The 115,343-nt window shown below is 31.2% G+C and carries 98 protein-coding genes, 2 tRNA genes, 3 pseudogenes and 1 other annotated feature (2 of these 104 only partly in view); of the genes and pseudogenes, 80 read left to right on the top strand and 23 right to left on the bottom strand.

Annotated features, from left to right (window positions below; all coding sequences use genetic code 11):
- Together BR66_RS0105705 and BR66_RS0105700 are read left to right on the top strand one after the other, a co-directional pair.
- Window positions 1–38: transfer RNA gene (locus BR66_RS0105705), tRNA-Val, on the top strand (it extends 38 nt beyond the left edge of the window).
- A 6-nt stretch (window positions 39–44) separates the two neighbouring features.
- Window positions 45–121: transfer RNA gene (locus BR66_RS0105700), tRNA-Asp, on the top strand.
- Between the two features lie 397 nt (window positions 122–518).
- On the opposite strand, the gene BR66_RS0105690 is transcribed toward BR66_RS0105700, so the two are convergent.
- Window positions 519–1,505, bottom strand: coding sequence for an ATP-binding protein (locus BR66_RS0105690; RefSeq protein ID WP_026882054.1), 987 nt, complete (start codon window positions 1,503–1,505; stop codon window positions 519–521).
- Window positions 1,498–2,478 (bottom strand): DnaD domain protein, encoded by a 981-nt coding sequence (locus BR66_RS0105685; RefSeq protein ID WP_026882053.1) that lies wholly within the window; start codon window positions 2,476–2,478, stop codon window positions 1,498–1,500. The genes BR66_RS0105690 and BR66_RS0105685 overlap by 8 nt, the downstream gene beginning before the upstream one ends.
- A 271-nt stretch (window positions 2,479–2,749) precedes the next feature.
- On the opposite strand from BR66_RS0105685, the gene BR66_RS0105680 reads away from it, so the two are divergent.
- Together BR66_RS0105680 and BR66_RS0105675 are read left to right on the top strand one after the other, a co-directional pair.
- A complete protein-coding gene (locus BR66_RS0105680; RefSeq protein ID WP_026882052.1) occupies window positions 2,750–4,000 on the top strand; it encodes a competence/damage-inducible protein A in 1,251 nt (416 codons plus the stop codon).
- A gap of 76 nt (window positions 4,001–4,076) precedes the next feature.
- Entirely contained in the window at window positions 4,077–4,280 is a 204-nt protein-coding gene (locus BR66_RS0105675; protein WP_026882051.1) for a hypothetical protein, read from the top strand.
- A gap of 133 nt (window positions 4,281–4,413) precedes the next feature.
- Here BR66_RS0105675 and BR66_RS0105670 read toward each other — a convergent pair whose 3' ends face one another.
- The 3 genes from BR66_RS0105670 to BR66_RS0105655 form a co-directional block, all read right to left on the bottom strand.
- A complete protein-coding gene (locus BR66_RS0105670) occupies window positions 4,414–5,610 on the bottom strand; it encodes an ABC transporter permease (protein WP_026882050.1) in 1,197 nt (398 codons plus the stop codon).
- The gene (locus BR66_RS23215; protein ID WP_035795528.1) at window positions 5,588–6,289 is read right to left on the bottom strand and encodes an ABC transporter ATP-binding protein; all 702 of its coding nucleotides are present in this window, start codon (window positions 6,287–6,289) and stop codon (window positions 5,588–5,590) included. Before BR66_RS23215 ends, BR66_RS0105670 begins: the two co-directional genes overlap by 23 nt.
- A 66-nt stretch (window positions 6,290–6,355) precedes the next feature.
- Entirely contained in the window at window positions 6,356–7,714 is a 1,359-nt protein-coding gene (locus BR66_RS0105655) for an efflux RND transporter periplasmic adaptor subunit (protein ID WP_026882049.1), read from the bottom strand.
- Between the two features lie 168 nt (window positions 7,715–7,882).
- On the opposite strand from BR66_RS0105655, the gene BR66_RS0105650 reads away from it, so the two are divergent.
- The 14 genes from BR66_RS0105650 to BR66_RS0105585 all read left to right on the top strand — a co-directional run bounded on the left by BR66_RS0105650 (window position 7,883) and on the right by BR66_RS0105585 (window position 19,448).
- Complete coding sequence (locus tag BR66_RS0105650; RefSeq protein WP_026882048.1) at window positions 7,883–8,347, top strand: methylated-DNA--[protein]-cysteine S-methyltransferase; 465 nt, start codon at window positions 7,883–7,885, stop codon at window positions 8,345–8,347.
- Between the two features lie 118 nt (window positions 8,348–8,465).
- On the top strand, window positions 8,466–9,545 hold the full coding sequence (locus BR66_RS0105645; protein ID WP_026882047.1) for an NAD(P)H-dependent flavin oxidoreductase: 1,080 nt from the start codon (window positions 8,466–8,468) through the stop codon (window positions 9,543–9,545).
- Window positions 9,546–9,600: 55 nt separating this feature from the next.
- Window positions 9,601–10,068: a MarR family winged helix-turn-helix transcriptional regulator gene (locus tag BR66_RS0105640; RefSeq protein WP_026882046.1), complete on the top strand. Its 468-nt coding sequence runs from the start codon at window positions 9,601–9,603 to the stop codon at window positions 10,066–10,068.
- Window positions 10,069–10,072: 4 nt separating this feature from the next.
- Window positions 10,073–11,050 carry a beta-ketoacyl-ACP synthase III gene (locus BR66_RS0105635; protein ID WP_026882045.1) on the top strand — a complete coding sequence of 326 codons (978 nt, stop codon included), beginning with the start codon at window positions 10,073–10,075 and terminating at the stop codon, window positions 11,048–11,050.
- Window positions 11,051–11,130: 80 nt separating this feature from the next.
- Entirely contained in the window at window positions 11,131–11,361 is a 231-nt protein-coding gene (gene acpP / locus BR66_RS0105630; protein WP_026882044.1) for an acyl carrier protein, read from the top strand.
- 16 nt (window positions 11,362–11,377) lie between these two features.
- Window positions 11,378–12,331: an enoyl-[acyl-carrier-protein] reductase FabK gene (gene fabK, locus BR66_RS0105625; RefSeq protein WP_278246800.1), complete on the top strand. Its 954-nt coding sequence runs from the start codon at window positions 11,378–11,380 to the stop codon at window positions 12,329–12,331.
- 28 nt (window positions 12,332–12,359) lie between these two features.
- Entirely contained in the window at window positions 12,360–13,298 is a 939-nt protein-coding gene (gene fabD, locus BR66_RS0105620) for an ACP S-malonyltransferase (protein WP_026882042.1), read from the top strand.
- A 31-nt stretch (window positions 13,299–13,329) separates the two neighbouring features.
- On the top strand, window positions 13,330–14,076 hold the full coding sequence (gene fabG / locus BR66_RS0105615) for a 3-oxoacyl-[acyl-carrier-protein] reductase (protein WP_026882041.1): 747 nt from the start codon (window positions 13,330–13,332) through the stop codon (window positions 14,074–14,076).
- A gap of 47 nt (window positions 14,077–14,123) precedes the next feature.
- Window positions 14,124–15,380, top strand: a complete 1,257-nt coding sequence (fabF, locus tag BR66_RS0105610; protein ID WP_026882040.1) for a beta-ketoacyl-ACP synthase II — start codon at window positions 14,124–14,126, stop codon at window positions 15,378–15,380.
- Window positions 15,370–15,837: an acetyl-CoA carboxylase biotin carboxyl carrier protein gene (gene accB / locus BR66_RS0105605; RefSeq protein WP_026882039.1), complete on the top strand. Its 468-nt coding sequence runs from the start codon at window positions 15,370–15,372 to the stop codon at window positions 15,835–15,837. The genes fabF and accB overlap by 11 nt, the downstream gene beginning before the upstream one ends.
- 29 nt (window positions 15,838–15,866) lie before the next feature.
- Window positions 15,867–16,292 carry a 3-hydroxyacyl-ACP dehydratase FabZ gene (gene fabZ, locus BR66_RS0105600; protein WP_026882038.1) on the top strand — a complete coding sequence of 142 codons (426 nt, stop codon included), beginning with the start codon at window positions 15,867–15,869 and terminating at the stop codon, window positions 16,290–16,292.
- Window positions 16,293–16,339: 47 nt separating this feature from the next.
- A complete protein-coding gene (locus tag BR66_RS0105595) occupies window positions 16,340–17,683 on the top strand; it encodes an acetyl-CoA carboxylase biotin carboxylase subunit (RefSeq protein WP_026882037.1) in 1,344 nt (447 codons plus the stop codon).
- A gap of 71 nt (window positions 17,684–17,754) precedes the next feature.
- Entirely contained in the window at window positions 17,755–18,612 is an 858-nt protein-coding gene (gene accD, locus BR66_RS0105590) for an acetyl-CoA carboxylase, carboxyltransferase subunit beta (protein WP_026882036.1), read from the top strand.
- 17 nt (window positions 18,613–18,629) lie between these two features.
- Window positions 18,630–19,448 carry an acetyl-CoA carboxylase carboxyltransferase subunit alpha gene (locus tag BR66_RS0105585; protein WP_026882035.1) on the top strand — a complete coding sequence of 273 codons (819 nt, stop codon included), beginning with the start codon at window positions 18,630–18,632 and terminating at the stop codon, window positions 19,446–19,448.
- Between the two features lie 108 nt (window positions 19,449–19,556).
- Here BR66_RS0105585 and BR66_RS0105580 read toward each other — a convergent pair whose 3' ends face one another.
- Window positions 19,557–20,519 carry an L-lactate dehydrogenase gene (locus BR66_RS0105580; RefSeq protein ID WP_026882034.1) on the bottom strand — a complete coding sequence of 321 codons (963 nt, stop codon included), beginning with the start codon at window positions 20,517–20,519 and terminating at the stop codon, window positions 19,557–19,559.
- 229 nt (window positions 20,520–20,748) lie between these two features.
- On the opposite strand from BR66_RS0105580, the gene BR66_RS0105575 reads away from it, so the two are divergent.
- The 7 genes and pseudogenes from BR66_RS0105575 (at window position 20,749) to BR66_RS0105545 (ending at window position 29,583) form a co-directional block, all read left to right on the top strand.
- On the top strand, window positions 20,749–21,006 hold the full coding sequence (locus BR66_RS0105575) for an HPr family phosphocarrier protein (protein WP_026882033.1): 258 nt from the start codon (window positions 20,749–20,751) through the stop codon (window positions 21,004–21,006).
- A gap of 163 nt (window positions 21,007–21,169) precedes the next feature.
- A pseudogene (locus BR66_RS0105570) lies at window positions 21,170–21,523 on the top strand (toprim domain-containing protein); the annotation flags it as partial.
- A 121-nt stretch (window positions 21,524–21,644) separates the two neighbouring features.
- On the top strand, window positions 21,645–22,991 hold the full coding sequence (locus BR66_RS0105565) for a tyrosine-type recombinase/integrase (RefSeq protein ID WP_026882031.1): 1,347 nt from the start codon (window positions 21,645–21,647) through the stop codon (window positions 22,989–22,991).
- 2 nt (window positions 22,992–22,993) lie between these two features.
- Window positions 22,994–24,847 (top strand): hypothetical protein, encoded by a 1,854-nt coding sequence (locus BR66_RS0105560; RefSeq protein ID WP_026882030.1) that lies wholly within the window; start codon window positions 22,994–22,996, stop codon window positions 24,845–24,847.
- Window positions 24,844–26,877 carry a site-specific integrase gene (locus tag BR66_RS0105555; RefSeq protein WP_026882029.1) on the top strand — a complete coding sequence of 678 codons (2,034 nt, stop codon included), beginning with the start codon at window positions 24,844–24,846 and terminating at the stop codon, window positions 26,875–26,877. Before BR66_RS0105560 ends, BR66_RS0105555 begins: the two co-directional genes overlap by 4 nt.
- A complete protein-coding gene (locus BR66_RS0105550; protein ID WP_026882028.1) occupies window positions 26,868–27,398 on the top strand; it encodes a hypothetical protein in 531 nt (176 codons plus the stop codon). The genes BR66_RS0105555 and BR66_RS0105550 overlap by 10 nt, the downstream gene beginning before the upstream one ends.
- A gap of 16 nt (window positions 27,399–27,414) precedes the next feature.
- A complete protein-coding gene (locus BR66_RS0105545; RefSeq protein ID WP_026882027.1) occupies window positions 27,415–29,583 on the top strand; it encodes a type IA DNA topoisomerase in 2,169 nt (722 codons plus the stop codon).
- A 48-nt stretch (window positions 29,584–29,631) separates the two neighbouring features.
- Here BR66_RS0105545 and BR66_RS0105540 read toward each other — a convergent pair whose 3' ends face one another.
- The gene (locus BR66_RS0105540; protein ID WP_026882026.1) at window positions 29,632–29,862 is read right to left on the bottom strand and encodes a helix-turn-helix domain-containing protein; all 231 of its coding nucleotides are present in this window, start codon (window positions 29,860–29,862) and stop codon (window positions 29,632–29,634) included.
- 128 nt (window positions 29,863–29,990) lie between these two features.
- Between BR66_RS0105540 and BR66_RS0105535 the strand changes: the two genes are divergently transcribed.
- From BR66_RS0105535 to BR66_RS0105470, 13 genes are all read left to right on the top strand, one after another.
- Complete coding sequence (locus tag BR66_RS0105535; RefSeq protein WP_026882025.1) at window positions 29,991–31,622, top strand: ATP-binding protein; 1,632 nt, start codon at window positions 29,991–29,993, stop codon at window positions 31,620–31,622.
- Between the two features lie 674 nt (window positions 31,623–32,296).
- Window positions 32,297–34,111, top strand: a complete 1,815-nt coding sequence (locus BR66_RS0105525) for a KAP family P-loop NTPase fold protein (protein ID WP_026882024.1) — start codon at window positions 32,297–32,299, stop codon at window positions 34,109–34,111.
- A 10-nt stretch (window positions 34,112–34,121) separates the two neighbouring features.
- Complete coding sequence (locus BR66_RS0105520) at window positions 34,122–34,898, top strand: hypothetical protein (protein ID WP_026882023.1); 777 nt, start codon at window positions 34,122–34,124, stop codon at window positions 34,896–34,898.
- Window positions 34,895–36,178 (top strand): Qat anti-phage system QueC-like protein QatC, encoded by a 1,284-nt coding sequence (gene qatC, locus BR66_RS0105515; protein WP_026882022.1) that lies wholly within the window; start codon window positions 34,895–34,897, stop codon window positions 36,176–36,178. Before BR66_RS0105520 ends, qatC begins: the two co-directional genes overlap by 4 nt.
- A complete protein-coding gene (gene qatD / locus BR66_RS0105510; RefSeq protein WP_026882021.1) occupies window positions 36,175–36,906 on the top strand; it encodes a Qat anti-phage system TatD family nuclease QatD in 732 nt (243 codons plus the stop codon). Before qatC ends, qatD begins: the two co-directional genes overlap by 4 nt.
- A 193-nt stretch (window positions 36,907–37,099) precedes the next feature.
- Window positions 37,100–37,486: a hypothetical protein gene (locus BR66_RS23210; protein WP_051624116.1), complete on the top strand. Its 387-nt coding sequence runs from the start codon at window positions 37,100–37,102 to the stop codon at window positions 37,484–37,486.
- A 142-nt stretch (window positions 37,487–37,628) separates the two neighbouring features.
- Entirely contained in the window at window positions 37,629–39,686 is a 2,058-nt protein-coding gene (locus tag BR66_RS24740) for an AAA family ATPase (RefSeq protein ID WP_051624115.1), read from the top strand.
- A 9-nt stretch (window positions 39,687–39,695) separates the two neighbouring features.
- Window positions 39,696–40,664 (top strand): HNH endonuclease domain-containing protein, encoded by a 969-nt coding sequence (locus tag BR66_RS0105495; RefSeq protein WP_026882019.1) that lies wholly within the window; start codon window positions 39,696–39,698, stop codon window positions 40,662–40,664.
- Window positions 40,665–41,000: 336 nt separating this feature from the next.
- Window positions 41,001–41,258 (top strand): RipA family octameric membrane protein, encoded by a 258-nt coding sequence (locus BR66_RS23200; protein ID WP_026882018.1) that lies wholly within the window; start codon window positions 41,001–41,003, stop codon window positions 41,256–41,258.
- 838 nt (window positions 41,259–42,096) lie between these two features.
- Window positions 42,097–43,881 (top strand): glycosyl hydrolase family 28 protein, encoded by a 1,785-nt coding sequence (locus BR66_RS0105485; RefSeq protein ID WP_035795525.1) that lies wholly within the window; start codon window positions 42,097–42,099, stop codon window positions 43,879–43,881.
- Window positions 43,882–44,132: 251 nt separating this feature from the next.
- A complete protein-coding gene (locus BR66_RS23195) occupies window positions 44,133–45,851 on the top strand; it encodes a polysaccharide lyase family protein (protein WP_051624114.1) in 1,719 nt (572 codons plus the stop codon).
- 157 nt (window positions 45,852–46,008) lie between these two features.
- The gene (locus BR66_RS0105475; RefSeq protein WP_026882016.1) at window positions 46,009–46,857 is read left to right on the top strand and encodes a C1 family peptidase; all 849 of its coding nucleotides are present in this window, start codon (window positions 46,009–46,011) and stop codon (window positions 46,855–46,857) included.
- A gap of 59 nt (window positions 46,858–46,916) precedes the next feature.
- Window positions 46,917–48,047, top strand: coding sequence for a right-handed parallel beta-helix repeat-containing protein (locus BR66_RS0105470; protein WP_026882015.1), 1,131 nt, complete (start codon window positions 46,917–46,919; stop codon window positions 48,045–48,047).
- 529 nt (window positions 48,048–48,576) lie between these two features.
- Here the strand turns inward: BR66_RS0105470 and BR66_RS0105465 are convergent.
- Complete coding sequence (locus BR66_RS0105465) at window positions 48,577–49,515, bottom strand: helix-turn-helix transcriptional regulator (RefSeq protein ID WP_026882014.1); 939 nt, start codon at window positions 49,513–49,515, stop codon at window positions 48,577–48,579.
- Between the two features lie 105 nt (window positions 49,516–49,620).
- On the opposite strand from BR66_RS0105465, the gene BR66_RS0105460 reads away from it, so the two are divergent.
- The 4 genes from BR66_RS0105460 to BR66_RS0105445 all read left to right on the top strand — a co-directional run bounded on the left by BR66_RS0105460 (window position 49,621) and on the right by BR66_RS0105445 (window position 53,345).
- Complete coding sequence (locus BR66_RS0105460; RefSeq protein WP_026882013.1) at window positions 49,621–50,259, top strand: oxygen-binding di-iron domain-containing protein; 639 nt, start codon at window positions 49,621–49,623, stop codon at window positions 50,257–50,259.
- Window positions 50,260–50,554: 295 nt separating this feature from the next.
- Window positions 50,555–50,737, top strand: coding sequence for a hypothetical protein (locus tag BR66_RS26370; protein WP_026882012.1), 183 nt, complete (start codon window positions 50,555–50,557; stop codon window positions 50,735–50,737).
- A gap of 63 nt (window positions 50,738–50,800) precedes the next feature.
- Window positions 50,801–51,541 (top strand): DNA/RNA nuclease SfsA, encoded by a 741-nt coding sequence (locus BR66_RS0105450; RefSeq protein WP_026882011.1) that lies wholly within the window; start codon window positions 50,801–50,803, stop codon window positions 51,539–51,541.
- A gap of 343 nt (window positions 51,542–51,884) precedes the next feature.
- Entirely contained in the window at window positions 51,885–53,345 is a 1,461-nt protein-coding gene (locus BR66_RS0105445; RefSeq protein WP_026882010.1) for an MDR family MFS transporter, read from the top strand.
- Window positions 53,346–54,141: 796 nt separating this feature from the next.
- Here BR66_RS0105445 and BR66_RS25100 read toward each other — a convergent pair.
- Window positions 54,142–54,647, bottom strand: a pseudogene (locus BR66_RS25100) (DMT family transporter); the annotation flags it as partial.
- Between the two features lie 517 nt (window positions 54,648–55,164).
- Between BR66_RS25100 and BR66_RS26220 the strand changes: the two are divergent.
- From BR66_RS26220 to BR66_RS23170, 3 genes are all read left to right on the top strand, one after another.
- Window positions 55,165–59,220 (top strand): TIM-barrel domain-containing protein, encoded by a 4,056-nt coding sequence (locus BR66_RS26220; protein ID WP_084156348.1) that lies wholly within the window; start codon window positions 55,165–55,167, stop codon window positions 59,218–59,220.
- Window positions 59,210–59,608, top strand: coding sequence for a hypothetical protein (locus BR66_RS0105420; protein ID WP_026882008.1), 399 nt, complete (start codon window positions 59,210–59,212; stop codon window positions 59,606–59,608). Before BR66_RS26220 ends, BR66_RS0105420 begins: the two co-directional genes overlap by 11 nt.
- Window positions 59,609–60,187: 579 nt before the next feature.
- The gene (locus tag BR66_RS23170) at window positions 60,188–62,017 is read left to right on the top strand and encodes a type IA DNA topoisomerase (RefSeq protein WP_051624112.1); all 1,830 of its coding nucleotides are present in this window, start codon (window positions 60,188–60,190) and stop codon (window positions 62,015–62,017) included.
- A 35-nt stretch (window positions 62,018–62,052) separates the two neighbouring features.
- On the opposite strand, the gene BR66_RS0105410 is transcribed toward BR66_RS23170, so the two are convergent.
- Window positions 62,053–62,934 (bottom strand): metal ABC transporter solute-binding protein, Zn/Mn family, encoded by an 882-nt coding sequence (locus tag BR66_RS0105410; RefSeq protein ID WP_026882007.1) that lies wholly within the window; start codon window positions 62,932–62,934, stop codon window positions 62,053–62,055.
- A gap of 245 nt (window positions 62,935–63,179) precedes the next feature.
- On the opposite strand from BR66_RS0105410, the gene BR66_RS0105405 reads away from it, so the two are divergent.
- The 5 genes from BR66_RS0105405 to BR66_RS0105385 all read left to right on the top strand — a co-directional run bounded on the left by BR66_RS0105405 (window position 63,180) and on the right by BR66_RS0105385 (window position 70,980).
- The gene (locus BR66_RS0105405) at window positions 63,180–64,943 is read left to right on the top strand and encodes a MutS-related protein (RefSeq protein WP_026882006.1); all 1,764 of its coding nucleotides are present in this window, start codon (window positions 63,180–63,182) and stop codon (window positions 64,941–64,943) included.
- A gap of 266 nt (window positions 64,944–65,209) precedes the next feature.
- Complete coding sequence (locus tag BR66_RS0105400; protein ID WP_026882005.1) at window positions 65,210–67,696, top strand: ABC transporter permease; 2,487 nt, start codon at window positions 65,210–65,212, stop codon at window positions 67,694–67,696.
- Window positions 67,697–67,716: 20 nt separating this feature from the next.
- Window positions 67,717–68,424 carry an ABC transporter ATP-binding protein gene (locus tag BR66_RS0105395; protein ID WP_026882004.1) on the top strand — a complete coding sequence of 236 codons (708 nt, stop codon included), beginning with the start codon at window positions 67,717–67,719 and terminating at the stop codon, window positions 68,422–68,424.
- Window positions 68,424–69,221 carry an efflux RND transporter periplasmic adaptor subunit gene (locus tag BR66_RS0105390; protein WP_026882003.1) on the top strand — a complete coding sequence of 266 codons (798 nt, stop codon included), beginning with the start codon at window positions 68,424–68,426 and terminating at the stop codon, window positions 69,219–69,221. The genes BR66_RS0105395 and BR66_RS0105390 overlap by 1 nt, the downstream gene beginning before the upstream one ends.
- A gap of 175 nt (window positions 69,222–69,396) precedes the next feature.
- On the top strand, window positions 69,397–70,980 hold the full coding sequence (locus BR66_RS0105385; protein WP_026882002.1) for a bifunctional metallophosphatase/5'-nucleotidase: 1,584 nt from the start codon (window positions 69,397–69,399) through the stop codon (window positions 70,978–70,980).
- Window positions 70,981–71,066: 86 nt separating this feature from the next.
- Here BR66_RS0105385 and BR66_RS0105380 read toward each other — a convergent pair whose 3' ends face one another.
- Complete coding sequence (locus BR66_RS0105380; protein WP_026882001.1) at window positions 71,067–71,576, bottom strand: ferritin; 510 nt, start codon at window positions 71,574–71,576, stop codon at window positions 71,067–71,069.
- Window positions 71,577–71,776: 200 nt separating this feature from the next.
- On the opposite strand from BR66_RS0105380, the gene BR66_RS0105375 reads away from it, so the two are divergent.
- The 3 genes from BR66_RS0105375 to BR66_RS25575 are packed head-to-tail and all read left to right on the top strand — an operon-like array spanning window position 71,777 to window position 75,068.
- Window positions 71,777–72,508, top strand: a complete 732-nt coding sequence (locus BR66_RS0105375) for an ABC transporter ATP-binding protein (RefSeq protein WP_035795521.1) — start codon at window positions 71,777–71,779, stop codon at window positions 72,506–72,508.
- Entirely contained in the window at window positions 72,498–74,147 is a 1,650-nt protein-coding gene (locus BR66_RS25580) for a putative ABC exporter domain-containing protein (protein ID WP_026881999.1), read from the top strand. Before BR66_RS0105375 ends, BR66_RS25580 begins: the two co-directional genes overlap by 11 nt.
- A gap of 6 nt (window positions 74,148–74,153) precedes the next feature.
- Window positions 74,154–75,068, top strand: coding sequence for a ribonuclease Z (locus BR66_RS25575; protein WP_026881998.1), 915 nt, complete (start codon window positions 74,154–74,156; stop codon window positions 75,066–75,068).
- Here the strand turns inward: BR66_RS25575 and BR66_RS0105360 are convergent.
- The 6 genes from BR66_RS0105360 to BR66_RS0105335 all read right to left on the bottom strand — a co-directional run bounded on the left by BR66_RS0105360 (window position 75,065) and on the right by BR66_RS0105335 (window position 80,857).
- Window positions 75,065–76,267 carry a S8 family serine peptidase gene (locus tag BR66_RS0105360; protein WP_026881997.1) on the bottom strand — a complete coding sequence of 401 codons (1,203 nt, stop codon included), beginning with the start codon at window positions 76,265–76,267 and terminating at the stop codon, window positions 75,065–75,067. The genes BR66_RS25575 and BR66_RS0105360 overlap by 4 nt on opposite strands.
- A gap of 89 nt (window positions 76,268–76,356) precedes the next feature.
- The gene (locus BR66_RS0105355; RefSeq protein WP_026881996.1) at window positions 76,357–76,788 is read right to left on the bottom strand and encodes a DMT family transporter; all 432 of its coding nucleotides are present in this window, start codon (window positions 76,786–76,788) and stop codon (window positions 76,357–76,359) included.
- A gap of 199 nt (window positions 76,789–76,987) precedes the next feature.
- Window positions 76,988–77,473, bottom strand: a complete 486-nt coding sequence (locus BR66_RS0105350; protein ID WP_026881995.1) for a dUTP diphosphatase — start codon at window positions 77,471–77,473, stop codon at window positions 76,988–76,990.
- A gap of 253 nt (window positions 77,474–77,726) precedes the next feature.
- Window positions 77,727–79,022 (bottom strand): lactate racemase domain-containing protein, encoded by a 1,296-nt coding sequence (locus tag BR66_RS0105345; protein ID WP_026881994.1) that lies wholly within the window; start codon window positions 79,020–79,022, stop codon window positions 77,727–77,729.
- 31 nt (window positions 79,023–79,053) lie between these two features.
- A complete protein-coding gene (locus BR66_RS0105340) occupies window positions 79,054–79,968 on the bottom strand; it encodes a branched-chain amino acid transaminase (protein ID WP_026881993.1) in 915 nt (304 codons plus the stop codon).
- Between the two features lie 53 nt (window positions 79,969–80,021).
- Window positions 80,022–80,215: a binding site (T-box leader), on the bottom strand.
- Between the two features lie 93 nt (window positions 80,216–80,308).
- Window positions 80,309–80,857, bottom strand: a complete 549-nt coding sequence (locus BR66_RS0105335) for a 2'-5' RNA ligase family protein (RefSeq protein ID WP_026881992.1) — start codon at window positions 80,855–80,857, stop codon at window positions 80,309–80,311.
- Window positions 80,858–81,218: 361 nt separating this feature from the next.
- Here BR66_RS0105335 and BR66_RS0105330 point away from each other — a divergent pair, with 361 nt between their 5' ends.
- From BR66_RS0105330 to BR66_RS0105260, 15 genes are all read left to right on the top strand, one after another.
- On the top strand, window positions 81,219–82,478 hold the full coding sequence (locus BR66_RS0105330) for a UDP-N-acetylglucosamine 1-carboxyvinyltransferase (RefSeq protein WP_026881991.1): 1,260 nt from the start codon (window positions 81,219–81,221) through the stop codon (window positions 82,476–82,478).
- 55 nt (window positions 82,479–82,533) lie between these two features.
- Complete coding sequence (locus tag BR66_RS0105325) at window positions 82,534–83,319, top strand: MBL fold metallo-hydrolase (protein ID WP_026881990.1); 786 nt, start codon at window positions 82,534–82,536, stop codon at window positions 83,317–83,319.
- A 24-nt stretch (window positions 83,320–83,343) separates the two neighbouring features.
- A complete protein-coding gene (locus tag BR66_RS0105320; RefSeq protein WP_026881989.1) occupies window positions 83,344–83,910 on the top strand; it encodes a GerMN domain-containing protein in 567 nt (188 codons plus the stop codon).
- 22 nt (window positions 83,911–83,932) lie between these two features.
- Entirely contained in the window at window positions 83,933–84,433 is a 501-nt protein-coding gene (locus BR66_RS0105315) for an SEC-C metal-binding domain-containing protein (protein ID WP_026881988.1), read from the top strand.
- A gap of 123 nt (window positions 84,434–84,556) precedes the next feature.
- Window positions 84,557–85,591 (top strand): methionine ABC transporter ATP-binding protein, encoded by a 1,035-nt coding sequence (locus BR66_RS0105310; RefSeq protein ID WP_026881987.1) that lies wholly within the window; start codon window positions 84,557–84,559, stop codon window positions 85,589–85,591.
- Window positions 85,584–86,264 (top strand): methionine ABC transporter permease, encoded by a 681-nt coding sequence (locus tag BR66_RS0105305; protein WP_026881986.1) that lies wholly within the window; start codon window positions 85,584–85,586, stop codon window positions 86,262–86,264. Before BR66_RS0105310 ends, BR66_RS0105305 begins: the two co-directional genes overlap by 8 nt.
- 83 nt (window positions 86,265–86,347) lie before the next feature.
- A complete protein-coding gene (locus BR66_RS23165) occupies window positions 86,348–87,547 on the top strand; it encodes a pyridoxal phosphate-dependent aminotransferase (protein WP_051624111.1) in 1,200 nt (399 codons plus the stop codon).
- Entirely contained in the window at window positions 87,510–88,136 is a 627-nt protein-coding gene (locus BR66_RS24720; protein WP_026881985.1) for a TetR family transcriptional regulator, read from the top strand. The genes BR66_RS23165 and BR66_RS24720 overlap by 38 nt, the downstream gene beginning before the upstream one ends.
- A 102-nt stretch (window positions 88,137–88,238) precedes the next feature.
- Window positions 88,239–89,282, top strand: coding sequence for an agmatine deiminase (gene aguA, locus BR66_RS0105290; protein ID WP_026881984.1), 1,044 nt, complete (start codon window positions 88,239–88,241; stop codon window positions 89,280–89,282).
- Window positions 89,282–90,154 (top strand): N-carbamoylputrescine amidase, encoded by an 873-nt coding sequence (gene aguB / locus BR66_RS0105285; RefSeq protein WP_026881983.1) that lies wholly within the window; start codon window positions 89,282–89,284, stop codon window positions 90,152–90,154. Before aguA ends, aguB begins: the two co-directional genes overlap by 1 nt.
- 13 nt (window positions 90,155–90,167) lie before the next feature.
- Window positions 90,168–90,647, top strand: a complete 480-nt coding sequence (gene rlmH / locus BR66_RS0105280) for a 23S rRNA (pseudouridine(1915)-N(3))-methyltransferase RlmH (RefSeq protein ID WP_026881982.1) — start codon at window positions 90,168–90,170, stop codon at window positions 90,645–90,647.
- Window positions 90,648–90,806: 159 nt separating this feature from the next.
- Window positions 90,807–91,760: a toll/interleukin-1 receptor domain-containing protein gene (locus tag BR66_RS0105275; RefSeq protein WP_026881981.1), complete on the top strand. Its 954-nt coding sequence runs from the start codon at window positions 90,807–90,809 to the stop codon at window positions 91,758–91,760.
- A 169-nt stretch (window positions 91,761–91,929) separates the two neighbouring features.
- The gene (locus BR66_RS23155) at window positions 91,930–92,217 is read left to right on the top strand and encodes a hypothetical protein (protein ID WP_051624110.1); all 288 of its coding nucleotides are present in this window, start codon (window positions 91,930–91,932) and stop codon (window positions 92,215–92,217) included.
- Between the two features lie 329 nt (window positions 92,218–92,546).
- Complete coding sequence (locus BR66_RS0105265) at window positions 92,547–92,942, top strand: helix-turn-helix domain-containing protein (RefSeq protein ID WP_026881980.1); 396 nt, start codon at window positions 92,547–92,549, stop codon at window positions 92,940–92,942.
- An 86-nt stretch (window positions 92,943–93,028) separates the two neighbouring features.
- Window positions 93,029–94,222, top strand: a complete 1,194-nt coding sequence (locus BR66_RS0105260; protein ID WP_026881979.1) for an MFS transporter — start codon at window positions 93,029–93,031, stop codon at window positions 94,220–94,222.
- A 165-nt stretch (window positions 94,223–94,387) separates the two neighbouring features.
- On the opposite strand, the gene BR66_RS0105255 is transcribed toward BR66_RS0105260, so the two are convergent.
- Complete coding sequence (locus BR66_RS0105255) at window positions 94,388–95,740, bottom strand: hypothetical protein (protein WP_026881978.1); 1,353 nt, start codon at window positions 95,738–95,740, stop codon at window positions 94,388–94,390.
- Window positions 95,741–95,925: 185 nt separating this feature from the next.
- On the opposite strand from BR66_RS0105255, the gene BR66_RS0105250 reads away from it, so the two are divergent.
- The 5 genes and pseudogenes from BR66_RS0105250 (at window position 95,926) to BR66_RS0105230 (ending at window position 102,747) form a co-directional block, all read left to right on the top strand.
- Window positions 95,926–97,407, top strand: a complete 1,482-nt coding sequence (locus BR66_RS0105250; protein WP_026881977.1) for a hypothetical protein — start codon at window positions 95,926–95,928, stop codon at window positions 97,405–97,407.
- 392 nt (window positions 97,408–97,799) lie between these two features.
- Window positions 97,800–98,324, top strand: a pseudogene (locus BR66_RS23150) (ATP phosphoribosyltransferase regulatory subunit); the annotation flags it as partial.
- A 173-nt stretch (window positions 98,325–98,497) separates the two neighbouring features.
- Window positions 98,498–100,687: an MMPL family transporter gene (locus tag BR66_RS23145; RefSeq protein ID WP_035795516.1), complete on the top strand. Its 2,190-nt coding sequence runs from the start codon at window positions 98,498–98,500 to the stop codon at window positions 100,685–100,687.
- A gap of 187 nt (window positions 100,688–100,874) precedes the next feature.
- Window positions 100,875–102,092 (top strand): sensor histidine kinase, encoded by a 1,218-nt coding sequence (locus BR66_RS0105235; protein WP_242841113.1) that lies wholly within the window; start codon window positions 100,875–100,877, stop codon window positions 102,090–102,092.
- A gap of 1 nt (window position 102,093) precedes the next feature.
- Window positions 102,094–102,747, top strand: coding sequence for a response regulator (locus BR66_RS0105230; protein WP_026881974.1), 654 nt, complete (start codon window positions 102,094–102,096; stop codon window positions 102,745–102,747).
- Window positions 102,748–102,750: 3 nt separating this feature from the next.
- Here BR66_RS0105230 and BR66_RS0105225 read toward each other — a convergent pair whose 3' ends face one another.
- Together BR66_RS0105225 and BR66_RS0105220 are read right to left on the bottom strand one after the other, a co-directional pair.
- The gene (locus tag BR66_RS0105225; RefSeq protein ID WP_026881973.1) at window positions 102,751–103,968 is read right to left on the bottom strand and encodes an MFS transporter; all 1,218 of its coding nucleotides are present in this window, start codon (window positions 103,966–103,968) and stop codon (window positions 102,751–102,753) included.
- Between the two features lie 72 nt (window positions 103,969–104,040).
- Window positions 104,041–105,084 carry an ArsR/SmtB family transcription factor gene (locus BR66_RS0105220; RefSeq protein ID WP_026881972.1) on the bottom strand — a complete coding sequence of 348 codons (1,044 nt, stop codon included), beginning with the start codon at window positions 105,082–105,084 and terminating at the stop codon, window positions 104,041–104,043.
- A gap of 236 nt (window positions 105,085–105,320) precedes the next feature.
- Between BR66_RS0105220 and bglS the strand changes: the two genes are divergently transcribed.
- Complete coding sequence (gene bglS / locus BR66_RS0105215) at window positions 105,321–106,061, top strand: beta-glucanase (RefSeq protein WP_026881971.1); 741 nt, start codon at window positions 105,321–105,323, stop codon at window positions 106,059–106,061.
- Between the two features lie 78 nt (window positions 106,062–106,139).
- On the opposite strand, the gene BR66_RS0105210 is transcribed toward bglS, so the two are convergent.
- Both BR66_RS0105210 and BR66_RS0105205 read right to left on the bottom strand, forming a co-directional pair.
- The gene (locus tag BR66_RS0105210) at window positions 106,140–106,370 is read right to left on the bottom strand and encodes a DUF1292 domain-containing protein (protein WP_026881970.1); all 231 of its coding nucleotides are present in this window, start codon (window positions 106,368–106,370) and stop codon (window positions 106,140–106,142) included.
- Between the two features lie 63 nt (window positions 106,371–106,433).
- A complete protein-coding gene (locus BR66_RS0105205; RefSeq protein WP_026881969.1) occupies window positions 106,434–107,267 on the bottom strand; it encodes a flagellin N-terminal helical domain-containing protein in 834 nt (277 codons plus the stop codon).
- 256 nt (window positions 107,268–107,523) lie between these two features.
- Between BR66_RS0105205 and BR66_RS23140 the strand changes: the two genes are divergently transcribed.
- Together BR66_RS23140 and BR66_RS0105195 are read left to right on the top strand one after the other, a co-directional pair.
- On the top strand, window positions 107,524–108,834 hold the full coding sequence (locus BR66_RS23140) for a hypothetical protein (protein WP_051624109.1): 1,311 nt from the start codon (window positions 107,524–107,526) through the stop codon (window positions 108,832–108,834).
- Window positions 108,835–109,224: 390 nt separating this feature from the next.
- Entirely contained in the window at window positions 109,225–110,400 is a 1,176-nt protein-coding gene (locus BR66_RS0105195) for an SAM-dependent methyltransferase (protein WP_026881968.1), read from the top strand.
- 92 nt (window positions 110,401–110,492) lie between these two features.
- Here BR66_RS0105195 and BR66_RS0105190 read toward each other — a convergent pair whose 3' ends face one another.
- Window positions 110,493–111,119: a flavodoxin family protein gene (locus BR66_RS0105190; protein ID WP_026881967.1), complete on the bottom strand. Its 627-nt coding sequence runs from the start codon at window positions 111,117–111,119 to the stop codon at window positions 110,493–110,495.
- 389 nt (window positions 111,120–111,508) lie between these two features.
- Between BR66_RS0105190 and BR66_RS0105185 the strand changes: the two genes are divergently transcribed.
- From BR66_RS0105185 to rsgA, 4 genes are all read left to right on the top strand, one after another.
- Window positions 111,509–112,051, top strand: a complete 543-nt coding sequence (locus tag BR66_RS0105185; RefSeq protein WP_026881966.1) for a TetR/AcrR family transcriptional regulator C-terminal domain-containing protein — start codon at window positions 111,509–111,511, stop codon at window positions 112,049–112,051.
- Window positions 112,052–112,263: 212 nt separating this feature from the next.
- Window positions 112,264–113,952: an oleate hydratase gene (locus BR66_RS0105180; RefSeq protein WP_026881965.1), complete on the top strand. Its 1,689-nt coding sequence runs from the start codon at window positions 112,264–112,266 to the stop codon at window positions 113,950–113,952.
- A 376-nt stretch (window positions 113,953–114,328) separates the two neighbouring features.
- Window positions 114,329–114,451: a hypothetical protein gene (locus BR66_RS26595; RefSeq protein WP_278246799.1), complete on the top strand. Its 123-nt coding sequence runs from the start codon at window positions 114,329–114,331 to the stop codon at window positions 114,449–114,451.
- Window positions 114,405–115,343: the 5' portion of a ribosome small subunit-dependent GTPase A gene (gene rsgA, locus BR66_RS0105170; RefSeq protein WP_026881964.1), read on the top strand. Its footprint extends 132 nt past the window's final position; 939 of the gene's 1,071 nt are visible here — the first part of the coding sequence; the start codon lies at window positions 114,405–114,407; its stop codon lies off the right edge, out of view. The genes BR66_RS26595 and rsgA overlap by 47 nt, the downstream gene beginning before the upstream one ends.

Here is a 115,343-nt window from a genome sequence, read left to right as displayed (position 1 = left end):
GCAGAGGGTCACAGGTTCGAGCCCTGTAATGCCCACCATAATATGACCTGGTAGCTCAGCTGGTTAGAGTGCCGGCCTGTCACGCCGGAGGTCGAGGGTTCGATCCCCTTCCAGGTCGCCATATTAGCTGACATAGCTCAATTGGTAGAATAGCTGATTTATAATTAGTAAATTTGGTTCCAATTGCTATTGTTAGCAAAACAACGCTTCTTAGGTTTTATCTAGGAAGCGTTGTTTTTTGCAATTAAGGATGCACATACTTGATTAAAAAAGTTACAGGTTACAGATTAAGGAGATTTTGCCTTGGGGCAAAATAAAAAGAATATAAGAATAACATAGTAACATAGAGAGGAAAAATGTTTAGGGAGATAAGTGGATTTGTGAAACAAATCAGCTTACCTCCCTATTTTATTTATTCTTCGGCTTTAGCCGAAAATATTCCTTAACTTGTCACTTGTAACTAAATGAGTGTTCTGCATTTTCTAACAATTTTCAAGTTATACTCTCAAAGCAGTAAGTTATTGTTTCTGTCTTTGAAGGTTTGTTTTAATTCTTATGTCATCTCCATAAAATTTGAAAAGGGTAAAGTCGCCAAATAGTCTGGAGGTAATTCTTTCAGAATAGGTTCTTGAAAGTTTTTCTAATGCATAGTTTGAAGAAATAAGCATCTTCTTGTTCATTAAAAGTTTTTTATTGAGAAGATTGAACAGTTCTGTGGACGAAAAGTCTGTTATCTGTTCTGTGCCTAAATCATCCAATATGAGTAAATCACAATTAAGAAGTAAGTTCTCTAAATTATGATCATTTTCAAATTTAACTTTTTTAAGATCATGGATGATATCATCTGAGGTTCTGTATATCACAAGGAATCCTTTATCTAATAAATCTTTTGCAATACAATTGGATAAAAAAGTTTTTCCAGTGCCTGAACTACCATAAAATAATAAATTATTTTTTGTTGCTGGAAAGTTTTTCAAATAATCCATTACATACGGAATTATTGTATCCTCCATATTTTTTCTAGGACTTCTAGGATCATTATTTGTCCTCTGGGTAGAGTAATAATCTATATTAAAGTGTTCAAAATTATTGCTTGCAAGCATAGAGTTGTGATAAGAATTCTTATAATATAATTTTACAAGTTTTTGCTTATAGCAACTGCATTTTGTGGAACCTATATAGCCGGTGTCTTTACATTTATTGCATTTATATTGAAGCGATACATAATCTTGAGAATAACCATTGGCAACTAATAACTCTGATTTTTTTACTCTCAGATTAGTAATTTCATTTTTCAAATTACTTAAATAGTTTTCTCTGTCATCTATATCTTTAAATGAATTAACCGCTAAATCAATGCAGAGTTTTGCTATTTTTTTCTCAAGGTTAAAAACCACAGGAAGATCATTTTGAATCTTCTCACGGCGTTGTTTTAGTAACCGTGCTTCATTTTCACGAATGTCAGAATACATTTTAGATATTTCTTCTGCATAGCCTCTAATCATTTTTATCCCATCCTAATAATTTCTTTTCAAGTTCATCATAATCATAAGATCTCTGTTCATAGTCGTTGAAGTTAGTTTTTGGACCAGTTTTTGGACCTGCCTTTTTATAGCTACTCTTTTTAAAATCTTTAGTATCAATTTCAGTGAGAGTTTTTATGCCACCCTTAAACCAGTTAGTTAAGATAGCGTCCATGTATTTGAAGTCAGCTTTATTTATTCTAGAAAAAGTTATGTCACAGGACCTATAGATTACGTCTAAAGGAAAACCATAGGAATTAATCCATTTATCAAGAAGTAATTCTTGAGGTTTTAATACATCAGCATCCCTTATACCTAGATAATTTAATATTTTTCTTATTTTAATCCATTTATCTTCATGTTTTTTAATAAAGGATTGAGCATCATCAATAGAATTAATCTTGTTTTCATGCCAATTGATAGCTATTGTTTCAATATATCTATAATCCGTTTTACCCTTTGAAACACAATATTCTATAAGCAGAAGAATCAGCTCTGGAGGGAAATTAAAATCACTTATCCAGCCTATATACATTTTCATTTCTTTAGTAGATAGGGTTCTTCCAACCAATTTTTCGATATCTTGGAGCATATCTTTAGTTGAGCTGTTATCTAATTCCTTTAAAAGATTTATGGTTTCATCTTTATCAGAACTATTTTCATCAAGGTCTAAAAAATCTATGTTAAAATTCCCCATGTTATCTATAGGAACTAATTTTACAACACCTTCGTCATTCCAATAGTTCCAAGCATTCATAAGGTCCGTCTCCAAAAGATGAAGAGTGTTAGCAAACAAGGCTGAATCAACTCCAAGCTCTCCGGATACACAGTATTTCATTCCCAAAATATATACTTTAACATATTCTCCTCGTGCTCGAGGCATGTACTTATCTATAAAAATATTACTTAAAGGAGTATAGTTTTTAAGTTTATTCTTAAACATGAAAGTACTCATAATATCACCGCCTTTCAAATTTGCTTATGCAATATATAGTACACTCACATATTTATTATAACAAAATGTAGAGATAAAATTAACGTTTTATAATATAAAAATTATGTTAACACTATACTTCCCATAAAATGGCCTAAAAATACTAAAGTTAATATGCATTGATATGTTATAATTTATATATTAATAAAGTAGCATTTTGAAAGAAACAACTAGGTTATATCCTAATTTGATTTTTTTTTTCATATGCCTATAAACAAAATGAGGTGAAGTAATGAGAGCAGAACTTTTATCAGTAGGTACAGAATTGTTATTGGGTGATATAGTTAATACTAATGCTCAATATCTTGGAAAGGAACTTGCCAGTCTTGGAATTAATGTTTTTTATCAGACTGTAGTAGGAGATAATCCAGAAAGGCTAAAAAATGCATATGATATTGCCATTAATAGAGCTGATATCGTTATAACCACTGGAGGACTTGGACCGACTAAAGACGATTTAACAAAAGAAATTGCAGCAGAATATTTTAATAAAAAATTGATCTTAGATGAGAAATCTTTAGGAGAAATAATGGAGTATTTTAAAAAAATGAATTATACTCCAACTGAAAATAACAAGAAACAGGCATATTTTCCTGAGGGATGTATTATAGTCAAAAATAATAATGGAACAGCACCAGGTTGCATTATAGAGGAAAATTCTAAGATCGCAGTATTACTTCCTGGACCTCCAAGAGAGATGAAGCTAATGTTCAATGAGAGTATAGTACCATATCTTAAGAAGTTTCAAGATGGAATGCTTGTATCAAAGTCATTAAGGATAACAGGTATTGGTGAAAGTAGTGTAGACGATGCAGTTGGATACATATTTGATAGGCAGAAAAACCCAACAGTTGCGCCATATGCCAAGGATAATGAAACGGTTTTAAGGCTTACGGCTAAAGTAAACCATGAAGCTGAGGCAGCGAAAATTATTGCGCCCATAGAGAAAGAGATAAGGGACGTACTTGGAGATATAAATGTATATGGAATAAATGAACAGACTATAGAAGAAGTAGTAGCCAAAATACTTATAAAAAATCAGTTTACTATTGCAACAGCAGAATCATGTACAGGAGGACTCTTAGCAGGAAAACTAATAGACTATCCTGGGATTTCTGAGGTGTTTTTAGAAGGTGCGGTAACATATAGTAACGATGCTAAAGTGAAAAGGCTTGGCGTAACTGAGAGCACGTTAAAAGACTTTGGAGCGGTTAGTAGTGAATGCGCAGGGGAAATGGCAGCCGGTATTGCAAAAAATGCTGGAACTACTATTGGTATTTCGACAACAGGAATAGCTGGACCTGGCGGTGGAACAGATGAAAAACCTGTAGGGCTTGTGTACATGGGGATATATATGTTTGGAGAAGTAAAGACGAAAAAATTCAATTTTGTTGGTAACAGGCAAAAAATTAGAGATAGGGCAACTTTTACGGCTTTAGATTGGCTTAGAAGAGAACTTATTGAACATATGAAACAAGTTTAGAGTTAAAATGAATTGTGTAAATAAGTATTTAAACCATTCATATACTTATATAGAAAGCTGGTATAGGGGTGATTATATGGGGTGTCCAAATATTGAAGTGTGTCCATATATTAATAGCAGAAATGAGAATGAAATTATTGAATATAAAAATAATTTTTGTAATAGTGACTATTTTAAATGTGCAAGATTTATTGCTGGTAATATAACAGGTGAAGTACCAGATGATTTAAGGCCAGATGATTTTAAGGAAGCAGAAAAGATAGTAAGAACTGACAAGTGAATGGAAATTTGTCCTAGTGGAAAATTTCATGATTAGTTAAAAATAAAAAAGATGCAAGAAGATTTGTAAACCAATCTTCTTGCATCTTTTTTTATTTGATTCTTCTGCTTCAGCTTCTTTGAGTAAGAATCATCTATTCAAAGCTTAAAGCATCTATTGGACTAAGTTTTGAAGCCTTACTTGCAGGATATAGTCCAAATACAATGCCTACAGTTACAGAGAATGCAAATGCGGCCAGGACTACAGTGCTAGATAGTTGTATGGCGGTGTTGTTAAATGTTTGTAACAACTCACTACCACCAATACCAATTAGTACTCCTAAAATACCGCCGATACCACTGACGAATACCGCTTCAATTAGGAATTGTAATAGTATGGCTCTTCTTTTAGCACCTAAAGCTTTTCTTATACCAATTTCTCTAGTACGTTCCATAACAGAGACAAGCATTATATTCATAATACCAATACCTCCAACTAAAAGAGAAATAGCAGCTATACCAGCAAGTTCATTGGTCATGGTTTGATTTGTTGAAGTTGCTGTAGCAAGTAAGCTGGACTGGTTGAATACTCTAAAATATTTATTTGTTACGGTACTCGCAGAAGTAGTAGGAAGACCGTATTTAGTATCCATAAATAGTTGAAGATAAGACATGGCTGTATTTACGTTATCAGAACTTGATGCCTGAATATAAAAAGTTTTTATATCAGTTGTTTTTAAAAGTCTTTGAGCTGTAGTTAGTGGTAGAAGTACAGTATCATCTGATGAGCCAGCAGAACTGGTGCCCTGTGATTTTAACACTCCAACTATATCGAAAGATACACCGTTTATATTGAGTTTTTGTCCAACAACATCTGTACTATTAAAAAGTTCAGTTGCTACATCTGTTCCAACTACGGCAGAATTATATCTATTATCCAAATCATTTTGATTAATAAATCGTCCACTTTCCGCAGGGACATTTTTTATTGTTTCATAGTTAGGCTCCACGGCTTGAACAGTTGTAGTAGCCGTTTGATCTCCAGCAGATATATTAACATTTCCACTGCTAAGGGTTGGTGATATGTCTTTGATTCCTGGTTTGGTTTTCAGTTCATTTAATTCTTGTTTTGTAACATCTTTTGTTGTTTTACCTGTAATACTTACAGTTATAAGGTTAGTTCCCATGCTTGAAATGGAGTCTTGAACCGATTTTGTACTTCCTTGACCCATAGCAATTAGTATTATGACAGATGCTATACCAATAATTATTCCAAGCATTGTAAGAAAAGAGCGCATTTTATTGGCAAAGATAGATTTAAGAGCCATTTTAAACAGCTGATGTATCTTCATTATTCTCACCTCCATCATCAGAAAGTATATGACCATCTTTTATTTGAATTCTTCTCTCGGCTTCTGCCGCAATTGAAAGGTCATGTGTTATAAGCACTATAGTTCTTCCTGTTTTATGGAGCTCTTGCAAAAGGGCAAGTACTTCTTTACCAGTTTTACTGTCTAATGCTCCAGTTGGTTCATCTGCCATAATTACTGATGGATTTGTTACAAGTGCTCTTGCAATGGCAACTCTCTGCTGCTGTCCACCAGAAAGTTCAGATGGTTTATGGTGAATATGGGATGATAGGCCAACCTGCTCTAGAGCTTTTTCAATTCTCTCTTTTCGCTCAGCATTACCAGTACCTAAATAAATTAATGGTATTTCTACATTTTCATATACATTTAATTTTGTAAGCAGATTATATTTTTGAAATATAAACCCTATTTTTTCATTTCGTATTTCTGCCTGCTGGTCATCGTTTAGAGTTTCAACAGGTGTGCCATCAAGTATATAGCTTCCTTTTGAAGGTATATCTAGACATCCTAAAATATTCATTAATGTAGATTTACCAGAACCTGATGGACCAACAATAGCAGCAAATTCACCATCATTTATTTTTAGAGAAACGTTGTCTAAGGCATAGAGTTTCTCTTTACCAATTTCATATATTTTACTAAGATTTCTTATCTCTATCATATTATAAGTTCCTCCATAATTAGATTATATCCAATCACCGTAAATTGACCGATACTAGTTAGTAAGTTAATTTCCACTACGGGAACCACCGCCAAAGCCGCTACCGCCAGCACTGCCGCTGCCCAAACCACTGCCACCGCCGAAGCCACTACCACCGCCAGATCTAGATGATGAAGCAGATGTAGATACAGTAGGCAATTGAACTAGTACCTTTTGCCCTTCTGATAGACCACTTATGATTTCAACATCATTTTGATTTGAAATACCAGTTTGAACTTCTACAAGTTTACCAGCTTTAGTACCACCACTTCTACTTGAACTAGAACCAAACTTGGATGAACTTCCACCACTGCCATAGCTTGAACTTGAGCTAGTTGAAGAAGTTGAAGGCTCCATTACATATTTTTTACCACTTACAGTTTGAATAGCATTTGAAGGTACCATTAAAGTGTTGTCTTTGCTTTGAACATTTATACTTGCGTTTGCATTCATACCAAGTTTTAAACCTGTAGAATCATCTATTGTTACGACAACATTGTAAGTGGTTACACTATTTGTGCTTGTTCCACTATCAGGTATACTTGCTACAGTTCCAGTATAATTTTTACTTGGAACATCAGCAAATGTCAGGTCAACTTTCTGTCCAAGTGATATTTTACTAATATCAAGTTCGTCTACCGCAACTTGAAGTTGTAAATGGGTTAAATCCATAATTGTTCCTAGGGTTTTACCGGATTGCACGGAATCTCCATTTCCATTAGCAACATTTTCAAATATCCCGCTTATTGGTGCAATAATGTTTTCCTTACTTAAAGTTGTATTATCATTGTCAACTGTAGACTGTGCTTGCTCAATTGCTAGATTGTCATTAGTTATACTGTTGTTATCACTGTTTGCATCATTTGTTAAAGAGTTTTGAGCATCACTAATAGCATTATTATCCTTATCTAGTGTAGCTTGATCTATATTTGGTTTTGCCTTATCTTCAGTGAGCTGGTCGCTGGCTTGGGTTATTTTAGCTTGGCCAGATTGACTATCACTGCTACTTTTTTGCTGTGCTTGGGTAAGTTGTTGTTTAGCCTGGGCAAGTTTAGCCTGATCTATTTTGATTTGATTTTGAAGATTAGAGTCTACCACTGAACCTAGTGAAGTTCCTTGGGTTATAGCGCTTCCTGTTGATACTTTAAAGTTAGTTAGAGTACCATTACTCGGAATAATGACATCTTTTGTTGATGAGGAGGATACAGCTCCAGTTCCAGAAACCGTAACTTTTAATGTGCCTTTTGTTGCCTGTTCGGTGATGAATCTAGTTTGGGTAGTTGCCTTAGCTTTAATTTTAGTAACGTATAGATAATATCCGCCACCTGCAATCACTACGAAAATCAATGCGGAAATAATAATCTTTTTTAACGAAGCTCTATTCATTTTAATTCCTCCTAAGATTTGCTGTTTAATAAATACCAAATATAAATAGGTGACTATTTGCAAATTTTTAAATATTAATTATATAATATAGATACTCTGTTACAGTTTCGTGGCAAGTTTGTAAATAAAAGCTCTTTTAAAAAAATAATGTTCAAGGGTGGCGTTAAAATGTATACAGCATATTATGAATCACCAATAGGAACAATAAAAATCATAGGTTCCGATTTAGGAATTGAAGCCTTGGAATTTTTAGAAAGTAAACAAGAGAAAAATGGAAAAACCAATTTGAATGAAAATATGATTTTATGTTTAAAAGAACTAGACGAATATTTTACTAAACATAGAAAAATGTTCACTGTAAAGCTAAGTATTAATGGTACGGATTTTCAAAGACGGGTTTGGGATGAACTTCTCAAAATACCTTATGGGGAAGTGAAATCATATAAAGATGTAGCAAATGAAATAGGTAATCCAAAGGCAGTTAGAGCAGTTGGGGGAGCAAATAATAAAAATAAAATACCTATAATAATTCCATGCCATAGGGTTATAGGTATAAATGGAAAACTCGTTGGTTATGCTGGTGGTATTGATAAGAAAAAATATTTATTAGAACTAGAGAATAGAAAAGGATAAAATTCCAAATATTTATAATTTTCTTGACTAAAATACAAATATTATATATACTTTGACTATCAAAATATTTTATTATAAACACACAAATTTAATTTAAACAGAAAAGGAAGAGATGATTATGAGAATACCTTCTTTGGTAATAGGAGATTTAAAGGCAGCGATTCCCATAGTTCAAGGTGGCATGGGTGTGGGTATATCACGTTCAGGCCTTGCAGGTGCGGTTGCAAACTGCGGAGGAATTGGGGTTATTTCATCTGTGCAAATTGGTTTTGATGATCCGGATTTTGAAAAAAATTCAGAAGCAGCTAACCAAAGGGCACTAAGAAAACATATTAGAAGAGCTAAGGAAATTAGTCCCAATGGAATAATAGGACTTAATATTATGGTGGCTGTTAATAATTATGATGCTACAGCTCGGATTGCGGTAGAGGAAGGAATAGATCTTATAATTTCAGGAGCAGGTCTACCAATGTCACTACCAGGTCTTGTAGAAGGATCTAATACTAAAATTGCACCAATAGTATCTTCAGGCAAGGCTGCTAAGGTTATTTGTAAAATGTGGGATAAAAAACATAATAGAATACCTGATTTAATCGTAGTTGAAGGGCCTGAAGCAGGGGGACATCTTGGCTATTCACTGGATGATCTAAATAATGACAATAAAGATTTAGCTCAGATAGTAATAGAGGTTATTGAAGAGATAAAACCTTATGAGGAAAAGTATGGTAGAAAAATACCTGTAGTAGCTGGCGGTGGAGTCTATACAGGAAAAGATGTAGCTAAGTACTTAAAGCTTGGTGCAGCAGGAGTTCAAATTGCCACTAGATTTATAGCCACAGAAGAATGTGATGCAGATATAAAATATAAAATGGAATATCTTAAATGTAAAAAAGAAGATATAGAAATTGTAGTAAGTCCAGTAGGTATGCCAGGAAGAGCAATTAAAAATGTCTTCATGAAAAACATAAAGAAAAAGAGTGAAAATGAAAAAATAAGTAGATGCTATAATTGCTTAAAACCTTGCAATCCCAAGGATACGCCGTACTGTATATCAAAAGCTTTAATAAATTCGGTAAATGGAAATGTGGATCAGGGACTTCTTTTCACAGGAAGTAACGGATATCGATTGAACAAAATTGTTAAGGTAAAAGATCTTATTGATGAAATCATAACTGAATGCGAAAAAGAGGCAGAATAACTCGCATTAGATATTTTCTGATCAAATATAAAATTATTTTAAAGCGGTGATAAGAGTGGAGAGGTCATTGACTGTTATGAATGAATTAATGATAGACATATTCAATGATATTCTAACTATAGAGCAATCGGACTTAAAAAAAGGATATTTTAAGGATTTATCAATTACAGAAATACATACCATTGAGGCTATTGGTATGTATGTGCCAAGAAATATGTCGGAAGTGGCAAGGGATATTGGCATTACGCTAGGCACACTTACAACGGCTGTGAGCAATTTGGTAAAAAAAGGATATGTTGAAAGAAAAAAATCCGAGAATGACAGAAGAGTGGTTAATATTGATTTAACTAAAAAAGGCAAGCTTGCATATAGAATACATGCCAAGTTTCATAGAGATATCATTCGAGAGACAATAGATGGTTTAGACGAGAAGGAAAAAAATACTTTAGTTAATGTTTTAGAGAAACTTAATTTTTCTATAAAAGAAAAATATGATATTAAAACTAGGACTAACAGGGAGTGATTGTGTGAACAACGTTAAAATAATAGGTGTTGGAAGTTATGCACCTGAAAGAATAGTAACCAATTCGGACCTTTCAGAAATAGTTGATACAAGTGACGAATGGATTTCTTCTAGAACTGGTATAAAGGAAAGAAGAATAACAGAAGGTGAAGACACTTCTAGTCTGGCAGCAAAAGCCGCACTTAATGCAATAAAGGATGCAAATATAAATCCTTTAGAAATAGATCTACTAATAGTAGCTACAACTTCCCCAGATTCATTTACGCCGTCTACCGCCTGTTTGGTTCAAGCGATAATAGGTGCTGATAATGCTACTTGTTTTGATATTGGTGCTGCTTGTTCTGGTTTTATATATGGATTAAATGTTGGAACTCAATTTGTTAAAACTGGAGTAGCAAAAACTGTTCTTGTTATTGGGGCTGAAGTTCTTTCTAAGATACTTGACTGGGAAGACAGATCAACCTGTGTGCTTTTTGGAGATGGAGCAGGTGCTGCAATATTAAGTAAAAGTGAAACAAACGGAATATTATCAATATTTACGGGTTCAGATGGAAAAGGTGCAGAATTTTTGAAATGTCCTGCAGTAACTGTTAAGAACCCGTTTGCTAGTAATATTGATAAAAAAAGCAGTGTAGTATCTATGAATGGAAAAGAGGTATTTAAATTTGCAGTTAAAACAATGCCAATAGGTATAGATAAGGTATTAAAGGACAGCGCGTACACTATAGATGATATTAAATATATTGTGCCACATCAAGCTAATATGAGGATTATAGAACATGTGGCTAAAAAACTAGGTATTGACAATGAAAAGTTCTTTATAAACTTAGATAGATATGGAAATACATCAGCTGCTACTATTCCTATAGCACTTGATGAAATGGCAAAGCAAGGATTACTTAAAAATGGAGATAAAATCATCTTAGTTGGTTTTGGTGGAGGTCTAACGTTTGGATCAGTACTTATTGAATGGCTAATTTAAGGTGATGACATTTATTTTAATAAACCATAGATAATATTTAACAATTGATTAGAACACGCAAGAACGGTAGGAGGATTATTATGATATTTGAAAAAGTAAAACGTATTACAGCACATCAACTAAATGTAGACGAAAAAACCATAAAAATGGATACAGCTTTTGAAGAAGATTTAAAGGCTGATTCATTGGAGCTTTTTCAAATAATAATGGAAATTGAAGATGAATTTAATATACAGATTGAGGTTGCAGATGATATAAAGACAGTTGAAGACGCAGTAAAGGCAGTAGAAAATAGAATTAGTGAAAAATAGTCAAAGTATAACAATTATTAGGGAGGTTATTATGATTAAATCTGTATTTTGTGAAATGGTAGGAATAAAATATCCCATTATACAAGGCGGAATGGCTTGGATTGCAGACAGCTCACTTGCATCAGCAGTTTCTAACGCTGGAGGTCTTGGAATAATAGCAGCAGCTAACGCACCAGTAGAGTATATAAGGGAAGAAATAAGAAAAACCAAAAAATTAACCAATAAACCTTTTGGAGTGAACATAATGCTTCTCAGTGAAAATGCAGAAGAAGTGGCAAAAATGGTTTGTGAAGAAGGAGTTAAAGTTGTTACAACGGGTGCTGGAAATCCAGGAAAATACATAGAAATGTGGAAAGCACATGGAATAAAGGTTATACCTGTAATTGCATCAGTTGCTCTAGCTAAGAGAATGGAGAGAAGTGGTGTTGATGCAGTAATAGCAGAAGGGTGTGAATCTGGAGGACATGTAGGTGAAATTACTACCATGGCCATCGTACCACAGGTTGTTGATGCAGTTAGTATACCTGTTATAGCAGCAGGTGGAGTAGGTGATGGAAGAGGAATTGCAGCTGCACTTATGCTTGGAGCTGTTGGCGTGCAAGTTGGTACTAGATTTTTAGTGGCTGAGGAATGTACAGTTCATGATAACTATAAGGCTAAAATAATAAAGGCAAAAGATATAGATTCAGTAGTCACAGGAAGACCAACAGGGCATCCTGTAAGAGTATTAAGAAATAAACTCACAAGAAAATTCCAAATCCTTGAAAAAGAAGGAGCAGGAGCAGAAAAGTTTGAAGCACTTGGAGTAGGGGCACTTCCTAAAGCGGTAAAAGATGGAGATGTAGATAATGGCTCTGTTATGGCTGGTCAAATTGCGGGACTTGTTTGTAAAACTCAAAGTTGTCAGGAGATAATAAAGGAAATGTTCTCTCAGGCTGAAGAAACATTAAATACTGTTAAGGTAGTATAATATAACCGCTAAGAAATGGAGAATTTATATGGGAAAGATAGCATTTTTGTTTTCAGGTCAGGGCGCTCAATACGTTGGGATGGGCAAGGAATTATATGATAATTTTAATGTGGCAAAAAAGATTTATGAAGAGGCAGATTCTACTTTAGGTTTTGAAATAAGTAAGCTTTCCTTTGAGGGGAATAAGGCTCAGTTAGATGAAACTGAAAATACACAGCCAGCTATTTTAACAGCTAGTATAGCAGCGCTAAAGGTATTAGAGGAAAAAGGAATAGAAGCAGATGTAACAGCAGGACTAAGTCTTGGAGAATACACCTCATTAGTTTATAGTGGCGTATTTGAATTTAAAGAAGCAGTTAAGCTTGTAAAAAAAAGAGGTCGGTTTATGCAGGAGGCTGTTCCACAGGGGAAAGGTGCTATGGCGGCAGTGATAGGGCTTGATAGTGAAAAAACTAGGCAAGTATGCACAGATGCAAGCAAATTTGGAATTGTAGAACCAACTAACTTTAATTGTCCAGGACAAATAGCTATTGCAGGTGAAGTTGTTGCCGTAGAAAAAGCGGCTGAAATGGCAAAAAATGCTGGAGCAAGAAAAGTAATTATGCTTAAGGTTAGTGGTCCATTTCATACTTCTATGCTAAAACCAGCTTCGGATAAATTAAGTCTAGAGCTTGAAAGTGTAAAGATTAATGATTTAAAACTACCAGTTATAACAAATGTAACTGCTGATTATATAAAATCAAAAGATGAAGTAAAGGATCTACTGACTAGACAGGTTATGAGTTCGGTACTTTGGGAAGATACCATAAGACGAATGATATCTGATGGAGTAGATACTTTTGTGGAAATAGGACCTGGAAAAATTTTAAGTGGTTTTGTTAAGAAGATAGATAGAACCCTTGCAATATTTAATGTAGAAGATGTTGATAGTTTAAATAAATGCATAGCTGGAATTCAAACAAAATAACAGCTTAGAAAGCTTAGGAGGTTTAACAACTATGGAAGGTATTGATCTTAAAGGAAAAACAGCAATAGTGACAGGTGCAAGTAGAGGAATCGGTAAAGCTATAGCACTAAGGCTAGCAGAACTCGGTGCAAATATTGTTGTTAACTATAGGAGTACACCAGTAGACGATCTTATTATTGAAATAGAGAAAATGGGTGTTAAGGCTATAGCAATAAAAGCAGATGTAAGTAAATTTGATGAAGCAGAAAAACTGATTAAGGAAACTGTAGAAACATTTGGAACTTTGGATATACTAATTAATAACGCTGGAATTACAAAGGATGCACTAGTAATGCGGATGAAAGAAGAGGACTTTGACAGCGTTATTAATGTAAATTTAAAGGGAGCATTTAACACTATAAGGCATGCAAGTGGTATAATGTTTAGGAAGAGAACTGGAAGAATAATAAATATAACTTCTGTTGTAGGCATAACAGGTAATGCAGGGCAAATAAATTATTCTTCAGCAAAAGCAGGACTAATAGGGATGACAAAATCTTTGGCAAAAGAACTTGGAAGCCGCGGAATAACTGTTAATGCAGTAGCACCAGGCTTTATAGGAACGGATATGAGTGATGAACTTTCTGACAAACAGAAGGAAGCTATGATTGGAAGTATTCCATTGAAGCGAGTAGGAAGTACAGAAGATGTGGCAAATCTTGTAGCATTTCTAGTATCAGATATGGCCACATATATAACTGGTCAGGTTATAAATGTAGATGGCGGTATGGTAATGTAATATACGTATACGAAAAATAGTACACATAAAAGGTAGGCGAAAAATTTATGAGTAGAAGAGTAGTAATCACTGGAATGGGAGCTATCACACCAGTGGGAAATGATGTTGATACTTTTTGGAATTCTATTTCCAGCGGAGTAGTTGGAATAGGAGATATCAAAGCTTTTGATACAACTGACTTTAAAGCAAAGCTTGCGGCAGAAGTTAAGGATTTTGATCCTGAAGATTATATAGATAAAAAGCAAGCAAAACGAATGGATAGATTTTGTCAATTTGCATTAGCAGCTTCAAAGGAAGCAGTAGAAGATTCGGAGTTAAAATTTGATCAAGAAAATATGGAACGAGTAGGCGTTATAGTAGGCTGTGGAATTGGTGGAATAGGAACAATAGAAACACAAGTAGCTAAAATGAATTCAAAGGGACCTAACAGGGTTACACCAATGCTTATACCAATGATAATAAGTAATATGGCATCCGCGAACATAGCAATTGCATACGGTGCAAAAGGAATTTGTACTACAATTGTTACTGCCTGTGCGTCTGGAAATAACGCTATTGGAGAAGCCTTTCACAAGATAAGACATAATGAAGCAGATATAATTTTTTCAGGTGGTACGGAAGCATCAATTACGCCTTTATCAGTATCTGGATTTATATCTATGACAGCACTAAGTAGGAGCACTGATCCTAAAAGAGCATCAATACCTTTTGATGCAGAACGAAATGGTTTTGTAATGGGTGAAGGATCTGGGATATTAATATTAGAAGAATATGAGCATGCAGTTAAAAGAAATGCTAAAATATATGCAGAGGTTGTTGGATATGGGTCTACTTGTGACGCTTATCATATAACATCACCATCACCAGGTGGTGCAGATGGTGCAAGAGCTATAATTATGTCCATTGAAGATGCTGGTATAAAACCAGAAGATATTTCATATATAAATGCACACGGAACAAGTACTCAGGCAAATGATAGTACTGAAACAGAAGCGATTAAAAAGGTATTTGGTGAAAATGCATATAAAATTCCGGTTAGCTCAACAAAATCTATGACAGGACATCTATTAGGTGCAGCTGGAGCTATTGAGGCAATAATATGCGTAGAAGCACTACAGAATAATTTTATTCCACCTACAGTAGGACTCCAGGTTAAGGATCCAGAATGTGATCTTGATTATGTTCCAAATGTTGGTAGAAAAGCAGAAGTTCAATATACCCTTTCAAATTCTTTGGGTTTTGGTGGACATAATGCAGCAATTGTATTTAAGAAGTGGGTTGGAGGTAGTAAAAATGGATTATGAAGCGATAAAAGATCTTATTAAAACTGCATCAGAACAAGAGTTAACATATTTGAATGTTGAATCTGAAGGAATGCACATAATAATGAAGAAGGGTTCACAGGAAATTGACACTAGAGTAGAAGACAATGTGGCAACTAGTAAAATTAGTGATACTAATGAAATTATAAAAGAAGATAAGCCAATCATAGAAAAGAAGCTAGTTACAGAAGATAAAAATATTAAGGTAGTAAAATCACCAATAGTTGGAACATTTTATACTTCAGGAGATCCAAAGGCCGGTGCTTTTACGAAAATTGGTAGCAAGGTTAAAAAGGGCGATGTGCTTTGCATAATTGAGGCAATGAAACTCATGAATGAAATAGATGCAGAATTTGATGGCGAAGTAATAGAAATTCTAGTGGAAAATGAGCAAATGGTTGAATACGGTCAAGGTTTATTCAAAATAAAGTGTAATTAGATAATCATTACAGTGAATGGAGAGAAATTATGAGTTTAGATATAAAACAAATAATGGAAATAATACCGCATAGATATCCAATGTTACTAGTTGATAGGGTTGATGAACTTGAGCCAGGAGTTAGAGCGGTAGGATTTAAAAATGTTACAATGAATGAACCTTTTTTTCAAGGACATTTTCCTGGTAATCCTATAATGCCAGGGGTTTTGCAGGTTGAAGCAATGGCTCAACTTGGAGCTATTGCATTATTAAGTATGGAACAATTTAAAGGAAAGACCCCTTTGTTTGGTGGAATAAAAGCTGCGAAATTTAGGGGCATGGTTGTGCCTGGGGACATATTAAAACTTGAAATTAACATAGTAAAAATAAAAGGAATCGCAGGTATAGGCAAAGGAATAGCTTCAGTAAATGGAAAAAAGGTAGCAGAAGCTGAGCTTACCTTTATGATAATATAAGGTTATAAAAAAAATAAGCACTAAGCTTTAGAAATGGAGAGATAGTTATGCTTAAAAAAATATTAATTGCTAATCGAGGTGAGATTGCGGTTAGGATAATAAGAGCTTGTCAAGAAATGGGAATCGCTACAGTTGCAGTTTATTCTGAGATTGACAGAGACGCTATGCATACTCAGATTGCGGATGAAGCGGTTTGTATTGGGCCAGCTAAATCTCAAGATAGTTATTTAAATATGCAAAATATAATAAGTGCCACTGTACTTACGGGTGCACAGGCTATTCATCCTGGTTTTGGATTTCTATCTGAAAACAGTAAATTTGCAAAAATGTGTGAGGAATGTAATATCATATTTATCGGACCGAATGCTGAAACTATTGATAATATGGGAAACAAAGCTAAGGCTAGAGAGCTAATGATTAATGCAGGAATTCCAGTTATTCCAGGTACAAAGGGTGCTGTGGATGGGTTAGAAGATGCATTGAAACAAGCTGTTAAAATTGGTTTTCCTGTAATGATAAAAGCTTCTGCTGGCGGTGGTGGAAGAGGAATAAGAATAGTTAATGAAAAAAAAGAATTTAAAAAGGCCTTTGAGACAGCGCAAACAGAATCCAGAGTTGCTTTTGGCGATGACACTATGTATATAGAAAAATTCATAGAAGACCCAAGACATGTAGAGTTTCAAATATTAGGAGATGACTTTGGGAATATACTTTATCTTGGAGAAAGAGATTGTTCAATTCAAAGAAGAAATCAAAAAGTCATTGAAGAAGCTCCTTCACCTGTTATGACTGAAGCTCTTAGAAAAAAAATGGGTGAGACAGCAGTTAAGGCAGCTAGAGCCGTAAATTATAAGAATGCAGGAACTATAGAATTTTTATTAGACAAACACGGTGATTTTTATTTTATGGAAATGAATACACGTATACAGGTGGAACACCCAATTACGGAAATGGTAACTGGTACTGATCTTTTAAAAGAACAGATAAAAATTTCATCAGGAAATGAAATAAGTTTTAAGCAAAAAGACATTAAAATCTCAGGTCATGCAATTGAATGTAGAATTAACGCAGAAAACCCAGAAAAGGGCTTTAGACCTTCACCAGGAGAAATAAAAGCACTTAATTTTCCAGGGGGACTTGGGATAAGAATTGATAGTGCAGTATTTCAAGGTTATGTAATTCCACCAACATATGACTCAATGATAGCTAAACTAATCGTTTATGGTAAAGACAGAGATGAAGCTTTAAGTAAAATGAGGCGAGCACTGGGCGAATTTGTTATAGAGGGTGTTGATACAAACATCGATTTTCAATATAAAATACTTAATAATCAAGCTTTTATTAAAGGAGAATATAATACTAGTTTCATAAAGAATGAATTTAATCTATAATAAAGGGATAGGGTTTATTCAAAGATAAATTTGAAGATGCCTAAATGCATGGTAAAGGTTAGGTGAATTATATGGGATTGTTCAGAAAGAGGAAGTATATTACCGTTAGTAATACTAAAATAGAATATGATGAAGATATACTAATGGAACAGCAACCTATAATACCAAATGGTATGTGGGTGAAATGCCCAAAGTGTGGAAGAATATTATATAATAAAGATTTAGAAGAAAACTTAAAGGTTTGTGGAAATTGTAACGCTCACATAAGGCTAACTGCTAGGGAAAGAATAGAACTTACCATAGATAAAGGCAGTTTTGTTGAATTTGATGCTGACATGAAATCCTCAAATCCTTTGGACTTTCCAGACTATGGTTCTAAAACAGAAAAAATGGCACAAAAAACAGGCATTAATGATGCTGTAATTACTGGAATTGGAACAATAGGAGACAAACCTGTAGTAATAGCAGTAATGGATAGTAATTTTATGATGGCTAGTATGGGTTCTGTTGTTGGAGAAAAGATAACAAGGGCAATAGAAACCGCAACAGGTAAGGGTCTACCCATAATCATATTCACAGCATCAGGTGGTGCAAGAATGCAAGAAGGTATGTTCTCACTGATGCAGATGGCAAAGACTAGTAGTGCATTAGCAAAACATAGTGAAAAAGGACTTTTATATATAACAGTACTTACAGATCCAACTACAGGTGGAGTAACAGCAAGTTTTGCTATGCTTGGTGACATAATATTATCAGAACCAGGTGCGCTAGTTGGATTTGCAGGTAGAAGAGTTATTGAGCAAACACTTAATGAGGAATTGCCAAAAGAATTCCAAAGTGCTGAATTTTTATTGGAACATGGATTTATAGATAAGATAGTAGCAAGAGTAGAACTAAAAAAAATACTATGGGAGCTTTTACCAGATTAGAAGTGGAGTGATATAGAATGGATATAGAAGAAAGTAAAGATTTATCTGCATGGGAGAGACTTAATATTGCCAGAAGGATAGATAGGCCAACAACGCTTGATTACATAAAAAATATATTTGATTCATTTATTGAGCTCCATGGAGATCGTGAGTTTGGAGATGATCCTAGCGTAGTAGGTGGCATTGCGAAAATACAAGGTATACCGGTTACTGTTATTGGTATACAAAAAGGTAGAAATACTAAAGAGAATATAAAAAGAAATTTTGGAATGCCAAACCCTGAAGGTTATAGAAAATCCTTAAGGCTTATGAAGCAAGCTGAAAAATTCAAAAGACCTGTGATCTGTTTTATAGACACACCCGGAGCATATTGTGGTATTGGTGCAGAGGAAAGAGGACAGGGAAGTGCTATAGCTGAAAATATTATGGGAATGTCAGCGCTGAAAACACCTATAATATCAATAGTTATTGGAGAAGGTGGAAGTGGTGGTGCACTGGCCCTAGCAGTGGCAGATCAAGTTTGGATGCTTAAAAATGCTATATATTCTGTTTTATCTCCTGAAGGTTTTGCAAGTATACTCTGGAGAGACGGTAAAAGAGCAGAAGAGGCAGCAAATGTAATGAAAATAACGGCGGATGATTTATTTGGTTATGGAATTATTGATAAGATTATAGATGAGCCTGAAGAAGGTGCGCATACTGATTTGAATCATATGTGTAAAAATATAAAAGATGCCTTATTGGAAGTTATGCCAGGCCTTATGGTAAAAGATATGGAAATATTACTTCAAGAAAGATATGATAAATTCAGGGAAATAGGTAGATTTGAAGAATAAGAAGATTTATTAATATAATATTAACCTAATAGGCTATGAGGAAATGATTTTAATCATTTCCTCATAGCCTATTAGGACATCTTAAGAAAATAATAAACAAAATGTTATTTATTTTCTTATATTTAAATCATCTAGTATTTTTCCTAGATTATTGGCACTGATTTTTAGCTTCTCAATTTCCTCATTAGAAAGAGGTACTTCTAATTTTTTTATTATACCATCACTACTAATAACGCAAGGAATACTTAGAGCTACATTTTTTATTCCATATTCACCATCAAGTGTTGTAGATACAGGTAAAATGCTTAGTTCATTGAGGAGAACTGCTTTTACAATCCTGCTAACACTCATTGCTATTCCTGAACTTGTATAACCTTTTAATTCAAGTATCTTAAGACCTGTACTTTTTGCTTCATCTAATATTGCATCAGTATCAAGTGGATCAGAGCTACCTAAAAATTTATCAAACTCACTATATGGAATTCCTGCTACATTAACAAGACTCCAAGTTGCAAAGGCACTTCCACCATGTTCACCGAGCACATAACCATGTACATTTTTAGTATCAACTAAATATTTCATGGCTAATATCCTTCTAAGTCTAGCAGTATCAAGTAGGGTTCCAGTGCCTATAATCTTTTCTTTTGGATAATCAAAATTATTCTGAGCAAGATATGTAACTATGTCAACAGGATTTGTAACAATAACTATAACTGCATCTTTAGTATATTGGGTTATAGAAGACATTACGCTATTCATAACCTTAACATTTTTATCTGCTAATAATAATCTATCTAAGGTCTCACCAGGTTTAATACTTGGACCAGCCGTCATTACTATAATTTGAGCATCAGAACAATCCTCATAATCACCAACCCTAAGAAGGACATTAGGACTATATGCAAAGGAAGTTGTATGACTGGCATCAAGGGTCTCTCCTTTTGCCTTGTTTATGTTGTTGTCTATGACTACAATCTCAGCTACAAGACCAAGTCCTAACACTGAATTCATGACAGCAGAACCAACCATTCCAGCGCCGATAATAACTACTTTATTTTTTACAGGCTTCATTTAAAATTCCTCCTCGTAATAATTTGATTATAATATTCTAGTTCATATAAATTAATCAATTACAGTTAATCAGTTTAGTTTATTATATGGGTATTGTCAATAGAAGTGAAGTTACCTAGATATATTTATAAAATCTAAAAAATACTTAAATGTACAAAATATTTGGCATATGTTATAATCGAAAGAATATATACAAAATATTTTACTATTATAATACGGGGGTGTTAATATGCTAACAAAAGAAGTAACCGTAAAGAGTACCGCAGGTTTACATGCAAGACCAGCTACACTTTTAGTTAAAACAGCTACTACATTTAAAAGTAAAATTGAGATTGAGTATACAGGCAAAAAGATTAATGCTAAAACCCTAATAGGAATTCTGTCATTAGGTGCAGGCCCAGGAGCCAAAGTGAAGCTAATTGCTGACGGAGAAGACGAAACCAAAGCAATAGAAGATATTGGTAAGATAATAGAAAATGTTGAATAAAATATATAAACAAACCAATGGACATTTGTTCTGTTGGTTTTTTAATGGGCATTTTTAATTTGGGTAAAAAAATGATAAAATATATTTATAGGATAAAAACTATTATGAGTTTAATGATAAAGTCATATCTATAAATATGGGAAATAGGAGAAAAAAATAAAATATGAAAAAAGTTATAATAGCAGAGAAACCTTCAGTAGCTAAAAATATTGCGGATGCTTTTAATATAAAAATAAGAAGAAACGGTTATTTTGAAGGTGATGACTATTTAATTACATGGGCTTTTGGACATCTTTTGCAATTATACGATGCCAAAGATTATGATGAAAATATGAAAAGCTGGAGACTAGAAAAGTTTCCATTCATTCCAGAAAAATTTGAGTATAAGGTGAAAAATGACGGCATCGATAAATCATCTATAGATAAGGGCGCAGAAAAACAAATTAATTTAATTAAAAGTTTAATAGATAGAGATGATGTGGATGGAATTATATCAGCCACAGATTATGATAGAGAAGTTATGCTTACTTGATTATGGGTGTAATAACACAATCCAATAGTTGTATTATTATTTTTTTTTGATATAATAACATTATAATGCTCACTTGTAGAAATGGGTAAAATATGAGGTGATGTTTATGAAGAGGATAAAAGAGATAACTTCATCTAAAGGTAATTATTATGAAGTATATTTAGATCAGGTAAAAATAGATACTGTTAAAATCACAAGAGTAAAAAAAGAGAAGGATGGACTTACGTATTTTATACTATTTGATAGTAAATGGAAAGTTATAGATGAAGTTTATAGATACCTCAATTATAATTGTATGAATGAACCAATAAATGTAAGAGAACAGATGGCTAATGCTCTAAAAATATTATATAGTTACAAAGAGATTGTTAATAAAGAATTTCAGGATTTTGATATGAAGGATTTTAAAAGTTTATCTAACTTAATTTTAGGTATTGGAATTGAAAAAGATCATCATGAAAATTCGTATATTGTAAGTAGGGGGAGAAGCACTCATGATATATATTTTTATAACATAAGGAGATTTTACAAATGCCTACATATAAAAAATGAAGTGCTATTTGAACAAAGAATAGTAAATAACTTAAATAGTGGATATGGCTTTTTGGCGCATACCAAAAGAGTAACAGTTAAAAAGTACACTATAAACAAAGGCGACGCAAGAAGATCGAGAGTATTTATTCCTAAATATATTTCATTAAAAGAATATAAACAAATAATTAAGTACACTACTGAAATGGCAAGTAGGAATAGCTTAAGAAATAGGATTATGATAGATTTAATGTATACAACAGGCATGAGACTAGGAGAAGTTCTTGGACTAACTTTAGAAGATATACAAAGGAATATAGATAATCAGAAATATGGAACACTTTATATCAGAAATAGAGTAACGGACAAATCATATCAAAATGCAAAAAGCTGTTTTAAGGTTAATAATATATGTGACTATGAAACATTGTCATATAAGACTGAAAATGATGGATATCAATTAATAAACATTGCACCGCGATTATTTGAGTTAATACAGGAATATATAGATGAATCTCGAAGTGTTCTTGATGTTTCAGAAATTGTAATGAATAATATCACTTCTTGCTCAAGGGCCGATACTGTTGATGGAAAAAAAGAAAATCAATACCTGTTTTTAAATAAGGATGGAGGCCCCCTATCTTCTTCAGGATGGAATAAGTTTTTAAAATCTGTATTCACATCAGTAGGAATTATTATTGATAGAGGTATAAAAAAGAATAATTTATCTCACCGGTTTCGCCATGGCTATGCGATGTATTTGATTGATGAAGAAGGAAGAAGTATTGAATATGTAAAAGATAAAATGAGACATAGATCGTTACAATCTACACTTATCTATTATAACCCAACAGAAGAAGATAAGTTAAAAGATACAATGATTATTGAAGATTCTATAAGGGAAAAACTAAAGGAGAATTAGGTATGGAATATAATATAGGAAAATATAAAAGAAAGATAGTTAAAGGACAGTATTATTTTTATTATAGAGAAGATAAAGAAAGAAGCTTTGTAATTTTTTCAGAAAATGAATTAATAAGAAGAGTGTTGGAGGATTTTATAAATTCATACTGTAGTTTGGAAGTTGCAACACAGTCTAAAAAAAGAAAATTTTTAAAGAAATTTCAAGAAAGTTTAAAAGATGAAATTATAAGTGAAGAGAATTGGTTTTCAAAGGAACTATTTTATAAACAATATAATTTTTATAACGGATTAGGAATGAAAACTGAACTAATAACTTTTTATAGATTTATAACAGTCGGAATTTATGGAGAAAGGTATAAATCTGATTTTACTAAGATATTTATAGCCTCAATAAATTCTAAAAATTTTCATGAATATTATAAATCTGGATTTACGTTTGTATACCATAATTTGTTTGAGGAACCACCTAAAGAAAATAAGATATGTATTATTCCAAGTGAAAGTGTATTAATTAATGCCAATAGTAAAAATACTGGATGGAGAGGAATTGATCTAACGATATGTAATGAAAGATACAGAGAAGATTTAAGAAATTTTATTTGGAGTAATTGGAGTAGTTCATGTTCATTTAATCATTACCCTAGATTAGTTGATTTTTTAAATTTGAGTAATGTAGAACAATGCTCAGATAAGGTTATACAAATAAATAAGTTAGACAAAGAGTTTGGGGAAGAATTTTTATGGAATTATAAAATAATGATAAAAAATGAAGTTGAGAATAAAAGCACTATAAAAAATATTTTTAAAATAATACGAAAATACTTAATGTATTATAAAGAAAAATATAGAGTAGATGAGGCAGACTTTGATATATTTTCATTGGCTAAGTTGGATAATTATGATGGTGGTAACGTAATGACAGAAAAAGATATGAATCTCATATATAAGGCATTTAAAAAAAATGAAATAGCACAACCTTCTCTTAGAATATATTCCTTAGTTTTTGAGTTTTTCTTAACAACTAAGTATAGAATTGGAGAAATATTGAATTTTAGAAGAGATTGTTTTGAAAAACCAGATGAAAAATTAGATGATAAAACATATGATATTTCCTATATAGGCAAGACAACTGATCAATGTATAGTAACAGAAAAAATATCAAGTAAGAGTGCACATATATTATCAGAAGCTACTAAATTAACTAAAAATATAGTAAATAATGGGGGACTATGTGATAACTTTATATTTGTAGAAAGTTATCATGCAACTAATATTAAATTCTGTAAAAGAATAAATTTTACTTATGAATTTCATAAAATTTTAGATGAGTTATCTAATGTATTAGATAAAACAAATTATATAGTTAATAACATACGGAATACTTTCATAGATAATGTCTATAAAGAAGGTACAAAGTATGGACTTTCAATTAATAGAATGGCTCTTATAGCGGGTAATTCTTATAAAGTAGCAAATAAACATTATAGAGACAGAAATGATTTATTAAATTATTTAGAAGCCACAAATGGTGTTTGTATAGCAGATGTGGATGTAATGGGTACAATTCTTGAAAAAGACGATTATAAAATAATTAATAAAGTAAAAGGTGGATTAGGAAAATGTGTTTCAAGTCGATGCTTATTTGAAATTGGTGAATGTTTAAGATGTAATGATTTTGTGACATTTACAAATAGAGAAAAGAATTTTGAAAATGAAATTTTAAAAATACAAAATTCAATAGAAAATACAGAAAATACAGATGAAATTGAAGAATTAGCAGCAAATAAAAAATTGATGCTAAGATACCTATATGAAATCAAGAAAGTTATAGATCAAGAGAGTGAGAAAGTATGAGTAATGTACTATTAGATAGAATAGAAGCACAAGTAAATATGGGATTAATAGATTATCAAAAGAACGGAGCATATAATTTTAGAATTACAGACGAAATACGATTTAATGATGAAATATGGGATTTTAATGCTTTTAATGAATCTAAAAGAGAAAGATTCCAATATAGATTTGATTTTAATAGTATATCAGAGATGTTTTGGTTTGGGCTCAAAATGGTTATTTTAAATAGATTATTTAGGAAATCAACAGATTTTTCAACAGTCAAAAATAATTATAATGATATTAAAAATTTCGGCAATTTCTGTGAGGAGGAAAACATAAAGGATTTAAGATTATTGAATGTAGACTCACTAAAAGGGTATTTCGAACAAAGAACTAAGGATATCAGTAATGGAACAAGAATCCATAGAGCAAATACGCTAAAAGAAGTGTTGGAGATGTGTGATAAATATAATATTTATGATGGAAAAGTTTTAATAAAATATCTTGAAGATTTTATTAAAAAGCATCCTGAAAAAAGAAATCTTACGTCTAAGAACGAATATATCCCTGATGTACTTTTCAATCAAATAGTATCTTTAGCTGTTATAGATTTAAATGATACTAAAATAGCAATTAGAGATAGAATAATAGCAGGTCATATAATAATGCTAGCAGAAATTGGTATGCGTGTGGAAGAAGCAAGTATGTTGGAAACTAATAAACTTAAGTCAATCGGTGAAGGTGACTTGAAAGTATACTATCTTCAATTTTATACATTCAAGATTACGCCAAATGGAGAAGAAAAAAGACTAACTTATTCATTTCTAACAGATTTAGCATTAAGTACTTATAAGAAGTTATGCGAATTAAGAGATGAAATAATATTAGGGTTAAGTGAAATGACAAAGTTAAGATTAATAATACAAATTAAAGAGGATATTAGATTAAAGGGTTATAAAAATTTAATTGAATTAACAGAAATAGTAAGTAAGTATACTGAAAAAGAAAGAGCAGAGATAGAAAAAGAAATAAATAGATTTACTTTTATAAGTAGTGAAACTGGATTACAAAAAAGAGGGGGACTTGTATTAACAGACAATACTAAAGAATTTTATGTAAGACATGCTAAGGATTTTGATTTAAAAATGTTAAGTAATAGTCAAATAGAAGATGTTAAAAAGTTTATGTTAACATCTGAAACTAAATATAATAAATTTTTTAATGCTAAAGAAAGGGAAGAGCATCCTTTTGAGGAAGTTAAAAAAAATCTATATGTATATATAAATCCACATAGATTTAGAGTGACTGTGTGTACAAAACTGTTTTTAAAAGGTATACACTTAGATTACATAGTAAGACATCTTAATCATTTGAGTGAAGATATGACTATGTATTATAATAAAAGTCTTGAGTTCCAAAAAAGTTTGGAAGATACAGTAGATATATTTTTTGAAAATGCTACAGATGATGGATTAATAGAAATTGATCCAGATAAAGCTAAAGAGGGGGTATTAAAAGAAGAACTTAAAGTTCCCGAATTTAGAGAGAATATAGATAAAATCAATCAATTTATACAGAGGAATAAGTTTAATATTAATTCTGATATGAAGAAAATAATGAGGCTATTAAAAAAGACTAATTCTCCAGTAATGGAAAATTCATTAGGCGTATGTATAGTAAGTGTAGTACAAAAAGTTTGTGAAAGGCGTAAATATTTTTCAAGTTTAGATGATAATTATTATATTGGAATACAATTAGAGACTTATAAAGATGTTAATTATTCTTATAAAAGATTTAAGCAAAAAATAGATGTAATTAAACATAATAAGGAAATTTCAGATGAAAACCCGGAATTGAAAAATGAATATGAAAGAGAAGTTAACGCTCTATCGTATTATGTTAAAAAGACACTAATAAAAGAATTAGATCTATTAGAGAGTGACATTAACCATAGAGGTGAGAAAGCTTTATTAGATGAATATCCCGATTTACATAGTATAATATATAAATTTAAAGAAATTCGGGGTGAGGTATCTGAATGGACGTAAAAGAGAAAATAAGAGAAAAGCTTATTAATTATGAATTAACGACATTTGATAAACTTGAGGATAAAACTGTAAAAAGATTAAGTGAGATTGAAACATGTGTTTCTGAAATGGAGTCTGAGGCAAAGGAATTAGAAAAAAGGCTTAAAGATTTAAAACCTAATGTAACAAAAATAATTGCTTGTGATAAAGTTTCTATTACAAAAAAAACAGCTTATAATAATCCAATAATTTTAAGGTATATTGAAACTTCTATAAAAAATTTTCCTGATTATCTTAATGAACAAAAGATAGAAAAAATGCAAAAAAATTATGATGAATTGAATGACATGTATTATAAAGTTATAGATAATATCATTGAGGACTATAATAGAAAGAATGAGAGGATTCTATTATTAGAAGCTATTGATAACCTAAAAAAAGAAAATGATACTCTAAGAGAAATAATATCAGAAAAAGATAAAGAAATACTCAATGCTAAAAAAAACAATAAGGTCATATCTATAAATAAATTTGAGAAATAGGAGAAAAAACTAAAATATGAAAAAAGTTATAATAGCAGAAAAACCTTCGGTAGCAAAAAATATTGCAGATGCCCTTAATATAAAAACTAGAAGAAATGGTTATTTTGAAGGGGATGACTATTTGATTACATGGGCATTTGGCCATCTTTTGCAATTATATGATGCTAAAGATTACGATGAAAATATGAAAAGTTGGAGACTTGAAAAATTTCCATTCATACCAGAAAAATTTGAGTATAAGGTGAAAAGTGATGGCATTGATAGATCATCTGTAGATAAAGGCGCAGAAAAACAAATTAACTTAATAAAAGAGTTAATAGACAGAGATGATGTGGATGGAATTATCTCAGCCACAGATTTTGATCGCGAGGGTGAGGTTATATCTAATGAGATATTGCTATTTTTAAACGTAAACAAGCCTATTTATAGAATATTATTGAATGAATGGACAGCAGAAGAAGTAAAGAAAGGGATGGCTAATTTAAAGCCTAATGAAGAAATGAAATCCCTTCAAGATGCAGGTGTAGGTAGACAATGTGCAGATTGGATAATAGGAATAAATTTAACTTCTGTAGCCACCTTAAGATATAAGCCAAATGATAAGAAAATATTAAACATAGGAAGAGTTTTATTACCTACATTAAAGATTATTTATGATAGGGATAAAGAAATAGAAAATTTTGAATCAAGCACGTACTATAAATTAATAGCAACCTTTAAGACAAAAGGAAATGAAGAATTTGAAGGATTGTATTATGAAAATGAAAATGAGAAATTTGAGAATAAGGAAATCCCTGCTAACATGATTAAGCTTTTAAAGGATAAAAATGCAATTATCATAGAAAAACAAGTAGAAAAGAAAAGGGATTATCCACCTAATTTATTCAACTTATCCAATTTACAGGGATATGTAACAAGTAAATATAAGGGATGGACCTCCGATAAAGTATTAAAAGTCACACAATCTCTTTATGAAAAGAAATTTACTACATATCCACGTACGGGAAGTATTGCATTATCAGAAAGTTTAAAAGAGAGAACAAAGAAGGTATTAGACGTAATTAAAAGAGGACTACCATATGAAAATGAGATAAAGTTTGTGGATAATAAAAGAATATTTGATGATTCAAAGGTAGAAAGTCATAGTGCTATAGTCCCAACATATATGAAGCCAACAGGGCTAAGTAAAGATGAAGAAATCGTGTATAATGCTGTAAAAAACAGATTTATAATACAGTTTCTGCCAATCTCAGAATATGAAGAAACTAAACTTGTATCCAAAGTTAATGAGAGTGAAATTAAGGGAACTTTTGTGACAAAGGGAAAAGTTCAAACAGTTGTAGGATGGCATGTTGCTGAGAAAACCGAAAGCAAGGATACTCTTCTTCCTATGGTATCAAAAAAAGAAATTGTAGATGTAGTTGATGCTAAAGTAAATGATGTGACTAAAAAGCCACCTAAACTTCATAATGAAAAGACACTTTTAAGAGTTATGGAGACGTGTGGGAAGAGTTTTAAAAATGAAAAGGATGAAGAAGATACAGAAGAGATGATGGCTGCCATACTAAGTGGATTTAGTATAGGAACACCAGCTACAAGGGGAGAAACAATTAAAAAGTTAAAAGATGCATCATACATCGTAGCAAAAGGTAAAAGTCTTACATGTACAGAACTTGGCAAAACACTAGTAGAAATCTTTCCGGCTAAAGAACTTTTAGACTTAGAATATACAGGGAGGCTTGAAAAAACACTATCAGATATAGAAAAAGGGAAATTCAAAAAAGATGATTTCCTGAACATGATTAAAGAATTTACTATTAAAGCAATAGATGCTATAAAAAAAGATACTTCTATGTTAAAGAATTTTAAAGTAGAATTACCAGAAGGTAAAGAAAGTATAGGAATATGTCCTATATGTGGGAATGCAGTAGTTGAAAATGACAAATCATTCGGATGTACCAATTGGAAAAATGGATGTAATTATACAATATGGAAGAGCGATAAGTTCATTGCAGCATTAGGAAAAACAGTAAGCAAAGCAATGGTTGAATTACTACTTAAAAATGGAAAAGTAGGATTCAGAAATTTGAAGAGTAAAAAAGGAACAACTTATTCAGCATATTTAAAATACATAAGAGATGAGAAAAGTGGATACTACAAATGGGAAATGGAATTCATAAATTAAAATAAAATATAAGTAACAATCTATATGAATTGAGGCTTATATAGATTGTTATTTGTTTTTATGCAATTCAAATAAATCCTGAACTTTTACACCTAAAATATCAGCAATAGATTTTACTTCGAAATCTAATATTTCTCTAGTTTGATTTTCAATTCTAGAAATTATAGTTTGATCTATATCAATTCCACGCAAATTGAGCTTTGCAGCAAGTTGTTCTTGAGATATTTTTCTAGTATTCCTAATAATTTGAATGTTTTCACCAGTTATATTCCTTTTCAATACGGTAACCACCTTAAAATTAAGATATTATGTATTGATTTTAGAATGAAAGAGGATACTATGTTATGAGGTTATCTCATAATATAGAAATTTTATAACATTTTTTATTGAAAGGTAGGGTAAATAACTTGGAAATATATAAACCACAAGTAAAAGCCATTTCATTATACAAAGAAATAGCACAAAATATTGTTAATCCTTTAGAACTTTTGAGAGAAGGTATTAGTAATTCACATGATGCCGAAGCGAAAGTTATTTCAATAATAATTTATAGAAACTGTGAAGGTAAGTTTGTTATAGAGATTCAAGATGATGGGAAAGGATTAAACATAAATGATATACATAGATTTTTTAATTTAGGTGACTCAAATAAGTTGCAAATAGGAATAGGTGAAAAGGGATTAGGTACAAAAATATATTTTAGAAGTGATAAAATTATGCTACAAACGCAAACTACAAGTAATGAAGCGTATAAAGTTATAATGGATAAGCCATGGGAACATCTTTGTAATAATGAATTGCCAGAGTATTCAGTTGAAAAAATTAATACATCATCCGGTAAAGGTGGTACTACTATTATAATTGAAGGATATATGATGGATAACCCTGAAAAGTACTTTAATTTTGATATTGTCAAAGATTATATACTTTGGTTTACTGCAGCAGGCAGTTTCAAAACATATTTTGCAAATTATGCAGAACTACATAAATATATTAATAATATGCAGATAGCTCCGAGAGTTTTTCTGGAAGATAAAATACTGAACATAAAAGAAGAAATAGCAGGGACACACCAATTTTATCCACCTCAAGAAAAACCTAAAGAGGATCCCTGTGAACCTATATATAAAAGATCAATAAATTATTGTAGACATTTTGGACCATATAATATGGCTACAAATATCAATGGAGAATATGTTTCACTCCAGTTATATGGTACTATATCGGGGTTGAACTGTAGAAAAAAGATTGCGAAATTTAGGCAAGGAGGAAATTTCAGAAAAAGATTTGGGGTTTATCTTGCAAAGGATTTTATTCCATTTGTTAAAAAAAACGATTTACTTCAAAATTCAAATTATAATCATTATCATTTATTGCTTAATTCTCAAGCTTTTGAATTAACAGCAGATAGAAATAATATTTCGAATTTAGAAGATTCAAAGGTAAAATGGGTATTATCAGAAGCAAAAAAAATTATTGATGAAAATATAATTCCACTGGCTGAAGAGGGATATTTTAAGTTAAGAAAAATGGAAGAACAAGAATATATAATAAAAGAGAAACAAAAAAAAATAAAAGAGAGATTGGAGCATTTTGATAAACTAGATGATTTATTGACAGATGAAATTCCTATAACTAAGAGGCCTAGTAATGAGTTACAGGTTGCTCTAATATTTGCAGCTATGATATCCAATGAAAAAATAAAAAAACTAATAAAATATATCGATAAAATTGGCGACTATTCTCAACATTCAACAACAGATATGATATGTTTTAATTATAATAAAGAAAAAGTTCTTGTTGAAGTTGAATATAAACTTAGTTCATTATTTAAGCATGACCATCCATATGAGACTTTTGATTATGTAATATGTTGGTATGTAGATTTACAGGTTAATGAAACGAAAAGGTTAAAGGATGGAAATACGCTAACATTAATAATGGAGAACAAGGAGTGGTTTTTAAAATATGGAGCCCAAAAAATAATACCAATTATTGAATTAAAACTTATAGTGAGCAAAGTAAAAAAGATTTCTTAAAATACTTGCATAGCAAAAAATATATAATAGATTAGTAGTTTGAAACATCAGAGGGAATTCTGATGTTTTTTTATTGTCATTCAGTATTATAAAGTATTTATTTTTATCGATAAATGATATAAGAAAACCGAAAGGTAGTAGTGAGAAAAGTATATTGGATGAATGAAAATAGAATTAAAATGAGAGAGTTAATTATAGAAGAAGAATAATACAAATACATAGGTAAAATGAAGATATAATGATAAAATTTGGAGTATAATAAGATTATAAGGTATTAGAATAAAATGTGCTTTTGAAAAGTAAAAATAATATATTCATTAAAGAAGGACTTTCCTTGTGCTCTATGGATGAACTCTAGACAAGCCTACTGAAGCAAATTAAGCAGGGGTGTCTTATGATACTTAAAGGTATAAGATGCAGAAAAAAGGGAGCTATATTCACTGGTGTTACAGTCAACTTGGGGTTTATTGCTTTGAAATCTATTGTGGGTTCTTCTTGAGTGAATATAATGGAAATAAGATGAGTTATTGAGTCACACTTTCCATAAAAGAGGAAATCAAATATCATATCATATTTGATATAAAGAAAGAGGTGTGGACTATGCCAATCTTTAGAGTTTTACTATGAATATATAGTAAAATCTATGGGAAATTGTAGAAAGGAGCTTAATAATAATGTGGAAAGACAGTGAAACAGAATTGGATTTTTTGGATTTTGATTATCTTATTGACGTGTTAAGGGACACTATTTCCGACGATAAGCTACTTCCCGCAAGTATTGGTGTTTATGGTGACTGGGGAAGCGGAAAATCCAGTTTAATGTATATGTGTAAAAGGCGTTTGGAGGAAGCAGATAAAGAAGCTAAATGTCTTGTTTTTAATGGCTGGCTGTTTGAAGGATATGATGATGCCAAATCAGCAATTATGGGTTCAATTTTAGATGCGATTGAAGAAGAAAGGACACTAACGGAGAAGGCTAAGGCAATCATCAAAGGGCTATATACAAGTATTGACAAGTTCAAATTGCTTAGGAATGGATTAAAATATGGTACAGATTTTTTCTTGACTGGGGGACTAGGAACATTAGCTGATATAACATTAAAAACTGTTGTTCAGAAGGGTTCCAATAAAGCTGAGGGTATTAAAGTTGATGATATTAAAACTAGGATTACGGACGAGCTAAACAATAAGGTACTTCGCAATGATATTAAGAAGTTCCAGAAAAAATTTTCAGAATTACTTGATGAGTCTAATATATCAAGGTTGGTTATTTTTATTGATGAGTTAGACAGGTGTAGTCCGGATACAATTCTCGATACATTAGAAGCAATGCGTTTATTCTTGTTTTCGGGGAAAATTGCTTTTGTTATAGGTGCCGATGAACGTCATATTGCATATGCAGTAAGAAAAAAATTCGTAGAAATTGAAGGAATTCAAATTGATATTGGAAAAGAATATCTTGAAAAATTGATTCAGTACCCTATTAGAATTCCGAGACTTAATGCTGATGAAGTTGAATTCTATATTACGTGTTTATTATTGCAGGAAGAGTTACTACCAGATAAATTTGATGAGATTGTCCGCTTATTAAATAGAGAGAAACATAAGGACTTTTTAAAGTTTTCAATAGATCAAGCAATGCAGAAAAGCACATTGAAAAACAACTCTAAAGCTATGGAATGTGTTATTGTTGCAAAACAGCTTGCAAGCGTATTAGCCAGAGGGTTGAATGGTAATCCTCGCCAATGCAAAAGATTTTTGAACTCATTGGATATGAGACTGAAAATGGCTAAATATAAGGGGAAACAACTAGATAGAAAAGTCTTGGCTAAGATAATGATGCTAGAGTATATTATGCCAAGTCTATTTAAGAAAATGGCAGAAATGTCGTCTAAAGGTACCCTAGGTTTGGAACTCGCAACATTTGAAGAAAATAATTTGGATGAACTGAATAAGTTGAAGATTTGGAAAGATGATATATGGGTTCAAACCTGGTGTAATATTGAACCTAAGCTTGCTAACGAAGACCTTACGTTGTATTTTTACTTTACGAGAACTTCTTTAGATGAGAAAGTCAATTTAATGAGTTCAAAATTATCACCATTAGCACAAAAAATATGTGATGAGTTGTTGTCAAAAAGTAATTTAGCAATAAAAAACGCTATTTCTTCAGCTGATAGTGTTAGCGAGACAGAGGCAGCCAAGATATTGGAAATGGTATATAATTCGATGATGTCTGATACTAAGTTGGAAGATTCAAAATTCAAGGCTCTTTTGAGCTGGGGTTCGTCAATAGAGTCATTGTTTTCCGAGACACTTTCGTATTTGCATAATTTAAATGGAAATCAGATTGGAATGGGACTTGTACCTTATGTTTGTAATTTTCAAAAGAAATCAAAAAAAATTGCAGATATTAAGGAAATTTCGGACAAATGGATAAGAGAAAAACCTGTTCTTGAAAAAGCATTTCAAAAAGGGTTATTAAGGTAGGGGGATTATTGTGGGAACTTCAAGTATCTATAATGGAAAAATGGACAAGAATTCACTACTTCCGGATGACTATGATAAAAATGGAGAACAGGGAAATGAGGAATCACAAAATAGTCTTAAAGTGTCTTGGCAAACAGTGAAAACTAATATGTCAAAATACATCAAAAACGGAGGAAATTCAGGAAGTGTAAAGCATATTGCACGTCAGTATGTAAATGCATCAGGTGGATCCGGAACAATTCTTAATCAGTCATCGTCGGGCATGAGAGCTGCTGGGAATATTGGCAATTTTCTAAATGGTATTAAAACTGAAGGTATAGTTACAACACTTCAAAAATTTGGAGTAGATTATGCGGGAAGATCAATATATGATGTGTTTTCAGATTTGGTGAGTGCTGTTGCATTCCAATCTGATTCTAAGGAAGATATAGTTGCTAAGGAAGCATCAATGGAGTCATTGTCTAAAATATATGATTTTGTAGAAGCAAATAATATGGAATTAGAAAGCCTTGATTCCATGCCAGTAGTATTGATGAATGAGACGTTATGTGAGTATGTAGGTTCATATATCTGGATTAAGATGATGAACGATTTAGAAAGCAGATTCGAGAAATATATTAGTAACCCGAAAGAAGCCTTGATCCTTGAGCAAGAATTTAAGCAATACATATTTAATACAGTTAGAGTGGAATTTGAAAACAATGGAGATATAATCAACCAAGATGTTAGGTCATCTATTGTTATGCTCTATAGCAAATGCTTAGAAGTATTGGAGGGAACGCTATGATTATTTCATGCAAAGTATCATCGAATGATGATTTTTCTACAGATAAACAAAACTTTGAAATCAATCTTTCAGATAAAAAAAAATTTACATATACATTTTGGAAAAAGATAAGAAAAATGGATCAGTTCTATGATTTGGCAGCACTTGATTTGTTGTATATTTCGCTCATGGTATTTGCAACAGATAGATTGGTACTTAGAAAAGATGCTAATGATAGTTGGAGCCGAAAAATCGAATTATATATTCCAGTATTAAATTTAGAAAAATGGAATATAAATCGAGATCTACTGCAGAAGATGATTGGTTTTTTGAGCGGTGATAGCTGGGTTATTCATTTTAGGGGAAGAGAATTGGACAAAGAGGAAGTCCGCTATAGAGATAAAATGATTGCTTCAAAAGTTTTACACAAAAGTTATGATAGAGTTTGTATGTTTTCTGGCGGTTTAGATTCATTTATAGGTGTGATTGATATTCTACAAACATTAGATGATAATACACTGTTTGTGAGTCATTATGGAGGAGGCAAAGGAACAAAAGAGTATCAAGATATGCTAAAAGCTAGATTTATAGAACAATACAATTTAGAAGAAAGTGATTTTTGCCAGTTTTATGCTTCGGTTAATAAAGGAAAAGAAGACACAACAAGAACCAGATCATTTATGTTTTTTTCTCATGCTATAGCTTTGGCATCAGCAATAGGTAAGCCAGTTGAAATGATCATACCAGAAAATGGAATGATATCATTGAATATTCCCTTTACAAATTCGAGATTAGGAACAAGTAGCACCCGGACTACTCACCCATATTATATACAAATGCTACAAGAGTTGATTGGTAAGTTAGGATTAAGTGTTTCTCTTAGAAATCCATATCAATATTTAACTAAGGGTGAGATGCTTTTACAGTGTAAAAATCAAGATTTACTAAAAGGTGAATTGCATAATACAATGTCGTGTTCACATCCGGATCAGGGAAGAATGCGTGGAGCAACAAAATCTTGCCATTGTGGGTACTGTTTACCATGCGTGATACGAAAGGCAGCAATAAAAAGGGCGGGACTTATTGATAATAGTGAGTATTTTGATGCGTCTTTTACAAGTGGACCAACTGCGAAAACCAATATTAACTCATATAAACTTGGTCTTGAAAGATTCAACCCTAAATACTCATTCTTATCAATACAAAAATCCGGTCCCATTACTTATGATATTGATAAATTTACGCAATTATATATTAGAGGAATGAAAGAGGTAGGTAAATATTTGGAGGGAAGAGGATGAGGAGTTTTTCGATGGATGCGCATATGCACTTTGATTTATATAAGGATAGAGATAAAGTAGTAAGATTCATCGAAGAAACCCAATCTTATACAATAGCTGTGACGAATTTGCCGGTTCTATTTGAAAAATACATGAAAAACTATTGTGGATATAAATATTTTAAATTGGCATTAGGGTTTCACCCGGAACTAGCATATGAATATCAGCAACAGTTACCTGTTTTTTTGAAAAACATAGGACGAACCAGATATATCGGTGAAATAGGTTTAGATTTTACTGTTAATAACTTTGAAAATAAACACTGTCAAGTGAAAATTTTCAAGAGAATTGTTGAAGCATGCCGTAATTTTGATGACAAAATTCTAAGCGTCCATTCTAGGAAAGCGACTAAGGAAGTTATTGACATACTTGAAAACTATACTGGAAAAGTGATATTACATTGGTATACAGGCAACCTGAGATATATACAAATAGCTATTTCTCGCGGGTTTTATTTTTCAATCAACCATCAAATGATTAGAAGCATATCAGGGAAAAAAATAATAAATTTTATACCCTTGGATAGGATTCTGATAGAGAGTGATGCACCATTTACTTATGGCTTGAACGATCACTATGATCTGAATTTTTTAGATAATGTTTATGCTTATCTTTGTCATATGCATAATGTGAGTATAGAAACAATTCAAAGAATAGTGAAAAACAATTTCAAGAATCTACTGAGTTGAACAAATAACGGCGCGTTATTTATATACTTATATGTAAAGGATTATATGTGTAGGTTTAATAATAATGTAGTCTGGCAGTACCATATGAGCACCAAGAAATAAAATCAATTATATATTTTTATGAAATAGTAAAAGAAAAATATAAACCAAATAAAATAGAAAGTATGTAGATAGATTTGAGGAGGAGTTTAATGTGGTTTTAGTACAAAATAAAAGCGAAATTTTAAAGAATGTCACGTTATTGGATGATTATATAACCAAGGCGGGTGAAAAAGAAAAAGAGTTTGCTTTAGCGCTAATAAAAAAAGGCACATGCTTTATTGTTTTGAAAAATGAAGGTTCGTATAAATTTTATCCAAGTAGATTTATCGGATATTCAGATAATAATATAGATGCACATTTGAATAATGAGTATAAGGATGGTAAAGAAACAAACCCAGCAATTTCGAGTATATTAGGTTGTAGACCAGCTTTTGATTTAGAATTAGAAAAAGAATATAAAAAATATTGTAGAAAATTGAAATTTACCCCAAATCAAAAAGGTTCATTTGGGGTAGAAAGAAAATTCTGGCCACTATAGTAAATAAATTAATTTTATAAGTGTCTACACTATTTGGTTAGACCCATGATTATAAAATGAAAAAACAACACCACAATGACTAACATACTCATGAATTTATAAAAGTGGATAGGTTGATGATAATGGATAGTTATTATTAAATGTGGTTACATATTTATTAATAATGGAGGTGTTCATCATAGAATTATTATATGTTTGGATTAATCGCACTCGAAATGGTATTTTTAGAAAACAAGATATTTGCATTAATGACGAGTATAATATTAGATTTGACATAAAATCACACAAACTAGAAGTTATACAGAATGTTAATTATTACAACCTATTCAAAAATGATGTAATTGATAATGTTTCTGCTCTTGTTGGTGAAAATGGAGCAGGAAAAACTACGCTTCTTAAATATATATTTGAGAACGATATAATGCCTAAAAATAAAGAGAAGAGAAAAGAATATACAGATAGTTCGAAAATTAATTATGAAGAATCCAAAACAATTCAGATCTATAAAAATAATGAACAAATCATAGCCATACATAATTTGGAAGAAAATATTACAAGTGAATACAAAAGTATATACATAATACAAGTAAATAACGATAGTTACAATAAAATGTTTGAGAAACAATTGTATTTAAATGAAGTTACAAAAATTTATTTATCAAATGGTATTTATAATTCTGACTTAAGGGGATGGACAAGTGAGGGGCGGGTTGTGAGTAAAATTGCCCTAATACCACAAAGTATGAGCCTATTTGGGAATCATTTCTATAGAAAGACTGTATCATTTCCTGAAACTATAATAAAAGATAATTTGTATAATGGGCTTCAAGATATAATCATATCAGAAAAAACAGATATAGATTTTCAGGCAATATGTGATGTATTGTATTTTAATTATTTGAATAGTAAGAAAGGTCAATTTAAAAGTTTTGCAGGGAAAATATCCACAAATCTATTACTTTCAAGTGATTTACTTATAAATGTTTTATATAGAAAAAAAGATAAAAAACCTAAAACATATATTTCAAGCATTAATTATTACAATTTGATTGAAAACAAAATAAAAATTTGGGACAATTTTATAAAAAGTAACAAATGTAATATTCATGATTTGAATGTTAGAATGAAATTAAATCTAATATTCGAAATAGATTTTATATATAATATCATTAAACAAGATTATATTGATAATCCTATTGGGGAGAATGCATTATTTGATAATTGTATTGATCTAGTTAAGACAAAATTTTATGAAGAAGATAATGAAATTATATATTACTACAGTAATGCAGCTAATGAAATTAGAAAATTAGAGAATATTATATTAGGTTGTGAATTTAGAAATAACTCATTGCCAACTAATGATATGGCATATGAAAAATGGATTGAAGTTGATTTAGATAAGAATAGAGAAGCTTATAAAAATTTTATTGAATTAATTAATCAAGTTGCAACAGCGCCATTTTCCTTTATTTTAAAATATCTCAATATAGAAAATCTTAAATTTTCATCAGGAGAAAGAGCATACTTGAATCTTTTCTCTAGATTAAATCTGATTCCATTTTTCAATAAAATAAACTCTAACGTTATAAACTCAACAAAAAAAAATATTTTGTTACTCATTGATGAGATAGAACTATACTGTCACCCAGATTGGCAACGAAAATTTATTAAGTATCTTTTAAATGAGTTGAATATCCAATTTCCAGAGAAAAAAATACAGATAATATTTGCAACACATTCACCAATAGTGCTTTCAGATGTTCCTGTTGCTAATACTGTTTATATTAGGAAAAAGAATAATGGGTCTATAATTGATAACAGAAATAGGCATAAAGAAACTTTTGCTGCTAATATATATCAATTATTTAATGATGCATTCTTTTTAAGTGGGAAAGGTGAAATAGGAGAATATGCAAAAAGTAAAATAAATTTTGTAATTAAAAAATTGAAAAATCCAAAACAGTTTGATTATGAAGATAGTGATGTACTTAATATCATTGAAACGATAGGCGAGCCAGTTATTAAGCGAAAAATATTTAGCATGTATAAAAAAAGATTGAGCAATTGCAATGAGAACCATCAAGCTATTCCAAATGAGAAAGAATCACCATCAATAAATATTGAACGGGAAAAACTTATTAGTTTGAAAATTAGACTTGAGAAAATGATTAATGAAATTAATGAAAGTTTGGACTAAGGTGAAAGAATGATAAAAATTAATATTGAGAATAAAAAAAATAAAATAAAGAAATATCATAAAATAGATTTTGGGAGAAAGCAAGGATATAAAAAAATAAAAGATAAATTAGACAATTTAAAAGGATATACCAATTTCTATAATTGGTTTCAAAATTCCAAAGGAGTTCTAGATGAAAAAAAGATAGAAAAACTAATATGTACAGATTCAAAGCTAAAAATCATTGAACTTATTAATCAATTTGAACCACTCATTTATAAAGATGCAGGATCGAATTTATTATTAGTTAAAAAGGTAAAGGAAGAAATTCAAAAAGAATTCGAGAATCTCTTCAAAAATTTTTCAAAGAGAAAATGGGCATATAATTTTTTGGAAGAAATTGACGCTAAAGTGTGCCCATATTGCAATAGAAGCTATACGTTTACTGTAGTAAATAGACAAAAGCCAGAATTGGACCATTATTTTCCTAAAAGTCAATATCCGTATCTAGCTATTTCAATATTTAATATTGTGCCATGTTGTAGTGGGTGTAATAAAGGAAAGAGTGACAATTATGTAGATGTAATAAATCAACCAATATGTTACCCATATGAAGAATCTTTTGATGACAAAATAGTATTTGAAACAGATTTTGATGAATTAGATGCATGGTTTGATGAAAACAAGAAATTATCTATAATACTTTCAGGTGATGCTGCTTATACTGATATAATCAAAGCCTACAATGAAGCATTTAAAATTGATTATTTATATACACAACATAATGACTATGCAAGAGAAATTATTAAGAAGTCAATAATATTCAATGATGATTTCTTTGAAAGCATATATTGCAGTTTTCCTGAAGCTTTTAGTTCTTCAGATGAAGTAAAACAAATGATCTACTCTAACTATTTAGAATTAGATGAAGTAGGAAAGCGACCTCTTTCAAAGCTAACTCAAGATCTTTTAAAAGAGTATAATGTTAAATTTGTTTAAAATTGATTTAACTCATGTTTCACAAATATAAACAAAATGAAATATATCAATGGTAGTTTGTTTTGAATACAAGAATCATGTGATGTGATTTAAAGGACAGTTATTAACTGCTTATTTTTCAACTTACATTATAAAGTACCTAATTTTTACACCCTAAAGTGTGTGTAGTTTTGGGATGCTATTAAATGCTACAAAAACGGGATAAAAACATATAAAGATATTGAAAAAATTAAAGGGATGCAGTCATTTATTTTGTCCATAGAAAAAAATGTATTTAAAGAATAATGTTACTCAGAGAATATGAAAAAATCAAATGTTAATAATGAGGCTGATTCTATGCAAGAGAAAGCATTAGGATTTGCTCTTAATATTAGAAAATTCGAAATAGATATTTACTGGAAGAGAGCAAGATATTTTTGGATATTTATAGATTTAATCTTTGCAGGATATTTTCATTTAGTAAGTAAGGTTGGTAAGATAAACAATAATTCGATACTTATTGTATGCGCAGTGGGTTTTGTATTTTCTTATAGTTGCTACCTTGTAAATGGCGTACCGGGAGCAAAACGCGGAAATTATACGCTAAGGATTTAAAAATCATGAAGTTCTTAATTTTTTATACTCTAAAGGTTTTTGCCTTTGGCAAAGTAATTTCAATATGATGATTATCATAAGCATTTTAAAATAAAAAAGGCGTATAACATTTCAGTTATACGCCTTTTAAATATTAATGGTGTTATTCTTTTACTAAAATCATGTGTGGATTTATGTTAATTAGTATATTCCTTATGAGTATCAATATGGGTATGATCTTCTGTTGAAGCAAAATAAGTACCTATAATCATAATGACTAAAGCAATAACAAATGAAAATGCAATTAGTAAAGCTTCAATTCCAGAACCAAATCACTTTATGACTATAATTTTCTTTAAAATTAATATATAAAAAGCAACTGCTTATGTGGTTGCTTTTTATGAATAAGGACTTTAAAAAAAATTTATCCGATGACTACCACTACATCAAATTATAATGGAAATTTTTGTATAAGAAAATTGCCATTATAATTTTAAACAAACCGTTGAAAAATAGTTGATTTATGAATAATTTATGGTAATATATACAATAAATAGTTTAATATTTCACCTTATTGTATAATTTCAATAAAAATGGTGATGTGACAAAAGGTAAATGCTATTCTTAATAAAGCAATTGGATTTGGTTCATCAGTTGCTGTAGGGTCTGCAAGTAACATTGTAAAGGTTACAATAGGACACTACAACTGGTCAAATTGTTTAAAAGGAGGTGAGTTTATGAAATTTTTGAGGTTGAAACAGATAGAATAAATATATAAGATTAATTGAAAATTTAGAAAACATGTAATAAATAGTCTACAACCAATTAATAAAAACTTTTATGGGGGGGAACAATTCAAATGATTAAATTTAAAACAAAAACAACATTACTTACTGTAGCAGCAGCTATTCTTATGTGTCCTTATGGCATAAGATCATATAATGTAAGTGCAGCAACAGTTACTTCATCAATTGCTTCATCAGCAGTATCAGATGCAACAAAACCATCTAATAATTTAGTTGTATCTGTCATTGCACACGATAACAATAATATTACATTAGCATGGGAAAAGCCAGCTGATTACAGTACTATCGCAAACTACAATATATACATGAATGGAAAATTTATAGGTAATGCAAATAATAACACTGCTTCACAGTCTAAGCAGTACACTGACAACTTTTATAATGATACTAGCAATAGTTCAGCTGTAAAAACAAGTATGCATAATTATATAGCTACAGGACTTACGCCTAATACCGCTTATAGCTTTGTAATTAAGGCTGTAGATACTACAGGAAATGTACTTAGCCAAAGTAGTACAATAGTTCAAAGTACAGATCAAATACCAACAATTTTTAATGTTACGAGTTACGGTGCAGTTGGAGATGGTACAACTATTGATACCAATGCCATTCAAGCAGCTATTAATGCTTGTACTTCAGGTGGGGAAGTTCTAATTCCAGCAGGCAAAACTTTCAAATCAGGTTCTCTTTGGTTAAAGGATAATATGATTTTAAGAGTAGATGGGGAATTGCTTGGTTCTGATAATTCACAAGACTATATAAGCAGTGCTCATCCTGTATCAAAAGGCAGCAAAAATAATGCACTTATTAATGCTGTTGGTACTAGTTCAGTTCAAAGCCTTAAAATTATAGGAACTGGTATAATTGACGGAAGTGGCTGGAAGCAAGGTACTCCACAAGCAGGAACAGGGTTTCCAGTTGCATTATCAAGTTCTATATCAACAGTTAAACAAAATGGTGATCTTGCAGCCAATCAATACAATTTAGGAATAAGTGAAGGTCTTTCTAGTGTACAAGCTTATTCAACAAGATCAGTTTTACTCTCACTAAGCAATATAAGTAATGTATATTTAGGTGATGGACTTTCATTTGAGAATCCGGCACAACAAACTATGCAAACAGCCAAATGTAATAATATGGTGATAAACGGTGCTTTAGTTAAAACCTATGGTTGTAATAACGCAGATGGAATAGACTATAACGCACAGGGGTTAATTGTTATGAATAGCGTTTTTGACACTGGTGATGATGATGTAAACTTTTCAGCTGGAAGGGGAGTGCAAGGTGAAGCTCTTCCTCCTGTAAGTAACATTTGGATATTTGACAATTACTTTGCACATGGACATGGTGCTGTAGTTGCTGGTAGCTATACGGCTGCAGGTATTGATAACATATTAGCAGAAGATAATGTTATCAATGGAACAGGTTCTGGTCTTCGTTGTAAATCAGCTCAAGGAATAGGTGGAGGAGCACAAAACATTTATTTCCGTGATTCTGCATTAAAAAACATTACTGATGGTGAAGGACAACCATTTATATTTACATCTGCATATACTAATTCAAGTGCAACTGGTTCTTATACATCTGCTCCAGATCTACCTATATTCAAACACATTTTTGTTAGTAATTGCAGCGTTAATGGATCTAAGAGTTATGGAATATTTGTAGATGGCTTAAACGGTGGAGCACACACTGACATACACTTTAATAATGTATCATTTGCAAATACTTTGGGTGCTAGCTTAACTTATATGACTAATAGTACATTTACTAATATAACTTTCAAAGGCATGACAAATCCTTGGACTTTGACAAACTGCACAAATGTAACATATTAGTAATTTCTGCTATATAAAACTCTATAATTATAATTGCTTACTTTTCATTTTTCTAATTTATATGGTGATACAAGTAACTATACCTTGTATCACCATATATTATTAGTTTAAACAGGTCTTTTATTTTATACTTCTTCTAGTGTATGGCCCATAACATAGACTTTTTATTACAAGATAAATGTATTTTGGTTGTTGAATTAATAATACTATGATTTAACAACCTGATATTTAAAAATTAGAGGGGGAGTAACATGAAAAAAATTTGCGGTATACTTATTGTTACAATTTGTGCAATATGTATGATTACAGGGTCTTATCACAAAAAAAATGTTGTACCATTGCTAGGAAATAATGCAGGTGTGGGGGTTGTACAACTTACATCAGACGTTAATGCAAGAACAGCTACTATGTCCAATCAATATATTACTATTAAAATTAACAGTGATGGTACAGTATATTCACTGGTGAAAAATAATAAGGAGCTTATAGGAACAGCAAAAGGATTTTATGCTTCTGTAAATGGTGTTACTGGATTTACTGCAAACTCATTTAAGATTGTAACTAATAATTCTACAATGGTTGATGTAGCATATATCAGTGATTGGGGAGAATTACATTACGTATTAAGAAATAATGTTAGTGGTATATATTCTTATTTTGTTGCATCAAATTTAGGAACAGTTGGTGAATTTCGTACTGTTTACAGGGTAGATGGGAGCATATTTAGAAATGGATATAACTCAGTTAAATCCGGTGCTCTTCCAACATTGTCAGACATTCAAAATGGAACTAAATTACAAGATGAAACTTGGCAGTTTCAAAATGGTCAAATCTATACAAAGTATGATTGGGCAGACTATGAATATAGGGACCATGTGCATGGATTATACGGTAATGGAAATGGAATATGGCTTATTCCAGTAAGTAAGGAATATTATAGCGGAGGACCAATGCGTCAAGAATTAATGGTTCATTTAGAAAGTAGTACTGGAGATGGAGTTTTGCTTAACATGCTTAAAGGGTCTCATTTTGGTGCTCAAAGTGTAACTATACCAAGTGGCAAAATATATGGACCATGGCTTGTTTATGTAAATGATGGTGACATAGCTGATGCAAATTCCCAGGCATCGGTGGAAGAAAATTCATGGACATACAGTTGGCTAAATAATGTTAATTATCCTATTTCGAGAACTAGTGTTAGTGGAAAGATAAATGTTTCTAATGGAAGGTCCGCTGCGAACACAATGGTGGTTTTAGCTAAGCCAGGCGGAGAATTTTACACGCAAGGTTCAGATTATATTTTTTACTCAAAGACAGATAATAACGGTAATTTTAACATAAAAAATGTGCGCCCAGGATCTTATTCGATTTATGCTTATTCAACAAATGGTACTATAACGGATCAATTTGAAAAGGATAATATTAATGTAAGTGGTTTAACTTTAAACTTAGGAAATTTAAATTGGAATGCCACTCAATATTCAAATTTTATATGGCAAATTGGAACAGCAGATAGACTAGCATCAGAATTTAAATTGGGGAATTTACCAAGGCAATATGGTCTTCCAGCACAGGTTCCAGCAAATTTGACATATACTATAGGACAAAGTACACCAGCTAATGATTGGTACTATGCACAAACAAAACCTGGAAATTGGAATGTGAATTTTACAATGATCAAAACTTATACTTCAAATGCACATCTTACAGTTGCAGTAGCAAGTGTTTCAAGAAATCCTGTATTAAATGTACTTGTAAATGGAAAGAAAGTTAGCACATTAGACTATTCAACTGAAAATGATCAAACAACATATAGAAGTGCAAATCAAAGTGGGAGATATCGACTTTGTGATATTACATTTCCTGCAAGTTCACTACAGGATGGTAAAAATACAATAACTCTGCAAATGCAGAAAATTGGTACTGATGGTGGAATTATGTATGATACTTTGAAATTAGAAATAGAATAATAAGACACATAAAAGAAAAAATAATTCATCACAAAATGTAACTTATTTTTTTAAAAATAGTTGCGTAAATATAGAATTCATGGTATAATTTAGTACAATTTAGTATTGCAATACAAAATTACAATTATTATTAATAAATGTATGGGGGAATCTATAAATGAAATTAAAAAAATCATTTTCAAAACTACTATTATCCTTATTGCTTTTGACCGGTGTCATTATTCCAGGGCAAATTGCTCATGCTGGAGTTTTACATCCACTAGGATTGAAAACACTCCATGAAAAAATTAGCAATGTAAAAAAACTACCAACCTCTTTTGGACAAAGTGCCATTCAGTTACCTGCTTCAGTTGACCTATCAAGCTTTTTGCCTTCTGTTCAAAATCAAGGAAGCTTAGGAAGTTGTGTTGCTTTTGCAACAACTTACGCCAAGTCATATGAAGAAAATGCTAAAAATAATTGGTGGGGAGTAGCTACTAATAATCATATTTTCAGTCAATCATATATGTATAGCCAGATTCATGCAGATAATTCTGCAGATGGAGGCGGATGTTCTTTTAGTGATGCCTTTAATCTCTTGGACAACCAAGGATGTGCAACTTTAAGTGACATGCCATACAATGGTAATGAGTATGCTTATACAACTAAACCTACAAGCGTACAAATTGCTGATGCGGCTAATTATAAATCTACAAGTTGGACACAACTTCAAAATGGAAACTATACTCAAATAAAACAACTTCTTGCGGATGGATATCCAGTAGTTATTGGAATAAATGTATATCCAGACTTTGATAATTTGTCCCCTAGTAACCCAATTTATGATAATGCAAGTGGTAAAAGCAGAGGCGGTCACGGTCTATGTGTAGTTGGTTATGATGACCAAAAGCAAGCAGTAAAAATAATAAACTCTTGGGGTACAGGCTGGGGAATCAACGGATACGGCTGGATAAGTTACAATTTAATTAAAAGTCAAAACATGGAAGCATATTATACTGTAGATTAAGTAAAATTCAAATAAAAAAAGTTAATGCAAAATATTTTCGAGAAAAGGAGTTTTTATTAATGAAAAGAAAAGTATGTTTAATAACTTCTGTGGTAATGTCTCTTTCCCTATTTGCGCTGCCACAATTAACAAGTAATGTATATGCAGCATCACCACCTATCCAGGTAGCAAGCACAGGCACTGACAATGATTCAGCAGCTATTCAGGCAGCAATAAATAAAGCTGTGCCTGGGGATACCATTGTGCTTACTAGTCCATCCTACAAATTAACATCACCTATTGTATTAAATAAAGATGGAGCTAAAGGAAACACTATAAAATTAAAATCATCAGGTACGGCAAAAGTTAAACTTGATTTTACTGGTGAGAAAGATGGAGATAGTTCTTATGGAATTAACATCACAAATTCATATTGGGAAATAGACAATATAGAAGTATATAGTGCTGGTGATAATGGTATATTAATGAAAGGGGCTGCATCTAATAACAATACAATTACAAATTGTATAACAGATAACAATAATGATGCAGGTTTACAAATTACAGCTGGTGCCCACGACAATTTAGTACAAGGTTCTGATTCTTTTAACAACTATGATATAGGCACAAAGGGTTCAAATGCAGATGGTTTTGCATGTAAACTTGCTGCTGGGGCAGGAAACAAATTTATAAGTTGTAACTCTTATAACAATTCAGATGATGGTTGGGATTTACTTGGAACAGATGAAGTAGTTACAATAACTAATTGTACTGCTACTAAAAATGGATACTATCATGGTGATCCACAAAGTTCTCTCAATAACGCAGGGATGAATGGTGACGGCATTAAACTTGGTGGTAATCAAAAACCTCCCAAAGGTACGCACAGATCATTAGGTAATCATGTGGTAACCGGATGTAAGTCATATGACAATAAAGCAGCTGGATTTTCTCAAAATAATAGTGCAGCATCATTATCTCTTACTAGTTGTGATGCTGATAGAAATGGTGCAGATAACATACTTAATGCTAATCAAAAAACTACTAAAAGTAACTTTAATTTCCCTTACAACCCGGGTAATGGACATGTATTTACTTTTAAAAATTGTACAACAGAAGGAAAATGTGACATATATTCTGGTGCAAAAGTTATAGGAGGTAATGTAACTGCAACAGCTCCTAATACTCCATTACCTGGTATTAATGAATAATTAAAATATGCATCTAGCTTAATACAATAAAAATCACTATTTAAAGCGTAAATAGTGATTTTTTCTATTTAAATTTAAATGGGTTGAGCCTACATACATGGTGTGTAGCCAATCAAACCGATAAAAGCCATGCTAATCCAATTAATGGTATTTCATAGAAAATCAAAGTAATTTAAAGAAAATTGAAGTTCGATTTTCCTAATTTTGAAGCATTTTATCATGGTTAAAAAAAACTCAATCACCGGACAAGGGCGATTATAACCTAAAATCAGTTTTGGTTACTTTGATAATTGGTCAAAATAAATCTTATGTTTATATTTAAGGGGTACCGGCAGCAAAATACGGAAATTATACGCTAAGGATTTAAAAATCATGAAGTTCTTAATTTTTTATACTCTAAAGGTTTTTGCCTTGGGGGGTACAGCTGACCCTCTATTATATTTAATATTGTTTACTAAAATATAACAAGCTATTTTAATCATTGCGGAATGTATTTATCTAGTTAAACTACCTAAATACAGAGTTTTATTTAGGTGGTTTTTTTGTATATACTCAATAATTTTTCTATTTTTCTTATAATCTCAATCCTAACATGTTCTGGTTCTAAACATTCACATTTATCACCAAAGCGAAGAATCATATTATAAAAATAATCATCTTCAACAAAAGGGAGATAAGCTATATATTTATTATCTTTATAAAGTGTAACATTATTTTTACCACAGAATTCAACCATAATATCTAAAAGTGATTCGTGAATAAGAAGTTTAAGGGTAATAGTTTCTCTATCAGTTCTAAAATAAATATCCTGGGAATCGTAATCAAAATCTCTAGTCATAAATGTTTCTTCAAGAACTTCAAGTGAAGACATATTAGAAACTTCAAAGATTCGAAAATCTTCTCTCATTGTGCAGTATCCTTGTATATACCAGCTCGAATTTTTTAATACCAATCTATAAGATTCGATTTTCCTTTTGCTTTTTTGTCCTAAACGATCAAAATATTTAAAAGAAATAAATTTATTTTCATTAATGGCAGTTTTGATTTTTTCAAGGCTTAACTTTATTCTTTCATTGGCAAACCAAGGTGTATGATCAAATTTAATTTGATTTGTTTTTTCCTCAACTTGTTGAATTTCATCTTTAGAAACCAATCCCTTAATTTTTGCAATGGTATTAAGAAGCTCCTGACTAGACATAGTTGAATGAATACTTTTAAGACCAATTAATAACTCAGTGATGTCTGAAAGAGTAAAAAGTTTTTTCTCTATTTTATATTCTTCCATTATACCAATGCCACCATTTGGACCACGAAAAGTAATTATAGGAATACCAGCTTGATTTATCGTTTCTATATCTCTATAAATTGTTCTAAGATTTACTTCAAACATTTTTGCAAGTTCAGGTGCTCTAATTTTTTTTCTCTGAAGCAATATCATAATAATTGATACTAATCTTTCTATTTTCAAAATTACTCACCTCTAAATTTCTTTTATTACATCATATAATCATGACATAATGGTGTCAAGATAATATGATATAATAAATTTACAAAGAGAAAGGGGAAATTAAAAATGACAGAAATAATTAAGGATTTATATCAATTTTCTATGTATATTCCACCTATACATTTTACACTTCATCAATATTTACTTTTATCAGAGGAACCGGTGCTAATATCCACAGGTACTATGCAACAAGCAGAATTAATATTACCTGAAATTAAAGAATTATTGAATGGAAAAGAGCTAAAATATATTCTTTTCCCACACATAGAGTCTGATGAATGTGGCGGATTATCAGTATTCCAAAAGGAATATCCAAATGTAATTACAGTATGTTCAGAACTTAGCGCTCGTGAATTACCAGGATATGGCTATACAGGAGAAATTCAAGTTAAAAAACATGGAGACGTATTAACTGGTAATGATTTTTTATTTAAATTTATTGACTATCCATCAGAAGTACATCTTCAAAATGGTCTTGTATTTTATGAAGAGAGTAGAAAAATATTTTTCAGTAGTGATTTAATGTTGAGATTTGGTGATGCTCTTGGTGAGACAATTGATAGTAGTTGGAAAGAGGAAGTAGAAGCAATAAATATCGAAGTAATTCCTAATGAAAATAAACTAGCAGCATTAAAGAATACTTTACAAGAAATAGAACCTGAGTTTATAGCTGTAGGACATGGATTTTGTGTAAACTGTAAATAGGAAATTAACACTTTCTAAGATAGTAACAGAATATTTTAAATAATTAGAACTTTACTATAAAAAAACATTAGAAAAGTGGAGGTAATTATTAATTAGAAGTTGATTCCCAAATTGTAAAGGAATCAGCTTTTAATTTCTCTTGGATAACAACCTTTATTGACTTAAAAAACATGGAGAAGTATAAATTGGTAATGGTTTTTCATTTAAATTTTTTCGCTATCTATCAGAGGTACATTTTCAGAATAGTATTGTTTTTTATGAAGAAACTAGGAAAATTTTTTTCAGTAGTGATTTAATGTTGAGATTTGGTGATGCTCTTGGTGAGACAATTGATAGTACATGGAAAGAGGAAGTAGAGGCAATAAATATGCAATCAATTCCGAGTGGAGATAAACTCGTAGAATTAAAAAATAGTTTACAAGAAATAGAACCAGAGTTTATAGATGTAGGACACGGATTTTGCGTAAACTGCAAATAATATGTAGCTAAATGAGCTTGCTTAAATAAGAATTTTAGTATAGGAATATAGAAAGGGAAGATTATGAAGGAATATGATTTTAAGTTTAATGAACCGCTAGTGGAAGGTGTAATTGTAAAAAGAAAAGGTCAGTTTATTATAATTTGTGAGATTAATGGCGAAATTACTAATTGTCATTGTCCAACAACAGGAAGAATAGGTAATCTAGATGTTAGTGGTCTGCCTTGTTTGCTTTCAAAAAGCAGTGATCTTAAACGAAAAACTCCATATACAGTAGAAGCAGTATCTTTGAATCGCCTAGAAGACTGTAATAAGTCATGGATTGGTATTAATCAAAATGCAGCAAATCGTTATGTAGAGCATTATCTTGTAAATGGAGGATTTATAGAGATGGTTGGGACAGAAAATGAGGTTTTAAGAGAACAAGTCCTTGGTATATCTAAACTTGATTTTCTTGTAGGAAACACCTATGTTGAAGTAAAAACACCACTTCAACATTTGCAGGTTGAATATCCAGAGTATATAAAAACGAAAAAAGTTACTCCATTTAGCTCTACTGATAGGTTTGTAAAACATATAACAGAATTAGGAAAGAGTCTTCAAAGTCATCAAAGAGCTATTCTTTTAACATGTTTTATTTATGATAATCCTGGTTTTGAGATAATTGAGAAAAGTACGAACTATGAACAAGTAAAAGTAGCAGTAGATAGAAGTATTGTATTAGGTGTTGAGACGTGGCAGGCTAATTTTGAAATCAAGCCAGAAGGTGTTCAATTAGTACGATATTTTAAGAGAGAAGTTTAAAATAAATAAAAAACAATTCTCTGTTTTTATTTACTATGATGGTTTCACAAACGATCAACTAAGGTAAGAACTGATAAATGATCTTATGGAAATAAAACCTGAGTTTACTGGATATGAACCATGTATAAAACTATAGCTGATATAGTGATCGAAAAGATGATTGAGACCCTACTAATAATACAAAGAAGCAAGTTATTTTCTCGATTATTTAAGACCTCAACTCTTGAACATTAATTAATGAGTAGAAAGTTGAGTTTATTATTATGTCTATAAATAGCTTAATATATATAAAATCTGATTAGTGAATGTAACCAAAAAATTTGATAAGGAAGTGATTTAAAGAATGGATTCAAGAAAGAGAAATATAGTAATAGCATTAATGGTAGCAATGTTTTTAGCAGCAGTTGAGGGAACGGTTGTAACTACAGCTGTTCCAACTATAGTAAAGGATTTACAGGGATTTGGAATTATTAGTTTGGTTTTTTCAGCATATTTCTTAACTTCTGCAATTTCTACACCTATATATGGGAAGTTGTCAGATTTATATGGAAGAAAAAATATACTTTCAATCGGAATAATAATATTTTTAATTGGAAGTATTTTGTGTGGATTATCACAGACTATGTATATGCTGATTGGATTCCGTGCGATTCAGGGGTTGGGTGCTGGAGCAATATTTACAGTTACATATACAATTGTTGGAGATGTCTTTACTCTGGAGGAAAGACCGAAGGTTCAAGGAAGTTTAGGTGCGGTATGGGGAATTGCAAGTCTTGTAGGTCCATTCTTGGGTGGAACCTTAATTGATATGCTGTCTTGGCATTGGATATTTTTTATAAATATTCCTTTTGGAATATTATCAGTTATACTTATTCAAAGAAATCTAAAAGAAACCTTTGAGAAGAAAAAACATAACATAGATTTTGCAGGAGTTATTACTTTATCAATGGCAATGATTATATTTATGAATATTTTTCTATCAACTGAAAATATAAAGTTCAATCATAATATATTTATTGTAATATCGGTACTGATAACTATTATATTACTATTGGCATTTTATAAAATAGAGAGAAAAGCAAAAGAGCCAATTATTCCTTTTGACATATTTACAAAGAGGAGCACAATTGTAAATTTAATAAGTTTTCTGATCTCAGCAATAATGATAGGTGCAAATGTTTATATGCCAATATATATACAAAATATACTAGGCTTTAATGCTAAGATATCAGGATTAGCTCTGCTTCCAATGTCAATTTCTTGGCTTATAGCTTCGGTAGTTTTAGGAAAGTGCTCTATAAGGTATGGAGGAAAAGCAGTAATACTGATATCTAATGCTGTTTTACTTATTAGTACAATATTACTGCCTACGTTAGGCATAAATTCTCCATTAATATTAGTATTAATATATGTTTTCATAATAGGTTTGGGATTTGGGGGAGCTTTTACTACCTTAACTATAATTATCCAAGAGTCCGTGGAATATAACAAAAGAGGTGCTGCAACTGCTACCAATTCATTGCTTAGGACCTTAGGGCAAACAATAGGTGTAAGTGTATTTGGAAGTATATTTAACTTATATATAATTAAATATTTTACTCAGTTAGGCATAAAAGGGGTAGACCCGAGTAATTTATATAAGTCTTCTGCATATAATAATGCTTTAACCGGTGAGCAGATAAAGCTTTCCATAAATAGTTCTTTGCATGTTGTGTTTATAATATTTATAGTCATATCCAGCCTATCACTAATTTTATCAATAATAATGCCTAAAATAGCAGGGATGGATAAAACCACAGCATAAATGTTATATTATATGCTTGATATACTTATTAATAATTTTTGTTTGCTTTTGTCATAAAAACGCCTACCATTATTATTGTAATACTTTAGTAATTATATATAAAAAGATTAATTCTTTAAAAAACAAAACAATAAGCCGCAGCAAATACATTGATTTTCTTAAAAGGAATCAATGTATTTACTACGGGATTTTGGAGAATATCAATTAGAATATAATAATGGATTTACTTATAATCATATTCTCAATCAAATACACGATGATAAACCGAAATTAGGTGGACCACTTCTTGCACAAAATGCATATAATATTATTTAGTTCATGACCATGAAAAAACAGAAAAGGTTTATCCAGATTATTTTTACAAAATCATAAATTACGTAATAGACAGTGGAGTTGAATTTGTTAAAGCAAATCTTATAACATCGAAAAATTAAGTTATGAGCACAATGTTCTTTAATTACGCCATAACAGCCACAAAATAGTAGTCCTATTTTTGATTTACATTTCATCAAAAATGGTAAATGCTGTATTGAGACTGTTTTTTACACGCATCGTTGCCGTGCCCCTTGGGCAAAGTAATTTCAATATGATGATTCTCATAAGCATTTTAAAATAAAAAAGGCGTATAACATTGTCAGCTATAGCGTCTTTTAAGTATTAATAGTGTTATTCTTTTACTAAAACTCTATCTCATAATATTATAGAGATAATTCCAAAGATGAAATTTTGAGAAAACCTAAAATCGCTACTGGCACACTTAATAACGATATGGTTCAATATCATGTTTGGATTTATGTTAATTAGTACATTCCTTGTGAGTATGAATATGATTTCCTATAATAGTTTTATCGTGACTATGGTTATGATAACCATCATCATGATAAAACTATGCTCATGAGATATTACAGTATAACTATGTTTATAAGTATGCTCTTCTGTTGAAGCAAAATAAGTACCTATAATAATAATGACTAAAGCAATAACAGATGAAAATGTTGGTATTTCTTTGAAAATTAGCAATGATAACCCCACACCTATAAATGGTGCTATAGCATAGAAAGCACTTGTTCTTGCTGCTCCCAAGTCTCTTTGAGCATAGATATAAAAGAATATACTTAATCCATAAGCAAAGAATCCAAGTAGGAGAGCTGCTAAAATATAAGGAATATTATTTATGTGTTCACCTAATGCAAATGCAATTAGTAAAGCTCCAATTCCAGAACCAAATCCCTTTATGACAACAATTTCTAAGGGATCTTTTACAGATAGCTTTCTTGTGCAGTTATTTTCAAATCCCCAACAGGAAGAAACATTAACAATCGCAAATCAAAAGGAAATAGATCGCCTACAAGTGCAAGTAGAACTATGGAAAAAAGGATTAACCGATATTTTAACATTGGCAGAAGAATTAAAAATGGGAACCATTGAAAAAGTTATGCAAACGAGTGATTTGGAATTAGGGATAGAATATTTAAAGAAGTTCTTTTAGATAATTTGCCTATTCCACCTTTATGGGGGGAGGCAAAAATACCCTATAAAGAAATATATTCTAATTATGGTACAAATATGGTATAGTGAAATTGATTACAATTATGAAAACGTTTGCGCTTGTATAAGTTAATGTTAAAGGAGTGTGATTTGTACTTATTGAAAAGCTAGAAAAAATATATATGGGGGTAACTTATAATGAAAATGAGACTAAAAGTAGTACCTAAAAGAGTAGTGCCTTAATGCTTTGTTAATATATTATTTGTTAGTACGAAATTACAAGGATTATTAATAACGTAAATTTTTAAGGTGAAAGGATGGTAAGAATAATATGGTTAATAATAAAAGACGTACATGTTTTAAAAAAATAATGTATTGGTTTATTGTTATCACCTTAGTATTTAGTAATTTTACGTCTATTTCTAATGTAAAAGTAAATGCGGCAGTAGGCGGAAATATTACAGTAACCGGTGATACAATTACAATTCCAAACGGTTCAGATCAATACATTATTCAAGTATGTGAACCTCAGATTCTTAAAGTTGATTATATGCCTAATGGAGCATCAAGTGATGAAACTCAAGTCATTGACCCTAATAAGAGCTGGAGTACGGGAAATACAAAATCTATTGATATTATATCAGATCCCATGGTTATCACTACAAGCAAAATGATAGTAAAGATAAGCAAATCAGATTTAGGTGTTTCTGTGTATGATTCTTCAAATGGTCTGCTTATAAAGCAAACATCTCTTCCTAGTAATGGAGTAACATTTAGTCACAATTCTGGAGATGATTTTTATGGTATAAGTGGTTATACTAATGGAGACAATTCTTCCGCAGGGATGCTAAGAACTGGTACTATAAATGTTCAAGCTGGTACACAAGGTCATTGTGGGTCACCATTTGTGTGGAGTAATAATGGATATGGTGTATTGGTAGATTCAGATGGAGGAAAAATTTCGCTCGGAGACACTAGCCTTGGTTATAGTGGAATTTCAAAGAAAAATACAGAATATTATGTTATGGTAGGAAATCCTACAGATATTCTATCCTCTGAGTCTGATATTACAGGAAAATCACCTATGTCACCTAAATGGTCTACAGGGTTCACTAATACTCAATGGGGCTGGCCAGATACTACAAAGACAGATGAACAACAACTTACAGATGTTATAAATACTTATAGGTCAAAACAAATACCTATAGATAACTTTTGCTTGGATTTTGACTGGAAACAGTGGGGTTCAGATAACTATGGCGAATTTAAGTGGAATACTACTAACTTTCCAGATTCAGAATCTGGACTACTAAAAAAGACTATGAATTCTCAAGGTATTAAGTTAACAGGAATTATGAAACCCAGAATATTAGTGCCATCAGTTCAAGCAACAGCTATTACAGCAATGAATGGATGGCTTCCAGGAAGTAGTCCTAAAAATGATTATTGCGCAAATGTACCAATGCAAAGTTTAAATTATGAGAATCCTAGTGTAAGAACATGGTTTTGGAATCATACACAAGATGCTTTTGACAAAGGAATAGTAGGATTTTGGAATGATGAATGTGATGGGGATAATGGATTTGGGAACTTTGACAATATGAATATGCAAAAATCCCTCTATGATGGTCAAACGGCGTATACTAATCAGAGAGTTTGGTCACTTAATAGAACTTATTATGCTGGGGCACAACGATATGGTTATGGTATGTGGTCTGGTGATATAGGATCTGGTTTTGACACTATGGCAAATCAGCGTGAAAGAATGCTTTCGGCTGTAAACCTTGGAGAAGCTAAATGGGGCATGGATACTGGCGGCTTTAATGGTCAACCAAGTCCTGAAAATTATGCAAGATGGCTTGAATTTAGCGCCTTTACACCAATATTCAGAGTTCATGGCACCAAGGTTACAACTCCAAGTATGGCACGTTATCCTTGGAATTATGGTACTACCGCAGAAGCAGCAGCAAAGAAGATTATGCAATTAAGGTACACTTTAATACCATATATTTATAAATATGATCAACAAGCTTCGGATACAGGTATAGGTTTAATAAAATCCTTAATGATGGCATATCCTAATGATCCTAATGCTGCAAACGATAAAGAATCTTGGATGTTTGGAGATTCGTTACTGGTATCACCAGTTGTAACACAAGGACAAACTTCAAAAAGCATTTATCTACCAGAAGGAAACTGGATAGATTATTTTAAAGGAACAACCTATACTGGTGGTCAGACTATAAATTATCCAATAGATTCATCAAGTTGGCAGGATGTACCATTATTTATTAAGAGTGGTGCAATTATTCCTTCACAGGATTATGAAAACTATGTTGGGGAAAAGAAAATGACTAATATTTATGTGGATGCTTTTCCTGACGTTCAACCAACAAGCTTTAATTATTATGACGATGATGGTAATACTTACGACTATAAAAGTGGAAATTACTTTGGGCAAAAATTTACACTGCAAAGAAGTAATGATTGGAAGTCAGTTCAGTTTAATGCTTCGCAAAAACAAGGGAGTTATACTCCGGATGTGCAAAATTATATAGTAAAATTACATGTAAAATCAACTGGGGCCGTAACAGTTGGTGGACAAGTGGTTTCACAATATACTAATTTAGATGCGTTAAAAAATGCAACGGGAGACGGTTATGCAGTAGGTACTGATGTTTATGGGGCTGTTGTTTATGTTAAAGTGGCAGCAGGGCAGATAAAAAGTATAGTAGCACCTTGTACTTTTAACCAAGAAACAGCAAAAAAGACAACAGTGTATGTAAGAGATTCAGCAAGTGGTGTAAATTTACAATATAGTTTGGATAATGGTAATACTTGGGGTTCATCACAAGCAATGACCAAATCAGATAAAATAGGATATTTTCAAACAGATTTGAACTATACTTTAACAAGCTCCTACCCAGTAAAAGTACGTTATTCAGACGGTTCAGTAAATAAGCCATCTGATGAAGGAGTTTCTTTGCCTGTTACAAGTGACATTTGTACCATTGCAAATGATGGAACAGTTACTACTGGAGCACCAAAAACTAACACAACAAATTTATATATTGGAACTACAACAAATAATCAAGTAAAGCTTCAATATGAAGATGACAATGGAAACTGGAGTAGCGATATTCTAATGCCTAAATATGGTGTGAAGGATGGACAATTTATGAGTCACTTAGCATTTCCTACAGATGTAAAAACACCAGTAGTTAGATACTCAGATGATAACGAAGTAACTTGGAAACCTTCTTCGCTAGGTCAAGCTGTAGGTGCAGGAGACTATTATAATGATAGCACTGGATCTATAATTCCTGGAAATCCCAATTGGTCAAATGGAGTAACTATTTATTATAAAAAAGGTTATACAACTCCATATATACATTGGAGACCTAGCGGAGGAACATGGACTACTCCACCGGGTGATAAAATGTTGGATTCCGAGATAGCTGGCTATGCCAAAGCCACTCTTAATATTGGAACAGCTACTTCAGCAGAAGTATGTTTTAATGATGGTAGCGGGCACTGGGATAATAATGGAGGCAACAATTATATTTTCAATGCAGGAACATCAACCTTTAGTGCAGGTACAATAACGTCAGGTGCACCATCTGGTCTATCACAGTTGACAGTATCAGCTGATATTAAAGGCGGAACTTACACTTCACCACAAACGGTAAATTTAACAGCATCTTATGCAGCAAGTATTTATTACACTACAGATGGAACAACCCCTACAAAAACCAGCACCAACTATACTGGACCAATTAAAATTAATGCAAATACAACATTAAAGGCTATTGCAATAGATTCACTAGGTAATCAATCTTCAGTGGATGCAGAACAGTATGTTATAAATATATCAACAGTTTCCATAACTGTACACTATAAAAATCCAAGTAGCTGGGGATCACCTAACCTTTATTATTATGATGCTTCAAAAGTATTAACTTCACCAGCATGGCCAGGAGTAAAAATGAATAGTGACGGTAACAGTTGGTATTCTTATACTATTAAAAATTGGTCTACGGCAAAGGTTATATTCAATGACGGTAAAAATCAGAATCCAGGTGTGAATCAACCGGGCTTTGATGTTACCGGTGAAAAGTGGTATGAAAACGGTACATGGTATACGTCAAATCCTGATACACTAGCGGTAAGTACAAAAATTAAGAATGCTGCTTATATTACTGCACAGAGTGTACCATTGACGTCATCCAATATGGTGATTACTTACTATATTGAAAATGGAATAGTACTGCCGATTTTAACTCCACAATCTAAAGGTACATTTAGAGCCAATAACATTACAACACTTAAATATCATGGACCACAATTAATAGTTTCACCATACCTAGAAGTAAGTATTGCTTCATAAACAACTAAAGCCACATGCTGGATATTTATTCCATCATGTGGCTTTAGTTGTTGAACAATATATGAAACATGCGAATTTGCATATTCCACCTTTTCGGGGGGATGGGCAAAAATACCCTTCTACAAAATTTTATCCAAGATTTACGATAGATGAAGATTTTGTTTTTATTTCAAATGAACTTGATGATGTGGAAATTGATAATATAATTAGCGGGCATCTTAGAGAAGGTAAGTATGTTTATTCAATTGATAATGATTTTGATTTAGTTTTTGAGTATGATGAATTTAAGAGTTTTATAAAAACTAAACTTTTTAAATTGACTTTTAATTTTCATGTAAAAAAAACTGTTGCTAAATGTGGATTTTATACTTATTATGATATCCAATAAAAGTTATCATAGTGTTTCTTGCTTTGAAATATAAAATAATGCTGTTGTCAATTATTCATATAATATGTATTAAATATAAGGGTGAGGAACAACATTATAAAGCTGTCTTAAATTATACTGTTCGTTAATGTAAAATAATTTGCACAAAACTGAAAAAAAGATGACACAAATATGGTGAGTGTTGATTACTATTTGTATGTTAAACTATATTTGTGGTTGAAAAAATATATGTTCTAGCTGTTAGTTGAAATTTCAGTCATGTAAACATATCTACTATATATTGAATTGTAGATATATCAACTAAAACATTTATTAAAGTTATCAGTAATAATACCTTATAATTAAACAAAATATATATGACTACTTAAATACAGAGAATCTACTCTTATGAATTTAAGTTATATATATAATACAATAGGTATAAAACGAATGATATCTCTAGGTGTGTAAAAAATTAAGAAAAATAAATTGAGTAATTATTTATACAAAAATAATGGAAGTGTAAAATTAATAAATAGGTTAATATGTGTTGTAAAGCAATCAGTTAAAGGGTTAAGGTGTATTTACGCATATATGTAGGTGAGCATAAGAGAGGGTCAAGTTATTGCAGATGAAATATTTTTATATTTCAATGAAAAAAAACCTGTATTTAGAATATTACTCAATGAATGGACTGTAGAGGAAGTAAAAAAAGGAATGGCAAATTTAAAACCTAATGAAGAGATGAAATCTCTCCAAGATGCAGGTATTGGCAGGCAATGGGCAGACTGGATAATAGGGATAAATTTAACCTCCGTGGCCACATTAAGGTATAAGCCAAATGATAAGAAAATATTAAACATAGGAAGAGTTTTATTACCTACATTAAAAATTATTTATGATAGGGATAAAGAAATAGAAAACTTTAAAGCATCTACTTATTATAAATTATTAGCCACCTTTAAAACCAAAGATAATGAGGAATTCGAAGGGCTTTATTATGAAAATGAAACTGAGAAATTTGAAGATAAACAAGTTGCACAAAATATACTTAAACTTTTAAAAGATAAAAATGGGGAAATTATAGAAAAGCAGATAGAAAAGAAAAAAGATTATGCTCCTGTTTTATTTAACCTTTCTAATTTACAAGGATATGTGACAAGTAAATATAAGGGATGGACTTCGGATAAAGTATTAAAAGTGGCACAATCTCTTTATGAAAAAAAATTTACTACATATCCACGTACAGGAAGTATTGCATTATCGGAAAGTTTAAAAGAGAGAACAAAAAAGGTATTAGACGTAATCAAAAAAGGATTACCCTATGAAAGTCAGATAAAGTTCGTAGCTAATAAAAGGATATTCGACGATTCAAAGGTAGAAAGTCATAGTGCTATAGTTCCAACCTATATGAAACCAACTGGATTAAGCAAAGATGAGGAAATTGTGTATAATGCAGTGAAAAACAGATTTATAATACAATTTTTACCGGTAGCTGAATATGAGGAAACTAAACTTGTATGTAAAGTTAATGACAGTGAAATTAAAGGGACTTTTGTAGCAAAAGGAAAAGTTCAAACAGTTATAGGATGGCACGTTGCTGAAAAAATTGAAAGCAAAGATACTCTTCTTCCCATGGTATTAGAAAAAGAAATTGTAGATGTGGTTGATGGAAAAGTTAATGAAGTTACAAAAAAACCACCTAAACTTCATAATGAAAAGACACTTTTAAGAGTTATGGAGACATGTGGGAAAAGTTTTAAAAATGAAAAGGATGAGGAAGATACGGAGGAAATGATGGCTGCTATACTAAGTGGATTTAGTATAGGAACCCCAGCTACAAGGGGAGAAACAATTAAAAAGCTAAAAGATGCTTCATACATAGCAGCAAAAGGTAAAAGTCTTACATGTACAGAACTTGGGAAAACATTAGTAGAAATCTTCCCGGCTAAAGAGCTTTTAGATTTAGAATATACAGGTAGGCTTGAAAAAACACTATCAGATATAGAAAGAGGGAAATTCAAAAAAGATGATTTCCTCAGCATGATTAAAGAATTTACCATTAGTGCAATAGACGCCATAAAAAAAGATACTTCTATGTTAAAAAACTTTAAGGTGGAACTACCTGAAGGTAAAGAAAGTATAGGAATATGCCCTATATGTGGCAATGCAGTAGTGGAAAATGAGAAGGCATTTGGATGCACAAATTGGAAAAATGGATGTAATTTTACAATTTGGAAGAGTGATAAATTTATTGCGTCATTAGGGAAAATAGTTAGTAAACCAATGGTTGAATTGCTACTTAAGAATGGGAAAGTAGGATTTAGAAACTTGAAGAGCAAAAAAGGAACAACTTACTCAGCATATTTAAAATATGTAAGGGATGAGAAAACTGGATACTACAATTGGCAAATGGAATTTATAAATTAAAAAAGTAGTCCTCACTTTAGGGTGGGGACTACTTTTCACTGTAAACTCATATAAATGTTAGCTAAGTTTTTTTTCATGCTTTGTAAATAATCTAAATTATCTTCTTCACTTTCAATGGTGTATATCTTTGTAACCTTTGCACCTACTGCATCAGCAAGGGTGCTTGTAACTTTAGGACTAACCATATTTTCAACAAAAACAGTAGTAACTTTATTCGCTTTGCAATATGCTATGAGGTCTTGAAGTTTTTGACTACTTGGTTCTCCATCAGCAAATACATCCTCTACACTATTTTGTGTTATATCAAAATCTCTACATAGGTAATTAAATGCTGCATGACCAGTTACAAAACTTTTTTTAGGTGAATTTATAAACTTTATTTTATAGTCATTATATAGTGTCTCAAGCTTTGTTTTAAAATCTGAATAATTTTTCTCAAAATAAGCTTTATCTTTTGGATCGGATTTTATAAGAGCAACCATTATTTTATTAGCTTCATATTCAGCACCTTTTAAGCTTAGCCACACATGGGGATCATAAGCACCATTAGATGTTTGGATGGGTTTAAAGCCGCTTGAAGCATTAACAGCTATTAGTTTTTGGTTGTTAACTGAATTTACCGCAGTTGATTCCCATTTTTCTAGATCCATACCATTATATACAAAAACATTTGCATCAGTTAAATTTCCAAGATCCTTTACTTTGGGTTCGTATTCATGCGGTTCTTGACCGTTAGGAGTTATGGTCTCAATGTCCACCTTGTCTTTTCCTACTGCATAGGTAAGTTCTTTCATAGCATTAAAGGAAACTACTACCTTTATCTTGTTATTGGATGCATTATTATTATTATTATTGCATGCTGATAAAGTTAAGATCAATACTAATAACAAAATAGTATGTATTATTTTTTTTAGCAAACATATCACCTCATATTAATGTAAATGCAAATCAGTGGCATTTACATTAAATTTATACTATTATATGGTTTTTGTCAAGAAGATTTATACAAATCCTTATTGACAGGCAAATTCATTTGGCGTACTATTCCCTTATGACATGATAAATATTTTAATAATATAAGGTATCTTAGGAAAAAATAACAAGTAAATTTGCTAGTCTATTTTCTTTAAGACGCTTTATTTAAGAATAGGGGGTTGGTTTTGTGGGGGAACAAGGAATAAATGTAATAACTAATATATTTATTATTATACTTATTTTTATAGGATTAATACTTATAAGCTATTCAATAAATATAAGTTATTTATACATGATTGCTTTTGTACCATTAGTATTAATTTTAATTTTAGGTGTGTATATTAGAAAAAAATCCATTCTTCATGGACTTAATAAAAAATTCAAGAACGAATGGGGAGAAAAGGTAGATAGGAAAAGAAACTTTAAAAATATTAGGCTTACTTTTGATTACATAGAAGATGAAACAAATGATGAATTTTGTATAGATGATCAAACTTGGTCAGATTTAACTATGAATGAGATATATACAGTTATGGATAGAACTATAACCTCACCGGGGGAAGAAATGTTATATAAAACATTGAGAATGCCCTTATTTAATGAAGTAAAACTTAAGAAGAGAAATGCAATTATAAAATTATTTCAAAATAACGAACAATTTAGAAACAATTTAGGAATGCATCTTTTAAAACTTAATAGGGTCAGGAAAAATCATGTTCCTAATTTATTATGGAATGACATTGAAGTGGATATGAAATACAAAACATTATGCAGAATTTTAGCCATACTTCCTATACTAATTGGTGGAGCTCTCTTTTTTACAAAGGAATATAGCTTGTTGTTTCCACTCATAATTGTTGTTTGTGTAAATCCTTATTTACATATGAAAATCAAAAAAAATATATATCAATATGTATCTTGCATAGGATACAATAATGCAATTATAACTGCTGCAAATAGTATATCAAAACTTAACCAAGTGGAATTTAAGGAATATAAAGATTTACTTAGTGATTTAAGTAAAAAGGTTGAACCAATATTAAAAAAATCAGCTGGAATTGGTAGAATTGAAGGTATGGACCAAACAGGTATTAGTGATATTTTATATATGGTTTTTCTGTTTGAAGAAAATCAATTCTTTTCATGTATAAATTTGATAAAAAAGCATCAGCAGGATTTAAAAAAACTGTACATATGTATTGGAGAAATAGATGCACTACTTTCCATTGCGTCATATAGAGAGGGATTAGAAAATTATACTACCCCAGAATTTACAAATGAAAATGGACGCTTTGAGGCAAAAAATATGATCCATCCTCTTGTTAGTGATGCTGTTTCAAATGACATCACCATGACTAATAGAGGGATAATTTTAACCGGTTCAAATATGTCTGGAAAATCAACTTTTCTTAGAACTATAGGGGTAAATGCTATTTTAGCTCAGACAATATATATGACTACTACCTCATTTTATAGGGCTAGTTTCTTTAAAATAATGACATCCATAAGCCCAGAAGATAATATTATGAGTGGAAAAAGCTATTATTTCAGGGAGGCAGAGGCACTTCTAAGGATTATTGAGGAAGGTGGAGAGGATTATCCACTGCTGTGCATAATTGATGAGATATTTAGGGGTACTAATCCTGTAGAGAGGGTTAATGCGTCTATTGAGATATTAGGATATTTAGAGAAGCATAATTCACTAGCTGTTGTTGCTACACACGATATTGAACTCACGGATAAATTAAATGATAGTTATGATATGTTTTATTTTACGGAAGATATGGATAAGGAAGGTTTGGTATTTGATTATAAATTAAAAGATGGTGTATGTAGAACTAGAAACGCAGTAAAACTTCTAAAATATTTGAAATATCCAAATGAAATTATTGAAAATACAAACAGGAGAATTGAAGAAACAATTTCACAAAATTCAAAAGCTGAAAATTAAGAGCTTCACAAGTTAAAAATTAAGCATAGGTGACCACAGTCATGAGGTATATGACTGTGGTCACCTTTATATTTAGAGATAATGTTCTATAATTAATAAAAGATACTACAATTTATCTAAAAATACAAATTTTTAATATTTTTATGGGATAGAGGAAGATAGTTACGTCTATTATAGTGAGGTTGAAATATTAGGTGATCCAAATCTAATACTAAAAAATTAGAATTTGTGAATAATTGTATTTCAGAGCATAGGAGGATAAAAATGTGAGTATAATATTAAAATTTATATTGAAAAAAATAAAAGAAAAAAAACTAAGAACTTTTTTAATTGTTATTTCTATTGTGGCATCCACTGCACTTTTTTTCGCAGCGAGTGGCATAGCTTCTACAATAAAACAAAGTGAAATTAACGGTTATAAAAGCTATTATGGTAGTGCTGAAATTTCCATTTCCGCTGGTCAAAATTCCCCATCACCCTACTTAACAACAAATAAGGCAGAAGTTTATAGCAACAAATTGGATTACATAATTGGTGAAATGAACAGTGCAGGTTCATATGAACATACAAAGGATGATGTAGTATCCCTTAGTCTAATTGGTGTGGACTACCAAGATATTACCATTATGAATCCCTTAAATATATCGGAAAGCTTAGGTATAAAGCCATTTGAGGGAAATAAGATAATAATAAGCGAAAAAACTGCCCAAAAGTATAATTTAAATGTAGGTAGTAAAATTAAGATTATAATCCATGGAAGCAGTGAATTTTTCACAGTAGTTGGAGTATCTAAGGCCCAGGGATTATTCCAAATGGAGTCACAAGGAGTAACCGGAGTTATACCAAAAGTAGCAGCACAAAATTTAAGCAATGCTAAAGGTAAATCATCCATGATTTATATTAAGACTAAGGATTCACAAGACAAGGATAAAATAATAAAATCTTTGTCAAAAGATTATAAAAATTACAGCGTAAATGAAACAATAAATATGAAAGAGATAGATGAAGAGACGAGTTCTATAAGTACCGCATTTCTAGTAATGCTTATAATAGTTCTTGGAATGAGCATATTTATTATTTATACAGTTTTTAAAGTCATTATTGTAGAGAGATTACCTGTAATAGGTACGTTTAGAAGTATAGGAGCTACAAAGCTAACAACAAACTTTGTGCTTATTTTTGAAAGCATTATATATGGAATAATAGGTGGAATATTTGGGACTTTAGGAGGAATTGGCATAGTAAAAATAGCAAGTATGGCAGTAGCAGCTCAGGGAGTGCCAGTTGCAATAAGTTACTCAGTAAATCTTATGGTAGAGGCATTTGCATTTGCTGTAATTATATCGGATTTAAGTGCATTAGTACCAATAATTACAGCATCAAGACTTTCGGTTAAGGATGTGGTACTAAATACTGTAGATACAGTGGAGAAGAAAAAATTTTGGAAGGTTATATTGGCATGTATTTTTGTGGCATTTGGTCTTATAGGACCAATGGTAACTTTAAAGCAGGATATATTAATAGTTGGTTTGGTTGGTATGGTATTAAGCTTAATAGGAGTTGTAGTGTTAGTACCGTATATTACTGATGTTTTTGTAATAATACTTCAATGGGTGTATGCTTTGATTTTCAAAAATGAGGGGATTTTAGCAGCCAAAAACCTTAGAAATAATAAAAATATAATAAATAACATTTCACTTCTAGCCATAGGAATATCTACTTTATTTATGCTCAATGTGCTTAGTGCAAGCCTTGGAAAAGAGTTGGTAAAAGCATATGCCGTGTATAAATGTGATGTTTGGGTATCTGGTGACATTCAAAAAGGTGCTTTGGACAAAATAAGAAGTACAAATGGAGTTTCAAATGCCGATGGAAATTATACAGCGACAAATATAAATGTAAATATAGGTGCAACAAAAAATAGTCTTTATGAAATATGGGGTTATAATCCAAATAGTTTTAATGACTTTATAAATATGAATTTCCTTCAAGATAAAAATAGTATACTAAAAAATTTATACGACAATAGAGAAATAGTTATAACAGAAAGCATTAGAAAGGCTATGGATGTGAATGTTGGAGATGTAATAACATTGCAAACCCCAACTGGAAATAAAAATTATAAAATATCAGGAACCTTTAGTACACTTATGGACAATGGGAAAATGGCACTTATATCAGAAAAGTATATAAAACAGGATTTTAAGGTGAATGATTTTTCAAATATACTTATAGGCACCAGTGGGAATTCTGATAAGGTCGTAAAAACCATAAAAAATGAGTTTAAAGGTGAACAAATACAGGCACGAACTTATGCAAGTATAGAGGCAACAAACGCTTCCCAAAATAATACTATGCTAATGCTAATAAAAATGTTTCCAATCATAGCATTAATTATTGGTGCTTTTGGAGTTTTAAATAACTTTGTTATAAGTTTTATGGAAAGAAAGAGGCAACTAGCAGTGATGGCATCTGTTGGCATGAGTAAAAAACAAACAAGAAAAATGTTGTTTGTGGAGGCGCTTTCTGTTGGAATTATCGGTGCAACCATAGGTATAATAGGAGGACTATTATTGACTAATATAGTTCCCTATTTATTAGCGGCAGCAGACTTCCCTATGGAAATGTTTTATGAACCTACAACATTTATAGTTTGTTTTATACTAGGTATTCTTATAACAATGGTATCTTCACTAGTACCGTCAATTAAATCTTCAAAGCTAAACATTATAGAAGCAATAAAATATGAATAAATTAGTTAGGAGTGAATAGTATGGAAGCTACCCAGCAGCAAGTAAGTTTAGGTGAAACAATAATTTTAACTGAGAATCTTAATAAGACATATAAACTGGGGACAGAAAATGTTGAAGTTTTAAAAAATATAAACCTTACAATAAAACAAGGTGAGTTTGTTTCAATAATGGGACCTTCAGGGTCGGGAAAAAGTACGTTATTATATCTTTTGGGTGGACTTGATAACCCTACAAGTGGAAGCGTGAAAATTGCTGGCAAAGAGCTTTCAGTAATGAAAGACAAGGAAAAAAGCATTATGAGGAGAAGAGACGTTGGTTTTGTGTTTCAATTCTATAACCTTATACCAAATTTAGATGTGGAAGATAACATAATGCTACCCATACTTCTTGATGGAAAAAAAATTAAGGACTATAGGAAAAAGCTTGATGATATTCTTGACGTGGTTGGTCTTACGGATAGAAGAAAATACACACCAAGAGAATTATCAGGAGGCCAGCAGCAAAGGGTGGCAATTGCCAGAGCTTTAATTAATGAACCAGAGGTAATTCTTGCAGATGAGCCAATAGGTAATTTGGATAGTAAAACTGGACAGGAAGTAATGGAACTTTTGAAAAGAATAAATTTAGAAAATGGGAAGACCATAGTTCAAGTAACTCATTCTTCAGATGCAGCTAGTTATGGACAAAGAATCATTTATGTAAAAGATGGAAAGGTGGTAGAAGAATAATGAAAAAGATGAAAATATCTATAATAATAATTACAATGGTAGGAGCATTGGCGTTAACGTCTTGTGGCAAAACTACAGCTACTACGGTTAAAAAGCCAGTAGCAAAGCAAACGGCAAATATGGTAGATGCTTCAGGAACAGTACAATCATCTAACGTGGAAAGTATAAATTTAAATTTTGGTGCGGAGGCTAGTCCAATAATTACAAAAATAAATGTTCAGCAAGGACAACCTGTAAAAAAGGGAGAAAAACTTGCAACACTAGATATGACTATTTATAATTATACAATAACAAGTAAACAAAGAGCCATAGATGCTGATATAGACACTAAATCAAGCTTACAAACTGATGATCAGAAGAAAGTACAGCAGGATAAGATAGATTCAGAGGAGGCAGAACTTAATGCATTAAAAGCTATGCCTAATGAGAATCACATAAGTGGCAATAACGTTGTAAGTGATATAGATAATGCAGTAGTCACAGATGTTAGCGGCAATTCAGCTACAGTAAGTAGTGCTGGTGCTAGTGGAATTGCAACAATTGCAGATCTTAATAGTTTATATGTCCAGGCTAAAGTAAGCGAAGAATTTATAAATAGCGTTTCAGTTGGAAAGCCAGTTGAAATAATACCAACTTCAGATCCAAATGCAAAATTATCAGGAAAAATAACAAGTATAGCAAGTACTGCAGTATTGGATAAGAATGGGGATACATATATTCCAGTAAATATTTCAATTGATCAAAATAACGGAAAGTTATTTCCAAACTATAATGTGGATGTACAGATAAGTAAGTGACAAGTGGCAAGTTAAAAAATTATAATCTTACTTCGAAGATCTGCAAATAATTATTATGGGGTATTAATAGCATTATGATGCTGTTAATACCCCTATTAATTATATTTCAATGTATTGTATACTAAAGCTAGGCTTGATATAATAGGGTAAAGTAACAGAATGGAGATGTACAAATTTGAATAATAATTTAACAAAAATAGTTATACTAGAGACAAGTGATGTACATGGGAACATTTTACCAATAAGTTATGCAAATAATGAGTCGGCGGAATGCGGAATCTCCAAGATTGCTACCATAATTGAAAGGGAACGAGAAAACAACGAGAATATTGTTCTAATTGATAATGGAGATATGATTCAAGGCACACCTCTAACATATTATTATGCAAAAATAGACAACAAAAAGGCTAATCCTATTATTGATGTGTTAAACTATTTAAAATATGATGCAGGTGTCATTGGAAATCATGAATTTAACTATGGAAGAAAGATCCTTGATAATGCAATAAAACAGTCAGAGTTTCCATGGCTTTCAGCTAACATACTAGCTAAGGCTACAAATGAACCGTTTTGTGGTAAGCCATATGTAATAAAAGAATTCAGCACAGGAGTTAGAGTTGGAATTCTTGGACTTACAACAAAATATATACCTAATTGGGAAAATCCAGATATAATAAGTGATTTGAATTTTTTGGATGTGGTTGAAGCAGCTAAAAAATGGATTGAAATTTTGAAGCAAGATGAAAAAGTGGATTTAGTGATTGTTTCATATCATGGTGGTTTCGAAAGGAATTTGCAAACTGGTGAAGTTGGGGAAAAATTAACGGGAGAAAATCAGGCATATCAGTTGTGCATGGAAGTTGAAGGAATAGATGTATTACTTACAGGGCATCAGCATAGATATATAGAAAATAAAATCATAAATGGTGTGGTGGTAGTTCAGCCAGGAAGTGGAGCTAAAGCAATAGGTAGAGTGGAAGTATCTTTAGAAAAACACAATTCTAAGTGGAGAGTAGTAGAAAAATTTTCTAATTTAATCTATTGTGATGGAGAACAATCAGATAAAAAAATAGAAGATATAGTAGAAGAAGTTGAAAATGACACTCAGGTTTGGCTGGACACAAGTATTGGAAAAATAAATGGAGATATGAAAGTACATGATTATTTTCAAATAAGAATTAAGGATAGCGCCTTAATTGAATTCATAAATCGAGTTCAGATGGATAGTTCAGGTGCAGAAATTTCAAATACGGCCCTTTTTGATAATAATTCTAAGGGATTTAGCAGTAAAGTTACCATGAGAGATATTGTTTCAAATTATATATATCCCAATACGTTAAAGGTAATTGAGGTATTAGGTGAAGATATTAAGGCGGCACTTGAAAAGTCAGCATCATATTTTGAGATTTATGACGGAGAGGGTATAAAAATGAATCCAAAGTTTGAGGTTCCTAAACCACAGCACTATAATTATGACATGTGGGAAGGTATAGAATATGATATAAATATATCTAGAACTTTTGGTCATCGTATTACAAAATTAAATTATTTGGGTAAACCAATGGAGCTCAATAAAAAATACCACGTTGTAATGAATAATTATAGAGCTGGTGGCGGTGGAGATTTTTATATGTTTAAAGATAAACCTGTAATGAAAGACATACCTATTGATATGTCAGAACTCATAGCAAATTATATATTAGCAAGAGGAACTATTGAAGCCACTGTAAACGAAAATTGGAAGGTAATTCATGATTAACTTGAAAAAACAAAAGAAGTACATAGATTTGATTTACATCAATCTCTATGTACTTCTTTGTTTTTTTGAATAACTTGTCACAGGATTTAAACTGGTGTTGGTGGTGTGAACACTCTTAGCATAAGTTCAGCATCTAGCATGTAAAGAGCCGCTTTGTCTTCACCTATTCTTTGTAATTTTTTTATGATTGAATTGTCTGTTTTTTCTTCTTCGATTTGTTCATCAATAAACCATTTTAAAAAACTTATAGTTGCATGTTCTTTTTCTTCTGTTGCTATATCCATAAGATTATAGATTCTCTTAGTAACAATTTGTTCATGTTCTAAGGTATTTTTAAATACTGTTAGCATTGAATTAAAATCGGTATCGGGATTTTCAAAACCAGTTATTATAACTTTTCCGTTCATATCGATTATGTAGTCAAAGAATTTTGAAGCATGAAATCTTTCCTCTTCTACTTGAACTTTAAAGAAGTTTGCAAAGCCGTTTAAATCTTCAGAAGCACAATAGGCTTGCATTGCTAAATAAATTTGTGCTGAGTAAAACTCATAGTTAACTTGGTCATTTAGTGCAGAAAATAATTTATCACTTATCATTACAATCACCCTTTCTAGCTACATTCTAACATACTAAAATAATATTCTTAGTATTCTGACTATTTTAACATATTCAAAAAGTATATTCAAATGGCTAGAATTGTTTTAAATTCAGCAAAATGTAAAATTATATTGACTTGTGGCAAAATTTTGTGTACTATGTCATTACAACACTAATAAATAACAGGGGGCATAAAATAATGGGGAATAAGGTTTTAGAAATTATAAATTTAAGGAAAGAGTTTAGAAAAAATATAGCTGTAGATGGAGTGTCTTTTCATTTAGAAGAAGGGGAAATTGTTGGACTTATAGGGCCCAATGGAGCTGGAAAAACTACAACTATTAAATGTATCCTAGGATTATTAAGGAAAAATTCAGGAGAAGTTTTGGTTGATGGATTTAGCAATAAGGTTCAGGAATCTAAATATAAGCTTGCATACATTCCTGAGACCCCAGATATTTATCCAATGCTTACGGTTTGGGAGCATCTTAAATTTATGGCACTTGCCTATTATCTAAAAGATTGGGAAGAAGAGGCCGAAAAGATCCTAAAAAGGTTTGATCTGCTAGAAAAACGAAATGATCTTGGAAGAGATTTATCAAAAGGAATGAAACAAAAGGTATCAATTTGCTGTGCACTAATTCATAAACCAGATGTGTTTCTTGTAGATGAACCTTTAGTGGGACTTGACCCAAAGGCAATGAGGGAACTAAAAGACGCTTTTAAGGGTCTTAAACAAGAAGGAAAGAGCATACTTGTTAGTACCCATATGCTTGATTCAGCAGAAGGTTTTTGTGATAGAGTGATAATTATGAAAAAAGGAAAAATTATCACAGAAGGAACAATAGAAGAGTTAAGAGAAAGAACGCATTCAGATGAAAATTCATCACTAGAAGATTTATTTTTAGAGGTGACTCAAGATGAAAAATAACCCCATTAAAGATTTTTCAAATCTAATATGGCTAGAAATTATCATGATTAAAAATGTAATAAAGGATTCTATCCATAATCCACTCACATTTTTAAAATCTATAATAACGTATATTTTTCCTTTCCTTTTTATATTTTGGTCTTCATTTCAAAGAACAAGCAGAAATAGTTCGAATTTTAAGGTTTATAATATAAGTTCTAAAGTTGATATTGCAGGGGCGGTAATTGTGGCACTTATCCTTATAATTGTGTTATCAAAACTCTATTCTTCTGTAGAAAAATACAATCCAAGCCAGTTTACTGTTTCAGATGCAAATTATCTTTTTACATCACCAATAAGCCCAAGAACCATATATGTTTTTACTATGTTTAGAAATTCATTTAAAACAATTTTTATATTAATTATTACATGTGTTATATATTGGTATATTATCTTAAGATCTTTTGCAGCAAATGGTTCAAAGATGATTTTTGTTATAATTGCATTTTTTCTTACAGGAATACTTCTGCAGTGTATAAGTTACCTAGTATATTTTCTATCAATTAAATTTAAAGTAGGTAATGGAATAAAATATTTTGTAAAGGGATCTATTGTGGTAGTTATTGCCTATATAGCATTTAAAACTGCTACAAGTAATAATTTGTTACAAGGATTTTTGAAGACGTTAAATGGAAGGGCCATTGAAAATATACCTGTAATAGGGTGGGTTAAAGTCATGATGTTATATCCTTTTGCAGGTACGAGCATGCCAAGATTTCAGACACTGGCTTTACTAATAACGAATATTGCTGTTTTAGGGTTCACTGTTTTTATGGCAGATGACTATTATGAAGAAGCTTTGCAAAGTGCAGAACATATTCATAAAATAAAACTAGCAGCTAAAAATAGAAAAGGTGGTATGGATAGTTTAAATACAGAGAATAATAAAAAGAAAAAAAATACACGAATAAATGTAGTTGTTAGTGGTGAATTCAAGGGGCCTTGGGCTTTTATGTGGAAGACTATGGTGATAATAAAGAGGAAAGGCAAAAATGTTTTTATCAGTCCATTTAAGATACTTTTGTTCATCTCATTTTTAGTGATATCTTATTTAATAAGAAAAGGTAATGCAAATTCAATAATGACCATTTACATATCTATGTTTGTTGGTATAACGATAATAATACCAACAATGCTTTCACCTTTAAAGAATGAAAGACGAAGTTCATATTTATATTTATTACCAGGAAAAGCTAGAGATAAGATATTAGCTATTCATTTAATATCTTTTATAAATACTATAATTTATTGTGGAATTCTTACTTTTCCAATTCTTATTTTTACAGTGAATATGAAATTTGTGCAGGTGTTTAGTATATTCATAGTTCTTACCACTACGGTTTTCGTGATTTTACTGGGAGTACTTGTTTTTACTTTAATAATGCCAAGTTATGATGATGGTAAAAATTCAATATTTATATACTTATTAGAAATATTTATGTTTATACCATCAATTATAATTGCTGTAATTACGGGATTTTTTATTTCAAGTCAAACTTATGCTATTTTTCTTGCTTTTGCTTTAGGTTCAATTTGTACAATAATTATACTTATAGTTCTAAGTGACTGGCTATTTTCTAAAATGGAATTAAAGGAGTGACATTAAATGATAGATGTTTGTTTACTTGGATGTGGAGGGAGTATGCCGGTTCCTAACCGCACACTAACTTCACTTCTTGTGAGCATTAATGGCAGAAAGATTTTAATCGATTGTGGCGAAGGAACTCAGGTTTCAATGAAGATACTTGGATCAGGATTTAAAAAGATAGATACTATTTGTCTTACCCATTATCATGCAGACCATGTAATGGGGCTTCCTGGACTTTTGCTGACTATAGGAAATTCAGGTAGGACTGATCCAATAAATATAATAGGACCTCTTGGGCTAGGATATGTTATGGAAGGGCTTTTAGTAGTGGCGCAAAATTTACCATATAAGTTAAACTTAATAGAGGTAGAAGAGGGGAACTCTGAAATAACGTTCAATGACATGGTAATAAGAACTATTGCATGTGACCATACTATTCCATGTATAGGATATAGTATTGAAGCAATTAGAAAAAGGAAATTTGACATTATGAAAGCTAATAATAACAATGTACCCATGGAACTTTGGAGTAAATTACAATTAGGGGAAGAGGTCAATAAAGATGGTAAGGTCTTTCTTCCAGATATGGTTTTAGGAAAAACAAGAAGGGGTATAAAAATTAGTTATGTTACAGATACAAGGCCTATAGATGAATTAATATATTTTATTAAAGATTCAGATTTATTTGTTTGCGAAGGTATGTACGGTGAAGATGAAGAAATTGAAAAGGCTAAGATTAATAGGCATATGATTTTTAGAGAAGCAGCTGAACTTGCAAAAGTTGGCTCAGTTAAAGAACTATGGCTCACACATTTTAGTCCTTCCTTAACTGAACCTGCAACACACATAGAAAATGTACAGGAAATTTTCGAAAATGTAATAATTGGTGAGGATAGGCTTTGCAAATCGTTTAAGTATATTTCAGATAATTAACATAATAATTTATTTAAATCTAAAATCCCCTCTCCTTGCTGCCACTTTGGAAAGCTTAATAGATCCGAGGAAGCCTTTAATAGGGATAATATATCTTTGTAGCGAAGATTAGGGTCTTTTTCAAATAGCAGTGAACATACCCCACTTATATAAGCGCAAGCACAAGAGGTACCAGTACACGTAGCATAATAATTGCTAAGTTTTGTGGGATAACGTTTTACTCCATTTATTTCAGAAATATAATTTATATCTGAACTCAATGAGCATATGTTAACACAAGCTGCAGAAAGGTCGGGTTTTGTAAGTTTGCCACAGGGACCTGTTGATGAAAAAGCATAAGGCTTAATTGTTCCCACAGTAGTATCTAAACCACCAACAGTTATACAACTGTCTAGTGATGCAAACCCTCTAATTGAACTTTTAAAGTTACCATTGCTACCACTTGGAACAATAATAGCAATATTTAAAGAAATAGCCTTTTCAAATAATTTTTTAAACATAGATATAATAAAATCGTCTTCAGTGTATATTTCAAAGGGTAAGCATATTACTTTTATGTTAAACTCATTGCTTTCACGCAATAAAGTGCTAAGTGCATAAAACACATGAGATATATATGCTTTCCCTATGGAGTTAAAGGCTTTTATGTTATAAAGGTTTGATTTTGGTGCAATACCTGCATGCTTTCCTTTGGAACTATTACCATTTCCAGAAATCAATCCATTTATAATGGTGCCCTGACCATTGTCGTCATAAGGGTAGTTTAGGTTATTTACAATATCAATAAATTTTATAATTCGTTTTGATGGAGCCAATAAATCGGGATGAGGGTATACACCACTATCTATTATGCCTATGCCTATTCCAGTACCTGTATATTTTGACGGATTAACAAAGTCAGGGCTTATCTTGGAGGGAGTAGCTATTATATTAGAACATAAATGTGCAAAGTCATCAAAAGTGATAAAACTAATTTCCGGTGTTTCAATTAATCTTAAGATTTGTCTTGAGGAGATAATTGCACAAATACAATTTATGTCCTCTATTTTGCATATAAAATCGCCTCTGGTTGCTCTTATTTTATGTTCCACATTAGATAATAATGAATTGCAGTGAATAATTACTCTGTAACTTTTGAATCTGTCATTGTCTATGGCACATTTTAAAGCTTTGTCTAGTTTTTTTTTAATTGAGAACATGGTTTTTCTCCTTATAAAAGCTTTCAATTATTATTATATTCTAAAGCATTTGTGGGGTTACAATTTTAAAAATGTAATTTAGGCTAGGGCTAGGATTTCCATTTAAATATTACGATTCCGGTGAGCATTATTATCACCCCAAGGATTTCATTTGTACCAAAGTTTATTTTTTTAGCTCCAAATAGACCAAAAGCATCTATAACTCCCGCAGTTATAAGTTGGGAAATAAGTATTGTGGAAATTGCATAGGTTGTGCCAAGAGAGGATATACCTTTCATCACAGTATATATTATTATTACCGCTAAAACTCCACCAAGCAGATATATTTTATTTACACCTTTTATATTTTTAAAATTATGTTTTCCTGCAATTATTAAAATTATGGTGCTCAATAAAAAGGCAGTTCCTTGAACAAAAACATTAGTTTCCAAAAGACCTATCTTTTCACTGAGTCTTGAATTGAATACACCCTGAAGGCTCATACATAAACCAGATAATATTGAAAGTATAACACCAATCATAAAATCACCATCCTAGGGTTAGTATAACCAAAAAGGATGAAATTATTGAGTGGGTATTATGAAAAAAATAGAATGGACATCTTTGAATTTTTATTTCGTTTAAGCTATTTAAATTAAAAAGCATAAGATTCAATTGATCTTATGCAAAAATTCAAAAAATATTAAATTAAGTTATACATAAAATTTTAATTATTGTAAATTAATAAGCGGTAGCTTTACTTTCTGCATTTACATAATTTTTATCTAAATAAGCTTTTTCTATATCATTTTCAGTAAAACCTAAATTAATACCTAAACTCAGGAAGTCCTCGAAAAGAGTTATGTAGTGATCTATGGATGAGCAAATTAAAAAATCATTGATATCAATAAATAAATCCAAAAACTGTTCCGTAATTTTATTTACAGAGCAGGATAGGACAGGCTCAATGTTCTCAAAGTCCTTATCTATTCCAACACTTAGTATAAAATAGAGGCAATCAACATATTCCTCCAAAATAATGGTTTGAGGGGATGATTTCTGGTTACACCAATATTTAAAACACCGAGTTTCATTTGCAAGTGATCCAAATTCCACTTGAAGTGCAAGGGCTTTTTCTGAAAATAACATATCATTTTGTAAATGGTGTTCTTTTGATATTCTACTATCTAATTCTCGTTGCAAATCGAATAGCTTTTTCAAATCCATTAATAAAGCCGCCTTTCTTTTACATTAGTATATTATATATATTTTATATTAAAGTTAACAATAATAAAAGTTCTCTAAAACGATTACATGAAAATTTTCTTCGAAATATTAATATTTTAGTGAAATAAATTTGAATAAAATTCATATAAAGGAAAATAAACCTACATAATAGCAAAAAAATAACATATATTGAAAGTTAAAATTTCAATATATGCTATTTTACATAAAGCAAGTTAAATTATTTTCTAAATAGTTAATTCTTAGATATAATAGGTAAAGTATTTGCAGCTTGAGGCATAAGTATGGTTCTTAAGTTAGTACCTCTTTTTTTGTATGTTAACTGGAGCGCTTGGTCAAGGGTTTTAACTACAGTTATTCCAGCTTTTTTTACAAGTGATGGATCTAGGTCTGAGACTAGTATTAAATCATATTTAAATCCAGATTCACAAAAGTAGTATCCAACAAATTTTGAGATGCTATAATCTTTTCGTAAGTTTTTTTCTCTATCTAAAAGTGAATCATAATTTAATATAATATCTTGGACTTCAGAATTACCACCAAGTCCTTCTCTGCATTGTGATACTAAAATTAAAGTAGCATTATCATTGGCTGCTTCCCTCATATTAATTATGGATTTTATGGATTGATATAAATTAATATCTTTAGGATATCCACCAGCAGAACCGACTATAAGATCTCCTTTTTCTTTTGTTGAAACACCATCTATTTTTCTAACGAGGTCTCGCCCTTTAGTATGTGCATCTATGTAATCACCAGCTACTGCTCCTGCTATGGTTCCACTAGGAGTCATAACCACGTTAAACATAAATGATGGTTTCACAAGAGCAGCTGCCTCCATCATGTCATTATGAATGGGATTGCCCATGATGTTGCCAGATCTAACTAATGGGTTTGAACCACTACCAATTGTTTCACATAAAGAAAGATGATGATTGGCCATAATTGTTTCATAGCTGCAAATTCCAGGTAAAATGGATTTTTTGCCACCGGACCATCCAACAAGAAAATGATAAATTATTCCCCCGGTAAGTATAAGGTGGTCACATTCTAAAGCAAGTTTATTTACCCATACAGGAGTGTCATAACTAGTTTTACCTAAATATGACAAATCATCTTTATCAAAACAATCGTGATCTATTACTTTAAATCTTTTAATAAGCTCAGGACCTAATAGATTTTCATGCTCCTCAGCGGTTTGTTTTCTATGAGTACCAAGAGCTGAAAGGAATATTATATTTTTATCAGGAACACCAGCTTGTTTAAGTTCTTCAACCACCTTAGGTAAAAACTTGTAAGTTTTTTGCCAAGCTCTTGTGGCGTCTGGAATAACAATACATATTTTATCAGAAGGTTTAACAATATCCCTAAGCTTTTTGCTATTAATAGGATGATTAAGAGCATCATATATCATTTCATCTTCCGTTTTCCCTGTGGATATTGTTTTACTAACAATTGTATCTAGCAAGTTAGCTTCATCTACAGAAATTTCAAAACTAGAATCACCAAATTTAAATTTCTCTTTTCTCATTTGTACCCCCTTAGATTTTTTATAATGGAAATTAATATACTGGAGTACAATATTTAGAGTATTTAGGATTGTTATTTGTGGTTATATCAAAGAATAAATCTTTTATTTTAGTAGAGACTTCACCTTTAGTCCCATCACCAATTATTCTGTCATCAACTTCAATAACAGGAGTAACTTCCATAGCGGTTCCACTAAAAAATACTTCATCAGAAGCATATAGTTCAGTTCTTGATATACTTCGTTCAACTACTTCAATTCCCAATTCTTCTCTTGCAAGTTCAATAACTGTTTCTCGCGTTATGCCTTCTAATATGTTGTCACTTGGTGGTGGTGTTATTAGTTTACCTTTTTTAACAATGAATAGATTTTCACCAGGACCTTCACATACATGACCGTTATTAGTTAAGAAAATTGCTTCGTCATAACCTTTACTAGTAACTTCAAGAGAAGCCAGTGCTGAATTAAGGTATGCTGCAGTAGCTTTAGTTCTTGGAGGAAGCATATTATCTTCAAGTCTTTGCCAAGAAGTTATGGCAACTTTAAGTTCTGTTTTGCCAGTATAACTTTCTAAGGGCTGACAGTAAATTACTAGTCTATTGTCATCATCAGCAAGTGTTGGTCCAATACCTTCGCCACCTTTATAAGCTAAAGGTCTAATATAAGTAGTTGTTTTGAAGTTGTTTTTTCTTAAAAGCTCTAAGGTGATTTTAGATAATTCCTGAACTGTATAAGGTATTTGTATATTAAGAGCCTTGCAAGATTGTAGAAGTCGTGTGTAATGATCGTCTAGTCTAAAAGCGTAAAGTTGATCTTCACTTTTATTGTAATAAGCCCTAATACCTTCAAAACATCCTAGACCATAATTAAAAGCCTTGCTTCTGATACTTATACTTACCTCACTTTCTGGAACGATTTTGTCATTGTAAACTACATAAGAATTATTCATTGAAAAAGCCCCCTGTAATATAATTTTATATAAAAAGAACAGACCTCGCCCATGCTTGGGGCGAAGTCTGTTCGCGGTACCACCCAAATTGTGTACTCGAAACTTTAACGGATTACCGGCAAGGCCTACTAAAATTCAGCTTGCAACTCAAGGGTGATATTCAGTAATTTTAGGATATAGGTTTTCAGCAGTAACCTACTCTCTGTGAAACTTAAAAACACTTACTTTTCCCTATCATGGTTTATATAAATATTTAACTTACTGTTTAATATACTATTTATAAAAACTCATGTCAATACAAATAAAGTTAAAATTGCAGTTTGATTCCTAAATTAAAAGATTAGTATTCTTTTAGAGAATAACTTTTAACTGTCATAGTTTTTTTATTATTAACTGGTTTCCAAAGTTCAATTCTATCAATTCTAGCCATTTTTTGAGGATCTAAGGATTTTGTAGTTTCGCAGGCTATTCTGTATTCTTCAGCGGACCATTTTCTACTTGCATAATTTGTATTTGCTAAAGAAACATGTAAATCCCAGTTATCAATATTTTGTCTAACATTATAATTTAGTGATTTAAGTTTATCATTAAATTTTTTCGCAATCTTTATTATGTAGCCTTTATTTTCAACTTTTAAATTTACTGATTTATATGGAGGTTCAAAACATATGACTCCATTAATATCAACTTTAAATTTTTTATAGGGTTTAATTAATTCAAGTATTATTTTGTCAAGTTCATCCAAGTTAGGATCATCTATAACCTCCAGTGTTATATGGAGCACGGGTAACCTTTTGTATAATTTATATTTTTTGCAAATATCTTTTTGTATGTTTTCAACAAATGAATAAGAATCTTTATCAAATAATGCTACCAAATAATATTTCATCATAATCCTCCATACCAATAATTTGAAGATATAAATCGTATATCACAGAACAATTATAACACATAAACAAAGTTATTATTCAAGATAATTGGATGAAATGTTATGATATACCTAATAAAATGGAAACTTTGAGGGGGTAAAGTGAAACACTTTTACATAGAGTATAAATAACATGGTGAAATGGCATAAAATAAGCACTATATTTCAAATTTAATATAAAAAAAATTATAATTATGTTATAATATAACTCGTAGTTATTTTAAAAAATAAATACAGTGTTACCTTGCAGTAAAATTTGTAGTTGGTTAAAATCGAAATTATGTGAAATTTATATATAAATATAGTGAGGATGGATATGCGGATGGACAAGTTAGTTATAAATGGTGGTAAAGAACTTTATGGAAGTGTTGATATAGGCGGAGCAAAGAACGCTGCAGTGGCAATTTTGCCTGCTGCAATTATGGCAAGTGAAAATATATGTGTTATTGATAATATACCTGAAATAGAAGATATCCAGTGCGAAGAAAGAATTATGGAGAGTCTTGGTTGTAAAATTACTAGAGTTAATGACACTATTACTATTGATAGTACTAATCTAGTAAGTTTTACTGCTAATACTGATGATGTGAGGAATATGAGAGCTTCATACTATTTGATTGGAGCTTTGCTAGGACGATTCAAAACGGCAAGAGTGGATCTTCCTGGAGGCTGTCCTATTGGTGTTAGGCCTATTGATCAACATATTAAAGGGTTTGAAGCATTAGGAGCTAGGGTGAAAATAGAACATGGAGTAATTATTGTAGAAGCTGACAGACTTATTGGCACAAATATATATTTTGATGTTGTAAGTGTAGGTGCCACAATAAATGTTATGCTTGCAGCAACACTGGCAGAAGGAACAACAGTACTTGAAAATGCGGCCAAGGAACCACATATAGTGGATGTTGCTAATTTTTTAAATACAATGGGTGCCAATGTAAAAGGTGCAGGTACAGATGTTATAAGGATAACAGGAGTGGAAAAACTTACAGGATGTAGTTATAGTGTAATTCCAGATCAAATTGAAGCTGGTACATTTATGATAGCAGCAGCAGCTTGCGGCGGAGAGGTTACAGTTAACAATGTTATACCTAAACATTTAGAATCAATATCTGCAAAATTAATAGAGATGGGCGCAGTTGTTACAGAACAAGACGACTCAGTAACAGTGAAATCAAACGGAAAATTAAAAGGTGTAAATATAAAAACTCTTCCATACCCAGGATTTCCAACAGATGTTCAGCAACCAATGAGCACTGTATTATGTGTAGCTGAAGGAAGAAGCATAATAAATGAAAGTATATGGGAAAGTAGATTTAAACATGTGGATGAACTCAAAAAAATGGGAGCATGTGTAAAGGTTGAAGGAAGAGTTGCAATAATTGATGGGGTTTCTAAGCTAACAGGAGCTATAGTAAAAGCTACGGATTTAAGAGCAGGAGCTGGCATGGTAATTGCAGGACTTTTAGCAGAGGGAACAACTGAGGTTTCTTCCATTGAACATATTGATAGAGGATACCCTCATATCGAGAATAAATTTAGAGCTCTCGGGGCAGATATAAGAAGAGAGATAGCTGAGTAAAAAATAACTAGTCAGTATGCTAGATACCTAAACTCATAGGGTAGAGGAGATAAGTATGAAATTTTGTTCACTGTATAGTGGAAGTAGTGGAAATAGTATATTTATAGCATCTGAAAATTCAAAAATACTTGTTGATGCTGGACTGCCAGGGAAGCATATTGAGAGTGCATTGTCTGAAATTGGAGAAAATCCAAAAGAAATTGACGGAATATTTGTAACCCATGAACACATAGACCATGTTAAAGGGGTTGGTGTTCTTTCGAGAAAATACGACATACCAATCTATGCCAATGAACCTACATGGAATAGTATGCTAGCAAGCATTGGACAAATAAAAGAACATAATATAAAAATCATTGATGAAAAGACCGTTAGCATAAGAGATTTAGAAGTGACTGGATATAGAATATCTCATGATGCAGTAATGCCAGCAGGTTATTCTGTAGTATGTAAAAATAAAAAAGTATGTGTAGCTACAGATTTAGGTTATTTTTCAGAAGAAGTTAAAGCGGCATTAATGGATGCGGATGTAATACTATTAGAAAGCAATCATGATGTGGAAATGCTGAAATTTGGTCCATATCCTTATAATTTAAAGCGAAGAATACTTAGTGATGTTGGTCATCTATCAAATGAAGATTGTGGAAAAGCAATTGTGGAAATAATGGGTGGTAAAAAGAAAATAATTGCATTGGGCCATTTAAGTAAAACAAATAATTACCCGGATTTGGCACTTAAAACAGTAGTAAATGTGCTAAATGAAAATGGAATAAGCACGGAAAAAGATATAGTGGTAACTATGGCAAAGAGAGATATGCCAAGTGTATATCTTGATATTTAGCCTTTTTATAAGGGGATAGATCTTATGAAAAAAACTAAAATTTCTTGTATTGTTATTTTGATTGTGTGTTCTAGTATGATGTTAGGTTCCTGTAAAGGTAGCGATTCTTTAAAAAGTAGTTCCGATGCTCAAGTTGATAATGTGAAATTATACAAGGAAAAAGGTCAAGCAATTGATTTGGACTTGTATTTTGATGCGTCTCAAGATGAAAATAATGCTAAAATAGGTAAAGACGAAAGATTAATTCAAAAACAAGAATTGATTGGGGAACTAATTGTAAGTGAGCTTATTAAGGGACCATCGCAGCAAAGTGGTTACAAGCCAATATTACCACAAAATACAAGATTACTTAGTTTTTCAATTAACAATAGTATTGCTTATGTAAATTTCAGTAAAGAAGCGCAGGTATCTATGACGCCGGTGAAAGAGCAGGCTACTCTAGAGAGCATTGTAACATCACTGACTCAGTTATCTTACATAATAAAAGTTAAAATCCAGGTAGAGAATAAAGATGTAGAAACCTTGGGTGGGAATTATGACATATCTAAGCCATTAGACATAAATAGCATACTTAAAAAAATAAATAAATAATTGGTATTTAAAGGAGAAGAAAATGAGCTTATATAAAGATTGGACCGATATGGTAGTAGATTACGTTAAAAATAAAGGCGAAGCTGCTTTTTGGGAAGAGTACGGTGCTATAGAAAAAAGAATATACACTAAACTTTTAGGTAATCACAAAAGTAACGTAAAGGGAAAAATTGAAGATTTGGCAGTAGAGTATGATACTACAGTAGTATTTTTTATGGGTTTCCTAGATGGAATAAATGAGAGTTTAGTAGAAGTCATGGATTTAGAAAATGTTACTAAGGATGATGAAATCGAGTTAAAAGTTAACCTTGAAAAATTATATTTCAACATGCTTGATGCCAAGGCCGATTATTTATATGAACTGCCACAATGGGAAGGAATTTTCTCAAAGGAAAAAAGAAGAGAAATACATAATGAATGGAAAAATTCTAAAACTGTTATAAACAAAGTTAAGACAGGTAGGAATGATCCTTGTCCTTGTGGTAGCGGTAAAAAATATAAGCATTGCTGTGGTAAAAACTAAGACGATAAGACAATAAAACAAAAAACCCTATTAACTAAAGGGTTTTTTGTTTTATAAAGGCTAAAGTGTACTAAGTACATTTTATTTTAAGCATAATTTCCGGAATATAAGAGGAGGGATACTATGATTACATTAGAAAATATAAATAAAACATACAAAACCAAGAAAACAACTGTGAATGCTTTGAAGGACATAAACCTTAAAATTGAAAGTGGAGATGTGTTCGGAATAATTGGATACAGTGGTGCTGGGAAAAGCACATTGGTAAGATGTATTAATTTATTGGAAAAACCTGATAGTGGAAAAGTAATTGTTAATGATATTGATTTAAATACATTAGCTACAAAGGATTTAAGGAAAAGCAGGCAAAAGATTGGGATGATATTTCAGCATTTTAATCTTATGAATAGTAGAAATGTATTTAGTAATGTGGCATATCCACTGAAGGGGAAAGGATTTTCAAAAGATGAGATAAAGGATAAGGTTTCAAAACTTTTGGATATAGTGGGGATCAAGGAAAAAGCTTATGTATATCCATCACAGCTAAGTGGAGGTCAAAAGCAGAGAGTGGGCATAGCCAGGGCACTAGCAAATGATCCAGAAGTTCTTCTATGTGATGAAGCAACTTCAGCCTTAGATCCACAAAATACCAGCGCAATATTAAATCTTTTAAAGGATATAAATAAAAAACTTAACCTTACTATAGTTATAATAACTCACCAAATGGAAGTAATAAAGGATATATGCAATAGAGTTGCAGTAATGGAAAGTGGTGAGATTGTAGAAGTCGGAAGCACTATTGATATTTTCTCCAGCCCTAAGGCAAATATAACAAAAGAATTTATATCCAGCACTATGCATTCTGATAAAATTAATGATGTTTTGGAGTCTGAGCAATTCAATAAAATAAAAGATGGCTCACAGCTTACTATTAAGATATCCTATATTGGTGAAAATACAACCCAGGCTTTTATATCAAAAATATCAATTAAATATGGAGTGCTAGCTAATATTTTATTTGGGAATATTGAATTTATACAAGGGGTTTCTTTTGGTAATTTAATTGTAAGATTAAATGGTGAAGAGAAGAGTATAAATGATGCTGTAGAATTTCTAAAGAAAAGCAATATCAACGTGGAGGTGATTGAAAATGCTTAGTTTTCTAAATCAATTGATGCCTAATGTGTTTGCATACTATGATCAATTGGTGCAAGCCTTAATTGATACACTTTATATGGTTGGAGTATCTGGAATTATAGGAGCCATTATAGGTATACCAGCTGGAATAGCATTAGTAGTAACAAGAAAGGGTGGACTCCTTGAAAATAAACCCTTTTACACTGTACTTGGCAGCGTAGTTAATATTTTAAGAGCAATACCATTTGTAATACTTCTTACTGCAATTAGCCCTGTCACCAGAGCTATTGTTGGAACTACCATTGGAACAATTGGAGCAATAGTTCCATTGACTTTTGCGGTAGCGCCCTTTATTGCAAGACAGATTGAATCAACACTTCTTGAGGTTGATAGTGGAGTTATAGAAGCGGCAAAATCTATGGGATCTAGCCCACTTGAAATTATATTTAGAGTACTTATTGCAGAAGGACTTCCTGGAGTTATTTATGCACTTACAATTGCAGTAATAAATCTAATAGGATATTCAGCTATAGCAGGTACTGTTGGTGGAGGCGGACTTGGAGATTTTGCAATCCGTTATGGTTATCAATATTTCAAAACAGACATTATGGTTGTTACAATAATAATTCTTCTTATAATTGTCAATCTAGTCCAATTCATTGGAGAATTTTTCATGAAAAGGCTAAGTCATTAAATTATAAAAAACACAATAGACTAGAATGCCAACTTGTTATTTTTTTATATACCTAAAATATAATAAGAAAGGAAATGATAATTATGCCACAAATAAGTAGTAGATTAAGTGGTTTTACAGAATCAGTAATTAGAAAAATGACTAGAATAGCAAACAAATATGGTGCTATAAATTTATCCCAAGGATTTCCTGATTTTGATCCACCAAAGGAAATTACGGAAGAATTAAAAAAAATAGCAGATTCAGGACCTCATCAATATGAAATAACTTGGGGTTCTGAAAAGTTAAGGGAAGCCCTTGTAAAAAAACAGAAAAAATTCATGGGAATTTCTATAGATCCAGACAAAGAGATAGTTGTCACATGCGGAAGTACTGAGGCTATGATGGTAGCAATGATGACGGTTTGTAATCCTAAGGATAAGGTAATAGTATTTTCACCTTTTTATGAAAATTATGGTGCAGATGCCATTCTTTCAGGAGCAGAACCTATATATGTTCCTTTAAAACCACCAAGCTTTGAGTTTGATAAACAGGAACTAATTAATGCCTTTAAGCAAAAACCAAAGGCACTTATATTATGTAATCCTTCAAATCCAACGGGAAAGGTATTTTCCAAAGACGAGCTTTTGTTTATAGCTGATTTAGCTAAGGAGTATGACACTTTTGTAATTACAGATGAAGTTTATGAGCACATAGTAATGAAGCCCTTTGAGCATATATACATGGCATCGCTTCCAGGAATGTTTGAAAGGACAATTTCTTGTAGCTCATTATCAAAAACTTATGCTATAACTGGATGGAGACTTGGATACATTATTGCACCTGAAAATATAATAGATAATGCTAAAAAGGTACATGACTTTTTAACAGTTGGTGCAGCGGCACCACTTCAGGCAGCAGTACTTCCAGGACTTGCTCTGCCAGATTCCTATTATGAAGAACTTAGGGAATTATATACTAGAAAACGAGATTTATTTCTTAAGGGACTTGATGACGCAGGGCTTAAATATACAAAACCTCAAGGAGCATATTATGTAATGGTAGATATTTCAGAATTTACAAATGGTAGTGATACAGAATTTTGTGAGTGGCTGGCAAAAGAAGTTGGTGTAGCAGCAGTTCCTGGTTCAAGCTTTTTTAGAGAAGATATAAATAATTTCATAAGATTTCATTTTGCTAAAAAAGATGATACACTTATTGAAGCAATAAAAAGGCTTGGTACCCTTAGAGAAAAGATGCCTAAAGGTGGTGTTTATAATAAAGAGGACAAAGGCGAAAGCTGAAGAGACAAAAAAGTTAATTTTCATTTCTGCTTTAAAGATATTTGGAGAAAAAGGATATTCTAAAACTAGTCTTGAAGACATTGCTGGTGGAGCGGGTGTTTCAAGAGGGGCAATATACTGGAATTTTGAAAATAAGCAGGAGCTTTATACAAAGCTCCTAAAAGAATATTTTTATAATAATATATATGAGGCATTATTATCATCAATTACTCACGGGGAGGATCCTCTCCAAGAACTTATTGAATACATGTATAATTATCTTTATATTATTATAAAAGATAAAGATGTGAGAAATTTTTTAGAAATAATAAGATATAAGACTGAAGTAAAAACAGAACTGAGCATAGTACTTGAAGTACAGCAAGAGATGGATATCTTAATAAAAACAGAAATTACAAGGCTTGTAGAAAGAGGAGTAGCTGGGGGAAAAATAAGATCAGATGTTGATGAAAGCGTTATAGTAATGGCCATACTAAGTTTTTTAAATGGTATTGAAGATACGTGGCTTATGAACAATGAAATATATCCTCTTAGACAAAAGTATAAGCAGTTAATTGATTTTTTTATAAGTTCGATAATTAAAAGATAAAAAGAGTTTATTGTAAGTTTACATACATTCATGAATGTTTAGTATTGAAATAATAAATATTGCTGATATAATAAAAATAGTTAATGAATTGGGGGTAGAAGTATGTTACCAATAGAATTGGGATTCAGAATGCCAGGGGAATGGGAAAAAAGAGGAAGAACTTTTATGGAATGGCCGACACGTGAAAGCTTGTGGCCAGATGGAATTATGGATGCAAAAATAGGTTATGCTAAAATTGCAATGGCAATCTCTCAGTTTGAAGAGGTTGTTATCATAGCAAAAGAAGGTTTAGTTAAGGAAGTAAATGACATGTGCCGAGAAAGGGTAAAAATATTATCAATGGAACATGATGATTCGTGGATGAGAGATAATGGTCCAACTTTTTTAATAAATAAAGACAATGAATTAGCCGGCATAAATTGGATTTTTAATGCATGGGGAAATAAGTATCATCCTTATGATAAAGATGATGAAATGGCAAAAAAGGTTTTAGATGTTTTTAATATAAAAAGTTTTAATGCTCCTATTGTTTTAGAAGGTGGTTCAATCCATGTGGATGGAGAGGGCACATTAGTTACAACGGAGGAATGTTTATTAAACAAAAACAGAAATCCAGAGCTAGGCAAGAAGGAAATAACAGAGGTGCTTAAAAATTATTTAGGTATACAAAAAATTATATGGTTAAAAACTGGACTTTATGGAGATGAAACGGATGGACATGTAGATAATGTAGCGTGTTTTGCAAGGCCGGGAGTTATAGTTACTCAAGTATGCGGGGATAAAAATGATCCTAATTATGCAAGAACATTAGATAATATAAATATATTAAAGGACAGTAATGACGCTAAGGGAAGAAAACTTCAGATTATAGAAATTCAACAGCCACCGGTCAGATTTTTTAAGGGAAGAAGGCTTGTACTTAGCTATTTGAATTATTACCCAGTTGATGGTGGCATTATTGTTCCTGTGTTTGGAAAAGACGCTAAAGAGACTGATAATGAAGCTATAGGGGTACTACAAAAATTGTATCCAGATAGAAAAATAGTACCAGTGGACGGTATACCAATAATTAAAGGTGGGGGAAATGTTCATTGCATAACTCAGCAAATGCCTTTAGGAAAAATCTGCGGAGGAACAAAGCTATGATGAGAAAAGTTAAGGTAGCCGCAATCCAAATGAGTTGCACAAAAAATTTAGATGATAACATAAAAAAGGCTGAAGGTTTTGTGAGAGAAGCAGCGGAAAAGGGAGCACAAATTATTCTTATTCAAGAACTATTTGAAACCCTATACTTTTGTCAGAAGCAAAAACCAGAGTTTTTTAGTTATGCTACTACTCTAGAGGAAAATAAGGCTATAAATCACTTTAAAATATTAGCCAAAGAACTTCAAATAGTATTGCCAATAAGCTTTTTTGAGAAAAAAAATAAGGCCAAATATAATTCAGTTGCAGTAATTAATGCAGATGGAACTATACTTGGAGTATATAGAAAAACACATATTCCAGATGGAACTGGGTATGAGGAAAAATATTATTTTAACCCTGGTGACACAGGGTTTAAGGTATGGAACACAAAGTATGCTAAAATAGGAATAGGTATATGTTGGGATCAATGGTATCCTGAAACTGCAAGATGTTTAGCTCTAATGGGTGCTGAAATAATATTTTATCCCACAGCCATAGGATCGGAACCACAAGACAGCACAATAGATTCAAGGGATCATTGGCAAAGGTGTATGCAAGGACATTCAGCAGCAAATATGATTCCTGTAGTTGCAGCTAATAGGACTGGAAAAGAAACAATAGATGATTCAAGTTTAACTTTTTACGGTTCTTCATTTATAACTGATTGTACTGGTAAAAAAGTAGAAGAAGCAACTAGGGAAGAAGAAACTGTTTTAATTCATGAGCTGGATTTGGATAAAATCGAAACCATAAGATCTTCTTGGGGAATATTTAGAGATAGAAGACCAGATATGTATAAAACCATATTAACCTATGACGGAGAACAGAAATAAAAGGAGAAATAATTTGAATATAACATTAGTCACAGTAGGAAAAATAAAAGAAAAATTTTTTAAAGATGCAATAGCTGAATACTCAAAAAGACTAACTAGATATTGTAAACTCAATATAATAGAAGTTCAAGATGAAAAAACTCCAGATAACGCATCATTAAAAGACGAACAAATAATTAAAGATAAAGAGGGGGAAGGAATACTACGCTACCTAAAGGATAATATGTATGTGGTAGCTTTAGACTTAAAAGGTAAGATGTTATCTTCTGAGGAACTTTCAGGCTTTATCAAGGACCTTGAAGTACGAGGCGACAGCAATACCGCATTTATAATAGGGGGTTCCCTAGGATTGTCAACTTCAGTTTTAAATCGAGCCAACTATACAGTATGTTTTTCAAAAATGACTTTTCCACATCAGCTCATTCGAGTTGTTTTATTAGAACAAATATACAGAGGTTATAGGATTATGAAGGGTGAACCGTACCATAAGTAAAGGAGGCTTTTTATATTAGATTAGTAGTTTCATTTAATAAGGTAGTTCTCCTAGTAAAGATAAATTTGTTATTTTTAGTTAAATAGACAAGGAACTTGTAGTATGATGTAGATTATTATATAAAGTAATAGTCTACATCATACTAAGGGGGAATTATTAATGCAAATATTTTTATCATATTGCTGGAAAGATGAAGAAAGAGCCAATTATATTGAATTGAAATGTTCGGAAAATTATATTAAATTATTAAGAGATAAATATGATTTAGAGGATTTTAATAGTATAAAAAAATATATGGAACAGGTGAAAACATCAGATAAATGTATTTTAGTCATATCTGAAGACTATATGAAATCAGAAAACTGTATGTACGAAATCTTACAAGTACTAGAATCAGAAAATACTAAAGATAAAGTTATTCCTATTATATATTACAAAGAAATATATAATACATCTGAAATAGCAAAATGGATAAAATATTGGGATAATAAATATCATGAATTGAAAGAAAATCTAGAAAAGTTACCAGAAAATAGTCAGGAAAGTTTGTTTGAGAAATTACAAATGTACAAAACTATCAGCTTAAAAATTGGTAAATTAATTTCTATTATAGTGGATATATATTCACCAGAGGAAGATACTATAGAAAAAATGATTAACAACTTAAAGGTTGGACAAAAAGAAGATAGCAATTGGAATCCTGATTTATACTGGTTTAAATTAGATGCCCTGGATGCAGACACAATTGAGATAAGTGATTATGCAGAAAATCCAGAAGGTGAAAAGACATATAAATTAATATCTCTTATGATAGATAGAGATATTCATGGTTCACATTGTAAATTTAATATGAGAGATATGAAGACAAAAGAAGTTAAACAATTGTATGTAAATAATATTACAAGAATTAGTCAAAACAATATATTCAATTCAAATTACATAAAGTACTATATGGTAAGAAAGAATATTGATGCTGAAAAAGAATACTTAGAATATATGAATTTATATGAAGGAACAAGTGAATATTCTAGCATAGTGGCAAAAGAGAAGATGGAAAAGATATATAATACACACAGATGTATATTAAGAAATAATCAACATAAATTCGGTTAACAATCACTAGAAAGAAAATATAAAACTGTTTTGTAAATGAATTCTAAATATATATTATAAATACAAGAAAACTCTTACTTAAGCACAAATAAGTAAGGGCTTTTTAACTTACAGGAGGTTATATAAATGATACAAATAGCATATTCAAGAGAGAGACAAGCAAAAAGCTATGCTACATGAGGTACAGAAAACTATCCAAGGAATACTACAAATAATAGATAACCAATATGGAACAGGCAGAAACAAATATAAAGATAATGGAGGGTATGTTGTAGTAGTAGAGAAAAAAGAAGACTTTCAAGAAATAAAGGACAAGGTACATATTAATTGTGATGATATTATTGCCGAATATGTGGACAAGATAGTATGTAGTAATGGTGAAATTTATACTAATTCACTAATATTACTCAATAGTGATTATTTAAAGGAACAAGGTAAAAAATTAAACTACTTGTAGGTATTTAAACTAACTAAGCTGAGTTTTGATGATATATTTTTCAGGAAATACAACATAGTCAAGAAGCGCCAAAATATAAAAAGAACTATAACATGTTTCCTACAGAAATGATAGATGCAAAGATATTTGTCATTGATGATTAAAAGTATTCAACAATTTATCTAAATAATAGAGGCGGTTCTCCTTCTTGCTTTAAGAAGAATGGCAATGATAAATCCTGTAAAAATAAGAATTTATATTTAGAAATAATCAAATTACAATAGTTGACAAACTAAAAGATAGATGGTAACATACAGCTAACGTTAACGTTAAATAGAGGTGCTAATCATATGAGTTATAAAATAGGTGAAATTGCTAAACTTACAAATTTAACAACTAGAACAATCAGATACTATGAAGAAATTGGATTATTAGGGGATAGAGATAATAGAGCCATAGGAGAACTTCGAGTGTTTGAAAATGACGATATTAAACGTCTAAAAAAGATTCAGCTACTCAAAGATATAGGGCTTTCTTTGGACGATATTGGTAAAGTTATAGATTTGTATTTTACAGATGGGCGACTTTTAGAAGGAAAACGGCAGGTAATACAAATTCTAAAGACTCATATTGTAAGAGCTGAGGAGAAAATAGATGAGTTAGATACGTTTAAAATGGAGTGTGAGAAAAATATTTGTAGAATAGAAGCAATCATTAAAAACAACGAAGATAACTTTGGAAAATAAGTAACAGGTATAGACCTGTACTTTTTTACCCTATACTTAACGTTTACGTTAAAGTAAAATAACTAAAAATTGGAGGATTGGTATTTATGTATGAAAGCACAGATATAACTATAAAGAAAGAATTTCAATTAAGTCATTTTCTAATTGTGCTAATGTCAATTGCTTGTGCTGCTAGTGCAGCTAACTTATATTATTCTCAACCTTTATTGGAACAGATTTCAAGATTCTTCAATGTATCATCGTCCATGATTGGAATTGCAGCTATGCTGATTCAAATTGGCTATGCAATAGGATTAGTTTTTCTAGTCCCACTGGGAGATATTAAAGAGCGTAGACGATTAATAATGATAATGTTATTTTGTTCTGCGATAGCGCTACTTTCTCTATCAATTTCCTTTAATATATGGTGGCTAGTACTCAGTTCTCTACTAGTTGGATTGACTTCGATTACTCCAATGTTAATTGTGACACTCGCAGCACATCTAGCAAAACCAGCAGAAAGAGGTAAAGTAATTGGGAGTGTAATGAGTGGATTGCTAATTGGGATATTATTATCTCGTGTATTTAGTGGAATTATAGGGTCGATTTTAGGATGGCAAATTGTTTATCGTATAGCTGCCGGAATGATGATTTTATTAATTTTAGCATTCAAATTATGGTTTCCAAAATCTGTTCCAGATTCTTCAATGAGTTATAAAAAATTGATTAAATCACTAATAGGGTTATTAATAAATCAACCAATTTTAATGGAAGCATCATTAATTGGTGCAATGATGTTTGGAACATTCAGTATATTTTGGACAACATTATCTTTTTTACTCAGGTCGTCAGCTTATAATTTAGGAGCTCAGGCTGCTGGATTATTTGGATTGGCTGGTATTGTAGGAGCTTTGGCGGCTTCTGTAGTAGGAAGAGTTGCTGACAAGAGAAGTCCTAGATTCACATTAACCATAGCTATAATATTCTCTTTCTTGTCATATATTTGTTTCTTGATTTTTGGATATCAAATGTGGGGGCTTATAATTGGAGTAATACTATTGGATTTAGGTATTCAATCAGGTCAAATCTCAAATCAGGCTAGTATAAACACTTTAGATCCAGTAGCTCGAAGTCGTAATAATGCTGTATATATGACATTTTACTTTTTAGGGGGTGCATTAGGTTCATTTCTAGGGACATTTTTCTGGGGAATGTTTGGATGGATTGGAGTATGTAGCGTTGGAATGACATTCCAGATAATTGCAGCATCAATTCATATTTTGGGTATAAAACGTAAATAAAAGAATGCAAGATATAATAGTTGTAATTTATATTTTGCAAAAATGTATGCCTTACTGCCGTTACGGTGAATCGTTTGGTTAAATTTTAAGATACATTAGATAAAAAAGTAAGGATGTAATATCTTTTTAGATATTGTATCCTTACTTTTTATATTCTATTGAGAATTAATAACCAGTATATATCCAATATGCAAAACCATATACCGGAGTAGTATATAAACTTGTATTATTTGATACCAAAGCTAGTACAGCATCATCATAATAATCATCACTTTCATAATTAAATTGAACTTGTCTGCCAATTGATACGGGAAGGTTAGTCATAGTATATTTAAAAGTACCATCTGCACCAGTATAAAAGGTTGGAGAGGTTGTTCTATTAGAACTAATAGTTGAATCACCGTCAAGAACGTTCATGTTTAGTGATACGTAAGGTAAGAGATAACCAGATGAATCTACCAATGTTCCAGATATTGACAGATTACTTTTATATGATGGGTATAGTCCCATATTCCATCTTACTGTGCCCTCATCACCACTGACAACTGGGGTTATAACTTGAACAGAAGAATCTTCAATCTGAACTTGATAAGCATTCCAATCTGACCAACAGCCATTAGAATCTTCTACACTTGTAAGAACATAGTATGCACCTGTATCTGGTATTGAGACATTTTGAGTCCAATTTGAAAAGTCTGTAGTAGAGTTTGCAGCTTTATCATATATTTGGTCATCATTTGTTGAAGAGCTATTTAATACTAACATTTCTGAATTTTTTAAAGTAGAAGAGCTATTTTGAGATTGAGAACTTGTCCAACTTACATTAAAAGCTAAGCTTTTAGGAACCAAAGAAGTTATTGGATGGTCTAAATTTACAGTTGGACGACTGCCACTTGTTGGCTCAATATTAAATTCTGGATAAGCAGGATTTGACCAAACATCAGAAGAATTTTCAACTTCTAGCATTGGAATGTACTGTGCAGGAGTATTGAATTGGAATTGAGCACCAATTAAATTGTTATTACTATCAACTAATTTAGTAACTGTATAGTTTGTTATAGATAATGGAAGAATTGTAATACCAATATCTTTAGGCAAATTTTCACTCTCATAAGAACTTGAACCATCTGAATTAGCAGATGCAATAATATCTATTTTGCTTTGTGTTGTTGGATTACCATTTACCTCACTACTTGGATTGTCAACCAAAATTGCATAGCCAGAAGCTAGTTGAGAGCTACTAGAGGAACTATCATTTGCATGCATGAGATTAGAAGTTAGTGGCAGTTTATTTGATTTTTGAATTGATGTATTTTTTTTAGTATTGGAACTAATGAGAGAAGCTAGCTTTTGCTGTGATATTTTCTCGGATTTAGTTAATGAACTAACACTTAATTTGGTTTTAAAATATGATTTTGAAATTGAAGCAGCATTAGCTGTAATGGAAAATGCTGATATAGAAAATAATGGTATAATAATGAGTGACATAGATCTCAGAAAATTTTTGAGATTTTTCATACTAAACATCCTTCCTTTTATTTGAAAAATATACTTATTTAGTTATTATATATTATAACTAAATAAGTATCAATTGAAATTAATAAAATAATTTGTATATTATACTAATTTTTGAAATAACCCTATAAAGTTCAAGTTTATTTACGATAATATATATTAATAAAAATAATTTAGGAGGTAATAGTATGTCAATTAATTCTGTTGGGTCATCGGGGATATATTCAAACAATAACATAAATATTAAACCACAACCTGATAATTCTTGTGAGTATTCTAAAGGGCCTATTGGATGCCTACATATTGATTCAGCAACAGGTAAACTCACGGAGGTGGTAGCAGGTGAAGATACAATACAACCAGCCAACTTTGATAAAAGTAAAATTTATGTGGAAGATGCTCTAGTGCGATATGATTATAATACTGGAGAAAATGAATTTGTTACCTATAATAGCAAAGGACAAATGAACGTTCCTAGCTCTTCAACAGATACTTACTCTGGTGTTTTCTCTTTAAGTAATAGAAGAGAAGATTCACAGCAAAAAATTTCAAATGACATTGATACTTCTTTTTCTTCATATGAACCAATTAGTACTGATATTCCGAAAAATGGAGAAACATTAGCTCAGTATGATGAGGAGTCTGATGAAGTACAAGCTGAAAATGAAAAAATGCAAAGTGAATATGAAGCGGTATTGCATCAATATGATGGATATGTAACACCAATTGCAGATTCCATGAATGCTTATCTTTCTGCGCTTCAAAATCAGAATGTTCATAGTGCAACTAACAATTTGACAGATGTGCCTACAGGTGATGGAAATTATCTTGCGGAATCCATAGTAGCCTATGATAAAGCAAAAACAAAAATTGGTGACACGTACTCTAGTGATAGTATAACAAAAAGAGCAGAGGAACAAGGAATTAGTGACGTAGATGGCTATACAAAACAGCAGCAAACTCAAGAAAAAGCAGAAATGCAAAACCTTAACTCATACTATTCAAAAGACACAGGTGAAAATATTGATGCACAAGCTAATAACCTAAATACATTTTTCAATAGTGCTAAATTCTCTAATGATCCTAATGAAGCTTCTATCAGTAGTTCGCTTGTAGATATGGAAAAACAACTTTCATCTTTATATAATCAGTTTAAGCAAGAAAACAATGTGGACTATTCCAATGAAAGTGTAGAGGATATAGCGAAGAAGTTTGAGGACTACAGTTCAGATAAAGTAACTGCAGCAGCAGATATTTCTGGAACAAAATTCACTTATAAGGATATAGTTTCTGCCACAGAAGTTCTTAATGATGCATTTGCAGTTTCCTCTACAAGTAATACAGTTGATGCTTATCATGCAGCTCTAGGAGATTCTGAGGTTTCTTATGTTGCAACACATGACATGACGAGTTCTGCGGGTACACTTCTAGTACAAGAGTATAACAAACATATTTATAACCAAGAAAGTAATACAAATAAAGTAGTAGACTCAGATTACTTTAATGAAGCATATAAGCAACTTAAAAATTTGGATGTTTCCAGTGCTAACGCATTTGAAAATAGCTTCAATAATGTTATAAAGACATATTTTCAAAATCCCTATGATAACAGTTATACTAAGGAGCTTCAAAGTTCATTTAATACATTTGCAGAAGAATTTTTAAGTTAAGCATTATAGATATGTAAAAAAATAAAAGCTAACATTGAAAAAAGTAGGTTTTTCAGCTTTAAAAGTAAACTACTATTCACATTAGTTATGAAGATCATATTGTTGACGTTTACTATAATTTAATATACAATATTACTAAAATAAATTTGCAGGATTATTATGGAAGCACTTATTATAAATGGTATAAAATCAATACATCATCATCACTAGAGACTTGGTCTGTTGAAGCAGATACAAGTCTATTTGAGTAGACTTGTATCTCTAGGTAATGATAAATTAAGTGAGATAATAATTTATTCAGCTATGTGGGATATTTTGCCTACATGGTTTTTTGTTGTATAAAAATAAAATAGGATATGGAATGAATAAAATGAAAAAAAATATTATAAAACCAAGTATATAGTTTTCAAAAGGGTAAAAATAATTTAGCATTAAGGTTTGATTTAACAGTACCTTTTGCAAGGTATGTAGCACAATACTATAATGATTTAATATTTCCTTTTAAAAGATATCAACTGGGAAAAGTGTACAGGGGTGAGAGAAATCAGAAGGGTAGGTATAGAGAGTTTTACCAATGTGATGTGGATGTCATTGGTAAAGATAAATTAAGTATAAATAACGATGCTTGGGTTATAAGTTTAGCAGATAAAGCATTTAGAAAGATAGGATTAGCAAATTACGTGTTTCAAATTAGTAATAGGAAAATATTAAAAGGCATACTAAGAGAATTGAATATAGAAAATGCTAATAAGGTAATGATTTTAATTGATAAATATGATAAGATTGGTCAAAAATGTTTTGAAAAGGAGCTTATAAATATTATTGGCAATGAAAAAAGCAAATATTTAAATAGGATATTTAATATCCAAGGAACTAATGAAATAATATTAGATGAACTATTGAAACTTGATATTAAAAAACATATGATTTAATAACTAAAAAGAGTATAGTATGATTTACATTTGCCCATAAGTACATAACATTTTGCCCAAAGGTACAATTGTTACAACTATAGATTGGATATAAGATAAGTATGCAGTCAATTATAGCGAATGAAAAAAAATATTTGTATTATAAAGGGGAAATATTTATGGCAAAGTTGTTGTACAATCTAGGTAATTGGGCTTATAAAAGACCTAAAAGAATCATTCTATTTTGGATAATGGTTATAGTAGTAGCAATTGGTTTTATAGCAAGTAATGGTATTGATTTTAGGGGTGATATGTCTATTCCTGGTACAGAATCTGCAAAAGCAGGTACAGTACTACAAAACGCAATGGGTCAAACTACAGATTATGGAACAATAAGGATTATCTTTAAAGTTAAAGATGGAAAAACAATAAATGATCCATCAGTAATGAAAACAATAAATAAAACAATAGAACAAGTACAGAAAAAAGATACTGCGATTAAATCTGTAGCAAGTCCATATATGAATAGAACTATTAGCAAAAATGGAAAAATCGCTTATGCAGATATTACATATAATACTGCAGCAGATAAGGTTAAAAAGGAATCTATAGACAAAGTATCAGAAGGTATAAAAACAAGTAGAAATGTAGGTATCCAAACAGAGCTAGGAGGAAGTGTTACTTTAACACCAACTGAAATGGGGGGAAGTTCTGAAGTAATAAGTATTGTTGTAGCATTTGTTATTCTTATATTTACTCTTGGATCACTTTTGGCAGCTGGATTACCAATAATAACAGCTCTTATTGGATTAATTACTGGACTACTTGGTATTCTGGTTGCAACTAGTGTTGCAGATCTGTCTGCACTTTCATTATCATTAGCATCTATGGTTGGTTTGGCTGTAGGAATTGACTATTCATTATTTATTATTTCAAGGTACCGCGAAAATATTGGTGAAGGCTATGAACCACAAGAAGCGGCTGCCATAGCAATGGGTACAGCAGGTAGTGCAGTCTTGTTTGCAGGAGTAACTGTTATTATTGCATTATGTGGACTATCGTTGTGTGGAGTACCATTTTTGGGAGTTATGGGAAAAGCTGCTGCAGGTGTGGTACTTGCTGTAGTATTGGTTTCACTTACAGTAGTTCCAGCAGTTATAAGTCTTGCAGGGCATCATATAAAACCAAAACAAAACAATAAAGTTTCAACAAAATTAGTGCATAAAGAGAAAAATCAAAATTCTAATCTTTGGGGAAGAGTGGTAACTAAGTATCCAATTATTACAATTATTGTTGCTTTAGCACTAACTGGTTTAATTGGCTATTCAGCTCTTGATTTGGAGTTAGGACTTCCTGATAATGGAATGATGCAAAAAACATCTACAGAACGAAAAGGCTATGATATTATGTCAGAGGGTTTTGGAGAAGGAGTTAATGGTACTCTTGTAGTTGTTTTGGATTCTTCTAAAGCAGGAAACAATCCATTAAAGACTATGCAAGCTATGCAAGAATCAGTTAAAGAAATTAAGGGATTATCTGATATAGCTAGCATTACACCAGTAGTTCCAACTAAAGATGGAAAAATAGCAATGGTACAAGTAACACCCAAAACTGGACCAAATGATCAAGAAACTAAAGATTTAGTTCAAAATATTCGTGATAAAAGTGGAATTACTGAAAAAAATCACAATGTTCAGCTAATGGTAACAGGAAGAACCGCAGTTAATATAGATACTTCTGATAAACTTAGTAATGCTATTCCAATATTTGGTGGAGTCATTATCGTACTTGCTTTGGTTTTGATGCTTTTAGTATTCAGATCTATACTTGTACCAATTAAGGCTGTTCTTGGATTTGTAATGTCGTTAGTTGCAACACTAGGTTTTTCAGTTTTGACTTTGCAAAAAGGAAATTTTGCTGATTTGCTTGGTATAGCAAAACCAGCACCAATATTATGTTTCATACCTGTAATAGTTATAGGTATATTATTTGGTTTAGCAATGGACTATGAAGTATTTTTAGTAAGTCGTATGAGAGAGGATTACACTAAAACAGGTAATGCAAAGGCATCTGTTCTTTCTGGAATGAAAGCTAGTGGTGTTGTAGTAGCTGCAGCTGGATTAATAATGACTATAGTTTTTACAAGTTTTGGTGTTCAAACTGATATCAACATTAAATCAATGGGACTTCCAATGGCATTTGGTGTTTTATTTGATGCCTTTGTAGTAAGAATGACATTTGTACCAGCGGTTATGACCTTATTAGGTAAAAGCGCATGGTATATGCCAAAATGGCTAGATAAAATTTTACCTAAATTTGATATTGAAGGTGAAAATATAAATAAAGATAAAGAAGAAAAAGTTTCATAAATATTCTTAGAATGCCATAAACAAATCACCTGAGAGTAATAAAGAACTATAGCATTCTAATTTGTTTTGAATGTTATAGTTCTTTTAAATGTTTTAATGAAAATATAAGTCCAAATGGAAACTCTCATGCATTTTAATAATTTTTGACATGAAAACTAATGTATGACATAATTTTATGAATAGGTAGGTGATAGATTTGCAAAATAAGTTTAAATTATTATTTACAATAGATTCAGATGAGGTTAAATTACCTAAATCTCCCATAATAATAGCTACTATTTTAATTTACATAGCTACCATATTTTTTCAAAATACATATAAGTTGAATTCACATGAAGTTGCAGGTTTCACAATAGTAATGATGGGTCAATTATTAGTATATTTGTTTTCTGATATTATATTTAAGCATAAGTACTGGATTTATTTCACTGTACAAGGAATAATCACTTTTGACTATGCGGTTATAGGCCCCAGAGGTTATGAAACAATACTTGTGGGACTAATTCCTATTTTAATTTTCCAGAGCATAATAGTTTATTATGACGGAATAAAAGTGATTGCTACATGTCTATTTTTTTACAGTATATTTTGTGGTACTATCATAGTATTTGACGGAGTGAAGGAGCTAATCAAATATATTCCCATACTTATTCTAGTTACTTTTGCTGTACGTGCATATTTAACTATCTTCCTTAAACAAGTAAAATCGCATATTCAAACTCAAAAAATTCTAATGGAATTAGAATTTGCTTATGAGAAGGTAGAAGAACTAACTTTATTAAATGAGAGAGAGAGAATGGCCAGAGATTTACATGATACACTTTCTCAAGGACTTGTAGGCATAATTATGCAATTAGAAGCTGTAAATGTCCATTTAAATAATAATAATAATACAAAACGAGCTCAAGAAATTGTGAAAAAGTCAATGGGATACGCCAGATCAACTCTAGCAGATTCTAGGCTTGTTATTGATGATTTGAGATTTAAAGAAAATACAGATATAGATTTTGCTAAGGCAGTTAAAAATGAAATATCTGAGTTTAAGGCTGTTTCGAACACTTCTATTGTATCAGACATTAAAATAGAATCTCAGATACCCTTAAAGATACTTAAACATACATTATACATTGTAAGAGAGGCTCTAAATAATATTGCCAAACACGCTAAAGCAGAAAATGTAGTTGTTAAAATAATAGAAGACAACAATAAATTAAACATAAATATTATAGATAACGGTATAGGCTTTGATGTTAAACTTTTAGATAAACTATTGGGTCATTATGGTATACTTGGAATGACAGAGCGTGTAAGGGCAATACATGGTGAGATTAAAATAAAAAGCAAAAGAAAATTAGGAACAAATATAAATATCATGATACCAATTGGGAAAGGAATAGACGAATAAAATGAATAAAAAAAGAATATTGGTAGTAGATGATCATTTAGTAGTTAGAGAAGGACTAAAATTAATTTTTGAAACAGAAGAAGATTATGAAGTTGTAGGAGAAGCAGAAAATGGGGAAAAAGCTTTAATACTTATAGAACAACTAGAACTAGATGTAATTTTAATGGATTTAAGTATGCCTAAAATGAATGGAATAGAAGTAATAAAAGCTTTGAATAAAAAAAATAATTTAGTGCCAATAATTATTTTAACAACGTTTAATGAGGATAATTTAATTAAAGAGGGACTCTCTTTGGGTGCAAAGGGATATTTACTTAAGGATACTACCCGTGAAGGCCTTATTCGAACAGTTGAATCTGCCATAAGAGGAGAAACACTTCTTCAGCCCGAAATTAGTAAAAGCATTTTTAGTTTTAAAAAGGAAACCAAGCAAAGCAATAATCCATTTAATACTGCAATTACAGAAAGAGAATTATTTATCCTGCAAGCTATTGCAAGAGGCTGTACAAGTAAGGCAATAGCTTTTGACATGGGTATATCTGAAAGAACTGTTAAAGCACATTTAACCAATATATACAGTAAACTTAAAGTTGATTCCAGGTCAGAGGCTGTTGCAGTAGCTATAGAACAAGGAATTATCCATATTGAAAAGTAGCATTCATTTTAAAGCTGAATCTAGGCTTATATTGTTTGTTTTGATTCTAAGCAGTGGAATTAATAAAAATCCTGTTACTATGATAAATACCCCAGATATAATTAATATTATATTTAAAGGTAGATATGCAATTATGATTGAACCAAGCAGTGTGCCTAAGGGAACAGAAATACTACACAACGTGCTAACTAGTGCCATTACTCTACCCATTTTATCTTTAGGTATTAGTGTTTGGTATAGAGTGCTGATTCCAACACTGGCCATAGCAACGCCTAATCCTAAAATAGCTTCAGATAGCAATGCAACATAATAATTTGGAACTAATCCTAAAAATGCAACTGCTATGCCTTCTATACATAGGCCTATAACCGTCATTTTGTATTTATCATTAAATACATTTGCCATTATAAGTAAAGCTCCTAGCAATGCACCTGCGGATATAGCAGAGTTCATCATTCCATATCCTGTAGAGCCCACATTAAGAATCTTAGTTGAAAGTATAGTTTCATAAATTGATAGGGGAGCCAAGAAAAAATTGATAATAACCCCTCCTGCCATTACAAGATATAATAGAGGTTTATCGCTAGCTATATATTTTAAGCCTTCCTTAAACTGTGAAGCAATTCCGTTAGTACAGGTTTTAATAATAACTTTAGGTATTACTATAAAACTTTCTATAATAGCACAAATTAAAAAAGATAATCCATTTATGAAAAATAACAGCCCTATGTTCATAAATGATATAAGGATTCCTGCCAGTACAGGCCCTAATATATTTGTTATTTGTGAGGACATTTGATTTAGTGTGTTTGCATCCTTCAAATCTTCTTCCTTCACTATAACGGGAATAGATGATGATATGGAGGGATTAAATACTGCTGTAACCATGGAAGATAGTATCATGAAAATATATAGGATATAAACAGGATATCTATATACAAAAATAAAGTAACTAAATACCAGCATTATAATTCCACTCAGGATATCTGTATTAATTATAATTTTTTTCTTGTCAAGTCTATCTGCAAAAACACCTGCTAGTGGTGCTATTAAAACAGAGGGCACAGTGAAACACAAAACACTTAATCCAAGGGCAATAGATGATCCTGTTTTTTTATACATATACCACATTAATGCTATATCATATAATGTGGTTCCGAGCTTTGAAATATTTTGACCTAGCCATAAAATCATAAAATCTTTATTTTTAAATACTTTCATCACGTGCCTCCTATAAATATCAAACTTAAAGTTTTATGCATATAGAATGTTGAATTTAAAAAAAGGCTAACTTTAAGTTAGCATGGTTTCAAATTGTTTTAATAACTTTCGAATGTTATCCTTATTAACCTGATAATAAACCTTATTTTCTTCCCTTACTGGGAGTATCACTCCTATATCGCTAAGTAGCGCTAGATGATGTGACATGGTTGAACTTGAAATTCCTAGTTTTTGAGATAACTCATAACCATAACAAGGTGTAGTATTCAGAATCTCAATGGTTTTAATACGGTTTTCATCACTTAAAACTTTTATGGCAGTAAGAACTTTTTCAGATGAAATATCATCTGAAAATTCAAATTCAGGTTGAGATGTACCATAAAGATAGATTAATCTTTTTCCATCTTCAAAATAGGAGAAAAGGGAAGCCGTATTGTAGTAATAAGATGGTATAAGTATTATTTGATCATTGGTATTTTCTAAGTCTAAGGAAATTAGTTTCCCAAGCATTTCATAGGGCATTTTTATTAACTTTCCTTCCAAATAGTTAATGCTTTTAATATGGGATTTTTGTAGCATAGCTAGATTTTCCTTAAATATGTTTCTGTAGAAATCTTTTAAAAGGGTTAAAAATCTTTTCTTAGTTTCATCAGGTGCAGAGCAAAAGTAGGTTAGTTTCCATCTTTCTACCTCGGGTAGTGAAGACTTAGCTAGAAAATTTTTAACTTCTATAGTATTGTCAATATTTTGAAGGCTTTTTTCTTGACCATAACCAGTGTTAAAAAAGGTTTTAATCAAATCTTTTGCTGGATACTGATCCATAAAATGAAAAAAGTCAGCTATATTTTCATAACAACCATTTTCCCAAATAAGTTGAACTAAAGACAAACCTAAAAAACTTTCATAATTAAAGAATACAGTAATATCCTTTTTCATATTATCTGTTAATTTTGATCTACTTTTTACTACCCATTTTGTTAAATCTTCTGAAACATACTTGAGTTTTTGCTGATCCTGTGGGAGCATTTGCTCATGACATTCTAGTCTAAACATAGATGCTAATAACTCATATACCATAGAGCTTCCAATGTAGATTTTTTTATTTACCATTTTCATTAAATAACCACCTTCTATTGACATAAGTTAATATTTTACTATTTTACTATTATAATAAACTATACATCTATTTCGATAATAATCAATAGAAACATTTCATTATTATCGAATATAACTTGATTACTTTAAATGATTCTATCTTGTTACCTAAACTGAATTATTATATTTACAAAATGGAAACATATGTATATAATAAATATGTAAACGGTTACGCGATTATTTGAGGAGGGAATTATATGAACAAGAAAAAAATCATAATTTCAACGTTAGGGATGTTAATAGCTATTTTTTTAGTTGCAACATTAATACCAATACAAACTTTTGCTTTGACTAATACACACTTTAGTGACGGATTTGATTCTGCAAATACACAAGCGTGGTCAAAATCAGATGGATGGTCTAATGGGGGCATGTTTAACTGTACTTGGAGAGCAAGTAATGTTAATTTTATAAATGGAGCTATGGATCTTACTCTCAATAAAGATAGTCAAGGAGGAACTACACCTTATGCCGGTGGAGAATACCGTTCAAATGATACTTACAGTTATGGACTCTACCAAGTAAGCATGAAACCGGCAAAAAATACTGGTATAGTTTCTTCATTTTTTACGTATACAGGACCATCAGATAATACACCTTGGGATGAAATAGATATAGAATTTCTAGGTAAGGATACTACAAAAGTACAATTTAATTATTTTACAAACGGAGTAGGTAATCATGAGTACATCTATAATCTAGGATTTGATGCTTCAACAAGTTATCATACTTATGCATTTAATTGGCAACCAACATATATTGCATGGAAGGTGGATGGAGTAGAGGTGCATAGGGTAACAAATACCATTCCATCACATCCTGGTAAAATAATGATGAATTTATGGCCAGGTACAGGTGTAGATTCATGGTTAGGTTCTTATGATGGTAAAACTCCACTTAATGCATATTACGATTGGGTATCTTACGATCCACAGTAAAAAGTATAATAATAAAATGTCCATTTCCATATTTGAACCTAAAAAAGTATAAGGTGAAAAAATCACCCTATACTTTTTTTAAGAACGGTTATATTTTTCTAATACATTTTTAAATTCCTGTCCTTTTCCAATTGATAAATATTCTGTTTCACCATTAGTTATAATTGACTTGTAAGCATAGGCTTCATCAGAATCTTTAGGACCAACTATCACATATTCATTTCCATTCATGGAAATGGCATCAATGAATTGTAAATCTACTTTTTCACCGTTTTCATTTACTACAGTTATTAATTCATTAGTTTTCATATACATACCACCTTTCACTTGTTATATTGTGTCTAAGGAAAGATTTTATGTAGCTGAAAACCATTATTCTAATAATTTTAATATTTGTTCGGGGTCATTATGTAATGACTGTGACAGCATAGCTTGTGCAACTTGTTGGAGAATATTGTATTTAGAGTATTCCATCATTTCCTTTGCCATATCTGCATCGGTAATACGAGAGTCTGCGGAGGTTAGATTATCAGCCTCATTATCTAAATTATCTATTGTATATTTAAGTCTATTTTCATAGGCACCTACTATAGATCTAGAAGTTGACACAGAATTAATTGCATTTTGAATTACGGAGATAGAATTACGTGCATTATCCGAATTATCAACATTTATACCAGTGCCATTAGCTATATTACTCAGGCTACTACTAATGTTAAAAGAAGATAAATTGATACCCATTGAATCATAAGCATTGGAAGTTGCACCAATTTGAAATGTAAGATTTCCAGAAGAAGACAATAGATTTATACCATTAAAATTTGTTGAACTAAATATATGAGTAATTTCACTTCCAAGTTGTGTTAATTCATTTTTTATTGCATTTCTGTCTAAAGTAACATTGGTATCATTGGCAGCTTGCACAGCAAGTTCGTTCATTCGTTGAAGTATAGATTGAGTTTCACTTAAGCCACCGTCTGCTGTTTGGAACATGGAAATACCATCTTGTGAATTTTTTGATGCTACAGTTAGAGCATTAATTTGGGATTGCATATGTTGTGAAATTATAAGACCAGCAGGATCATCAGAAGCAGAATTTATTTTTTTTCCCGAACTTAATCTAAGCATTGCACCTTGCATATGTTGTTGATTTATATTTAAATAATGTAAAGCTTTAAGAGCATTTAAATTATGACCTATTATCATAAAAGCACCTCCTTATGTTAGAAAATCAACTTAGGAATCTTCAAAAAATAACAAGCAAGTATGCTGGTATATTTGAAATGTTATTTTTTTTTCATATGCCTAATTATACTTATAAAATTATTATCGTAATAAAATAAAAGAACTTCATATTATAATTTTCTTTATTTTGACTGTATATAAGTAATATGGTAATATTGAGATAATTTAAAATACATATATTGATGGCTTTAAAGCTGAACGGGGTATAAAAAAATATATGAATAAATGGATAAAACATGAGATAAATATATCGAAACAAGTCTTGAAATTTAAACAATTATATTTAAATATTTGGTGTGATATAAAAACTGATTTTCCAAATCTTCAAGGGGAGACAGGTTATTGGCATAAAAGAAACAAGGAGAAGGAAACAGATGAATTTTTGAAACAATTTTTCAAGGCAATAGAAAAATTTCCAGCAGAAGAAATGGAACGGAAAGATTGGAAACAAAAAGTACAATTGATGCTTGATGATTTCATAAAAAATTCAGATTTAATATCTGAAAGGGATAAAGAGGTTTTACTTCAAGATGATTTAATTAAGGTTACTAAAAATTTCATTAATGAAGTGAAAAATTTTAATCCTAATATTAACCCAGAAGATATTGGACAAGCAATTAGGAATGTATGGATAATGAATTTGATTCAAATGCTTTTGCATCAAAAACTTCAGTTAACACCATCTATTTTTGGATACAGCATGTTGTATCCATATACGGATAATTATTTAGATAACCCAGAAATCAGAATAGAAGACAAATTGAAAATTACAGATGTGTTTGAAAAAAGATTAGCTGGTGATAACCTTAAGCCTAGTGATGATTATGAGGATAATCTCTTTAAACTTGTGGATAAAATCGAAGAACAGTATGACCGTAATATTTACTGTGAAGTTTTTGAAAGTCTTCTTTGTATCCACCATGCTCAAGGGAAAAGCTTGAAGCAACAGGGACAATTAAGTGGACCATATGAGAAAGATATTTTAGGGATAAGTATAGAGAAAGGTGGAATTTCTGTTCTAGCAGATGCTTATTTAGTAAACGGAACATTAACAGAAAAGGAGGCTACTTTTTTCTTTGGTTATGGTGTACTTCTTCAAATATGTGATGATTTGCAAGACGGAAAAGAGGACTTACAAGACAAGCATATGACTATCATTTCTCAATTATATAAAAAATGGAAACTGGATAATATAACTAGTAAGTTGATCAATTTTACCTATGACCTAATTGATGATATGGACTTTTTTAAAGGTGAAAACATAAATGAATTAAAAGATGTGATACGTAAAAATTGCATACTCTTAATTCTATTTGCAGTTGCCAGTAATAAAAAAATGTACAGTAGAAAATATCTTAAGCAAATACAAAAATATTTTCCATTTAGAACTAAATATATGACACATTTGTACAAAAAGCTAAAAAAGAGATATTCAAATATAAAACAAAGTTATAATGGGGTAAAAACTGACCAAATAATCTTATTTGCTTTGGGAAGTAGTGATATAATTAATCCTAATGTAAGTTAATATTGTTTATCTTTAATTCGAAATCATTAAGAAATCAAGTAATCTGGAGATTTTCTTATCTATGAAAATATGATTGTCGTTTACTCAGCTATAATCTTTCACATTCTTCTTTTGACAAATATAAAAAATAATAGTATGATTATGTAGACCGATTGTTATAATCAATGATTGGACAATTAATAATCATACATAATAAGTTAGTTCTATCCAAACTAACATAAATCATTGGACAAAATTTTCGATAATAAAGAGATCTTAGCTTTTGAGAGCTTTGATATAAGGTACCATCAAAAAAATAATAGGTCAGTATTCTGGTATATTTTCTTGAAGATACCTAAGAGTTAATTATATAATTAACTCTATAAATATTTAAATTAGGAGTGATCAATTTTGATTGGTGATAAACTGTTTTATAAAAATTTATTAAAAGATATGTTTTCCGATCCATTTCAGCTTAAACTTTGGGATGGTAGTGTACAAAATTATGGTGAAGGTGAGCCTAAATTTAAAGTTATTTTTAACGAACCAATACCAAAAGGGGATATCATAAATGATCCTTCCATGGCACTCGGTGAAGGGTATATGACTAAAAAGTTAGATATAGAAGGTAGTGTACAGGAAGTAATAGAGTCATTATATAATAACAAAGAGAGTTTTCTAAAGCATGGAGAGAAGTATCAAAAATTGATAAAAAAATTCAAAAGGACAATAAAAGCTAGTAAAGAAAACATAGAATATCATTATGATATTGGTAATGATTTCTATAAACTATGGCTTGATGATACTATGACTTATTCTTGTGGATATTTTAAAAATGAGAATGATACTTTGAAACAAGCCCAAATTAATAAAGTAGAACATATACTAAAAAAATTAAACTTACAAGAAGGACAAAGCTTACTTGACATAGGTTGTGGTTGGGGAGAACTAATAATTACAGCAGCTAAACAGTATAAAGTTAAGGCTTTAGGAATAACTTTAAGCTCAGAACAACTTGAAAAAGTTAATGAACGAATAAAAGCAGAGGGATTAGAAGATTTAGTTGAAGTTCGTCTCGCAGATTATAGAGAACTTAAAAATATAAGTTTTGACAGAGTGGTTAGTGTTGGTATGCTAGAACATGTAGGAAAAGATAATTTGACTGAATATTTCAGTGTAGTAAATAATTTATTAAAGGACAAAGGTGTTTCCCTTCTTCATTGTATAACAGGAGTAAATGAAGGTGGCACAAATACATGGATAGATAAATATATTTTCCCAGGTGGGGATTTGCCTGCAATAAAAGATTTAATAAGAGATATAGCAGAACTGAATTTTGAATTAATAGATGTAGAAAGTCTTAGAAGACATTATGGCAGAACATTAGAGCATTGGACTAAAAACTTTGAGAATGCCATTCCTGAAATAGAAAAGACTAAAGATGAAACATTCATAAGAATGTGGAGAATGTACTTGAATTCTTGTGCAGCATCATTTAATTCTGGTAACATCAATATTCATCAGATATTATTTGCTAAGGGTGTAAACAATGAATTACCTTGGACAAGAGAGTATGTGTATAAATAAGATTTAAAGAATATATAATTTAACTTATCATGAAAAATAGAAGAGTGAGTATCTTTTTTAAGATACCCACTCTTCTATTTTTCATTTTCATATTATCGTATAAAATTAGTGCCAACTCGTTCCTCTTTTTCTGGCAATGAAATTCCAGCTTCTTTACCTGCCTTAATTGATTTTAATAGCCAGGCCATATTCTTGCCTAAAGTTCTCATGGTTTGCATTCCTTCTAAATCTTGTTTTACTTCTTCAGGAGTATTTCCATGAACTGCATTCCAATATTGAGAGGAAACTACAGGCATATTTGAAATAGTAAAATATTTATTAAGTTGTTCAAAAGTAGCTGTGGAACCACTACGACGACAGCTTACAACTGCAGCGCCAGGTTTATATTGAAAACCATCCCCAGCATAAAAAAATCTATCTAGAAATGACGTTATTAGACCAGATGCACTGGCATAATGCACAGGAGATCCAAATACAAAAGCATCAGCCTCTTTAGCTTTTTCCAAACCAATATTTACGGTATCATCATTAAATATGCACTTACCAGATCCCGTTTTATAACAAGCACCACAACCTATACAACCACGGATAGGTTTATTTCCAACGTGGAAAATTTCTGTTTCAATATTTTCTTTTTCTAATTCATTAGCCACTTCACGTAGAGCGGTATAAGTACATCCATCAACTCGTGGACTGCCGTTAATAAGTAATACTTTCATTTTGCACCCCTTTTTAGGCTTCTTAAAGAGAATAAATAAATTAGTTAAATTTATTTATTCTCTTGAAAACGCATAGATTTGATATTTAAAATATCTTATACTTAATATACAACAATAAAATTATAAAAGATAGAACGCACAAATAAGTAAGGTACTAATTTTAAGTTAAAATTTCCTTAATTAAAAATGTAGAGAATATAAAATAAATATGATGCTTATGGCTACCCGAATGCAAAGCATAAATGCCCCGAAAATGGCAGGGTTGTTATTTATGGAGAAATAGTAGAAAATGGAGTTGAATAACAAAGAGCTTAGCAAGGGATCTAAATATAAAAATACAACTTACGGATTCTTGTAGTTAATTTTTGAGGTAAGGAGGCATGCGATAGATGCCATATTCAGACGTAACAAAACAATTAATGGCTGAATCATTAAAAAAACTTATGAAAAAAATGCCATTTAATAAAATATCTATACATAATATTGTAGATGGATGTGGGTTAACTAGACAAGCATTTTATTATCATTTTCAGGATGCTTACGAGTTATTGGGTTGGATATACAGTAATGAAGCTTTGGAATACGGCAGAAAAGAGATAAATTATAAAACATGGGAGGCAGCATATCTAGAGGTATTTAAATATATAGAAAATAATAAAATCTTTTGCATGAATACATTACATTCCATTGGGAGAGGTCATCTTGAAAGGTTTTTATTTGCTAATACTGCTGCCTATTTAACAAATATAGTTAATGAAATTGGAATTGATATGAACGTAACTGAGGAAAATAAAAAGTTTATTGTAGATTTTTATACCCCAGCATTTATTGCGGTACTAGCTAAATGGATGGAAGAGGGAATGAAAGAGGAACCTCTTAACATTGTTAAAAATGTAGTTGCTGTAATGGACGGAAATGTAAAAAAGCATTAGAAGAATATGAGAAGAAATGGCAATAGATAATTAGTGATGTAGCTATTTTTAGAATCGTTTGTACAATTAAAGCCTTTTGTAAAGCTTCTTTACAAAAGGCTTTAATTGTAAATTGAAAAAAATATTTCAAAAGACTATATTGATATTGTTAAATGAAATTAAATCAAGGAAGTAAATGTCTATTCTAATAATGTTAGAAAGGAAGTAATTATATGAAAAACTATGAAAAGGTTAACACTATAGCGAGCAAAGGTATTGAAAACAAAAAAGCTTATCTAGCAGGAGGTGGAATTGCATCTCTTGCAGCAGCGGCATTTTTAATTCGTGATGGACATATGCCAGCAAAAAACATACACGTTCTTGAAGAAAAACAAGTGTTTGGTGGTAGCATGGATGGTGCAGGTAATGCAAAAGATGGTTATCTTGCACGTGGTGGTAGAGAATTAGAATCTCGCATGGAGTGTATGTATGATTTATATAGTTTTATTCCTTCTTTAAAAAATCCAAATAGAACGGTTCTAGATGAATTTAGAGAACTTAATATTGCAGAACCAATAAAATCTCATTGCCGTCTAGTTGAAAATCAAGGACAAAAGGCTGATTTTTCAACTTTAGGATTGAGTTTTGAAGACATGATGTCACTAAATAAGCTTGTACTTGTAAATAACGACAAACTTAATGGCGTTACTTGCGAGCAGTGGTTTAAACCTGAGTTTTTCAAAACAAATTTCTGGTATTTCTGGTGCACAATGTTTGCTTTTGAAAATTGGCATGGGGTTCTAGAGGTTAAACATTATATGATTCGATTCATGCACCTTATTGGTGGAATGAACCAACTTGTGGGAATTCTGCATACAGAATATAATCAATATGATTCTTTGATTTTGCCATTAATTACTTGGTTAAAAGATCAAGGGGTTAGTTTGGAACTTGGAGTACAAGTAACAAACTTAGATATTAAAATTACTGATACTGAAAAAACTGTTAAAAAGATATATATAACAAGAAACGGAAAGGAAGAAATCATTGAAATTACAGGGAATGATCTTGTATTTGTTACAAATGGATCTATGACAGAAAATTCAACAGTAGGAAGTAATAATAAACCTGCTATTCTTGACAGAAATCAAAAAGAAAGAGGTTGCTGGTCTCTTTGGGAAAACATAGCAAAACAAAGTTCTGAATTTGGGCATCCAGAAATTTTTGCAGGAGACATTGATAAATCCAAGTGGATGTCATTCACAATGACAATTACTGATAATACAACATTATTTGATCATTTACTAAAACTTACAGGTGATGAACCAGGAATGGGTGGTGTTGTAACTGTTAAGGATTCCAGTTGGTTATTATCTTGGACTGCACCAAAGCAACCACATTTTATAAATCAGCCTGAAAATGTACAGGTACTTTGGGCCTACGGTTTGTTCCCAGATAATGTGGGGGATTTCATCAAGAAAAAAATGTCTGATTGTACAGGGGAAGAGCTATTTTCTGAACTTCTTTATCATATAGGGATGCAGAGTAAGATACCAGAAATTTTGGCTTCTTCAAAGGTTATACCTTGTATGATGCCGTACATTACAAGTCAGTTTATGCCTAGAAGTCAGGGAGATCGTCCTGCTGTCATTCCAAGAGGATCAACTAATTTAGCCTTCCTTGGACAGTTTTCAGAAATTGAAAACGACTGTGTGTTTACTGTAGAATACTCTGTTCGTTCCGCAATGATGGCGGTTTATGGACTGCTTAAGCTTGATAAAAAGGTAAATCCAGTTTATGAAGGTCAATACGATGTTCGTGTATTATTAAAAGCTGCTAAAACTATGATGGGAAATAAAGAAATTTCCATAGATAAATTAATTGGAAAGATTTTAATAAATACAGGACTCAAAGATTTATAGGCAATAGAAAAAATCCTTGTTGACAAAATATTTTTAAAGTTATAAAATGTAAAAATGTAAAGTATTTTCAAATTAATATTTTTCTTATGAAAGGAGATGTTTTTAATGAATGCAAATATAAAGGTGATTGCAGTTTAAAAACTAAATATGGGCGAAAATGTGATTTTAAGGGCAAAGATACCCTTTATTAATTTTACGTTTTTGCAGTAATTAATAACCTTTCATAATGTGCAGCCTATTAAGTATAAGTAACAGGGTGAAGTGCCTGTTTTTTTATAACCGTAGATAGAGCCCAAGTTAAATGGGGTCATTGTCTACGGCATTTTTTTGTCCATTTTTAGTATGAAAAAATAAATTTATAAGGAGGGGCTATAGTATGGAAAATTTAAATTATTGTTTAAAAAGTTCAAGATATGAATTAAAAAAATATTATATAAAGATGGAGGAAGTAAATGGGAAAGAACAAGATAGAAAGTTATGGCTATACAGAATTTTATAAAAGGCAAATAGAAGCACTTAGTATAGGCGATAAAGCGCTAATGCCGGCAAGAGTTGTGGAGGTTCACAGGGAAAAATACAATATCGTTACAGAGTTTGGTGAAAAAGTTGCTAAGCTTAAGGGGTCATTATTTTATAATGGAGAACAAAATAACATGTATCCTGCTGTAGGGGATTTTGTATTAGTACGGCCAAATGATCAAGGTGAAGATACTATTTATAAAGTGTTAGAGAGAAAAAGCAAATTTTCACGTATGGATACTTTTTATAAAAAAGAGCAGATTGTGGCAACCAATTTTGATAAGGTATTTATTATGACATCTCTTAATCATGATTTTAACATTAAAAGGATAGAACGCTACCTGACTACAGCTTTTCAAAGTGGAGCATTGCCTATAATTATTTTAACAAAAGCAGATTTATGTAGTGATGCTAATATCTATGAGAATCAATTGCAAAAGGTTGCTATGGGAGTTCCAATATTAGCAGTAAGCACAGTTACGGGTGAAGGTCTTAGTGAACTGCAAAATTATATTAAACCATCAGAAACAATTGTATTTCTTGGATCATCAGGAGTTGGTAAATCATCACTTGTAAATAATATTGCAGGAAGGAAAATTATGAAAGTTAATGACATAAGAGAAGATGATAGCAGAGGTCACCATACCACTACCCACAGAGAACTTGTAATGCTTGATAATGGAACTATGATAATTGATACTCCGGGGATGAGAGAACTTGGTATGTGGGATGTTATGGATGGACTTAGTACAACATTTGATGATGTAGAACAACTTGCAAGTAGATGTAAGTTTCGTAATTGCAGTCATAAAGCAGAGCCAGGGTGTGCAGTAAAAAAGGCATTAGACAATGGAGAACTCCCTAGTGATAGA

The organism is Clostridium akagii DSM 12554, assembly GCF_000686725.1.
Lineage (GTDB): Bacteria > Bacillota > Clostridia > Clostridiales > Clostridiaceae > Clostridium_I > Clostridium_I akagii.
The sequence above is the reverse complement of the archived record's forward strand: the minus strand, read 5'-3'. Positions and strand labels throughout refer to the sequence as shown.

Excerpts from the sequence above, each read along its gene's own strand:
- BR66_RS0105690 (WP_026882054.1), bottom strand. The coding sequence starts at position 1,505 with ATGATTAGAGGCTATGCAGAAGAAATATCTAAAATGTATTCTGACATT.
- BR66_RS0105685 (WP_026882053.1), bottom strand. The coding sequence starts at position 2,478 with ATGAGTACTTTCATGTTTAAGAATAAACTTAAAAACTATACTCCTTTA.
- BR66_RS0105680 (WP_026882052.1), top strand. The coding sequence starts at position 2,750 with ATGAGAGCAGAACTTTTATCAGTAGGTACAGAATTGTTATTGGGTGAT.
- BR66_RS0105675 (WP_026882051.1), top strand. The coding sequence starts at position 4,077 with ATGGGGTGTCCAAATATTGAAGTGTGTCCATATATTAATAGCAGAAAT.
- BR66_RS0105670 (WP_026882050.1), bottom strand. The coding sequence starts at position 5,610 with ATGAAGATACATCAGCTGTTTAAAATGGCTCTTAAATCTATCTTTGCC.
- BR66_RS23215 (WP_035795528.1), bottom strand. The coding sequence starts at position 6,289 with ATGATAGAGATAAGAAATCTTAGTAAAATATATGAAATTGGTAAAGAG.
- BR66_RS0105655 (WP_026882049.1), bottom strand. The coding sequence starts at position 7,714 with ATGAATAGAGCTTCGTTAAAAAAGATTATTATTTCCGCATTGATTTTC.
- BR66_RS0105650 (WP_026882048.1), top strand. The coding sequence starts at position 7,883 with ATGTATACAGCATATTATGAATCACCAATAGGAACAATAAAAATCATA.
- BR66_RS0105645 (WP_026882047.1), top strand. The coding sequence starts at position 8,466 with ATGAGAATACCTTCTTTGGTAATAGGAGATTTAAAGGCAGCGATTCCC.
- acpP (WP_026882044.1), top strand. The coding sequence starts at position 11,131 with ATGATATTTGAAAAAGTAAAACGTATTACAGCACATCAACTAAATGTA.
- fabD (WP_026882042.1), top strand. The coding sequence starts at position 12,360 with ATGGGAAAGATAGCATTTTTGTTTTCAGGTCAGGGCGCTCAATACGTT.
- fabG (WP_026882041.1), top strand. The coding sequence starts at position 13,330 with ATGGAAGGTATTGATCTTAAAGGAAAAACAGCAATAGTGACAGGTGCA.
- fabF (WP_026882040.1), top strand. The coding sequence starts at position 14,124 with ATGAGTAGAAGAGTAGTAATCACTGGAATGGGAGCTATCACACCAGTG.
- accB (WP_026882039.1), top strand. The coding sequence starts at position 15,370 with ATGGATTATGAAGCGATAAAAGATCTTATTAAAACTGCATCAGAACAA.
- fabZ (WP_026882038.1), top strand. The coding sequence starts at position 15,867 with ATGAGTTTAGATATAAAACAAATAATGGAAATAATACCGCATAGATAT.
- BR66_RS0105595 (WP_026882037.1), top strand. The coding sequence starts at position 16,340 with ATGCTTAAAAAAATATTAATTGCTAATCGAGGTGAGATTGCGGTTAGG.
- accD (WP_026882036.1), top strand. The coding sequence starts at position 17,755 with ATGGGATTGTTCAGAAAGAGGAAGTATATTACCGTTAGTAATACTAAA.
- BR66_RS0105585 (WP_026882035.1), top strand. The coding sequence starts at position 18,630 with ATGGATATAGAAGAAAGTAAAGATTTATCTGCATGGGAGAGACTTAAT.
- BR66_RS0105580 (WP_026882034.1), bottom strand. The coding sequence starts at position 20,519 with ATGAAGCCTGTAAAAAATAAAGTAGTTATTATCGGCGCTGGAATGGTT.
- BR66_RS0105575 (WP_026882033.1), top strand. The coding sequence starts at position 20,749 with ATGCTAACAAAAGAAGTAACCGTAAAGAGTACCGCAGGTTTACATGCA.
- BR66_RS0105565 (WP_026882031.1), top strand. The coding sequence starts at position 21,645 with ATGAAGAGGATAAAAGAGATAACTTCATCTAAAGGTAATTATTATGAA.
- BR66_RS0105560 (WP_026882030.1), top strand. The coding sequence starts at position 22,994 with ATGGAATATAATATAGGAAAATATAAAAGAAAGATAGTTAAAGGACAG.
- BR66_RS0105555 (WP_026882029.1), top strand. The coding sequence starts at position 24,844 with ATGAGTAATGTACTATTAGATAGAATAGAAGCACAAGTAAATATGGGA.
- BR66_RS0105550 (WP_026882028.1), top strand. The coding sequence starts at position 26,868 with ATGGACGTAAAAGAGAAAATAAGAGAAAAGCTTATTAATTATGAATTA.
- BR66_RS0105545 (WP_026882027.1), top strand. The coding sequence starts at position 27,415 with ATGAAAAAAGTTATAATAGCAGAAAAACCTTCGGTAGCAAAAAATATT.
- BR66_RS0105525 (WP_026882024.1), top strand. The coding sequence starts at position 32,297 with ATGTGGAAAGACAGTGAAACAGAATTGGATTTTTTGGATTTTGATTAT.
- qatC (WP_026882022.1), top strand. The coding sequence starts at position 34,895 with ATGATTATTTCATGCAAAGTATCATCGAATGATGATTTTTCTACAGAT.
- qatD (WP_026882021.1), top strand. The coding sequence starts at position 36,175 with ATGAGGAGTTTTTCGATGGATGCGCATATGCACTTTGATTTATATAAG.
- BR66_RS0105495 (WP_026882019.1), top strand. The coding sequence starts at position 39,696 with ATGATAAAAATTAATATTGAGAATAAAAAAAATAAAATAAAGAAATAT.
- BR66_RS23200 (WP_026882018.1), top strand. The coding sequence starts at position 41,001 with ATGCAAGAGAAAGCATTAGGATTTGCTCTTAATATTAGAAAATTCGAA.
- BR66_RS0105485 (WP_035795525.1), top strand. The coding sequence starts at position 42,097 with ATGATTAAATTTAAAACAAAAACAACATTACTTACTGTAGCAGCAGCT.
- BR66_RS23195 (WP_051624114.1), top strand. The coding sequence starts at position 44,133 with ATGAAAAAAATTTGCGGTATACTTATTGTTACAATTTGTGCAATATGT.
- BR66_RS0105475 (WP_026882016.1), top strand. The coding sequence starts at position 46,009 with ATGAAATTAAAAAAATCATTTTCAAAACTACTATTATCCTTATTGCTT.
- BR66_RS0105470 (WP_026882015.1), top strand. The coding sequence starts at position 46,917 with ATGAAAAGAAAAGTATGTTTAATAACTTCTGTGGTAATGTCTCTTTCC.
- BR66_RS0105460 (WP_026882013.1), top strand. The coding sequence starts at position 49,621 with ATGACAGAAATAATTAAGGATTTATATCAATTTTCTATGTATATTCCA.
- BR66_RS26370 (WP_026882012.1), top strand. The coding sequence starts at position 50,555 with ATGTTGAGATTTGGTGATGCTCTTGGTGAGACAATTGATAGTACATGG.
- BR66_RS0105450 (WP_026882011.1), top strand. The coding sequence starts at position 50,801 with ATGAAGGAATATGATTTTAAGTTTAATGAACCGCTAGTGGAAGGTGTA.
- BR66_RS0105445 (WP_026882010.1), top strand. The coding sequence starts at position 51,885 with ATGGATTCAAGAAAGAGAAATATAGTAATAGCATTAATGGTAGCAATG.
- BR66_RS26220 (WP_084156348.1), top strand. The coding sequence starts at position 55,165 with ATGGTTAATAATAAAAGACGTACATGTTTTAAAAAAATAATGTATTGG.
- BR66_RS0105395 (WP_026882004.1), top strand. The coding sequence starts at position 67,717 with ATGGAAGCTACCCAGCAGCAAGTAAGTTTAGGTGAAACAATAATTTTA.
- BR66_RS0105390 (WP_026882003.1), top strand. The coding sequence starts at position 68,424 with ATGAAAAAGATGAAAATATCTATAATAATAATTACAATGGTAGGAGCA.
- BR66_RS0105380 (WP_026882001.1), bottom strand. The coding sequence starts at position 71,576 with ATGATAAGTGATAAATTATTTTCTGCACTAAATGACCAAGTTAACTAT.
- BR66_RS0105375 (WP_035795521.1), top strand. The coding sequence starts at position 71,777 with ATGGGGAATAAGGTTTTAGAAATTATAAATTTAAGGAAAGAGTTTAGA.
- BR66_RS25580 (WP_026881999.1), top strand. The coding sequence starts at position 72,498 with ATGAAAAATAACCCCATTAAAGATTTTTCAAATCTAATATGGCTAGAA.
- BR66_RS25575 (WP_026881998.1), top strand. The coding sequence starts at position 74,154 with ATGATAGATGTTTGTTTACTTGGATGTGGAGGGAGTATGCCGGTTCCT.
- BR66_RS0105360 (WP_026881997.1), bottom strand. The coding sequence starts at position 76,267 with ATGTTCTCAATTAAAAAAAAACTAGACAAAGCTTTAAAATGTGCCATA.
- BR66_RS0105355 (WP_026881996.1), bottom strand. The coding sequence starts at position 76,788 with ATGATTGGTGTTATACTTTCAATATTATCTGGTTTATGTATGAGCCTT.
- BR66_RS0105350 (WP_026881995.1), bottom strand. The coding sequence starts at position 77,473 with ATGGATTTGAAAAAGCTATTCGATTTGCAACGAGAATTAGATAGTAGA.
- BR66_RS0105345 (WP_026881994.1), bottom strand. The coding sequence starts at position 79,022 with ATGAGAAAAGAGAAATTTAAATTTGGTGATTCTAGTTTTGAAATTTCT.
- BR66_RS0105340 (WP_026881993.1), bottom strand. The coding sequence starts at position 79,968 with ATGAATAATTCTTATGTAGTTTACAATGACAAAATCGTTCCAGAAAGT.
- BR66_RS0105335 (WP_026881992.1), bottom strand. The coding sequence starts at position 80,857 with ATGAAATATTATTTGGTAGCATTATTTGATAAAGATTCTTATTCATTT.
- BR66_RS0105330 (WP_026881991.1), top strand. The coding sequence starts at position 81,219 with ATGGACAAGTTAGTTATAAATGGTGGTAAAGAACTTTATGGAAGTGTT.
- BR66_RS0105325 (WP_026881990.1), top strand. The coding sequence starts at position 82,534 with ATGAAATTTTGTTCACTGTATAGTGGAAGTAGTGGAAATAGTATATTT.
- BR66_RS0105320 (WP_026881989.1), top strand. The coding sequence starts at position 83,344 with ATGAAAAAAACTAAAATTTCTTGTATTGTTATTTTGATTGTGTGTTCT.
- BR66_RS0105315 (WP_026881988.1), top strand. The coding sequence starts at position 83,933 with ATGAGCTTATATAAAGATTGGACCGATATGGTAGTAGATTACGTTAAA.
- BR66_RS0105310 (WP_026881987.1), top strand. The coding sequence starts at position 84,557 with ATGATTACATTAGAAAATATAAATAAAACATACAAAACCAAGAAAACA.
- BR66_RS0105305 (WP_026881986.1), top strand. The coding sequence starts at position 85,584 with ATGCTTAGTTTTCTAAATCAATTGATGCCTAATGTGTTTGCATACTAT.
- BR66_RS23165 (WP_051624111.1), top strand. The coding sequence starts at position 86,348 with ATGCCACAAATAAGTAGTAGATTAAGTGGTTTTACAGAATCAGTAATT.
- aguA (WP_026881984.1), top strand. The coding sequence starts at position 88,239 with ATGTTACCAATAGAATTGGGATTCAGAATGCCAGGGGAATGGGAAAAA.
- aguB (WP_026881983.1), top strand. The coding sequence starts at position 89,282 with ATGAGAAAAGTTAAGGTAGCCGCAATCCAAATGAGTTGCACAAAAAAT.
- BR66_RS0105275 (WP_026881981.1), top strand. The coding sequence starts at position 90,807 with ATGCAAATATTTTTATCATATTGCTGGAAAGATGAAGAAAGAGCCAAT.
- BR66_RS23155 (WP_051624110.1), top strand. The coding sequence starts at position 91,930 with ATGCTACATGAGGTACAGAAAACTATCCAAGGAATACTACAAATAATA.
- BR66_RS0105265 (WP_026881980.1), top strand. The coding sequence starts at position 92,547 with ATGAGTTATAAAATAGGTGAAATTGCTAAACTTACAAATTTAACAACT.
- BR66_RS0105260 (WP_026881979.1), top strand. The coding sequence starts at position 93,029 with ATGTATGAAAGCACAGATATAACTATAAAGAAAGAATTTCAATTAAGT.
- BR66_RS0105255 (WP_026881978.1), bottom strand. The coding sequence starts at position 95,740 with ATGAAAAATCTCAAAAATTTTCTGAGATCTATGTCACTCATTATTATA.
- BR66_RS0105250 (WP_026881977.1), top strand. The coding sequence starts at position 95,926 with ATGTCAATTAATTCTGTTGGGTCATCGGGGATATATTCAAACAATAAC.
- BR66_RS23145 (WP_035795516.1), top strand. The coding sequence starts at position 98,498 with ATGGCAAAGTTGTTGTACAATCTAGGTAATTGGGCTTATAAAAGACCT.
- BR66_RS0105230 (WP_026881974.1), top strand. The coding sequence starts at position 102,094 with ATGAATAAAAAAAGAATATTGGTAGTAGATGATCATTTAGTAGTTAGA.
- BR66_RS0105225 (WP_026881973.1), bottom strand. The coding sequence starts at position 103,968 with ATGAAAGTATTTAAAAATAAAGATTTTATGATTTTATGGCTAGGTCAA.
- BR66_RS0105220 (WP_026881972.1), bottom strand. The coding sequence starts at position 105,084 with ATGAAAATGGTAAATAAAAAAATCTACATTGGAAGCTCTATGGTATAT.
- bglS (WP_026881971.1), top strand. The coding sequence starts at position 105,321 with ATGAACAAGAAAAAAATCATAATTTCAACGTTAGGGATGTTAATAGCT.
- BR66_RS0105210 (WP_026881970.1), bottom strand. The coding sequence starts at position 106,370 with ATGAAAACTAATGAATTAATAACTGTAGTAAATGAAAACGGTGAAAAA.
- BR66_RS0105205 (WP_026881969.1), bottom strand. The coding sequence starts at position 107,267 with ATGATAATAGGTCATAATTTAAATGCTCTTAAAGCTTTACATTATTTA.
- BR66_RS23140 (WP_051624109.1), top strand. The coding sequence starts at position 107,524 with ATGAATAAATGGATAAAACATGAGATAAATATATCGAAACAAGTCTTG.
- BR66_RS0105190 (WP_026881967.1), bottom strand. The coding sequence starts at position 111,119 with ATGAAAGTATTACTTATTAACGGCAGTCCACGAGTTGATGGATGTACT.
- BR66_RS0105185 (WP_026881966.1), top strand. The coding sequence starts at position 111,509 with ATGCCATATTCAGACGTAACAAAACAATTAATGGCTGAATCATTAAAA.
- BR66_RS0105180 (WP_026881965.1), top strand. The coding sequence starts at position 112,264 with ATGAAAAACTATGAAAAGGTTAACACTATAGCGAGCAAAGGTATTGAA.
- BR66_RS26595 (WP_278246799.1), top strand. The coding sequence starts at position 114,329 with ATGGAAAATTTAAATTATTGTTTAAAAAGTTCAAGATATGAATTAAAA.